Source organism: Bowmanella sp. JS7-9, from assembly GCF_004329715.1.
Lineage (GTDB): Bacteria > Pseudomonadota > Gammaproteobacteria > Enterobacterales > Alteromonadaceae > Pseudobowmanella > Pseudobowmanella zhangzhouensis.
This window is the reverse complement of sequence record NZ_JXSY01000002.1, coordinates 114783-230125: the sequence shown is the minus strand read 5'-3', so window position 1 is coordinate 230125 and position 115343 is coordinate 114783. Positions and strand designations below refer to the sequence as shown.

The following is a 115343-nucleotide window of genomic DNA, read 5'->3' as shown; positions in this document are numbered from 1 at the left end:
GCCACCTGAAAAATAGGAGCTTCTTCATCCTTGTTGATGGCCACAATCACTTTCGAGTCCTTCATCCCGGCTAAATGTTGAATTGCGCCGGAGATCCCTACTGCAATATACAAATCAGGCGCGACAATTTTACCTGTCTGGCCTACCTGCATATCATTGGGCACAAATCCCGCATCTACTGCAGCACGGGAGGCACCAATGGCTGCGCCTAATTTATCTGCGATGGTTTCCAGCAGTTTGAAATTGTCGCCATTTTGCATGCCACGACCACCAGAAATCACCACACGCGCAGCAGTCAGTTCAGGACGGTCAGATTTAGTCAACTGCGCAGAGACAAAGGCAGATTTATCCGTGTTAAATACCGCATCCAGGTTACTCAGCGGCGCATTGCCACTCATATCAACCGCATCAAACGCGGCGGTACGAACCGTGATAATTTTCTTCGCGTGCATTGCCTGCACCGTCGCAATAGCATTGCCTGCATAGACAGGACGCTCGAAGGTATCCGCACTGATGACTGCGGTAATATCAGAAATCTGCGCCACATCGCACAACGCCGCAACACGAGGCATAAAATTCTTACCATCTGTAGTAGCAGCGGCCAGAATGTGACCGTAATCACCCGCCAGTGACACCACCAGATCCGCGATGTTCTCTGCCAGCATATGCTCATAGGCGGCGTTATCTGCCACCAATACCTGGCTTACACCCGCCAGTGACTGTGCTTGCTTAGCCGCCTCAGCACAATTGGCACCGGCCACCAAAACATGAATATCACCACCAATTTTTGCCGCGGCTGCGACAACTTTCGCCGTGTCGGCTTTCAACTGATGGTTGTTGTGTTCAGCAATTACCAGAATTGTCATCAGATCACCTTCGCTTCATTTTTCAGTTTATCCACCAGTTCGGCAACGCTGGCGACTTTAATCCCGGCCTGACGCTGGGCTGGCGCTCTAACGCTGAGAAGTTTAACGCCCGCTGTCATATCGACGCCCAACTCGCCGGCATCAATCTCATCCAACGGTTTACGCTTAGCTTTCATGATATTTGGCAGACTCGCGTAACGAGGTTCATTCAGGCGTAAATCTGTGGTCACAATGGCAGGCAGACTCAATGCAACGGTTTGCAATCCACCATCGACTTCGCGGGTCACGCTAACTTTACCCTCAGCAACCTTTACTTCAGAGGCAAAGGTGCCCTGTGGCAAACCACACAATGCAGCCAGCATCTGACCTGTCTGGTTGTTATCCGCATCTATAGATTGCTTACCCAGAATAACTAACTGAGGCGCCTCTCGCTCCATCACTTTTTGCAGCAGTTTAGCCACTTGCAATGAGTCCGGCATCACGTCGGTATGCACACGGATAGCGCGATCTGCACCCAGCGCCAGTGCGCCGCGCAACTGTTCCTGCACCACCTGTGGGCCGACCGACACTACAACCACTTCTTCGGCAATGCCGGCTTCTTTAAGACGAATCGCCTCTTCTACAGCGATTTCACAGAAAGGGTTAATCGCCATTTTGCAGTTGGCCAGATCTACATCGCTGCCATCGGCCTTCACGCGTACTTTTACGTTGTAATCAATTACCCGCTTAATCGGGACCAGAATTTTCATATTCACCTCAATCGGCCGTTATCCTGTCAACCTGCCGATGCACTGCTACAGTGAGATCAGTGAGGGAAATCGACAGGTTCCTGTTGACGTAAACGTAAACTATTTCTACCCTAGCCCGCAACTTTTGCTTCACATCTGTTTTTCAAAAAAGGTGTGTTTTGTTTACAAGGTGACGTTGTGATTGAACGTGAATCAATGGAATTTGATGTTGTGATAGTCGGCGCTGGCCCTGCGGGGTTATGCAGCGCTATCCGACTGATGCAATTAGCCCAGGCCGACAACAAAGAGTTAATGGTCTGCGTGGTAGAAAAAGGCTCTGAAGTGGGCGCGCATATTTTGTCCGGCGCGGTAGTCTCTCCGCGAGCACTTGATGAATTGCTGCCTAACTGGCGGGATGAAGCGCCCCGGGGTCAGGCAGTCACTGCCGATGAAATTTATTTATTAAAAGACGCCGAAAACAGCTGGCAAGCGCCCCCCGCATTAACGCCACACACCATGCATAATCAGGGCAATTATATTATGAGCATGGGTAATATGTGCCGCTGGCTGGCGCAGCAAGCTGAAGCGCTGGGGGTAGAAATATTTCCTGGTTTTGCTGCGGCCGAGGTGTTTTACAACGACGATGGTGCCGTCGGTGGTGTGATTACCGGCGATATGGGCGTCGGTGCCGATGGCGAGCCAAAAGATGGCTTTATGCCGGGTATGATATTAAAAGCCAAATACACTATTTTTGCTGAAGGCTGCCGTGGCCATCTGGGCAAACAGCTCATGGCACAATTTGAGCTGAATAAAAATACTGCTCAGCCTCAGCACTATGCCATTGGCTTTAAAGAAATATGGGATATCCCGGCTGAGCAACATCAGCCTGGTCTTGTGGTACACACCGGTGGTTGGCCCTTAACCGATGCCAGCGGCGGAGGTTACCTGTATCACGCCGAAGATAATCAGGTCTGGGTGGGTTTGATTATTGACTTAAATTACCGCAATCCGCATTTGAGTCCGTTTGATGAATTCCAGCGGTACAAGCACCACCCGCTGATCGCCAATACCCTGAAAAATGGTAAACGTGTCAGTTATGGGGCCCGGGCTATCGCCAAAGGCGGTTTAAACAGTCTACCCAAAATGACCATGCCGGGTGCTATATTGGCAGGCTGTGAAGCCGGCACGCTTAATTTCTCCAAAATTAAAGGTAACCATACCGCGATGAAATCCGGCATGTTGGTGGCGGAGTCAATTTTCACCGCCCTTCAGGCCAATCGGGCAAATGATGAAATCAGCGACTTTGACGATAAATTTAAAGCGTCCTGGTTATACGATGAATTATACCGTTCACGTAATTTCGGCGCGGTGATGCATAAATTTGGCAGTAAATTAGGTGGCGCATACAACACCATCGATCAAAATTTATTTGGCGGTAAGCTGCCATTTAATTTTATTGACCTAGGTTCTGATCACGCTCAGCTAATTGCGGCACGACAAATGCCCCAAATTGCGTACCCAAAACCAGATGGGGTTTTAAGTTTTGATAAACTATCTTCTGTATATATTTCAAATACTAACCACGAAGAAGATCAACCCTGCCATTTGCGCCTGCAGGACAGCTTAATTCCTGTGCAGCAAAACCTGCCGGAGTACGACGAGCCTGCGCAACGCTATTGCCCGGCGGGCGTTTATGAAATCATCCGTGAAAACGACGGACAACCTCAGTTACAAATCAATAGCCAAAACTGCATTCACTGCAAAACCTGTGATATTAAAGATCCTGCGCAAAATATTAACTGGGTTGTACCTGAGGGCGGCGGCGGGCCCAACTACCCTAATATGTAATGAAATAACATTGATATAAAAACGTCCTACGGGGCGTTTTTTATTGCAATTAAAATAATTTAAATATATTTTTTAATCTGTTTTACCAACAATTTATTAATTCACTAAAAATATTGATGCAGGATCACGATTAATGAACGACTTTATTGCAGTTTTAACCCATGGACGAAAATTACAGGGAGCAGTAAAAGAGTTATCTATTGATGAGTTAGAGCAAGTAGCAGAGAAACTTGCGCGCATTATCGAAAATCGTAAAGAAAAAGAAGCCGCTGCGTTTGAAGCTGAGAAAGCGCGTCTGGCTAAAATCGAAGAAATTACCCGTCAGTTAGCCGAAGCTGGATTATCGGCGGATGATTTAAAATCGGTAGCTGCACCCAAAGTTCGTAAGAACAGTGGTCAAAAGCGCCCGGTAAAATACAAGTTAACTGATGCCAATGGTGAGCATACCTGGACTGGTATCGGCCGTATGCCTCGCGTATTCGCTGATGCGTTACAAGCTGGCAAAACCCTTGAACTATTTAAAATCTAAACTGTGATTTGAATAAAAAAGCCGCATTACGCGGCTTTTTTTATACCTATGTCTGATCCCATTCGTTGTGCCTGCCAGTAAATCCTTTCTATAGTGTTATCTCTCACGTTTTTTATGAGGTAGTAAAATTGCACACTGTCGGGATTTTCAATCAGGCCATTGAACAACTCGCCGAATTAGTTATCGGTAAAGAACATCAGGCTCGGCTGGCCATGGCCTGTCTGGTTGCCAAAGGACATCTGTTAATTGAAGATTTACCCGGCATGGGCAAAACCACCTTGTCTCATGGCCTGGCCGAAGTATTGGGTATGGCGTTTTCCCGCGTGCAGTTTACCGCCGACTTGCTACCGGCCGATTTACTCGGGGTAAATATCTTCGACAGCAGCAAACAGCAATTTACGTTTCACGCGGGACCGGTATTCAGTCAATTATTACTGGCTGACGAAATCAACCGTGCCAGCCCCAAAACCCAAAGCGCCTTGTTAGAAGCCATGGAAGAAGGGCAAATCAGCATCGATGGTGTAACGCGTAAATTACCGGAGCCGTTCTTTGTCATCGCCACGCAAAATCCGGCCCACCATACCGGCACCTATCCACTGCCCGAGTCGCAACTGGATCGCTTTTTAATGCGTATCCAGCTGGGTTACCCAAATTGGCAATCCGAAAAACGTATGCTTACCCACAGCGATCAGGGCCGCAGACATATAGACGCATTGCTAAGCCCACAGGGGCTGTTGGAACTACAGGATAAGGTTGACAGCATTAAAGCATCCGATGCCATCGTGGATTACATCCTGCGCCTGGTTACGTTAAGTCGTGAGTCACAAGATGTGGGACATGCCCTTTCTCCCCGCGCCAGCAAAGCAATCTTGCGCAGCGCGCGCGCCTGGGCAATGCTGGCCGGACGGGATTTTGTGGTACCCGAAGACGTACAGGCGATTTTCGCCGCCGTGTGTGAACACCGATTGCGTTCCAGCCAAACCGATCTGATGTCCGACGGACACCTTAGCCAGCATCTGCTGGAGCAGGTCGACCCGCTGGCTGCTTGATGCGCCTGATTCAACGCTGGTGGGCAGGTAAGCAGCAGCAATGGCTGAACCGGCGAATTCCACCCGCCCAGCGCTACCGCTTAAATCGGAGTAATATCTTTATTTTCCCCAGCCGGTTTGGCTGGTTATTTGTGTTGTTATGTGTCGCGCTGTTTGTGCTGGGCACCAACTACCAGAACAATCTGGTACTGATCATGTGTTATTTTTTGCTTAGTTTGATGCTGCTGTGCCTGTTTCGCAGTTACCAGAATTTTCGCGCGCTGCAACTGACCTTTGGCAGTATCAAAGATGTTTATGCCGGTAATGCCTGTGCGATTTCACTTTGGTGCCATCATCCCAACGCCAAAGGTACCTTACTGCTTAACTTCAATGGACAGGGCCCGTTTTTCACCATCTCGCTGCCCCAGCAGGAACAACAACACTGGCTGGATTATCCGATGCCCACCCGTGGCGTTTATCCATTACCGCGCATCAGAGTCCAATGCTTTTATCCCTTGGGTCTGTTTCGCTGCTGCAGTTATCTGGCGCCGCCCAAACCGGTATGGGTTTACCCTGCCCCCCTGGCCAGCAGATTTCCCGAGGCCTCAGCCAGTAATAAAAATGAGCTACATGCCAAGCATACCGCTGCCGGCAATGAAGACTTTGATCGCCTGCGTGAGTCTGTACCACAAGACGCGCGTACTAATATCGCCTGGAAAATTGCCGCTCAGGGCCGCGGCCTGCATACCAAGCTGTTTGAAGCGCCCGCCGGCGATGCCGTCGCCTTGCGACTGCCGCCCTGCACACCGGCACGGCTGGAGCAGGAATTAAGCAAGCTTAGCTATCTTGTCAGTCAGGCGGGACGTGAGGAGCGCCCTTTTACCCTGCAATTAGGCAGGCAACACTTTGGGCCAGATAAAGGCAAACAATTTGCCCGCGATTGTTTGCGTGCCCTGGCGGGATATAGACATGACCTTTAATCCGGCGCGCGCACATGTGATTTTTACCCTGGTATTGTGGGGCAATGCCCTGCTACTTGCGCAGCAGCTACATATCTGGTTGCTGATTTTGTTGCCGCTGATTGGCCTGATGCGCCTGGCAATTTCACTACAATGGCAGTCACAGGGCATATCGGTACGTACATTAAATTTATTTGGCCTGCTCGGGGCCGTAGCGTTGGCTTACTTTGCCTGGGGTAATGGCATTATGCTGGCGATGGTAAACCTGCTGACCTTTTCCTCTGGGTTAAAATTACTGGCCCTGAATAAACCAAGGGATCCGCAACAACTGGCAGTGGCGCTGTTGTTTTTAACTGCCTGTGTGCTGGTATTTGACCAGTCTATCCCGGCCGCTATCGGCAGCGCGTTGCTATGTTTCGCGATTTTACTGGCCATGCTGGTACTACAGTATGCTCATGGGCCTTTGCCATTGGTATTACGTGAGTCGGCAATACTGAGTCTGCAAGCCGCACCTATCGCCCTGTTGCTGTTTGTTGTATTACCACAACTGGAGCCCATCTGGCGTATGCCACGGGCTGGCGGCGCGCAAACCGGATTGGCCGATAATGTCAGTCCCGGCGATATAGCGCGGCTGGCACAGTCATCTTCGCTGGCCTTTCGCGCGACATTTAATGGTGATGCCCCCAGCGCCGGTCAGCGCTACTGGCGTGCGATTGTTATGGAGGAGTTTGATGGACAGCGCTGGTCAGTCGCGCAGAGTCGCAGCCGACTGCAAGCCCGCAACAGAAACAGTGGACTGCGTCACCCCATGCCTGTGGCCGGGGCCCCCATCGATTACGAAATAATGGCCGAGCCTAGCCGACAGCACTGGTTATATGCGCTGGATAGCGCCAATACCAGTGATCCGCGCATCTGGCCACAAGCTGACTTTACCTTGTGGGCTGAGCGCCCGCTAAACAGCGCGATGCAATACAAAGTACGCAGCTACCCGGACGCGCCACTGCGCTCAGATTACCCCTATATTGACGTACAACTAAATCTGGCGTTGCCCGCTGCAGGCAATCCACGCACCCAACGCTGGCTCAATGAACTGCGCCGCGACAATCCGGACATCAACCAATTACTCGGTAGAGTGCAAGCCTACATGGGTCAGCAGGGCTTTAGCTACACCCTGTCACCGCCGCCGATGCAGGGGGATATGGTCGATTTGTTTCTATTTGACTATCAACAGGGCTTTTGTGGCCACTATGCCAGCGCGGTTGCGTACTTATTGCGTCTGGCCGGCGTGCCGGCCCGGGTAGTCAGCGGTTATCAGGGAGGCGAATGGCACGAACGCGGTTTTCTCAGTGTTTATCAGTATGACGCGCATGCGTGGGTCGAATACTGGTCTGCTCCGCAACAGCGCTGGATACGTGTCGACCCGACCGCGTGGATATCGCCGCAGCGTATCGAGTTTGGTTTACAGCGGGCTATGGAGCAAGAGCAGAGCTTTCTGGCCGACCAGACCTTCGCGTTGGCAAAGCTGCGGGATATCGCCTGGATAAATAGTTTACGCCTGCAACTGGCAGAGCTGGATTACTTATGGAGTCGCTGGGTGCTGGGATTTGATCGTCAACAGCAACAATCTTTGCTGCAACAACTACTGGGCAATTTAAGCCCGCTAAAACTCACGCTGTTCTCGCTGGCCATTGTCATTGCTATCAGCCTGCTGCTGGCCGCCTATTACTGGCGAAGCTGGTGGCCGAAGAAAGTGCCTCCCCATCAGCGTATCTATGCGCAGGCCCTGAAAACAATAAGTACTATGGGGATAAAGCGGAAACCTCATTGGGGCATAGCGACGCTGGCCGATCAGGTCAATCACAGCCTGCCTGCTTCGGTGAGTCAGCCGTTCAGCCAGCTAAGTGAGTTACATGAGCAATTGACGTACAACCCCAGTAACGACCATCAGACTGAGCGCGTGCAATATATGCAGCGTTTATTAAAAACGCTGCAACAGAATGCTAAGTCGCTTTGCCGTCCAAGGCCAAAAACAACGTAATCTCTTCGCGATCATGGTACAGGTGACGAGCTTTAAGGGTATAACTGCCCACTCTGGCCAACACCAAATCGATGATCTCGAGACATTGCTGATAACTGGCAAAACGCTTTTTCATCGGTAATTTGAGGTTAAAGATCGCGCGTTTGGCCCAGCCATCGGCCAGCCACTGTGCCATCAGTTGGGCCACCCGATCCGGGCGCTCAATCATATCGCACACCAGCCAATCGACCGGACAAGGCTGAGGTTTATATTTAAACCCATCCGCCTGAATATGCTTTACCAGCCCTGTCGCCATCAGATTTTCATCGATCATGCCATTATCGATTGCCTGCACTTTAACCCCACGGGATACCAGTTGATAGGTCCAACCGCCCGGACAGGCTCCCAGATCCACACCATGCATACCGGGTTTGAACCATTGTTCACGCTGCTTTTCGCTCAGGAACAGATTAATCGCTTCTTCCAGCTTAAGGGTGGAGCGACTAGGCGCTGCCGATGGGAATTTCAGGCGGCTAATGCCCATGTAATCGCCCGAGGCATTAGCCGGATAACTGATCCCCACAAATCCGTTCGCTGAGTCCTGCAAAAATACATGCAAGGTAGGTAACTTATGGCCTTCTTTGGCAGTTAACAGACCTTTGCCACGCATTGCCTGGCGAAGCGGTACGGTAAATTTACGGCAGAAGGTAGCCATTTCACGGTCCTGATCATTGTCTGCATACTCGACGACCAAAGCATCGCATTGGGGCAAGTCCTGACAGGCCGCTAATATGGGGCTGATACGATCTTTCGCCGGCATATTTTCAAGCTCAGCGGCCACCGCGAACCACTGGCGCGCAAACACCAGTTTTTCAAACGCCAGTGACTTAATCAGCCGTTCGGCATCGCCGTCGGTGTAACACTCAAACTTTACCCAGGCACTGCCTTCAACTGGCACCGCATAGCCAAATACGCCGATTTCGGCGGCACGGGTTTGAATTTCCAGTGCAAGATCGGCTTCAAATCCTGCCCGACAATATAAAATCACCTGCTTCATCTGTGATACCAGGCTCCCGCCACAAACCATAACCAACTTATCATCAGTAACACGCCGCCCAGTGGCGTTACCGGCCACAGGAATGTTATCCCGCTTAGCAACATCACAATGATACTGCCACTAAAACAAAGCGTACCCAGCGCCATCAGCCCACCACTGATCAACAACCAGCGTCCGGGACGACGATCATACAGCAATGCAACCACCAGCAAGGCACTGGCATGAAACATCATGTAGCGTAGCGCCACATCCCAACTGACCATTTGTTCGGGACTAAACACCAGCGCATGGCTGCCCAGTGCACCGAGGATCACAGCCAACGCGCCGAAAATACCGGCGATGAACAGCATTAAATGCATAATTGTTTCCGTAAAAATGCCGCGCTCAACTGCGCTGCCTGAAGTATATGTTGTGCCTGCGTCAGGCCACTGCGTTTAGGCGGCTTAAAACTGTGGTCTGCGGCCGACAAAATCGCGGTCTGCACGTTCGCGCTAAGTGCATAATTTACAATTTCTGTGGCATTACCAAAGGTATCGCGCTCGCCCTGAATAATCAGCAAGGGCTTATGTAATGTCTGTAAATGATCCGTTCGCAACTTCTCCGGCTTTCCGGGTGGATGAAACGGATAGCCATAAGCAATCGCCGCAGCGGCTTTACAACTATCCAACAACATGGTCGCCGCACGGCCGCCCATAGACTTACCACCAATTATCAAGGGTAAATCTTGCGGTAACAGGCTGATTGCCACATCCAATTCTTGCAATAACACGGGCATACGAGACGGTGGACGTTTTTTCCCAGTGGCTTCCTGCTCTGCCATATAGGCAAAGTTAAACAGCTCAACAAGGATGCCCTGCTCGCCTAAGGCTCGTGCCAAATCCTGCATAAACTCAGAAGAGATGCCAGCCCCCGCGCCGTGCGTTAATAACATACGTGCAAACGGCTTATTCATTTAAAACGATTCCTCGGCCTGTTCTTTTTCTACTTCGCCCAATAGCCAGTCACGAAACGCGACAATTTTGCCCAACTCAGCATGGGATTGCTGGCAAACAAAGTAATAGGCATGCTTACTGACCAGCCGCTCTTTAAACGGACAGACTAAACGCCCGGCCTCAATATCTGGCCGCGCCAGTACCGAGTGGCCCAGCGCCACACCCTGGCCAATTGCGGCCGCCTGTAAAACCAGCATGGTATGGCTGAATACCGGGCCCTGATTGGCATTGATACCAGCCACCTGAAAATGCCGCAGCCAATCTTTCCAGCCCTGGCGGGAGTGATCATGCAACAGCATATGGTATTTCAGATCATCCAGTGTTTTCAGTGGTTTACCACTTTTTAGCAGCATGATTGGCGAACACATTGGGGTCAGGTATTCGGTATGCAGCTTTTCCGCATGCAACCCCGGCCATTTACCGCGACCGTAATAAATCGCCACGTCCACATCATCGTTTAGAAAGCCTTCGTCAAAATCCACCGCCTTAATCCGCACATCGATGTCCGGATGCAAGGTGCTGAACTGATGTAAGCGCGGTACCAGCCACTGGGTGGCGAAACTGGGTGGCAAACTCACCGTGAGCGCGCCCTTTTCACCACTGGCTAACAAGCGCTCCGTGGCCTCATGCAATCCGTGGAAAACATCGCGAATATCGGCGTAATAGCGCTGACCTTCCTCGGTCAGCAACAATTTTCGATTGCGTCGCAAGAACAGCTTAATACCGAGAAAATCTTCCAGTGATTTGATTTGATGGCTTACCGCAGCCTGGGTGACATAAAGTTCAGAGGCCGCTCGGGTAAAGCTCAGATGGCGAGCCGCCACTTCAAACGCGCGTAACGCGTTGAGCGGCGGCAAACGGACAGACATGACGCGTTCCTAGTTAGCGCTGGTATCCAGAGGCGCAAAGCTTTTTATTAACTGATCCACCGCCTGCATTTGTGCCAGATACGGCTCCAGCTTTGACAGCGGTAACGCACAAGGGCCATCGCACTTAGCATTGTTCGGATCCGGGTGAGCTTCAATAAACAAGCCAGCAATACCCAGCGCCATACCACTGCGGGCCAGTTGGGCAGCCTGAGCGCGACGTCCATCGGCCGAGCTTTCACGACCACCGGGCTTTTGCAACGCGTGGGTCGCATCGAAGATAACCGGTGCCATCGGCTTCATTTCATCGATAGCCAGCATGTCTACCACCAGGTTGTTATAACCAAAGCAGCTACCGCGCTCACACAGAATAATCTTGTCGTTACCGGCTTCAAGAAACTTGGTGATGATATGACGCATTTCATGAGCGGCCAAAAATTGCGGCTTTTTCACGTTGATGACGGCGTTAGTTTGCGCCATTGCCACCACTAAATCGGTCTGGCGCGCCAAAAACGCGGGTAACTGGATGACATCCACCACTTCCGCCACCGGTGCGGCCTGATAAGGCTCATGCACGTCGGTAATGACTGGTACATCAAAGGTACGCTTAATCTCTTCAAAGATTTTCAGGCCCTCGTCCATGCCCGGGCCACGATAGCTATGTACCGAAGAACGATTAGCTTTATCGAATGAGGCTTTAAATACCCAGGGAATGCCCAATTTATCCGTCACCGTTTTGTACTGTTCCGCAATAGCCATAGCCAGATCGCGGGACTCCAGTACGTTCATGCCACCAAACAGGACAAATGGTTGATCATTTGCCACTGTCAGGTTGGCCACATTAATCGATTGCAGGTTGTTCATTAGCCTGCCACTCCTTGCATAATCAAACCACAAATATACGCGCCGTACGTGCCGACCGCATAACCTAACACTGCTAATAGCACGCCGACCGGGGCGAGCGATGGATGAAACGCTGCCGCCACCACAGGGGCAGACGCTGCACCACCGACGTTAGCCTGACTACCCACTGCCATATAGAACACCGGCGCCTTAATAAACCAAGCCACAATCAGCATAAGCGATGCATGCACCAGCATCCAGATTATGCCCATAACAAAGAATATGGGTGAGTCGGCAATTTTGGTGATATCCATATGCAAACCAATGGTCGCGACCAGAATATACACAAATACACTACCGATTTTTGACGCGCCGGCACGTTCCAGTTTGCTTGCCGGAGTAAATGACAGGCTGACACCAATGATGGTCGCAATAACGATTAGCCAGAAAAATTTACTGTCCAGGCTAAAGTCTTTCAGTCCCGGGAAATTGGTACCGATGTACGGGGCAATATAATCTGCACCCCAATGGGCGATACCCATGGCACCAATGCCGACAGCAATAATCAGCATCAGGTCATTCAGGGACGGAATTCGCGCGTGTTCGCGCTCGAACGCTTCGACTTTGACTTTAATGCGTTCGATAGACTGCACATCGGCACCGGTACGCGCATCAATTTGTTTGGCATTAGACGCCATCAGCAACAATACCGCCATCCACAGATTCGCGACGATAATATCTACCGTTACCATCGCAGAGAAAATTTCGTTGCCGACCTGGAAGGTTTCTTTCATCGCCGCCTGATTGGCACCACCGCCAATCCAGCTACCGGCAATGGTGGTCATACCGCGCCACACCTGATCCGGGCCAAAGTTACCAATTGCCTCAGGTGCCACGGCCGAGATAATCAGCAACGCAATCGGCCCGCCGATCATAATGCCAAGAGTACCCACTAAAAACATGATCAGTGCTTTGGGCCCCAGTGCGATGATGGATTTCATATCCAGACTCAGGGTCAGCAACACCAGACATGCTGGCAATAAATAGCGCGATGCAAAGTAATACACTTTGGATGCATCGCCATCCACGATCCCCCAGGTATTGAGCAACGATGGAATGAAATAACACAGCAACAGTGCCGGAACAAACTTATAAAATCCTGCAAATGACCGGTGTTGAGAGGTGTAAAAAATCCCCCCTAAGATCATCGCCAGCAGGCCCATCACGATGCCATCGTTGGTAATCAGCGGTTCGTGCATGAATTCTCCTTTTATAGTTGGGCACAAAAAATAACAGCTAAACTAGGATTAATGGCTTTCTTAACCTTTAACCATATGACTTTTATATATTTTTATTTTGTAGCTGAAAAAAAAGATGCGCTAATAACTCTATCAATCGGGTAGTTTACCACTAATTTGTTAGAAGATCAGAAGGTCTGTGTTTAAAGCGTCGAATTAACCTAAAAGCCCTGGCGTTTAGCCCAGCAAAAAGGCCTGCTTAGTGGTGGCAAGATGCACAATTACTGCAATACATCCCAGTGCCGCCAGCATTGCCAGGAAACGCCCCAACGCCGTGCCATAATGCAAGGCCAGCGCGCCAAAACCTATGTAGCAGCAGATCAGCACGATTTTTTCCATCAACCAGCCCACCACGAAAGGATTGTAATGGAGCAGAACGCACAACCACACAGCCGTTAACAGCAGGGCAGTATCAATAACATGGGGGATCACGCGTGGCGCTCCTTTTTCAAAAAAACGCGAGCCAATCATGCGTGAGATAAAGCGAATGGATAACAACACCACACTGGTGAATACCAGAATCAGGTGTGAGAGTTTGGCAAGGTAATACATGCCGTGACGTCCTTATTACTGATGTTCCGCGCGTATCTGCGAGGCAGCATCCTGCTGTGAGATTAAAAGTGTGACTAATTCCGGATCAAGTTGTTTGCCCGCCAACGCCTCAAGCCGTTGTAGTGCCTCAGGCATTGACATGTCGGGCTCGGCGCTGACTGTATTTTCTAAAGTAATCACAATTTGGGTAATGCGGGTTGCCAAAGCAATCGACTCGCCCTGTTTTTTGTTGGGACAGCCACTGCCGTCCCAGGCTTCACGAAATTCATTAGCTAATTGAGCGGCAAGGCGAATAAAACCATATTGGCTGGTTTCCAGCGCCTGATTGGCAAACTGCCCTACTCCCAACGCCGTTGTATTGTCGGCACAGGGATCAAAATCGGTCAGTTCACTGCTATGACGCATATCAAAAATCGACACGGCCTGAGCTAACTCCTGCGCAGCAGCCTCTTCCATGCCAGCCTGCTTCGCAAGCAGTGTGGTCATGGCTTTTAAGCGCCGGGTTCTGGCATGCACGCCATGACCATTATTGGCCAGTAGATTAGCCAGATGCTCAATTAATAACTGCTGGCTCTGCTCGATTTCCTGACTGCGCAATATGTTATCGAACGCGATCTGTACATTCATGGCAAATAAATCGATGAGGTGTTTGTCCAGGTCATTCAAAGTTCGCTGCAATCCGGACATATACAGGATCGCGCCACGCTGGGATTTACTCGCGCAGTAGGCCACCACATGATCTTCACCGTACACAATATCTTTACTGTTCAGCGCGGCCTTACAACTGTCCAGTTTATTGCCCTGCATCACTTCTTCCAACGGTTTACCCTGCAGGTCATTGAACTGACCACAGGCGGAAAACACATAGTAATGCTCGGCCTGAATATCACTGATTGGCTTTGGCCCGGCCACAGCCGTCATATACACCGCTTCTTCTGTGCCGCCTAATAACGAGCTGAGCTGCTGAACAATACCCTCAATGAAACGTTCCAGCGAGCGCATGCTGAATAAGTTGGCGGATGCCTTAATGATTTTTTCCAGGCCACGGCGGTTCTCATCAATCACCACAATATCCCGATAAGAACGCAAGGTGGATATGATCACAGTGAACAGCTTTTGTGCGGTGAGATCGGTCTTGGATTTGTAATCATTAATATCGTAATTGATGATTACATGCCGCTCCGGGGCCTGACCAGGCTGGCCGGTGCGCAAAATAATGCGGGTGTAATAGTTGTTCAGTTCTTCACGAATGTAGCGGGCAACATCGAGACCAGCGTGCTCGGTTTCCATCACCACATCCAACAGGACTATGGCAATATCATCGTGCTCGGCTAAGACCTGTTTCGCTTCCGCGCCAGACATAGCGCCAAGAAATTCCAGACTACGATCCTGAAAAACAAAATCATTCAGGGCTAAACGGGTAACTGTGTGGATCTCTTTTTCGTCATCGACAATAAGAATCTTCCAGGACTTTTTCGGCACATCATCCAGTGCATCATCCTGCTCATCGGCAAACAAAAAATCATCCATTCCCGTCCCCCTGCGCTTAAGTTCAAAAATACATCGACGCGTTTAAGCTACTGGCAATTGGCAAGAAAGGCAATTATCTAATTGCGCTGGTGACTCTGGGCAGATTGGCTAAATCGTTAAAGTGACGAATTTGGCGATAACCATGGGTTTGCAGGCAATCTGCTACTGCAGCCGCCTGATTAAACCCATGCTCAAACATAATAACGCCGTTTTCGCTGAGATAATCACGCGCCGCCGCGCAAATCTGTCGAATATCATCCATGCCATCGTGTCCGGCAGTCAGTGCGCTGCGCGGCTCAAACACCACATCACCCTGAATCAGATATTCGCTGTTGTCTTCCACGTAAGGCGGATTAGACACAATCAAATCAAAACGTTGCGATTCGACTGCACTGAACCAATCACTGTGCATGAAAGTAACATTCGGGATCTGATGTGCCTGTTGATTTGCCGTTGCCAGTGTTACTGCGGCGGGAATGCGATCCACCCCAGTGAGTTGCCAACCGGGCCGTTCACTGGCTAAAGCCAACGCAATCGCGCCAGTGCCAGTGCCTAAATCCAACACACTGGCCTGTTCGGGCAACGGTAATGCCAGTGCCTGTTCAACCAGTAACTCGGTTTCCGGGCGCGGGATCAACGTCGTGTTATTAACCGCCAGGCGTAACGTCCAGAAATCGCGGTAGCCGAGTAAATGCGCCACCGGATGACCGTCGCGGCGCTGTGCAATTAACTCAAAATAGGCCTGCTGCTGGGCCAGCGACAGGGTTTTATCTGGCCAGGTATGTAAATACGCCGGGGGACAATCCAGTATGTGGCAAAGTAACAGGCGCGCATCCAGCGCAGCGCTATCACTTGCAAACAGCGCCGCTTTAGCCTCAGCCAGCGCGGCAACAATGCTCAGACTCACTGCTCACCCGACAGTGAAGCCAGCAAGTCAGCCTGGTGCTCTTGCATAATTGGCTGGAACAGCCCTTCCAAATCGCCCTGCATCACCTCATCCAGTTTATACAGGGTCAGGTTGATGCGGTGATCAGTTACACGCCCCTGTGGGTAGTTATAAGTGCGGATCCGCTCGGAACGGTCACCACTGCCGACCAATAATTTACGTGTGCTGGCTTCTTCACGGTCGCGTTTATCCTGCTCCAGCTGATTTAACCGCGCCTGTAACACGGACATGGCCTTAGCGCGGTTTTTATGCTGCGAACGTTCGTCCTGACATTCCACCACAATACCGGTTGGCAGGTGGGTAACCCGAATTGCCGAGTCGGTTTTGTTAACGTGCTGACCACCGGCACCACTGGCGCGGAAAGTATCGACGCGTAAGTCCGCCGGGTTAATCGTAATTGCTTCGGACTCCGGGATCTCTGGCAGTACTGCCACGGTACAGGCCGAGGTATGAATACGTCCCTGGGATTCGGTTTCCGGTACGCGCTGGACGCGGTGACCACCGGACTCAAACTTCATAATGCCGTACACGCCCTCGCCGACTACATTGGCGATAATTTCTTTATAGCCACCGTGCTCGCCTTCATTACAGCTAACCAGCTCCACGCGCCAGCCGCGGCCTTCTGAATAACGGCTATACATACGGAACAAATCACCAGCGAAAATGGCGGCTTCGTCCCCACCGGCGCCGGCACGGATTTCCAAAAAGCAGTTGTTATCGTCATTGGGATCTTTTGGCAGCAACAGGATCTGCAGTTCCTGCTCCAGATTGGCCATTGTTTCTTTGGCCTGCTGTATCTCATCCTTTGCCATGGCACGCATTTCAGCGTCATCTTCTTGCAGCATCTCTTCGGCACTGGTCAAATCTTCGGCCGCCTGCTGATAATCACGAAAACACTTTACCGTGTCTTCCAGTTGCGCATATTCCTTCGACAGCGCACGAAAACGCTCCTGATTACCGATAACGTCAGGATCGCTTAATAACGCCTGCACTTCCTCAAACCGTTCGGCTAACGACTCTAATTTACGAATTACGCTGTCTTTCATAGTGTTCCTGTGTGATCAAACGAGGTTTATTGCTCGTCCAGACCGAGTGACTTTCTTAAGACTGCCAATGCCTGCTGGTCATCAGCGGCGGCAGCCTGTTTAATCGCCTGAGTGGGCGCATGAATTAAGTTGTTTGTCAGTTTAGACGCCAGTTCCGTGATTATCTGCGAAGGTTGCGCACCTTCCTGTAATTGATTCAGCGCCCGTTCTAACAAACGTTGCTTGGCCTGCTCGGCACTTTTACGATAATCCAGTAACAAATCCAGTGAACTCTGCGCCCGTTGCCATTCAATAAACTGCTGTACCTGGGCCTCGAGGATTACCTCAGCCTGACGCGCGGCTTCTTCACGATTGGCCACATTCTGCTGCACAATTTTTTGCAGGTTATCCACGCTGTACAGGTAGGCATCACCCAATTCATCTACCTGTGGCTCAATGTCCCGCGGTACGGCAAGGTCAAGCAGCAACATGGGTTTATAGCGGCGACGTTTTAACGCACTTTCCACCACGCCTTTACCTAAGATAGGTAACTGGCTGGCAGTAGAACTGATCACAATATCCGCCTCATGCAAGCGCTCAGGCACTTGCGCCAGAGTGATAGCCTCGGCATCAAGACTCTGTGCCAGCTCTTCTGCGCGGCTCACCGTGCGGTTGGCCACTAAAATTTTGCTGACATGCTGTTCTTTGAGGTGCTTGGCCACCAATTCGATGGTTTCACCGGCGCCAATAAGCAAGACTTTGTTTTTATGCAGATCGGCAAAGATATGTTTGGCCAGTTGCACCGCAGCAAATGCCACAGAAACGGCGTTGGCACCAATATCTGTCTCGGTACGAATGCGCTTGGCGGTAGCAAAACTGTGCTGAAACAAGCGGTCAAAAAATCCGCTGATATTGCCACTATGTTTGGCCTGGCCGAATGCCTGTTTTAACTGGCCGAAAATCTGCGGTTCGCCCAGCACCATAGAATCCAGCCCGGCGGCGACGCGAATTAAATGACGCACGGCATCGGCATCATGGTGCTGATAACTTTGTCCATCCAGCGCCTGCGCTGGTACATCATGGAACTGACCAATCCAGTGACGTAACTCTTCCGCATTTAATGCATCATCACCAAAACAATACAATTCGGTGCGATTACAGGTGGACAGAATGACAGACTCACTACAACGGGTATTTTCCAGCAACGACTGATAGGCAACCGCCATCTGCTCAGGCGCAAACGCAACCTTTTCGCGAATTTCTACCGGGGCGGTTTTGTGGTTAATACCCAGAACGATCAGACTCATGGGGCGTGCTTGCTGGCCTTTATTAGTAGCGTTATTGCCGGATTTATTTTCAGCGCGGCATTGTACGCAAAAGGTGAAACTATTGAAAGCATCTGCCTGCTTGTGTTCCCATATAGGCCTTATTCAACAGGGATGCCCTATGCGATTACTTTTCGCTTTGCTGATTTTGCTCGCGCTGACGGCCTGTCAGGCGCCGCGTGCAGTGCGCCTCAATGCCGACTCCGAAGCACACCAGACCCAGTTAACCACATTACAAATCTGGCAAATCAGCGGCCGTATTTTGTATAAAGACGCCAACGAAAAACACAGTGCTTATATCAGTTGGCAGCAAAATCAGGACGATTTTGATATGGCTATTACCACGCTTATCGGCACCCGTGTAATGGGCCTGAGCCAGCGTCAAAACCTGGCCACCCTGACGCTGGATGATGGCGAATATCAGGATACCCAGACTGAAAATCTGCTATGGCGCCTGACCGGCTGGCATTTACCCACAAGCCAGTTGCCACAATGGCTCAAGGGGCAATTCAACGGTTACGCGGCACCTTCTTTTGCCCCTGAAGGCTGGTTACAAAGCCTGACTGCCGATAACTGGCAAATACAATACAGCGACTACCGGATTGTCGATGGGGTTGTACTGCCCCATCACATCACGCTCATAGATAATCAACGTTCAATCAAAATAAAAATCAGCCAATGGACACTCAATTAATGCGCTGGCCGGCGCCTGCCAAACTTAACCTGTTTTTACACATTTTGGGTCGCTTACCCAATGGCTATCATCAGTTGCAATCGCTGTTTCAGATGCTCGATTTTGGCGATGAGTTGACCTTTGAGATAAATCCAAACGGCATGATTTGCATGCGTGAACCGTTAGCGGGTGTCAATGACGAAGATAACCTGATTATCCGCGCAGCACGTTTGCTGCAGCAGCGTAGCCAAAGTCCGCTGGGCGTGACTATTGGCCTGACCAAGCGTTTACCTATGGGCGGTGGCATTGGCGGCGGCTCATCTGATGCAGCGACTACCCTGCTGGCACTCAATTATTTATGGCAAACTGGTTTAAGCGAAGATGAACTGGCTGAACTGGGGTTAACCCTCGGCGCAGATGTACCGGTTTTTATACGCGGACGCACGGCTTTTGCCAACGGCGTGGGAGAGCAATTAATCCCGCTGCCACAGCCTGAATATTACTATGTGGTACTGGCTCCCAATTGCCACGTGAGCACCGCGGAAGTCTTTGGTTATGCGGATTTGCCGCGTAATACACAGCCTATTGGGCCAGAACGTTACGACTTTGACACCACCCGAAATGATTGTCAGGAAAGGGTTTTTGCCCTGTATCCCGAAGTTGCAAACGCCTTTGGCTGGTTGTTAGAATACGCGCCGTCGCGCATGACGGGCACAGGGGCATGTGTATTTGCCCGCTTTACGGATCGTCAGCAAGCAGAAGAATGCTTTGCCGCCCGTCCGACACATTTAGGTGGTTTTGTCGCAAAAGGCGTTAATGAATCACCAGTAATTACCTTACTGGCAACCCTGCAGGAAAAGAGCAAATAGGCAGGGAAAATGAGCAATAACGACCGCATGATGCACGGCGCATCAGCAGGAATTTTACTTACAACCGGCTATGCTACATGGCGGGTATGACAATTTGATGAAAGCGTAAACCACCAACCGAGGATCACAACGTGCCAGATATGAAGCTCTTTGCAGGTAATGCCGTACCCGAGCTTGCTCAGAAAATCGCCGACCGCTTGTACACCAAACTAGGACACGCCAGTGTCGGACGATTCAGTGACGGTGAAATCAGCGTCGAGATCCATGAAAACGTCCGCGGCTCCGATGTCTTTATCCTCCAATCTACCTGTGCTCCTACCAACGATAACCTGATGGAATTAATTGTGATGATCGACGCCCTGCGTCGCGCATCGGCAGGCCGTATTACTGCGGTTATTCCTTACTTTGGTTATGCCCGTCAGGACCGTCGTGTGCGTTCTGCGCGTGTACCGATTACCTCTCGTGTGGTAGCTGACTTTTTGTCTAACGTCGGGGTTGACCGCGTTCTGACCGTTGACCTGCACGCCGAGCAGATCCAGGGTTTCTTCGATGTACCGGTAGATAACGCCTTTGGTACGCCAATTCTGCTGGAAGACATCCGCAGCCGTCAGTGGGATAACCCGGTGGTGGTATCGCCTGATATTGGTGGTGTGGTACGTGCCCGCGCTTTGGCTAAGTTACTCAACGATTTGGATTTGGCGATTATCGACAAACGTCGTCCACAGGCCAACGTGGCTCAGGTAATGCACATTATCGGTGATGTATCCGGCCGCGATTGTATTATCGTCGACGATATGATTGATACTGGTGGCACCCTGTGTAAAGCCGCCGCTGCGCTTAAGGCTGCGGGTGCGAAACGCGTATTTGCTTACGCTACCCACCCGGTATTCAGTGGAAACGCGGTTGAAAATCTGAAAAATTCAGAGCTGGATGAAATCGTCGTGACCGACAGTATCCCGCTAACGGACGAAATGCAGAAACTGAACAAAGTCCGTCAGTTAACCCTGTCGAATATGCTGGCCGAAGCTATCCGCCGGGTGAGCAACGAAGAGTCTATCTCTGCGATGTTCGAATACTAAGAGATAAACAGGGCTGTCAATCGACAGCCCTTTTACTTTATCGGACCAACTATCAGCTTTACTGCGTCACTACAGATTGCGTTATGTTACGACTTCTATTGCTTTATATCGGTATGTTAAGCCTATCTGTGTCGGCCATGCAGCCTCAGCACGTGGTTTATCCCGGCACAGCAGAACGTAACGACTACGCGCTGGCGGTATTAAAGCTGGCGCTGTCTTATCACCCAGAAAAACACTATCTTGCAGTGCCCTTTGGTACGGATATGCCCAAACCACAAACTATGTTGAAGCTCGAGCATAATGACGGCATTGATGTGTTGTTTGGCAGTGCTACAAAAGAGCGTGTCGAGCGCTTTCAGGCGGTACATTTTCCAATTATGCGCGGCATGTATGGGCTGCGATTGGCATTAATCAATGCTGAAAATCCCAATCTGTTAGCCAATGCCACAGCGCGTGAATTGCGCAATCTTACAGCAACGCAGTTTCACGCTTGGACAGATACCAAAATACTCCAGGCCAATCATTTCGATGTATTTGCAAGCAGCGGCTATGACAATATGTACGAGATGCTGGCGCGCGGTCGCGTACATTATTTTCCACGTGCCGCGATTGAAATTGAGCACGATCTGGGCCAACACCAGGGTCTTCCCATCGTCATCGATCAGCATATCCTGCTGGCCTACCCTGCGGCCTATTACATTTACGTCAATAAAGCCAATGACAAGCTGGCAAACGACATTCTGACTGGCTTAGAACGTGCGCTCAGTGATGGCCGGTTTGCTGCGCTATTTACAGAGTATTTTGCCAGCACCATTGAGCGCCTGAATATTGATAACCGTCGGGTTATTCACCTACACAATCCATTCCTGCCCGATGGGGTTCCCATACAACGCAAAGAGTTGTGGTTTAACCCGGGCGAAACGGCAGCGGCAACGCAGCATTAATCCCGCATCATACTGCCAATTTTTTCCATATCTGCATATTGTGCATAAGAAGTAATTGCAGTCATTACTGAGTCGTTATTCATCAGTTCCTGCATGGCTACCTGGCCTACCAGCTCAAATGCTTTTTCAACCGCCTGTGGATCAGACTTTTGTGCCACTTTGAATTCAGTCGCACAGTTTTCGGTAAGTAGACGCGTGATCAAACCACCTACAAATTTATCCGTAGCATTTTTGTCCGATTGACTTATGTTGGAAAACTGCTCAATTTCAGGGTGCGCAGCCATAGCAAAGTAAATCCACTTCGCCAGCGTTTTTCGTTCTTTGCCATTTAATGCGTCAACCAGACAACGCCCGAATTCAGCGGTATTAGCCTGCACACTCATACTTGATAACGCAACCATACCCGCCACTATCCATTTTTTCATAACAACTCCCTCGGTAATTACAGGATTAAAAGCCCTACGCTAATCTGCATAACGCCAAAAAACCAGTAGAAATTACCCTATGTCGGATAACGCCTCACTCAGCAGTGCATGACTGTCGCCGGCATGGATGCTCTTATCACCAGAAAATGCTCGCTTTATTGACCTGTATCCCTTCCCAATCGTATTTATTCCGACAATGAATAACATGGGATGATTTAGTGTTAGTTAAGCCCTGCAGGAAACTCGCAATGTAAATTAAAAATAGGCTTCTTGCATATTTAAACGTTTGCTACGTATTTGTTTCTTTGATTTGAAAATAAAGATATGTCACGTTGCTTGACGTGCACAGTATCTCATACCAGTATGGTTTTTGTGCGATTCGAAAGCACGCTGGTTTAAAACGAGTAGTCAATATACTTTCCTCATGGAACAAGAGTGTTTAACTAGAAAATCAAGGTGTGATTATGAAAATATTCAAAGCGTTATTTGCGTCAGTACTAATGACCCTTTCAGGTGCAGCAGCAAGCGCTGTAAACGTAGAATTTAGTGATGTAAGCAATTTCAAAGATGTCAGAGCAGGCGCGAAAAACTCAATTAAATTCATTGAGAATTTGAAGGCTGATTTAACATATACTTTCAAAAAGAATCTGGATGATATGCCTGATGATTTATTCGTGAATGTGACGTTTCTCGATATCGATTTAGCCGGTGTGGCGGCTGCAAAACTCCCATACCACCGCAGATACATCAGAGAAACCGATTACCCTCGCATGAAATTTCTCATTGAGATAAAAGATAAATCAGGGAACGTCATTTTATCACAGGTTCAAAACATAAAAGAAAAAGCCATAGAGCATACGCTGGCTGATAAACGTAAACTGGCTGATGGCGAAACGCTTTATCTGGAAAAAAAGCTTATCAATCAATACTGCCAGGAAATATTGATTCCTAGCCTGAAAATTTTAGACAACATTTAACCAGATCGTTACTACGTCAGTAGCAGCCTTTTGAGTAAGGCTGCTACTATTCAAGACCAAGAGGAAGCGCTTTTTGGTTTATTCCAATCCGCATGTAGACATAACACTTCACCCTGCCAAATTCATAAACCAACCACTTGATACACCAATAATTTCAGACATATATTGACTATCTATACGGACACCTGTTTTTATCTAACGCGCTTACAGTCTTATAAACGTTTTATGCACTCAGGGGATGCAATAAAATTGAAGTCTAATGGAATAGCAATTGCTCTCATTTTTATTTTAGTACTTGCTGCTTACCCTACAGGTGCATGCGGTTGCATCGACGACGATACAATCCCAACTTTTGTCAAAACATTGCTGTATTTCTTTTATCTCATTCCAGCACCCATTCTGCTTTTAGCGTTAGGGGCACAGGTCAAACATATTGGCTATTACTTCCTTATTTTTGTACTGTCGTGGTTCTCATGGTTGTATCACGAGTTTTTTATCATCCTCTTGCCTACGTTACCGACAATTGGCATGGTTTGGTTGATGCGCAAAAACGCACTTAATAAGCCAACATAGTTTGCTCACTTGCGTTCGCTGGGTGTGATTCTCAATTAAATTCGATTTTTGGACGAAGTAAACCCAATCACACTCAAAGGCTACCTATCGGCATTACGCCTGTGGCGGACAATACACTTGAGTTGCAGTCCACTGCCGCGGACTTTTGCGGTGGCCTTAGAGCGCAATACAAGGAACCGGAATGAAGTATTTAATTTATATACTGATTGCGTCGACACTTGCCCTTCATCAGGCCAGCGCAATTGTTATCCGCCATGATGTAAATGATCAAAAATACCTGGCGCTTGCAGAGCAGTACTCCACGTCTGTTGCGTATGTTGGCGGATGTGCTGCCACCCTGATTGAGCCAACCTGGTTATTGACCGCAGCCCACTGCGTAGAAGGCAAAGAAACCTCACTTTTTCGGGCCAGGCATCTGGAAAAGCCATACCGGATTGCATCGATAATTGTACATCCGAGCTTTACCCGCGCTCATGATGAAAACCATGACATCGCATTAGTGCAGCTTAAAGATCCGATCCTTACCGGTCAGCCTGTCAAACTCTACCAACTGCAGAATGAGTTAAATCAGCCGGTGGTGTTTGTCGGGCGCGGAACCTACGGCAATGGGCAGGATGGCCTGATCAGAGATGATTACCAACAACGAGCGGCAACCAACACCGTCGATGCGGTTACAGAACAAGTAATTGGCTTTACCTTTAATGATCCACAAAACGCTACGGAATTTGAAGGTATCAGCTCGCGCGGCGACAGCGGCGGCCCAGCATTTATTGAGCAAAATAATCAGTTATATGTCATTGGCGTCAGCTCCTATCAGGATGGACGTGGATATGCTGAAGGGCATTATGGCGTCGGCGAATATTACACCCGGGTGTCGACCTACTATCCATGGCTGAGTGAGATTATTCATCAAACCCCAGCAGCGACAGTGACGCAACATGAGCTGATTGTGCAGCTACAAAATAACGATTTAGCCGGGTTCGAGCGTTCGTTGGATAGTGCTCGCCTCCCCGCAGCGCCCGTATTGGAAGAGCTATTTTATCAGGCTGTTTTGCACAACCGCCCTGCGTTTGCAACTGCGTTAATCCAACACGGCGTGCAGATTGAAAACGTAAGGATTCATACCATGTCGGTGTTTGAATTTGCCTTACTGGAGAAGCGCAAAGACTTGTTCAAACAATTGCAGTCGGATTTGACAGATCGCCAACGACTTCATCATCCTGACAGCGCAGTACTGCCCCGGTTTATTGCGGCATTTAAAGATGATCCCTATTTGCTCACTGGCGCAACACAACTGATTAAGCAAGGCGCCAACCTGAACGCGCAAACCAGCGGCGGTGACACTGCACTGATTGTGGCTGGCTGGAACACAAATAACCATGAGTTAGTTCGCTTGCTGGTCGATCAAGGTGCCAATATCAATCTTGCCAACAATAATGGTGACACGCCCAGTATGGACGCGGCCTATTTGGGAAAAATTCAGAATCTGCAGCTATTTATCAAAAACGGTGCCGACCTGTCGTTAAAAAATAAACGGGGCAACAGCGCATTAGATTTAGCTAAACGCAAACAGCATCAGGACGTGATTGACCTTCTCACCACCCACACCGAAACTGAGCACTAATCGCCCCTTTTAGCGCGTTAGTCAAATGTAAAGGTATGTCAGGCAGTGTACTTGTCTGTACTGGCATCGCTTTAGTTCCTCTCTTTTGCCGGTCAATATTATTGACTGGCCACAAAATTCAAATATACTTTACAACTCAAGTATTATTTGAGTACAAATAAATGAGTGATACAGCCAAATATGCGGACATAAGCAAGAGTCTGTGGCTCAATAGCGCCAGAGTCTCTAAGCATTTAGATAGCAGCCTGGGAGCGATTCACGGTATCGGCCTGACCGAATATATGGTGCTGGATAGCCTGATGTGCGCACCAAATCAAGCGCTTCGCCGCATTGATATTGCTGAAGCGCTAGCCCGTACCGCCTCCGGAATCACCCGTATATTGTTACCGATGGAAAAACTCGGATTGGTTTGCAAAGACATTAATCAGCGGGATGCGCGGGTTAGCCTGGTCAAAATCACGCCCGTAGGGCAAGAGTTGTTCCAGCACGCCACCACCACGCTGGAAGCGAAATCGGTGGCGTTACTCAAAAATATCGACAGCAAAAGCGCGGATAAATTTATCGCGCTACTCAACAGCATTTAAGGAAGGCAAATGACTGCAATTACAGGGAGTTGTGTGTGCCAGGCGGTAAAATTCAGCGTTGAAGATCAGTTCCTCTATGCCGGATATTGCCATTGTTCACTATGCCGCAAAGCATCAGGGGCGGCCGGTACCGCTATCGGAGGAATTCAGGCCGACAAGTTCAGGGTGCTCAGTGGTCAGGCGCAGATCAAACGGTTTGTGCGGTCTGCTGAGTCCGTCACCTGCTTCTGCACCAACTGCGGCTCTACCCTGTTTGGTGAGAAACCTGCGTCTGGTCTGATACATGTGCGCTATGGCGCGCTAGATAGCAGCCCCAGCCTGCGGCCACAGGCACATATGCATGTGGCTTCCAAACCTGATTGGTACGAGATTACCGACACCCTGCCGCAATTCAGTGAATTTCCGCCGATGTGACCAACAAAAAAGCCGGGATTACCCGGCTTTTTTAATGCTGTTAATCGCGCCAGCGGCGCACCAAATCGCCGTAATCGTCGATACGACGGTCGCGGAAATAAGGCCAGATGCGTTTGATTTTCTCAGTGCGCGCCATATCCAGCTCTACCAACAGGTTTTCTTCCTGATCGGCGCTAGCCTTAGCCAAAAACTCACCCTGCGGACCGGCAATAAAACTCTGACCCCAGAACTGAATGCCCGGATCGCCTTCCGTTGGCGAAGCTTCAAAGCCGGTACGGTTGGCCACCACCACAGGCAGCGAATTTGCTACCGCATGGCCGCGCTGAATGGTTTCCCATGCACCATGCTGACGGGTGCGCTCTTCCGGCGTATCAGTCATATCCCAGCCAATGGCGGTGGGATAGAACAGAATATCGGCACCGGCCATCGCCATCAGACGCGCCGCTTCCGGATACCATTGATCCCAGCATACCAACACGCCCAGTTTACCCACGCTGGTCTGAATGGGGGTAAAGCCCAAATCGCCCGGGGTGAAATAAAACTTCTCATAAAAACCCGGATCGTCAGGAATATGCATTTTACGGTATTTACCTACCATGCCTTCCTGACGGTCGAATACCACAGCGGTGTTGTGGTAGAGGCCACTGCCGCGTTTTTCAAATAGCGAAGTAACCAGCACGATATCCAGACGTTTGGCTAAATCGCCAAAAAAGTCGGTCGCCGGACCAGGAATGGGCTCAGCTAAATCAAAGTAATCGGTGTTTTCTTCCTGACAAAAATACAGCGTGCTGTGCAGTTCCTGCAGTAACACCAGTTGCGCGCCCTGTTTTGCCAGCGCTTCAACCTGTTCGGCGCTGCGTTGCCAGTTCAGTTGCTTATCGTTGCCGGCAACGGCCTGTTGGACCAGGCCCACTTTCAGTTTGTTTGTCATAACTCAATTACTCCCCGACCAAACTGGTCGCTAAAGGCCGGCTTAAATGTTCCCACCGGAACCTGCATACTAATACAGTGCAGGCTGCCGAATTGTTGCACCAGTGGCAAACAATTCACCGCGACGATGCGATGATTTGGATAGGCTTTTTGCATCACAGCAATTGCCTCATCATCTTCCGGTTGTTGATATACCGGGCACAACACCTGGCCGTTATTAATTAAATAGTTTGCATAAGATGCCGGCAGACGCTCACCATCCTGATTAAAAATCTCAGGCAGTGGCAGTTCAAATATCTGGCAATCCGGACGATCCGCGCGCACTTCCTCAACCAGTGCCTGCAATCCGGCAAAATGGTCATCCTGCGGGCGGTTATAGCAGCTTTGAATTACCAGGCCCTTATCTGGGGTAAAGCGCACCAGGGTATCGATATGCCCATCGGTGTCATCACCTTCTAAATGGCCGTTTTCGTAAATGCTAACCTTGGTGGCACCCAAAAACTCCATAAAACGCTGTTTATAGATGGCCAGTGGCATTTCGCCGTTACGCTCGGGGTTCTGCAAACACAGTGAGGTGGATAACAAATGCCCCTCGGCATCGATTTCCAGCGCCCCACCCTCGCACACCATATCTATGGTTTGCAGCGGTTTATTCAAGTGCGCGGCAAAAATTCGCTGATTGATCTGGTTATCTTTACTGGCGTCGAACTTGTTACCCCAGCCATTAAAGGTGTACTCAACCGGGGTCAGGTCGTCCAGCGTGAGGAATCCATAGTCGCGTAACCAGGTATCGTTATAGTCCGCCTTAACCAGCAGCACAGAGGCGGCATCACCTGCCAACTGATGAAAACGTGGGATTTTTTCAGGGCGGATCAACAAGACCACCGCGCAGTTTTCCGCGTTGATATGCTGGATCAGATTTACATAAACCTGCTCAACCTGGCTCAACCATGGCGCCCAATCGGTTTGCTCATCCGGCCAGGCTAAAATCACGGCTTCCTGCGCCGCCCACTCAGGCAACAATCTGTGTTTCATCGTACTCTCGGCACTTGTAAGAAATAAGTGCGGAATTATAGACACTTAGCCAATCAACACCAGCATCAGAGGCGACTTTTTCGCGGTTTTTTCAGTTGTGTGTTGCTTGCTCAGCGTGCTAGAATTCGCCGCCTTTTTTATTGGCTTGGCTGATAGGAAAGATCATGTGTGTTTTTGGTCGCGGAAACACACGAATTCAACTAATTGGAGTTTTTATAATGTCTCAAGCAATTTTCAATCTGGATGCAGTAGTCCGTACTGACCTGGGGAAAGGTGCGAGCCGCCGCCTGCGTCATGAAGACAAAGTACCTGCTATCCTGTACGGTGCTGGCAAAGAGCCGGTTGCCCTGACTCTGGAGCACAACGAAGTAATTCAGGCTCAAGAGTTCGAAGCTTTCTACAGCCACGTTCTGACTCTGAACATCGGCGGTGAAAAAGTAGAAGCACTGGTAAAAGACATGCAACGTCACGCATACAAGCCAAAAGTTACTCACATTGACTTCCTGCGCGTTGATGCAACACACGCTGTAACGGTTACTGTTCCACTGCACTTCATCAACGAAGCAACTTCTAAAGGTGTTAAAGAGCAAGGCGGTCACGCTGAGCACCACCTGGCTGACGTTCAAGTAAGCTGTTTAGCTGCTGATCTGCCAGAGTTCATCGAAGTTGACCTGCAAAACGTTGAACTGGGTCACACCGTTCACCTGTCCGAGCTGACTCTGCCTAAGGGTGTTACCCTGGTTGAGCTGGCCAAAGGCGCTGATCACGACCAAGCTGTTGTGACTATCAAAGCTCCTAAAGGTGGCGCTGCTGAAGAAACTTCAGAAGAAGCTGCTGAGTAATTTGCTTTAAAGCATTGTCCGGCTGCCACCATTAGGTGGCAGCTTTTTTTTAGGAGCCAGTTAAGTGACTCAATCCACTAATGACAATGCCATTCACCTCATCGTTGGGTTAGGTAACCCCGGTGCGGAATACGCGCAAACCCGCCATAACGCTGGTGCCTGGTTTGCCGAATTATTGTGTCAGCGATTTAATGCTCAGCTAACACTGGAAAACAAATTTTTTGCCCGCACTGCCCGCTTCAATATCGAAGGTCAGGAAGTGCGTGTAATGATCCCCACCACATACATGAACCTAAGTGGTAAGGCCGTCTCCGCTGTGGCGAACTTTTACCGTATCGCCCCTGCCAATATACTGGTTGCCTTTGATGAGCTGGACTTGCCAGCCGGTGTCGCCAAATTTAAATTCGGCGGTAGTTCGAGCCAAAACGGGATCAAAGATATCGTGTCCAAGATGGGCAATAATCGCGATTTTCATCGCTTGCGCATCGGTATTGGCCACCCGGGTGACCGCAATAAAGTCACCGGTCATGTGCTGGGTAAGCCCGCACAGGACGAACAAACTAAAATTGATGCAGCCATTGATGAAGCTGCCCGTTGCGTGGAGGTCTGGTTTAAACAGGATCTTCTCAAAGCTACGCAACGTTTACACAGTTTTAAAGCGCCATAGCGCAACACTATTTACGCGCAACTGCGCATTGACGAGGATTCACACATGGGTTTTAAATGCGGCATTGTTGGATTACCCAACGTCGGCAAATCAACTTTGTTCAACGCGTTAACCAAAGCGGGCATCGAAGCAGCTAACTTCCCGTTTTGTACCATTGAGCCAAACACTGGCGTGGTACCTGTACCGGATTTGCGCCTGGATGCACTGGCCAAGATCGTTAACCCTCAGCGCGTGCTGCCTACTACCATGGAATTCGTGGATATCGCCGGCCTGGTAGAAGGTGCATCGAAAGGTGAAGGCCTGGGTAACAAGTTCCTGGCTAACATCCGCGAAACCGATGCGATTGGTCACGTTGTTCGCTGTTTCAACAACGACAACATCGTGCACGTTGCCGGAAAAGTCAGTCCGAAAGATGATATCGATGTCATCAACACCGAACTGGCGCTGGCAGATCTGGAAACCACCGAAAAAGCCATGCTGCGCGTAGCAAAGCGTGCAAAAGGTGGTGACAACGACGCCAAATTCGAAATGAAGGTACTGGAAAAGGTTAAACCGCACCTGGATGAGGGCCACCTGCTGCGCTCACTGGAATTAAGCAAAGAAGAACATGCTGCCATCGCATATATGAACTTCTTAACTCTGAAACCGACCATGTACATCGCCAACGTTAACGACGATGGCTTTGAAAACAATCCGTTACTGGATCAGGTTAAAGACATCGCGGCGGCCGAAAATGCCGTGGTTGTGGCAGTCTGTGCCGCCATCGAAGCAGAAATCGCTGAACTGGAAGACGACGAAAAAGCCGAGTTTATGGAAGATATGGGGCTGGAAGAGCCAGGCCTGAACCGCGTTATCCGCGCCGGTTATGATTTGCTTAGCCTTAACACTTACTTCACCGCGGGTGTCAAAGAAGTGCGCGCCTGGACCTTCCCGGTTGGCTCAACCGCGCCGCAGGCAGCCGGTAAAATCCATACCGATTTTGAAAAAGGCTTTATCCGCGCCGAAGTCATCGGCTTTGATGACTACATCGCCAATAACGGCGAGCAAGGCGCCAAAGACGCAGGTAAATGGCGTTTGGAAGGTAAAGAATACCGCGTCAAAGACGGCGACGTGATTCACTTCCGTTTTAACGTGTAAACGTTTCAAAAAGCTCCCAGACGGGAGCTTTTTTATTGGCTAATCCGCCCCAACACATCCGCATCCTTGACGTAACTACACATAATCACTAGGTTTTAAGCAATATAGTGGTGGTTGTAGATACTTTTTACGCGCGCGTTATCCAGGTCTTTCGGTAGTTACCCCCGGGTACATTGACCAGGCTTATCCGGACAATTACGGAGGTCCCGATGCCACATATACCGATGTCCAGCCCCATTTATGTTGATGGCGCATCCCAACGCTTGCATGCCCTGTCTCTGTGGAGTCAGCCATGAACGACCAATACGCCTCGCTGGTCGTTACCTCTGCCATTTTGATGCTGCCAATTATCCCCGCCGCCATCATCTATTTGCTGCTGACCCCGAAAAATGCCAAAAACAAAAACGAATCCAGTGGCGAATATGAAGGCCAGTTTTTCAACGCGGGTAAATTCAAAATGCGTTTTAACGTATTTGGCTCTACCGCCACCTATATTCTGGTGCTGGCGGCGGGTTATCTCATTCATTCCGATATTGAGCGACAACATCAGAAGCAGCTGTCGATGCAAAACCAGCAGGCTTGGCTGGTCGAAGTCCCGGTCAAATTGCGTGATGAAAACGGCCCGCTACAAGCCAACAATCAGGAAATGCAGCAGGTGATGGTTACGCTGGAACCCGGCAATCTGGATGCCTCTGCCAGCCGGGTGGAATTTTGGGTGGTACCCAGCAACGAAAAATTCCCCACCGCCAATTTTTCCATGGCAGGCGCGCTAAATCGCGAAACACTGGATCTCAACAGTGAAGAAAAGGTCATCCGCGACCACAGCAAACGAAAATTAACCAGCACCGTACCCGTGTGGCTGGAAGTGGGGGCACCCTATGCGCAATAAACCTTATCCTATTAAACGCTGGGCAATATTACTGCTGTTATTGGTCATCAGCCCGATTGCCAACGCTACCGACGTGCGCGGCCGGGTGGAATTTCGCGCCCGTAATGGCATGAATTACCCGATGAATGGCGCGTTTGTGCAATTTTGTATCGTCAACACCAACAACTGCGCCGGTTACACCACAGGTTACGATGGCATGTACTATCTACGCCTCGTGCCGGGTGCCTATTACATCGTGATCAATGGCCGCGTGTTTCAGCAGATTTCTGTGCCGAATACACGCAATATCGATATTCCGCCGATAATTGGTAACTGATATGAAACGCCTGCTACTTGCAACCTATTGTTTGTCCTTGCCTGCGCTGGGATGTGATGTGGAGGTCGATGGCCAGGACCTGTTAAATATGTTGCAACAGTCTGGACACAGGCCCGAACACAGCTGTTTTGAAGCGGATCTGAGTAAAAATCACTTCTTCGCCTTTCCCGAACAAGATTGTGAGGTAATTTTTGACAGCAATGATTGGCTCTCAAGTGACTGGCAGGTAAAACGCGTGATGGGTAATGGTACGTTTAGCTTAAAACGCGAAGCTTCTCAGTTGATTATTACCATCGACGCGGCCGGAGGCTTTCGTCTTGGTACGTTGGTTTTCAGCACTGACGCCGAAGACTGCAATGATATTCAGCTGGAAGATATCCTTAAATAGCCTCGCCAGCCCGGCTTATCTCCTTTTCAGTTAACGCAACTTGAATTGATCAATCATCGCGCGTGCTTTACCGAAATTATCATTTAACGTCGCCATCAGGCCGTTGGCGGATTCACAGCGTTCGAGGGTTTTTTCTGCTGTCGTGGCGACATGCAAAACGTTGTGGTTAATATCCTGACTCACCGTAGTTTGCTCTTCGGCTGCTGATGCAACCTGAGCAAGAATATCGTCCATTTCCTGCATAATGCGAGAAAGCTGTGCAAGATCCTCAGCGCTATGGTACACCCGCTCTGATGCCTGCTTAGAACTATTCTGGCTCTTTTCCATTTGTGCTTGCGCGCCATCGCTGCTGGCACGTAATGCATTAACCAGACTGTAAATTTCTTCAGTGGACTGTTGAGTCCGTTTGGCCAGATTACGCACCTCATCGGCCACCACCGCGAATCCACGACCTTGCTCGCCGGCACGCGCAGCCTCAATCGCCGCATTCAACGCCAGCAAATTGGTCTGTTCGGCTATGCCTTCAATGGTATTCACCAGCCCCTGAATCGATTGGCTGCTCTCTACCAATTTACGTAAAATCGCGTCAGTTTCGTCGATTTCACGCAGCAGGGTATCAAAGGTGCTGCGGGTGTTGTTCATGGTGGTGGTAGTACTCACCAGCTTAGTCCGGATTTCGCTACTTTTACTCGCTGCATCCTGCATATTCCTCGCAATTTCGCCGCTGGTTTGCGCCATTTCGGTGACCGCGGTGGCAATCATACCAGTCTGATGTTGTTCCGTCTGTGAGGCTTTATAGGTTTGCTGAGTACTGTTATCCATCGCGGATAGTGACGAACCGGTTGCCGAGATGCACTGGGCAATTTTCAGCATGGCCTCGCTGACTTCTGCAATATGACGATTAAATGCACGCGCGATGGCACCCAATTCGTCATAGCCATCATCGTTGATCTGTTTTGAGAAATCCTTATCTTCGGCGGCCGATTGCAACATTGTGCGGATCGTTGCGACACGCTTGCGCAAATGCCGGTACTGCAAAGTAAGGTACCAAGCCACGGCGGCAGAAAACGCCGCTACCAGCAACAACCAGAGCCAGCGTTTCCATACCAGCGTACTGGCATCCGTTTCCGCTTGCAGCACGATTTGCGCCGCCAGATTGTCGGCCAGATTTTTAATATCACCTATGCGGTTAGTCGCTATGGCAAACCAGTCTGCCGGCCCATTAATCATGTTGAGGTCTGCGGTATTGCTGAATTGATTGGCTATGGTGGCAACCTGTTGCCAGTGGGTGAGCAACTTGTATTCGTTTAAAGCTTTGAGTGTGTCGGCATCGGCTAGGCGTTCAATTTGCTGCATGTAATGGCGTTCATCCAGCATAAAGCGGCTGATTTGCTCATGCCGGCGTTCGCCGGTTTGGCCAGCAGCAAACACGCCATTGAGCGCTCCGCGCACCTGCCCGGCCCGTTCTTTCAACCATAACAAGCTCAGCCAGGTCGACACTTTGGCGGACAAGTCAGGATCGTTGATGTCAGTGCTGGCCAGGCGGATCCCATCCAGCGCAACCGTGTTGATATTGGAATAAAAGCCAAATGCTTGGCTACCCTGCAGCTTATCCACATCAGAGCGCAGCGTTACCTTACCCGCCAGCGCCTGATTCAGGGGTGTGAAAATATGCTCAATATCTTTGGCTGGTATCGCTTCAAGCTGATTGCTTTGGATCAGGCTCTGTAAATTCTCTACCGCGGCATCCGCTTTTAGCCGCTGGGCTTTCACGGCATCGCCATTTTTCTCGCCGCGACTGCCCAAGAAACCCGCCGTCAGGCCGCGTTCCACTGCATGCTGATGGGCTACATTATCCAGCGCTTTGGCCAGAAGTACCGTCTGTTCGGTTCGGCTTGCCGCTTCGATATCCTGGTTAATTTGCCCAATCCATAACCAGAAACCCACACTGGCAAGGGCAGAAGGCAACAGGAATGCCATAAGTAACAGACGGTTTATGGATAACGCGGGAAACAGCACCTGTGGGTTCTCCTGTAATTTTCGACCAATCCAGTATAGAACAGCGCCGAAATTAGCAAGTATTTGTTGTAAAGCCCGCGTCCATTCCCGCAATGATAATGGACTCTACTCTTTAAAAAGCGCACAGAATTACCTGCATAGACTCTGTAAGTAGCTGTTTTTTTTATATTTATTTCATCACATTCACTTTACATGAATTGGTTTCTTATCTAGCTTATTTTTGTAGCCGTAAGTTGCTACTCGTAATTCTAAGGAGAGATAAATGAAAAAATTACTATGTACGTTAGGTGTCATAGGTGCGGTACTTTCTGCAGTTGGTTGTAATAGTACAAACACCACTCAAGACGGCTTTGCGCAAAGTAGTCTGAATAACGAAAAACGCTCAATGGAATGGTGTCAGGAAAACTATTCATCTGCGTCTGTGAGCACCAAGCAAAGACAGAATAATGCACGTTTCTGTGATTCAGGTGCACGAGCGGCCTATAATGAGGCACGCGAAAAGGCAGAAGCCCCGGAAAAAACCGACTCTGTTCAATAACGCTTAACTCATTAATGCGGTGACGCTGTTGTTCGAGTCACCGCCATTCCCTATTTGATTCCCATCTAATCCAAACGGCCACTATTGTTCGTAACTTACAGCAACCATCAGATGCTTTGCAGAGCGTAAAAATGTAACGAGTTTTTACAGATAATGCTCTGTTTGACACTTTAAGGTACATTGGCAAACTTTGGTCAGTTTGACCGTAAACAGGGAAATGGAGAAAACCATGCGATTACTTGGAGTTGCATTGATTGGACTTGTGGCGCTTAACGGCTGCTCGCAGGACAAATCTGCGCAATCGACTGAAATAAAACAGGCCGCCCTGCCCGAAGGCGTGACCTTGCTGGAAACCCATCAGGGACAAGCCGGCAAACTGGCTATCCCGTATAAAAAGTATCAACTCAGCAACGGCCTGACCGTGGTACTGCATGAGGACAAATCTGACCCTCTGGTGCATGTGGACGTAACCTACCATGTGGGCTCTGCCCGTGAAGAAGTGGGTAAGTCTGGTTTTGCGCACTTTTTCGAGCACATGATGTTCCAGGGCTCGGAAAATGTCGGCGACGAGCAGCACTTTAAGATCGTGACCGAGTCTGGCGGTACCCTAAACGGCACCACCAACACCGACCGCACCAACTATTTCCAGACCGTGCCTAAAAACCAACTGGAAAAGATGTTGTGGCTTGAGTCAGATCGCATGGGCTATTTGCTCGATGCCGTGACGCAGGAAAAATTTGAAGTACAACGCGCCACCGTGAAAAACGAGCGTGGTCAACGTTACGATAACCGCCCTTACGGTTTACTGTGGGAAAAAGCCGGTGAAGCCATGTATCCGGCGGGTCACCCATACTCCTGGAGCACCATCGGTTATGTAGAAGATTTGGATCGCGTTGATGTTAACGATCTGAAAGCCTTCTTCCTTCGCTGGTATGGCCCGAACAATGCCACTCTGACTATCGGTGGTGACATTGACGAGCAACAAACGCTGGCGTGGGTAGTTAAATATTTTGGTGATATTCCAGCCGGCCCGGAAGTGGACGATGCACCAAAACAACCTGCCGTGCTGACAGAAAATCGTTATCTGACTCACCCGGACAAAGTGCATATGCCACTGTTGTGGTGGTCAATGCCGACTGTGTACGCCCGTCATGCCGACGAGCCGGCTCTGGATGTACTGGCCAATATCCTCGGTGGTGGCAAAACTTCACTGTTCTACAAAAACCTGGTGAAAACCGGTGATGCCGTGCAGGCCAGCGTGTTTCATACCTGTAAAGAATTAGCCTGTGAATTCGTCCTGTATTCACTGGCTAACCCAGCCAAGGTGCCATCACTGAAACAGCTGAATGACACCATGCAAGCCACTTTTGCCGAGTTCGAACAACGCGGCGTGACAGATGACGATCTGAACCGCACTAAGATGGAAATCGAAGCCGGTAAAGTGTTCGGGTTACAGACCGTACGTGGCAAAGTGTCGCAGTTAGCCTTAATGGAAACCCTGTATCACACACCTGATTTGGTGCAGGAAGACATTGATCGTTACGCAGCTGTCACCAAAGAAGACGTTATGCGCGTCTACAACACCTACATCAAAGACAAGCCAAAAGTCGTGCTGAGCATCGTACCGGAAGGCAAAGAAGAGATGCAGGCCCATGAGCCGAGCTTCAAGTTCGAACGTCAACTGACCGACATCACGCTGGTTAAGGCCGACGATTTAGAACTTCGCAAAGCCATTAGCAGTTTTGACCGTTCAGTTGTGCCACCGGCAGGTGCCAACCCAACCACTCAGGTGCCGGATTTCTGGACCAGTGAGCTGAAAAACGGCATCACAGTAGTCGGCGCGATTAACAGCGAAACCCCAACGGTTTACCTGCAAATGAGTCTGGAAGGCGGCGCGTTGCTTGATCCGAAAGACAAAGCAGGTCTGGCGGGCATGACCGCGGCGATGATGAACGAAGCGACGCAAAACTACAGCAATGAAGAACTGGCGAACCAGCTTGATTTGCTGGGTAGTTCCATCAGCTTCTCCAGCGGTGAGCGTTTTACCACAGTGAACGTCAGTGCTCTGACCCGCAATCTGGATAAAACCCTGACCCTGCTGAAAGAAAAACTGCTGCGTCCTAAATTCGACGAGGCGGATTTTGAGCGTCTGAAAGCTCAAACATTACAATCTATTCAGCAATCAATGAAAGAGCCTGGCGCTTTGGCTGAGCTGGCTGAATTGCAAGTACTGTATGGCAACGAGCACCGTATTGGTGTGCCAAATGGCGGCACCATGACCACCGTTAGCGCCATCACGCTGGACGACGTCAAGAACTTCTACGCGAAGTATTATTCACCGGCCAAAGCCAATATCGTGGTTGTTGGTGACCTGCCGCAAGATAAAGTCCTGCCAAAACTGGCCTTTGTCGGCAATTGGCAAGGTGCGGATTACGCTATGCCAACTTTCGCAGACTTCCCTGCTTATGAAGGCCCGGTGATTCACTTTGTCGACAAGCCAGGTGCAGCGCAATCTGTGGTGACCATGGTTAAACATGCAATGCCGTTTGATAAGCTGGGCGATTATTACCGCAGCGGGCTGATGAACTTCCCGTTGGGCGGTGCATTCAACAGCCGTATCAATCTGAATTTGCGTGAAGATAAAGGCTACACCTACGGTGCTCGCGCTGGCTTTAGCGCCGACAAAGAGCGCGGCACCTTCAGCATGAGCGCGTCGGTGAAAAAGGACAACACCGGTGACACCCTGCGCGAAATGGTCAAAGAACTGTCTGATTATCAATTACATGGTATGACTGACGATGAACTGGCGTTTATGCGTAAAGCGATTGGTCAGCGTGATGCGCTGAAATATGAATCGCTGGGTCAGAAAGCGGGCTTCCTGCGTACCTTGCTGACTTACGATATGCAACCGGCTGATATCGATGCCCGTAATGCCCTGGTGCAAACCATCAGCAAAGACGAGCTTAATGCTTTGGCCGCGAAATACGTGGATCCAAATTCCATGCAGATCGTGATTGTCGGTGATAAAGAGACGGTTCTGCCGCAACTGAGTGAGTTCCCTTACCCGATTGTGGAAGTGACGATCAATCCATAAGTCTCAGTAATCGAATGAAAAACGGTGGCAATAGCCACCGTTTTTGTTTTAATTATGCGTACAAAGGAGAGTTTGAATAAAAATGGAATTTGCAGATCATCCCATCGCATTACTCATCGTCATCATTTGCAATTGGCCAGTGTATAAAACACTCGCCAAGTTGTTTTTTGGCGAACAATACCAAGATTTTGCTGAATGTCTGAAATATGTCGCTCAAGCCAATTGGTACAGTGCATTGAGGGGAAAATATTGGGAAGATTTTTGGGCAACATTCAAATTCAATACCTTTATTATTTGCTGTATCGGATGGACATTGGCCATCACAGAAGTCGTGGCACGTGTTTTTCTGAATTAAATCGTTTTAATCAGCCTCTTTTATGGCATGACGCAAATATGCTCTTAAGCCCATTCCCATCCAGCGTTTAAACGCTTTAGCAAACGCGCTTTCATCCGCGTATCCCAGGCAAAATGCCAGCGCGGCCTGACTGATTGGGCCCTGCTTTAACAACTGTAATGCATGGTTTTTTTTCACCTGATCGGACAGGGTTTTAAACGAATGGCCACAGTCAGCCAGCCGCCGGTTAAGCTGCCGTTCGCTGATCCACATACGTTTGGCCAGCTGCTCACGGGTTAACACGGGATCCTGCTCCAGAAACTGCTCGGCTCGGGCCATAAAATCCTGTGGGTTGAGCGATTTTAACTGGCGCTGTGCCAGTGCCAGCATATTGGCGCGAAACGCCGGATTGGCCGGATTAACAATTTTTTGCCAGTCACTGCGTTTAAACAGCAACATATTGCGGGGCTGCTCGAAGCGAATATCACTAATGCCAAATGCTTGCCGATACACATCTGGCTGGGCTGGTGCAGCGCGCTGAAAATGCACCGACAAGGGCAACAATGACTGACCTGCTAACCAGCGTGTACCGTTTAATAAACACAATAAAATCGTGTCCAGGCGCATGTCTTTCGCCGCGCTAAAGGTAGGTTCGTAATACAAACCAATGCCCTGTCCTTCGCTGACTTTGTTGAATCGTCCGCCCTCACCTACCAAAGCCGAGAAGTTTACCAGCGCATCCACCGCAGCCGATAAATCCGGGCTGCTTAACACCAGATATCCCAGCGTATCGAAATGGCCCGGTTGCAGTTTTGCGCCAATTTCCAGCCCCATTACGCCCGCATGATCCTGCGCTTCAATCTCCAGCCACAGCGCATCCTGCAACGCCATCGGCAGGCGTTGCTCGTTACTGATCGAGCCGATGGCGCGCTTTAACAGCGGCGGAATTTTCAGGCCCAATAGCTCGGCCTGAGCCAGGATGGCCTTGGTAAAACTGGGGGTAACCGAATGAGTGGTATTAGTCAAAACCGCGCTCCTTTTGTCCCATTCTAACCCTAACGCGTCCCATTTTAACCATTTTTATTTCATTCGGTTGGATTAGCATGACTCATATCAGGAAATAAGCAGAGAACCCTATGTTACCGATTGCCGTTATTGGTGCAGGCCCGATGGGCTTATGTACGACCCGCCGCCTGCTTGAACAGGGCTTTGACGTGGTTGGCTTTGAAATTCACGATAATGTGGGTGGATTATGGGATATCAGCAGTGCCACCAGCACTATGTACGAGTCCGCCCATCTGATCAGCTCTAAACGCATGACGGAATTCCGTGATTTCCCAATGGATGAGAGTGTCGCCACCTACCCCCGTCACGATGCCATGGCGCAGTATTTTCGCGATTACGCTAAGCACTTTGATTTAACCCGTCACTACCGTTTCAGCACGCGGGTTGAAAAAATCGAAAAACAGCAGGATCACTGGCGCGTTGATTTCAGCCATGGGGGCCAGCAGGACAGCATTGCGGTACAGGCAGTCATGCTGGCCAATGGCACGCTGCACGAACCCAATCGCCCGACGTTTGCCGGCCAGTTTGACGGCGAACGATTGCACAGTGCCGATTACAAAGATGCCGCCATTTTTGCCGGCAAACGGGTACTGATTATTGGCTGTGGTAACAGTGGCTGTGATATTGCCGTTGACGCAGTGCACCGTGCGGCATCCGTGGATATGGTAGTGCGCCGTGGCTATTACTTTTTACCCAAGTTTGTCATGGGAAAGCCGACGGACACCTTAGGCGGTAAATTACGTTTGCCCAACCGGATTAAACAGTGGGTCGACGGCACCCTGGTCAGGCTGATTTCCGGTAAACCCAGTGATTTTGGCTTACCGGATCCCAACTACCGCATGTATGAGTCGCATCCTGTGGTCAATTCCATGTTTTTGCATCATATCGGCCATGGGGATGTCACGGTGCGGCCTGGCATTCAGTCGCTGCAACCTAAGGGGGTTAACTTTGAGGATGGCAGCACGGCAGAATACGATCTGATTCTGGAAGCCACTGGCTATAAGCTGCACTACCCCTTTATCGATGCCAAACACCTGAATTGGCAGGGTGATGCCCCGGCGCTGTATCTCAATACCTTTACCCCGGCACACGATAATCTGTTTGTGATGGGCATGGTAGAAGCCTCCGGGCTGGGTTGGCAGGGGCGTGACGATCAGGCTCAACTGGTAGCACGCTTTATGCAAACCCGCCGGGACAATCCCGATAAGGCACTGGCGTTTATGCATAAAGTGCGACGCAATTGCACCAGCCGCATCGACGGCGGCTTGCAGTATCTGAATGTTGCGCGAATGGCGTACTATGTGCACAAACAGGATTATTTACAGCAACTTAAGCTGGATATGGCCGAACTGGCCGAGGGGTAACGCGTGTCGACAGAGAGCTTGTGGCTATTAAATGGCATTCTTGCCCTGATGATGTTCGGCATTGCCCTGTCGTTACATCCGACTGATTTTAAACGGGTGGTCAAACACCCTCGCGCCCCGCTGGTGGGTATGCTGGCGCAGTTTTTGTTGCTGCCACTGGCCAGCTTCGGGCTGACCATGCTGTTGCCGCTATCGCCGGAGGTAATGTTGGGGATTTTACTGGTCGGCAGTTGCCCGGGCGGCAGTTTTTCTAACATTATGACGTTTCTGGCCAAAGGCAACGTGGCGTTGTCGGTGAGCATGACCGCGCTGGCCAGCGTGGCAGCTGCGTTAATGACGCCCTTTAATTTCGCCTTATATGCCAGCTTAAATCCGCACACTGCGGCCTTGTTACAACGTATTCATGTGCCGGTGGAAAATATTTTCCTGATCGTCACGCTGGTGCTGGCAATTCCGCTATTACTGGGGCTGTGGGTGGCACGGATTGCACCGGGATTTGCGCATCATACCCAGCGCCACTTCAGGCTCATTTCGTTGCTTACGCTGTTTGGTTTTGTCGGTATTGCGCTGGCGAAAAACTGGCAAACCTTTGTGGCGGGTGCCGGATTTTTCTTACTTGTGGTGGTACTGCATAACGCCATGGCACTGGGCATTGGCCGTTTATGCGCCAAAGTCGCCAGGGTCGGTGATAAAGATGCGCGCGCCATTACCCTGGAAGTGGGGATCCAGAATTCCGGCCTCGGTCTTGGCATCATCTTTACCTTTTTCAGCGATTTGCAGGGCATGGCCATCGTCGCTGCTGCGTGGGGGATCTGGCATCTGGTCAGTGGCCTGGCGTTAAGTCATTACTGGAGCCGCCGGGAGCCACAGGCATGAAACGTATTTTAATTACTGGCAGCGAGGGTTATATCGGCCGTGCGCTGGTTAATAAACTCAGTGAACATTATGTACTGGGTGTCGATATTCAGCCGGCCAGCAGCTTGCAAGCGCCCCACTACCAATATGTGCCGATGGACATCCGCGATAACGGCTTGTCAGCGCTTATCGCCGAACACAATATTGAGCAGGTAGTGCATCTGGCCAGCGTGATGAACCCGGGACAGGATCCCCAGCGCGATTACGATATCGATATTAATGGCACACAAAATGTGCTGGATGCGAGTGTGGCCAATGGCGTGACGCAATTGATTGTGACCAGTAGCGGCGCTGCCTATGGTTACCACGCCGACAATCCTGCGTGGTTAACCGAACAACACCCGCTACGCGGCAATTCGGCATTTTCCTACAGTCACCACAAACGCCTGATTGAGAGCATGTTGCGCGATGCGCGGACCAAACATCCGCAACTGCGCCAGTTGGTGTTGCGCCCGGGTACCGTGCTTGGGCAACACACCAACAACTTAATTACCCGTTTATTTCAGCGCCCGCGCATGCTGAAAATTGCCGGCAGTCCATCACCGTTCGTGTTTATCTGGGATGAGGACGTCATCGGGATTATTTGTCAGGGGATCGAGCAACAGCGAGATGGAATTTTTAATCTGGCCGGCGATGGTGCCCTGAGCATCGATGAGATCGCAGCCACCCTGCATAAACCCTTGTTAACCTTGCCGGCCGGCTTACTTAAAGCAATGCTGTGGATTGGCAGGCTGTTTAAGCTGACCCCTTATGGGCCGGAGCAGTTGGATTTTTTACGTTATCGTCCGGTACTGGACAATCAGGCGCTTAAACAGCAATTTGGTTACATCCCGCGAAAAACTTCGCAACAGGTGCTGGAATTTTATGCACGGCACAATGGATTGCTGCCATGAAGCCAAAAGCCATTATCACCGGTGCAGCATCCGGGCTGGGTAAAGACCTGGCCATCCTGCTGGCACATAATTATCAGCTGGTACTGGTTGATCGCGACCAAACCGGCCTGAATAATCTCCAACAGACGCTGCCGGGGCATGACACTTATGTGTTGGATCTGTGTGATCCCGTTGCACTGCAGACATTTTGCCGGCATATCCAGGCGCATCATGGGGATCTGGCCTTACTGATCAATAATGCCGGCATTACCCATCGCTCACTGGCCAGTGTCACCGAACCGGACGTGATTGAACGGGTCATGCAGGTGAATTTCTTCGCGCCGGTGCGTTTAGCCCATGCTCTGCTGCCGTTACTTACGCAAAATAACGGCGCGGTGGTGAATATCAGTTCCATGGCAGGTTGGATGCCGGTCACCGAGCGTGCCGGTTACTGTGCGTCAAAGGCTGCGCTGCATCAGTATTTTGAAACACTGCGCGCCGAGACGTCGCTGCACATAGTAAATGTCTACCCTAGCTTTCTGGCCACCGCCATCGAACAAAACGCACTGGGTGGCGATGGGCAAACCGCCCCGCAGGCACGCACTGTGGTGGGCAAGGTACAAAGCAGTCAGTGGATGGCAACGCGGATCATTCACGCAGTGCAAACCCGCAAGCCACGTGTTTATGGCGATCGCCTGACCTATTTTGCCAGTGTGCTCTATCGCCTGTGGCCAGGTGCCTATTTTTACCTGATGAAACGTAACCTGAAGGCCAAAACATGATGTGGTGGCTGATGATTTGCATCGTGTTTGCCTTCGGCGTCGAAGCCATGACCGGCTTTGGCAGCATCGTATTGGCTTTATCCCTTGGTGCACTGGTGTATTCCATTCCGGAATTGGTCACTTTGCTGGTACCGCTGAATCTGGTGATGACCCTGCCCCTGTGTATTCGACTGCGCCAACATATTCAGTGGCGGTTATTGCTCACCCGTTTATTACCCCTGATGGCGGTGGGTACCCTGCTCGGGCAAGCCTTATTGCCCTGGGTTAACCCGGATTGGTTGAAGTTGGTGTTTGCGATGTTAATTACCTGGTTTGCCCTGCGCGCTCTATTAAAATCCCAGGCGCTCGCCCTGCCCACTGGCATTGCCAATGGCCTGATTACCCTGGCGGGAGTGACCCACGGCTTATTTGCCTCCGGTGGCCCGTTGCTGGTGTATGCACTGGCGCGCAGCCAACTTCCCAAAGCGCAATTTCGCGCAACACTGTTGTTTGTGTGGCTATGTCTTAACAGCGTATTAAGCCTGTGGTTTTTATTTAGTGGCCGGTTTGAAGGACAATGGCCGGCATTGTTACAATTAGTCCCCGCTGTGCTGCTGGGTATGTGGTTAGGGAATCGCCTGCATCACAAAATTGATGCGCAACGTTTCCTGCCCAGCGTATTTGCGATCCTGCTGTTGGTGTCGGTCATTTTGCTGGTCACTTCATTACAACAGGTCGCTGGATAAGGATTTTTTGCTTAATCCAAACGCAAATTGCTCAGTGAACAAGCAATCGAATCCCGCACTGTTCAGATAGTAGGCAAACGAGCAAGAACAGCGAAAAAAGGGGTTGACGCTGTTAGGTGTCATACGCATAATACGCGCCACTTAACGACGCAGGCCATCTGGCACAGTGTTGAAGAGTTCCTTAGGTTGGCTACGTAGCTCAGTTGGTTAGAGCACATCACTCATAATGATGGGGTCGCAGGTTCGAATCCCGCCGTAGCCACCAAACTTGCGGAAGTGGTGAAATTGGTAGACACGCTGGATTTAGGTTCCAGTGCTTCACGGCGTGAGAGTTCAAGTCTCTCCTTCCGCACCATTACTGGGGTATCGCCAAGCGGTAAGGCAGCGGGTTTTGATCCCGCCATTCGTTGGTTCGAATCCAGCTACCCCAGCCACCTTCTGGTCAATGGCAATGTGTAACATCTGCGGTTGACAATTGTACCGTCTGTTGGGGTATCGCCAAGCGGTAAGGCAGCGGGTTTTGATCCCGCCATTCGTTGGTTCGAATCCAGCTACCCCAGCCACTTTACAGTGAGAAAAAGCCTGCTTTTTAGCAGGCTTTTTTGCGTCTGGTGGTCAGTAAAAATGCCCCTTCTGCCCCGCAGATTATTCGGAATTCATCCGTCTTTGCCGAAGGCGTCACGCAGCATTGCCCCATTTACTGGACAGATCCCCGCACTGTTTGACATTATCGGCGCAGAATAATAACGCCTCATTCAGGGAACACGACTTTGATCGACACGATTGTCTCCGCTATTAACAGCTTTTTCTGGAATTACTACGTACTGCTGGTCATGCTGGCCGCATGTGGTTTCTGGTTTACCTGGAAACTTAACTTCATCCAGTTTACCCATTTCCGCCATATGTTTGGTGTCATGCGTGGCGGTATGCAGGGCGACCAATCCGGGATCAGTTCCTTCGGTGCATTGTGTACCAGCCTGTCGGCGCGGGTAGGCACCGGCAATCTGGCCGGGGTTGCAGTGGCTATTTCACTGGGTGGCCCGGGTGCGGTGTTCTGGATGTGGGTCATCGCCATCGTGGGCATGGCCATCGGATTTGCCGAAAGTGCCCTGGGGCAGCTGTATAAAGTGCGCGACGATAACGGCGAGTTCCGTGGCGGCCCGGCCTATTACATTCAGCAAGGCTTAAATAAGCGCTGGCTGGCGATTGCGTTTTCGCTGGCACTGTTTTTGGGTTACGGCTTTATCTTCAGCTCCGTGCAGGCCAATTCTATTACCGATGCGCTCAACCATGCCTATGGGTTTGAGCCCCTGTATTCCGGTGCGGTAATTTGTATTGTTGCCGGTCTGATTGTTATCGGGGGTCTGCGCAGCATCGCGCGTTTCTCCGAATATATGGTGCCGTTTATGGGCATCAGCTATGTGCTCGTCGCCGTCGGCATTACCCTGTGGAATATTCAGGAAGTACCGGGTCTGCTTTACAACATCGTGTCCTCAGCGTTTGGTTTAAACGAAGTGGCCGGTGGTACTTTTGGCGCGGCGATTCAACATGGCATCAAACGTGGTCTGTATTCTAACGAAGCTGGTTCGGGCAGCGTGCCACATGCAGCCGCCAGTGCTTCGCCCATTCCTAACCACCCGGCTACACAGGGCTTTGTGCAAATGCTTGGGGTATTTATCGATACGCTGGTGCTGTGTACCTGTACCGCCGTGGTGATTTTACTCGCCGGTGGCACGCAAACAGAACAGATGGAAGGCATTCGCCTGACTCAGGATGCCATGACCTATCACTTAGGCGCTGGCGGGCAGGATTTCGTTGCCGCCGCTATTGCGCTGTTCTCGTTTACCTCGGTGGTGGCCAACTATGCCTACGGTGAGTCCAACCTGCATATGTTTAAGCTGGATAATAAAATCGGTCGTAGCGTTTATACCATAGGCTATTTGCTGATGATCCTGTGGGGGTCAGCAGCCGCGCTGCCAAGGGTGTGGGCGATGGCGGATATGGCGCTGGGGTTAATGACCTTTATTAACGTGATTGCCATCGTGTTGATGACGCCGACCATCGTTAACATTACCCGTGACTATATCGCCCAGCGCAACGCCGCCAAAGTGCCGGAGTATCGCACCGGCAATTGCGATATTCAGGGACAGACCGAAAAAGGTATCTGGGATTAATCAAAAAGGCGCACTGCGCCTTTTTTTGTGTCCGAATCAATCAGGGAGCACACCATGCAACATACACTGGCCTTTGATGTATATGGCACATTAATTAACACCCACGGGTTAACCCGGCAGATTGCCAGCCTGGTAGGTGACGAACAGGCTGCGGCGTTTTCACAAACCTGGCGGGATAAACAGTTGGAATATTCATTTCGCCGCGGCCTGATGCAACTGTATGCGCCGTTTTCTGTATGTACCGCCGAGGCTCTGGATTACACCTGCCAGCGCTTTGCCTGCCAACTTAGCACCGCGCAACGCGAAGCGCTGCTATATGGCTATCGTCAACTGCCGGCATTTGATGATGCACACACCGCGCTGAGCGCGCTTAAAGCCAAACAGGTGCGCTGCTTTGCGTTTTCCAATGGCAGCCGGGACGCGGTTGTGGAATTGCTCACCCATGCGCAACTGATTGATTTGTTTGATGATGTGGTCAGTGTAGAGCCACTATGCAGCTTTAAGCCCAATCCAGCGGTGTACAGCCACTTTTTGCGCGCCACTCACAGCCAGCATCATCGCACCAGCCTGATATCATCCAACCCGTTTGATGTAATCGGTGCCAAAGCGGCCGGCATGGGCGCGATTTGGATCAAACGAGACCCACAGGCAGTGTTTGATCCCTGGGGCATCCTGCCTGATCACGAACTCGGCTCATTACACGAGTTACCCGGACTGCTGGGATAACTACCAATTTTTTACCAGAGGATGCAACTATTACCACTGTGCTTGCGTCTTACCGCTAAACCACCAACAAGGATGATGATGCGCTCACTGATAATTTGTTTAGGTCTGTTGACCTCCCTGCCCGCGATGGCCGAACTGGATCCTCGCACCCGCTCAGAAGTGGAACAGTTGTTCACACAAATGCGCCAGTCTGCCTGCCAGTTTGAACGCAACGGCACGGTGTATGATGCCGATGAGGCAGTTACCCACCTGACCCGCAAACTTAGCTACTTTGACGACAAAGGCAAAATCGCCCGTAGCGAGGACTTTATCCGTCTGGCGGCTAGCGAAAGCAGCATGTCCGGTAAGCCTTATCATATTATCTGTCCAGAGCAGACCAAACAGGACAGTGCCGACTGGCTGAATGCCGCGCTTGTGCAGATTCGACAAAAAAACTAATCCGCGCTACTGGCGGCAACGCGCTGGCATGACATAATCATGCTACTCAGGCAAACAGAAACACTAACTTGATCAATCAGTTACCACGTTGGGTTGAATACGGCGCATTTTTGCTGGCACTGATTGCTGGCACAGTGAATGCCGTTGGCTTACTGGGCGTCGCTCATCAGTCCCTATCGCATTTATCCGGCATTGCCACCTTAAGCGGCATTGAACTGGCTGCCGGCCAGTTTGCGTCGGTAGTGCATTTGTTGGCGCTCATCGGAAGCTTTGTCGCTGGCGCGGCGTTGTCCGGCTGGATGTTATCCGGTCGCACCCTCAAGCTGGGGCGTCACTACGATACCTTACTGGTCTATCAGGGCTTACTGTTACTGGGCGCAATGGGCTGTTTGCTACAGGACTGGCGCAGCGGACAATATCTGGCTTCCGCGGCATGCGGTCTGCAAAACGCGCTGGCCACCAATTACAGTGGCGCGATTATTCGTACTACCCACCTGACCGGCATCTTTACCGATTTGGGCTTAATGCTCGGCGCGCGGTTAAAAGGCGATGCCTTCGACCGGCGCAAAGGCGCATTGCTGTTGTCGATTGTTGCCGGGTTTATCTTAGGTGGGGTGGCAGGCAGCGCCTTGTATCTGTTGCTGTCATTCTGGGCGCTGGCCTTTCCGGCGTTACTGTGTTTGATTTTGGCCTTGCTATATAACGGCTACCGGCGCCGCGAGATCCTCGCTAAGCGCCATGATGGAGCCGTTTAAATACCCAGTGCGTAGCGTAATACCTGCTTTTTCAGCGGTGCAATTTTCGCCACCCCGGCAAACGCCAGATTACGCAGCCATTTCAGCGGTTTAATGTCATTACTGAACGCGGCATAAAAGCCGTCCATGCCTGACATCATCAGCAGGTTATCTTTACGACGTTTCGCCTCATAGGCCGCAAACAATTGCGCCAGTGCAGCGCGATTTGCCGGATGCCCCTGTTCGTCCAACAGCGCCAATAACGCGGCGACATCTCGAAAACCCAGATTGACACCCTGCCCGGCCAGTGGGTTGATGCAATGCGCCGCGTCGCCCAGCAGTACCACATTATCGCGGTAGTAATGATTGGCATGTAATCGGGTAAGCGGAAAACTGCCGACCTGTAAAATATCAAAATCCACCAACTCGGGCGGGAAATGCGCGACGATTTCCTGTTTAAGTTTGTCCGGCGTCATGGCTCTTAATCGTGCCACGTTGGCCGCGCTGTGATACCACACCAACGAGCCATGCCCGTCGTACAGGGGCAAAAACGCCATCGGGCCGTTGGGAGTAAATTGCTGCCAGGTGATGTCCTGTGGCTCACCGTGGGTTTTTATCGTGACGGCCAGACACTGCTGGGCATACTGCCAGCCCGTGGTGCCAATCCCGGCTAACTCACGCACTTGTGAACGGCCACCATCGGCGCCCACCACCCAACCGGCATCTATCTGGCGACCATCAGACAAGGTTAACAACACCCGCTCATCGCTGTGCAACGAGGTCACCGCAACCTGTTCGAGTAAAGTCAGTTGTTGCAGTGAACTGGCCACCTGATACAACCCCAGCTGTACCAGGCGGTTTTCAACCATGTAACCCAACTCAGGTAAGTCTAATTCGTCGGCGTTAAATTCGACCCGCGCGGCAGGATTTTCCCACACCGCCAGACGTTTATAAGGTAGCGTGCGCATGGCCTGAACAGCCGCCCACGCCCCTAACTGATCCAACAATTGTTGTGAAGCACGGCTAAATGCCGAGACCCGCAGATCGCAAGGTTGCGCGGCATCAAACGGCGCTGGCGGCTGGTGCTCAATCACCACCACCTGAAAACCGCGACGTACCAAACCTATCGCCGTGGCCATGCCTACCATGCCGCCACCGACGACGCACACGTCTGCGTTAATCTTCTGTTGCTGTTGTTCCACTATAAACCCAAGTTATTGTTTTTATTGAATTTTAACTAAATCGCCGAGCGACATAAAAATACGCCCAACGACCATTCTGGCGACGATTGTAACCATCTGCGTCAAAAGCACCAGTCAGACAAACTTTATTACATTCACCCAGTAAACTTTTTACCCCGTAGACACTACTTATACAGGGTACACGGCATGATTATGCCATTAACCTGAGACTGAGGATCTGATTATGTTTACCACCCTGACCAGCATGGCGTTTGCCCTGGCAATTAACAGCAGCACAATCGCCACCCAAGACAATATTACTCACTATACTGTCACGTATTCGTCATCTTCGGCGGTTAATCTCACCCGCCAGCTTACGCAAATCAGCAATAGTGAGATTACCTACGCCACTATTATCGGCCTGCAACAACGCAGTGCAGCTGATTTACGTCAAATAGGCGTCGATATTCAACAGTTTACCAATTACTCGGACGCAGCCCTGACGACTGAGTAACGGCTCCCTGGACCACTGCAGTTGGCAGTCTCACTGCGGTGGTTTTTTCTTTTCTTCGCTCGTGGCCACAATTACACCAACAATACTGGTATGCCCCTGCCAGAACGGGTAAAATACGCGGCTATTTTTAAGGTCCGGTGAACTGACTCAACAAAGGTGTAACACGAGTGAGTAAGAAACTCTTTATTAAAACCTGGGGCTGCCAAATGAACGAGTATGACTCGGAGAAAATGGCCGATCTGCTTGATTCTACCCATGGTTACCAACTGGCTGAAACCGCAGAAGAAGCAGATGTGATTCTGCTCAATACCTGTTCCATCCGTGAAAAGGCGCAGGAAAAAGTCTTTCACCAGTTGGGTCGCTGGAAGACATTAAAAAACAAAAAGCCTGATTTAATCATTGGTGTCGGTGGCTGCGTGGCCTCACAGGAAGGCGCGCACATTCGTGAACGGGCCCCTTATGTGGACATGGTATTTGGCCCGCAAACTCTGCACCGCTTACCAGAGATGATCAATGCCGTGTCTAACGACCGCTCACCTGTGGTCGATATCAGCTTCCCGGAAATCGAAAAATTCGATCGCCTGCCAGAGCCGCGTGCCGAAGGCCCCACTGCGTTCGTGTCGATCATGGAAGGCTGTTCTAAGTACTGTACCTTCTGCGTAGTGCCTTATACTCGTGGTGAGGAAGTCTCACGCCCAGCCGATGATGTTATCTTTGAAATCGCGCAGCTGGCCGAGCAAGGCGTACGTGAAGTAAACCTGTTAGGTCAGAACGTCAACGCGTTCCGTGGTGCCAACCACGACGGCAGCATCTGTACTTTTGCCGAATTACTGCATTTAGTCGCGGCTATCGACGGTATCGACCGTATTCGTTACACCACCTCACACCCGGTGGAGTTTACTGACGACATCATCGAAGCCTACGCCACCATCCCGGAGCTGGTTGATCACCTGCACTTACCGGTACAAAGTGGCTCAGACCGTATTCTGGCGCTGATGAAGCGTGGCCATACCGCGATTGAATACAAGTCCAAGATTCGCAAGCTGAAAAAAATCCGTCCGAATCTGAGCATGTCGTCTGACTTCATTATTGGTTTCCCGGGTGAAACCGCAGAAGATTTTGAAGCGACCATGAACCTGATCCAGCAAATCGATTTCGATTTGAGCTTCAGCTTTATTTACAGCGCCCGTCCGGGTACGCCTGCGGCCGATCTGCCGGATGATGTATCAGAAGACACCAAAAAAGAGCGTCTGTATCTGCTGCAACAACGTATCAACCAGCAAGCCCTGCGTATTGCCCGTGGCATGCTGGGTACCGAGCAGCGCATTCTGGTTGAAGGTCCGTCGCGTAAAAACCCAATGGAATTGCAGGGCCGTACCGAGAATAACCGCGTGGTTAACTTTGAAGGCCAGCCAGGCATGATTGGTCAGTTCGTCGACGTGATGATCACCGACGTATACGCCAACTCCCTGCGCGGCGATGTTATCCGTACCGAAAACGATATGGCACTGCGTCAGCATACTGCCCCAGACAGCATTTTGGCACGTCAGCCAAAGAACCAACCGGATGAGCTGGGCGTCAGCCAGTTTCAACCTTAAGCCAGGAGCCAGAGATTTTGTCTAACCAGTTAGTCACCAATGAAGTCGTGTTAGAGCCCAGTGATAATCGTCGTCTTAGCAGCCTGTGTGGGCCGTTGGACGACAACTTACGTCAGATTGAGCGTCGACTCGGTGTTGAAATCAGTTATCGCAGCAATGAATTCACCGTCACCGGTGAAACCAAGCAAACCAATGCGGTAATTGAGCTACTGAAACTGCTGTATATCGAAACACAGCCGGTGAAAGGCAAAATCCCGACGCTGGATCCTGAGCAGGTGCACCTGGCCATTCAGGAAGCGCGTTGTCTGGAAAAGGCCGAAAATGGCCATTATCACGGCAAAGAAGTGAATATCCGGACCAAGCGCGGCGTGATCAAGCCACGTAACCCGAATCAGTCCCAGTACGTGCAGAATATCGTGAATCACGATATCACCTTCGGGATTGGTCCGGCTGGTACCGGAAAGACCTATCTGGCGGTGGCCGCTGCGGTGGATGCACTGGAACGTCAGGAAGTACGTCGTATTTTACTGACCCGCCCTGCGGTAGAAGCCGGTGAAAAGCTCGGTTTCCTGCCCGGCGATTTAGCCCAGAAAGTAGACCCCTACCTGCGCCCGCTATATGACGCCCTGTTTGAAATGCTCGGCTTTGAAAAAGTCGAGAAACTGATGGAGCGTAACGTCATTGAGGTTGCACCACTGGCCTACATGCGTGGCCGCACCCTGAATGATGCCTTTATCATTTTGGATGAAAGCCAGAACACCACAGTAGAACAGATGAAAATGTTCCTGACCCGTATTGGCTTTAATTCCAAAGCAGTGATCACCGGTGACATCACGCAGGTTGACCTGCCCCGTGGCGCACGCTCGGGTTTACGCCATGCCATCGAAGTGCTGCGCGAGATTCCGGATATCTCGTTTAACTTCTTCACCGCTCAGGACGTAGTACGTCACCCCGTGGTGGCGCGCATCGTGGTGGCTTATGAGGCCTACGAACAGCAGCAGGAAGCGTTAAAACGCGAGCAGCAGCTGCAAAAACAGCAGGAACAGGAAGATAAAAAATCGTGAGCGCCTGCTTAGATCTGCAAATCGCTACGGAATTCACGCCGCTGGCGAGCGAAACCCAGTGTCAGGGTTGGCTGGATGCGGTACTCACCCATCAGGACATTGGCGATGCCGAAATCACCATTCGGCTGGTGGACGAAGAAGAAAGCCAGAGTCTGAATCACGACTATCGTGGTAAAGACTATCCGACCAATGTCTTATCGTTTCCTTTTGAAGCCCCACCGGGAATCGAGTTAAATTTACTCGGCGACCTGGTCATCTGTATGGCCGTGGTCGCGCGCGAAGCACAGGAACAACAGAAGTCATTAAATGACCACTTAGCCCATATGGTAGTGCACGGTACCTTGCATTTACTGGGCTTTGACCATATTGATGACGCCGAAGCGGACGAAATGGAAGGGATCGAAACCCACATTCTTAGCCAATTAGGCATTGACGACCCTTACCAGATTAAGGAATGATGCAATGTATTCTCGGGTAAAGTGATTGCAAAGCTTTGCCAGACACATTGAAAATCGTTAAATTAATCAACGTGTTATACAAATAGAATAAATGTTACCTGACAGGTAGATATGAGCGACGACAATTCACACTCTAGCAACGGTTCTGCGGGACGAAGTTGGTTAGGCAAAATACTGCAAACCTTCACCGGAGAACCGAAAAACCGCGAAGAACTCGTAGAGTTCATCAACGACGCCCAGCAACGGGAAGTCATCGACCCCAGCACCCGCGAAATGATCGAAGGGGTGTTGGAGGTATCAGAAATCCGCGTACGTGACATCATGGTGCCCCGCGCCCAGATGGTCACCATCAATCTCAACGACAGTCTCGAAGAATTCCTGCCGGTATTGCTCGAATCCGCCCACAGCCGTTTTCCGGTGATTGGCGAAGATAAAGACCATATCGAAGGCGTGCTGCTGGCCAAGGACTTATTGCGCTTTGTGTTCACCGACCGCGACAATGTCCGTCTGCAGGAAATCCTGCGCCCGGCGGTGATTGTGCCAGAAAGCAAACGGGTCGATTCGCTGCTGAAAGAATTCCGTCAAAAGCGCTACCACATGGCGATTGTGGTGGATGAATACGGCGGTGTATCCGGTCTGGTTACCATTGAGGACATTCTGGAAGAAATCGTCGGTGAAATCGAAGATGAGCACGATGACGATGAAACCAGCAATGCCGATATCCGCGCTCTGAATAAGAACACCTACAGTGTGCGTGCCCTGACCGAAGTGGAAGACTTTAACGACTTCTTCAAAACCAATTTTGACGAAGAAGAAGCCGATACCATCGGTGGTATTGTGCTCAAAGCCTTCGGCCACATGCCGGAGCGGGATGAAACTGTTGAAATTAACGGCCTCGCCTTTACCGTGACCAACGCGGATAAACGTCGCCTGATTCAACTGAAAGTCACCGTGCCAAAACCCGGCGAGGATGATAAGGAAGACTAATCCGTTGCGCTTAGCCCTTATTGCGCTGCTATGCGGCGCTGTTATGACGCTGGGCTACGCGCCCTTCTCTTTCTGGCCGGTGATCCCACTGGCCTTAATCAGCTTTTTTCTGCTGCTGACACACAGCCAGCGCCCGGCATGGCTGGGCTTTAGCTTTGGCCTTGGCTGGTTTAGCGCAGGCGTAGGCTGGGTATATGTCAGCATCGCCGATTACGGTGGTTTCCCGTTACCGGTTTCGCTGCTGTTAATGCTGCTGTTGGCCGCATATCTGGCCTTCTACCCTATGTTGTTTGCCAGTTTACTGGCGCGTTTTAGCCCGGTACTGTGGCCGCTGGCCGCGCCGGTATTGTGGGCCTTGTGTGAATTTTTGCGTGGCCATTTGCTCACCGGTTTCCCCTGGCTGGCGTTGGGTTACAGCCAAATTGACAGCCCGCTGGCTGGCTGGCTACCAGTTATTGGCCAGGCCGGGATCAGCGTATTGCTGATCATTGGCGCGGCGGCAACCGCCGGTCTACTGAGTAAACGTCGCTATGTTACGGCGGTCACGCCATTTGCGATTTTGTTGTTAAGCGGGTTGGCGGTTCAGCAGGTCAGTTGGCAATCCGGCACGCTGAGCACACCGAAAATTACTCTGGTACAGGGCAATATCGCCCAGTCCATCCGTTGGCAGCCAGAAACCGAACAGCCGACCATGGACAAATACCTGGCGCTGACCGAGCCGCACTGGGAGAGTGATATCATTATTTGGCCAGAGGCCGCCATTCCGCGGATTGAGCCATTAGCCCAGCAGTTTTTAGTGGATTTGGATAAACGTGCCGCCGATGAACACAGTGGCCTGATCACCGGCATTCTTAATTACAACCTGGATAGCCGCGAAGCATTTAATGGCGTGATTGCGTTGGGCGCCACTACAGGCGATGGCCCCAGCTATTTGTACGAACACAATAACCGTTATTACAAACACCATTTGCTGCCGATTGGTGAGTTTGTGCCATTTGAAAGCTGGCTGCGTAAACTGGGCGGGATTTTCGATTTAGCCTGGTCGTCGTTTCAGCGTGGTGACTATCTGCAACCGGATCTGATTGCCAAACAGTATCGCCTGACTACCGCGTTATGCTATGAAATTCTGTTTGCCGAGCAGGTGCGGGATAACCTTAAAAGCGATACGGATTTTATTCTGACCCTGTCCAATGATGCCTGGTTTGGTCACTCCCATGGCCCTCACCAACATCTGGAGATTGCCCGGGTACGTGCCGCAGAATTCGGCATTGCGGTGCTGCGCGCCACCAATAATGGCCTAACCGCGATGATTGATGCCCAAGGCAAGATTATCGCCAAAGCGCCAGCGTTTGAAGCCACCACCCTCAGCCAGGACGTGCCGGTAGTGCGTACCGATACGCCCTATCGCCGTTTTGGCGATGCGCCGCTGTGGTTGTTGTTAGGGTTAGCGGGGATTATTGCACTGGGGCTGCAGCGCACTATTCGTCGTCGTCCGTCCCATTAACGATATTGGCGATTTGCTCTAAGCGCTCCAACGCCAGCTGATTCAGGGTATTTTTCGGATAACGGCCGCGGGATGACAATTCACCGGCTGGCATACCCGTCATGATCTGCACCGCCTGATCGATGTTCTCCACCGCGTAAATATGGAATTTTTCCTGTTTTACCGCGTCAATCACCGACTTGCTCAGCATCAGGTTAATGGTGTTGGATTTAGGGATCACCACCCCTTGCTGACCATTCAGGCCACGGTGTTCACACAGGGTAAAGAAGCCTTCAATCTTCTCGTTAATGCCACCGACGCTTTGCACCTGGCCGTATTGGTTAATTGAGCCGGTTACCGCCATTTCCTGTTTAACCGCCACCCCGGTCAGCGCCGACAGCAAGGCGATAAGCTCACCTAACGAGGCAGAATCGCCATCGATATGGCCGTAGCTTTGTTCCAGCGCGATATTGGCGGATAAAGTCAGCGGGAAGCTTTGCGCATACTTGTAGCCTAAGTAGCCGGTTAGCAGCATCACGCCTTTGGAGTGAATCGAACGGCCCAATTCCACTTCCCGTTCAATATCCACTACGCCGTTGGCGCCGGCATACACAGTGGCGGAAATTCGTGCCGGCGTACCAAATACGCTATCACCAATTTCCAGTACTGTCAGGCCATTGACCTTACCGACGGCATCCCCTTCGGTAGAGATCAGTACCTGGCCTTCTTTAATATCGTCCAGCAACGCCTGGCTGATACGGCCATTACGTTGGGTTTTGGCTTCCAGTGCCTGTTCAATATGGCGCACATCCAGTTCATTGTGTTTGAGCAACTGGCAGAAATAGTTGGCTTCGTGGATAAGTTCCAGCGTATCGGCAAAACGCGCCGAAAAGCGGTGCTGGTGCTCGGCCAAACGCAGGCTGTGCTCCACTAACCGATACATGGCTTTGGGCGTAATGGTTTTCAGCCCTAAGGTATTAACCTGCTCGCGTACCCGGCCGACAAAATCAAACAGGGTCTGGTTTTCCAGCGGGATCTCATGGTCAAAATCCACCAGCACGCGGAACAGTTGATCGTATTCGTCGTCATATTCCTGCAGCATGTAATACAGGTCGCGGCTGCCCATCAGCACCACTTTGACGTTGATTGGAATGGCCTGCGGATTAAGCAGCATGGAGTTGACCATGCCCACTTCCATCTGCGGAATATCCATCTTGATTTCGCTGTGTTTCAGCACCAGCTTGAGGGTTTCCCACACATAGGGGTGCTGAATCACTTTATCCATATCCAGCAACAAATACCCGCCATTGGCACGATGCAGCGCACCGGGGCGGATCATGCGGTAACTGGTATACACCGAGCCGGAAATATTGGTGTATTCAATCCGCCCAAACAGGTTCTGATAGGTGGGATTGGATTCGTACACCACCGGCGCACCGGCGCCCGGCTCGCTGGCCACCAGCACATTGGGCATGATCTGTTCGGTCAACAGGGTTTTGCGATCGATATCGTCGGTTTTATCTTCTTTGCTGTTTTCTTCTTCCGACAGCTCAATCACCGTTTCGATCAGGTTGTCGCGCATATTGCGCAGATACTTCAGTACGCCCAATTCACCGGCGTAGATATGCTCGAGGTTTTTCAGCAGCGGGCGAATGCCCTGCTCGGCAGTTTCGCGCTTAAGCTGACGTTGCAGCTCTGACATTTCGCGGTTCCACTGGGGCAGTTCAATCAATTGTTCGCTGAGGCGATGTTCTAAATGATCGATCAGGCCATAAAAATGCTGACGCTCCTCGTCGGATAACTGAGCAAACTGCTCATCATTCAGCGGGGTGCCATCTACTATCGGCGAAAAGCTGATGGTGCCATCTTCTTCATACAGCGCCACACTGTGCTGCTGGGCAATGGTCTCCAGCTCGTCGATGGCCTCGGCGTACTTTTTATCAAACTGACGTTTAATCGCGGCGCGCTTGCGCTGATAACCCGGGTTATCAAATGCAGCCGGAAAGGTATCCAGCAGCTCGTCGATCATCGACTCTAAATGGGAACACAACACTTTTGATTCGCCGGGGCGCATTTTCAGCGCCACTGGCTCACGCTCTTCGTCAAAGTTATTCAGGTAACACCATTCATTGGGGGTGGTCAGGCGCTCTACGTGGCGGCGGATATGCTCATGCACCAGGGTATAACGGCCGGTGGCCGGTTCGCCCATCACATACAGGTTGTACCCCGGCGCATTAATACCCAAGCCAAAATCCAGCGCCTCACGCGCCCTTGCCTGGCCGATAAAACTGGCTTGTAAGGCAGCGGGATCTTTCATCGCCGCATTTATGGCGCGACGACTGGGTTTGGCGGTTAACTGGGTAGGTTCTAGGGGGTTAATGCTCAGCATGCGTCCTGATTCGAAATTATTTTTAGCAAAGTGAACCGCCATTTTACCCCATAGTCAAACCCGCCTTGTAATTATTTTCCATTTGAACGGAATTAAGGTGACAATAGCCTGATGGTTTATCTTAGCAGGTGTGAATTTGCCCCATGCAACCGCGTTTTTCCTTTGACAACATAGACTTACATAACTGGCCGCGGGCGCAGCATTTCGACTTTTTCAGCCGTTTTGCCTCACCCGGCTTTCAGTTAATTGTGCCGCTTAAGCTGCACGGGCTGGCAGATAAAGCCAAACAGCAACAGATACCGTTCAGTGCCGCCCTGTTATACGCGTTGCAACAGGCGATTCTGGACTACGCGCCAATGCGCATGCGCTTAGTCGACGGTAAACCTGTGACGTTTCACGGTAACCATATCAGTTCTGTTGTACTGGCCGATGATCAGACTTTCCGCTTTGCCTATTTGCCGCAAACTGACGGATTCGATGCCTTCTGCACTATGTATAAAGCGGCGGTTGAGCGCGCTAAACAGCTGCCGTTCTATTCCGAAGATTTTGCCTACAACGAAGGACGGGCCGATGTGGTGTATGTGTCCACCCTGCCCTGGCACAATTTCAGCGGCTTTCGCCACGCCGAATTCAATACCCACAATGCGCAGGGCATTCCGCGCTTCGTATTTGGCAAACAGGACTGCACACAAGACACCCTGCCACTGGCTATTGATGTGCACCACGGCCTGATGGATGGCCTGCATGTGCATGAGTTTGTGCAGGTGTTTGAACAAGAGCTGGCATCATTAAGCTTTTGATATTCAAATATTTAAAGCGATAGAGTGAGCAAATAAAGGAATGACTGTATAAGTATTTAAAGTAAAAACAGTCTGATATTTTTAGGTGTTCTATGAAAGTACATCAATCTTATGGAAAACAAACTTTTGATAGCAAAGCTTGCTTCTTGTGTGGAGAGCATCTTGGCGGCAGCAAAAGTGTGGAGCATGTATTCCCGAAATGGCTCCAGAATAAATATGATTTATGGAATCAAAAGATTGGCTTACTAAACGGATCGCTTTTGTCATATCGACAACTAACGATTCCCTGCTGCAAAAGATGTAATAATGAGCATCTTTCTAGGGTAGAAGATGAAGTAAGTGCTGCTGTAAAGGGAGGTTTTCTAAAGACTAGTCGGTTGCCGGTTAATACTTGGTATCTATGGGCCGGGAAGATTTTTTACGGAATACTAAGAAAAGAACTCACGCTGCTTTCAGAAAGATCGGAACCTTACAGCGGAACAATCGTGAGTGAGGATATTTTGAAGTCTTTCTCTAATTTACATCTTTTTATGCAAGGATTGAGAGGTAGACACGAATTCTGTGCTGACGTCCCCTACAGTGTGCTTGTCTGTAATTTGCACGAGTTTGGAGGAGCCTTTGATTTCCGTGATAATTTGTTCCTCTCGACAGTTGCAATTAGGATGGGCGAGACCGGTGTAATCGTTTCATTTGAAGATGGCGGAATTACAAAAGAATCTTATGGAAGATATGTAACAGAAGTCGACGGAAGTAAACTTCATCCAATACAGTTTTATGAGTTGTATGCAAAAATTACCTACCAAATGAAGCTACGCCAAAAACACCTATCATATGTAACGCAAACGCATGTTGATGGGCACTTTGTTGCTTCGACAGAGGTGATAAGATCATCTTCACCATTGGATAATTGGAACTCTAAAGAATTTGTCGAATTGCTAAGTTGCTATATTTCTCCTTGGCTAAGTGAGAAAGAGATGGCGGACTTGTTTGATCAGGTTCGTACATGGATGGTAAATGAAAATGGAAAACCTTTACTTCTCTCACGGGAAGAATGGGAAAGCCCTACAATTCAATGAAATTGGCGCAGTAAATTCCATCGTTACCATTGAAACTACTCACCAACCGGTATTTCCGTCAGCGCCAACCCACGGCTAAGGATCGTCCGCTCAATTTTCGCCACCGCGATCTTTGACACCACTAAGCCGGTAATCAGCGCCACCAGTGGCAGCCAGCTGCCATAGCCAAACAGCAGGAATAACACGCCTGCCAGCGCTAACACCACGATCACCGATACCGCGTATTTGCATTGATTCAGCAATGACATGCCGGGTTGCTTTAGCCCCTGTGCCCAGGCATTTTCCAGCACTACGAATTGTTGATGGCGCGGTAAGTGCGCAATATCACTGACGCTATCGATAAAAGGTTTTACATCCATACCGCTTTTGACCTTTTCCTGCGTGATAGAGGCACTGTACCCAAAAGGCGCGCCACAAAAAAGCCCGCATGATGCGGGCTGATTATCGGATTGAATACCTAATCCCTGTTGGGAAGACTTCGATTGGGCTTACTGCGAGTTTGGCAGCGGGAAGCCACGGTCACGCATCAGCGCATCCACTTTGGCATCGCGGCCACGGAACGCACGATAGGCATCGGCCGGATCCACTGCGTTACGCACTGAGAACAAGTGCTCCACTAACTTGGCGGCTACGGCCGGATCGTAGAATCCACCCGGTGCTTCGGCAAACGCTTCGGCGGCATCGGAGGTCAGCACTTCGGCCCACATATAGCCGTAGTAACCGGCGGAATAGCCCTCACCGGAGAACGCATGGCCAAAGTGTGGCGTGCGGTGGCGCATCGGTAATTCAGACGGCATTCCCAGCGCAGCCAGCGTCTCGCGCTCGAATTTATCTACATCGACACCGGTTGGATCATCCAGCGTGTGCAGCTTCATATCGATCAGCGCTGAGGCCAGATATTCCGTGGTTTTGAAGCCCTCATTGAAGGTGGCGGCTTTTTTGATTTTGGCTACCAGCTCAGCCGGGATTGGCTTACCGGTTTCATGGTGCACCAGATACTGGTTAATCACTTCGTCGGTTAACAACCAGCGCTCCAGTAACTGCGACTGGAACTCGGTGTAATCACGCACGCCGCCGTTTAGGGTTGGGTAATCCACCCTGGATGACAAAGAGTGCAACGCGTGGCCAAACTCGTGGAAGTAGGTTTCGGCATCGTCCCAGCTGATCAGCGTGGGCTGACCGTCCGGCCCTTTGACAAAGTTCGAGTTATTCGACGCCAGTACGTTGGTTTCACCGTCCAGCGTATTGTGTGAACGATAAGACGTCGCCCACGCACCGGAGCGCTTACCTTTGCGTGCAAACGGATCTAAGTACCACAGGCCGACGTTTTTGCCGCTGGCTTTATCGGTCACTTCCCACACTTTCACATCCGGGTGGAACACCGGCACGCTGCCTTCGGCAACCGGGGTGAATTCAAAGTTGAACAAGCGCCCTGCCACATAGAACATCGCCTCACGCAGTTTATCCAGTTGCAGGTACTGTTTTACTTCGTCCGAGTCCAGATCGTACTTGGCTTTACGCACTTTCTCGGCGTAATAGCGGTAATCCCACGGCTCAATTTTGATATTGGCGCCTTCGGCATCGGCCAGCGCCTGCATATCGGCTACTTCTTCTTTGACCCGCGCTATGGCGGCAGGCCATACGGCCATCATCAGATCCATGGCGTTTTGCGGGTTTTTCGCCATGCGGTCTTCCAGGCGCCACTGGGCGTAATTGTCGTAACCCAGTAAGCCAACACGCTCGTCACGCAGGGCCAGGATCTCGGCAATCAGCGCGTTGTTATCATACTGATCGCCGTTATCACCACGACTGTAATAGGTGCGCCAGACTTTCTCGCGCAGCTCGCGCTCATCCGAAAACGTCAGGAACGGATCCATCGATGAACGGGTATTGGTAATCGCGTACATGCCGTCTTTGCCACGCTCTTTGGCGGCAGAAGCCGCTGCATTGACGAACGACTCTGGTAATCCCGCCAGTTGCTCGGCGCTGATGTAAGTCACGTAGTTTTCTTCATCGGCCAGCACGTTATTACCAAACTGCGTGTGCAGCTCGGCTAAACGCTGATTGATCTCGGCGTAACGCTTTTTACCTGCCTCATCCAGCGTGGCACCGTTACGGGTATAACCTTTATAGACCAGCTCAACCAGGCGCTGTTGATCCGGACGCAGGGTCTTAACTTCATCACTTTCATACACCGCTTTGACGCGCTGGAACAGCGCTTCATTTTGGGTAATGGAGGAGAAAAACGCTGACAGTTTGGGGCTCATTTCTTTTTGAATGGCGCGAAACTCTGGCGACGACATGTTGGAGCTCCAGATACCGTAATAGGTAAACACGGTATCCAGGGTTTTGCCGACCTTTTCCAGCGCCACGATGGTGTTATCAAACGTTGGCGCGGCTGGGTTGTTAGCTATCTGCTCGATTTCGGCCAGCTGGGCCTGCATGCCTTGCTCCAGTGCAGGCTTGAGGTCGTCCAGCTGCATTTTATCGAATGCCGGTACGCCCTGATACGGGCCACTGAACGGCTGAGTCAGAATATTTTCTTGTTGTTGGGTTTGCAGCACTGGCGTGGTGTTATCGGCAGACTCGCTGGCCGGTTGGCAGCCCATCAGGCCGGCAGACAGCGCCGCCATGACCGCCAAAGACAGGATATTTTTACGCATTATTATTGTCCCTTGGTTAGTTTGCTGTCCGAGTGTAGGGATTTTGCCCGGGGGTACAAGCCCAAACGCCGAGAATAATCTGCAAAATATCGTGTCAGGTTGTTTCAGCCAGCGGTCAGCTAAGGTATTCTATGCGGCTAATTTTATTCATACTTTAAAACGATTTGCGGAACCGGTTTTAATGGAAAAACAGTATAACCCTCAAGAAATTGAACACGTCGTACAGCAATACTGGGTAGATAACAACAGCTTCAAAGCGGTTGAAGATGCCAATAAAGAAAAGTTCTACTGTCTCTCCATGTTCCCCTATCCAAGTGGCCGACTACACATGGGCCACGTGCGTAACTACACCATTGGTGATGTGATCAGCCGTTTCCAGCGCATGCAGGGCAAGAATGTGATGCAGCCAATGGGCTGGGACGCATTTGGGTTACCCGCAGAAAACGCGGCGGTGGCCAACAAAACTGCACCGGCGAAGTGGACCTACAGCAACATCGATTACATGAAAGGCCAGTTAAAATCACTGGGCTTTGGTTACGACTGGGATCGCGAAGTAGCGACCTGTAAACAGGATTACTACCGCTGGGAGCAGTGGTTCTTTACCCGTTTGTTCGAAAAAGGCCTGGTTTACAAGAAAATGGCCACCGTCAACTGGGATCCGGTTGACCACACGGTACTGGCTAACGAGCAGGTTATCGATGGCCGTGGCTGGCGCTCTGGTGCGCTGGTTGAACAGCGTGAAATCCCCCAGTGGTTTATCAAAATCACCGACTACGCCGAAGAATTGCTCAAAGAGCTGGATGAACTGACCGAATGGCCAGAACAGGTCGTGGCGATGCAGCGTAACTGGATTGGTCGCTCTGAAGGCGTAACCATGACATTCGCACTGGCCGACTCTGACGCCACGTTCGATATCTACACCACCCGTCCGGATACCCTGATGGGCGTGACTTACGTGGCACTGGCTGCGCAGCACCCGCTGGTAAAACAAGCGGCTGAGTCCAGCCCGGAGCTGGCGCGTTTTGTCGACGAGTGTAAAAACACCAAAGTCGCCGAAGCCGAACTGGCGACCATGGAGAAAAAGGGCTGTGCCACTGGCCTGTTTGCTATCCACCCACTGACTGGTGAAAAAGTACCGGTATGGACGGCCAACTTCGTACTGATGGATTACGGCTCAGGTGCCGTAATGGCCGTACCTGGCCACGACCAGCGTGACTGGGAATTTGCCACCAAATATGGGCTGGAAATCAAACAGGTAGTGAAACCGGCTGATGACAGCGACTGCGATTTGAGCAGCGCTGCCTTTACCGACAAAGGTATTCTGGTCAACTCGGGCGAATTCGATGGCCTGACCTCACAACAAGCCTTTGATGCCATTTGCGCCAAGTTGCAAGCAGCAGGCAAAGGCGAAAAGACCGTTAATTACCGCCTGCGTGACTGGGGTGTATCCCGTCAGCGCTACTGGGGTGCACCGATTCCGATGCTGAACCTGGCCGATGGCAGTTCTGTGCCTGTGCCTGCCGAGCAGTTACCGGTCGTGCTGCCAGAAGACGTGGTGATGGACGGCGTAATTTCACCGATTAAAGCCGATCCACAGTGGGCTAAGACCACTTATAACGGTGAAGAAGCGTTCCGCGAAACCGACACCTTCGATACCTTTATGGAGTCCAGCTGGTACTACGCCCGTTACTGTAGCGCGCAAAGCCAGGATGCCATGTTAGATCCGAGCCAGGCCAACTACTGGTTGCCGGTCGATCAATATATCGGTGGTATCGAGCACGCGATTTTGCACCTGCTGTATTCACGCTTTTTCCACAAGTTACTGCGTGATGAAGGCCTGGTACAAAGCAACGAACCCTTTAAACGCCTGCTGTGTCAGGGCATGGTGCTGGCCGACTCTTACTACCGTGAAGACGAAAACGGTAAGAAGACCTGGTACTCACCGGCTGATGTAGACGTAGTCGAGCGTGACGAAAAAGGCCGCATCGTGCGTGCCGTGTTACGCACCGATGGTCAGGACGTCCTGCACGGCGGCATGACCAAAATGTCTAAGTCAAAAAATAACGGTATCGACCCGCAACAGGTTATTTCTCAGTACGGCGCCGACACCATTCGTCTGTTTACCATGTTCGCCGCGCCACCAGAGCAAACGCTGGAGTGGACGGACTCGGGTGTAGAGGGTGCCAACCGCTTTATTAAGCGTTTCTGGAAACTGGCTCAGCAGGTGATTGAATTCGGTGATGTGGCAGCGGTTGATGCAGCGGCCCTGAGCCCGGAGCAGAAAACCCTGCGCCGTGAAGTACACAAAGCCATTGCCAAGGTCACCGATGATTTAGGTCGTCGCCAAACCTTTAACACGGCGGTGGCTGCGGTAATGGAATTGCTCAACCACCTGGCTCGCGCCCCACAGGACAATGCACAGGATAAAGCCATTTTACGTGAAGCGGTGGTAGCTATGGTGCAGTTACTTAACCCGATTACCCCGCACGTGTGCCATGCCTTATGGCAACAGCTGGGCCAAAGCGGTGACGTAGAGCACAGTGACTGGCCGCAAGCCGATGCTGCTGCGCTGGTAGAAGACGAAAAACTGATCGTGGTGCAGGTAAACGGTAAGCTGCGTGCCAAACTGACCGTCGCGGCGGATGCCAGCGAAGACTCAGTTAAAGCCCTGGCACTGGCAGAAGAAAACGTAAAAGCCTTTACCGACGGCAAGACCGTGCGCAAAGTGATTTATGTGCCGGGCAAACTCGTTAATATCGTGGCCAACTAATGCGAAACCTGATGCGTAACCTGCTACTGATTGTTAGCCTGCTGACCCTGACTGCGTGTGGATTTCATCTGCGCGGCAGTCAGCCGATTCCACTGAATCTGCAAACTCTGTGGCTAACCAGTCAGGACCATCAGGATCCGCTGTTTGCGGTGCTGAAAAAACGTATGGCCCGCCATGAAATCACCCTTCTTGAGCAGGGTGATGAGCAACATGCGCAATTACTGGTCAATGATGGCGCCGTATCCCGTCGCCTGCTGTCGCTGTTCCCTAGCGGGCAGGTGGCTGAATACGAACTGATTTACACGGTACGCTGGAGTTTGTGGCGTCCCGGCGATGACAGTGCCGAGTGGTTTGAATTTGATATTCTGCGTGAATATCAGGACGACCCGGATCAGGTGCTGGCAAAATCACGGGAAACCGCGCTGATTATGCAGGAAATGCGTCAGCAGGCGGCCGAACGTATCATGTCGACCCTCGCCACCCAAACCCGCTAAGGCCGGCATGCAAGTTTATCCCAACCGATTCAGCGAGCAACTCAACAAAGGCCTGCAATCCTTTTACCTGATTTTTGGTGACGAGCCACAGCAGAAACTGGAATGCATTGAGCTGATCCGTCAGCAAGCCCGCGAACAGGGGTTTGATGAGCGCCAGTCGCTGACCGTCGACAACCAGTTTCAGTGGCAACAGCTGATTGATGCGTTCCAGACCATGTCGCTGTTCAGCAGCCGTCAGTTGATTGAGCTGACCCTGCCGGACGGCAAAGCGGGCGCCGAAGGCAGCAAGGTACTGGCGGAACTGGCGGATAAACAAAATCCCGATACAATTTTAGTCATTCACGGCGATAAAATTGGCCGTGACGTGCAAAACACCAAATGGTTTAAAGCGCTGGATAAAGCCGGTGTGTATGTGCCCTGCTATCCGCTGGAAGGCAGACATCTGCAACAGTGGATCAATGACCGCCTGCGCCAGCACAAACTCAGCGCAGACCCATCCATCGTTAAATTATTAGCCGATTACAGCGAAGGTAATCTGCTCGCCGCGCGTCAGGAAATCGATAAGCTGCCGCTGGTATTCGGCGACAAGCCACTAGAGTTAAAAGCCGTGCAACAGGTGATTGGCGATCATAGCCGCTACACCGCATTTCAGCTGGCCGATGTATTGCTGGCTGGCGATCTGCAAAAAGCGGTGAAAATGCTGTACCGGTTGGAAAGCGAAGGTGCCGAGCCGGTGATTATTTTATGGGCGCTGGTGAAAGAGTGGCAAACCCTGAGTGAACTGCACCAGTTACAGCAAAGTGGCAAAAACTTTAAGCAGGCCTGCGACAGCCTGCGTATCTGGGCAAATCGCCAGAGCCTGTATCAGCACGCCTTGCAGCGTTTGAGCCCGGCGCATCTGGCTGGCATGCAAAACAAGCTGACCACATTAGATACCGCCATCAAGCAATCCGCCCTGACCCGCCCTTATGTGGAACTGTGCCATATTTGCTTGCTGTTTGGCCCGGCGGACTTAACCATGATCACCCCAGAATATCTGCTGGAAGCCTGATGTCGGCTGAACTGGCAGGGTTATATGGGGGCACGTTCGATCCGATCCATCAGGGCCACTTAGCCCCGGTGGAACAAATTGCCGCACAAATCGGGTTGGAACAGGTGGTTTTGATGCCCTGTCACATTCCACCGCACCGGCAAAGCCCGGCGGTAGACAGCACGCATCGTCTGGCCATGGTGAAACTGGCGGCGGCGGCCTACCCGCGTTTTCGGGTCAGTGACTGGGAAATTTCCCGTCAGGCACCGTCGTATACGGTGGATACCCTGCACCATCTTTGCCAGACCTGGCCAGATAAGCACTGGTATGTGTTTATTGGCATGGACTCGTTGCTGAGCTTTCATCGCTGGCATCGTTATCAGGATATTCTGACGATGGCGAATCTGGTGGTGGCGCTGCGCCCCGGTGCATTTATAGAGGCGGCAGAGGCGGAAATTACCCGCTTGCTTGCCGAACATCAGGTTGAGGATATTGATGCGCTGAAACACAGCAAAGCCGGCGCGATTTATCTGGCCGAAAATGAATTACAGGATGTCTCGGCGACGGAACTTCGCCAGCAATTACAAGCGGGCAACACATCCCATCCGATGCTGAATGCGGATGTTTCCCGTTATATCGCCCACAATGGGCTTTATCAAACCACGCCGCAAGCGTGATAAAATAAACTGCATTTTTTACAAAGGTAAACACGTTGAACACTGAAGAATTAATCCAATTTGCGATTGATAAAATTGAAGATTTAAAAGCCCGCGATATCAAAGTGCTGGATGTAAGCGATAAGTCCAACATCACCGATGCGCTGATCATTTGTTCGGGTAACTCCAAACGCCACGTGGCGTCTATTGCCAATAACCTGGTAGTTGAAGCGAAAAAAGCCGGTATCCCGCCGTTATCCGTTGATGGTGAAGATGTAGGTGAATGGGTGCTGGTCGATATGGGCGATGTGATCGTGCATGTCATGCAGGACGCGACCCGCGATTATTATCAGCTGGAAAAACTCTGGGGCTGATGAAAATTCAACTCATTGCGGTCGGGCAGAAAATGCCCGACTGGGTCGAAAAAGGTTATCAGGAATTTGCCCGCCGGTTACGCGGCGATGTGCAGTTGCAGTTGACCGAGATTCCCGCCGGCAAGCGCGGCAAAAATGCCGATATTGAGCGGATCCTGACCAAAGAAGGTGAGTTAACCCTGGCGGCCATCCCTAAAGGCAATCGGGTGGTGACGCTGGAAGTAACCGGCAAGCCCTGGACTACCCCACAACTGGCCACGCAACTAGCCAGCTGGCAGATGGATGGACGTGATGTCAGCCTGTTGGTCGGTGGACCGGAAGGCCTGGCGCCCTCGTGTATTGCCTTATCTGAGGCGAAATGGTCGTTGTCTGCCCTGACCCTGCCCCATCCGCTAGTTCGGGTGATTGTGGCAGAAAGTCTTTACCGCGCGTGGTCTTTAAATAACAATCACCCCTATCACAGGGAATAGAATTACTGCATGCCACCACGTCGTATTGCCATTCGGGATCACACCGCAGAAGCTAATCTGGTTGCCAGACGGGCATTTATGGCACTGATCCTGGTGGGCATTATGCTGCTGGTATTGCTGAATAACCTGTATAAGTTACAGGTCACCCGCTACGAAGATTACCAAACCCGCGCCGATGGCAACCGGATTAAGTTACTGCCGGTGGCGCCCAATCGCGGCCTGATTTATGACCGTAACGGCGTATTGCTGGCCGAGAACCGCCCGGTGTTTCGCCTGGAGGTGATCCCCGAACAGGTAGATAATCTGGACGACACCCTCAGCGAATTAGCCAGCCTGCTCAGCATTGATGCCGATCGCCTGGACGATTTTCGTAAAGATATGGCCAGTCAGCGCCGCTTTAAGCCGGTCGCGCTGTTGGGCAGCATGACCGAAGAACAGATGGCGCTGTTTGCGGTAAATCAACACCGCTTTCCCGGCGTCAGTATCGAAGCCCGCCTGAAACGTTTTTACCCCTACGCCGAAGCGCTGACCCATGTACTGGGCTATGTGGCACGCATTAACAAACGGGATTTACAAAAACTGGCAGTCGAAGGCCAGGAAGCCAATTACGCTGCGACCCACGATATCGGCAAACTGGGGGTCGAGAAATACCACGAGGCACTGCTGCATGGTGAAGTGGGCTACCAGGAAGTTGAAGTTAACAGCCGCGGTAAGATACTGCGTACCCTGCGGTTTGAACCACCGACGCCGGGGCAGGATCTGATCCTGAATATTGATATCCGTTTACAGCAGGCAGCCGTCAAAGCACTGGAAGGCCAACGGGGCTCGGTAGTGATGCTGGATTCCCGCGATGGTGGCGTGCTCGCCATGTACAGCAACCCCAGTTACGACCCTAACTTGTTTGTGCATGGGATCAGTTCGAAAAACTACAACGCCCTGCTGGCCAATAAGAACAAGCCACTGATCAACCGGGCTACTCAAGGACAATATCCGCCGGCATCCACCATTAAACCGCACCTGGCGCTGCTGGGGCTGGAAGAGAACGTCATCACGCCGACCTCGAAAATGCTGGATGTGGGTAAATACACCCTGCCCAATGTGTCCCACACCTGGCGTGACCACAAAGCTACCGGCCACGGCTATGTGGATGTGACTAAAGCCATTGTGGTGTCCTGCGATACGTTTTTCTACGATCTCGCGTACCGCCTCGGCATCGATCGCATCAGCGATTTTATGCAGCAATTTGGCTTTGGCGATTATACCGGCATCGATTTATACGAAGAGGCCGATGGCATTATGCCCAGCCGCGGATGGAAAAAAGCTGCGCGTAACGAACCCTGGTACATCGGTGATACGATCATCATAGGTATCGGTCAGAGCTTCTGGACGGCCACACCGTTGCAATTGGCAACCTCCATTATGGAACTGGCCAATCGCGGGATTCACTACCATCCGCGCATTTTGCGTGGTGAGTTACAACCCACCGGGATTGAACTGTTGCCCCCGAACGAGAGTGAACCACTGCGCATCAATAAACAAAGCAACGTGGATGTGGTGCTGCATGCCATGCAAGAGGTGGTCAACGACCCGGTGCACGGTACGGCGCGCACCGCGTTTAAAAATACAGACTACGTGTCCGCCGGTAAAACCGGCACGGCCCAGTTATTCCAGATTGGTGAAGACGAAGAATACGACGAGAAAAAAGTCGCCGCGCACCTCCGTGATAACGCCATGTACGTGGGTTATGCACCCTATGATGCCCCCGAAGTGGTGGTGGCCGTGGCACTGGAAAACGCCGGTGGCGGTGGTTCCAATGCCGCCCCCATCGCTCGGATTATGATGGACACTTACTTTAATCAGGCCAAAGAGACTCATGCAGCGAACTAAGCTGGAAACGGATAAACGCTCCCTGCTCAACCGGATGCATATCGACGGGTGGTTGTTGCTGGGTTTATTGACTCTGATGTCGCTGGGTCTGTGTGTAATCTGGTCGGCTGGCGGCAAAGATCTGGCGTTGATTGAGCGTCAGGTAATTCGTCTGGCGTTTGCCATTGGCGTGATGGTGCTGCTGGCACAAATTCCACCCGGCGCTTTTCGGCGGGTGTCGGTGTTTTTCTATGTATCTGGCTTATTAATGCTCATCGCCGTACTGGCGGTGGGCACGGTGGGCAAAGGGGCACAACGCTGGCTGGATTTGGGCTTTATGCGTTTTCAGCCGTCAGAGATCATGAAACTGGCGGTACCCATGATGGTGGCCTGGTATGTGAGTAAATTTACCCTGCCAACCAAGCTCAAAGACGTGTTTATCGGGTTTGTGATGGTACTGGTGCCAACCCTGCTGATTGCCAAACAACCGGATTTGGGCACCTCACTGTTGATTGCCAGCTCGGGGTTGTTTGTGATCTTTCTGGCGGGGCTGAGCTGGAAGCTCATCGGCTTTTGTACCTTAGCGGCCGGTTTATTTACCCCGATTATGTGGCTGTTTTTGATGCAGGATTACCAGAAACAGCGGGTGCTGACCTTTTTAAACCCGGAAAGCGATCCGCTCGGCTCCGGCTATCACATTATCCAGTCGCAAATTGCCATAGGCTCCGGCGGCATTGAGGGCAAAGGCTGGCTCCAGGGTACTCAGTCACAGCTGGAGTTTTTACCCGAGCGCCATACCGACTTTATCTTTTCGGTGTTCAGTGAAGAGTTTGGTTTTATCGGCATTCTGGCCCTGCTGGCACTGTATTTATTTATTATTATTCGCGGCATGCTGATTGCGGTGCGTGCTCAGGATGCGTATTCCAAGCTACTGGCCGGCAGTATCACCCTGACCTTCTTCGTGTATGTATTCGTCAATATGGGCATGGTGTCCGGCTTATTGCCAGTGGTGGGCGTGCCATTGCCGCTGGTCAGCTATGGCGGCACCTCCATGGTGACCCTGATGGCCGGCTTTGGTATTTTGATGGCAATCAGTACACAAAAACGGCTATTATCCCGTTAACTCAGAATAATAATGACCTAATCAGGCAGTCATGTTTGCGCTAAACACTCTGTCACAAGCTGTTTCACGCCGCTCGTTGCTGCTGCTTGCAGCCGTGCTACTCAGCGCCTGTAGCAGTACCCCAAGCGGTCGTTACAGCCTGCGCCATGATGCGCCCCCGACTGTACTACCCAGCGAAATTCTGCAACACGACGCCACCCCGAAAAAAGAGCCGCACAACCCGGTCAATCAACGTAGCTATGTGATTCGTGGCAAAACCTATCACCCTATTTCGCCGGATCAGGCCGTCACCCACAGTGAAAAAGGCATGGCCAGTTGGTATGGGCAAAAATTCCATGGTCACCTGACCTCCAACGGCGAAACCTATGACATGTACAGTATGTCGGCGGCGCATAAAACCCTGCCCCTGCCCAGCTATGTGCAGGTGACCAATCTGGACAACGGGAAAAAAGCCATTGTGCGCGTGAATGATCGCGGGCCTTTCCATCAGGGACGTATTATCGATTTATCTTATGCGGCCGCGTTAAAACTGGATGTGCTGAAAACCGGCGTGGCCAATGTGCAGATTGAGGTCATCAGTGTCGATGATGAAGGCCGTTTATATCTGGCCGGTAAGCCGTTATTTGATGACAAGCCGGAGCCTCAGCAACTGGCATTAAATAACAGCGAAGCCTGGTTTGTGCAGGTACTGGCATTACAGGACGCAGACAAAGCCCGGAATCTGGCGAAAGGCTTACAACAGTTGTATCAGACCAATATTCATACGCCGGAAGAAAACGGCGTGCATCGTCTGCGCCTTGGGCCCCTCAAAGACGAACAAAGCGCGCGCCAACTGGCAGATCAGCTTAAAGCGGATGGTTACCCCAGCGCGTTTCCACTGCTGACGGCCTATTAATCTGCATGATTCTTTTAAACTTTTTGCGATTGATGTGGTCGGAGTAAAAATTCGATCTGCCCTGCCCATATAAGCTTTTTAAATGGTATAGTGGCTGACTATTCGATTTTGTTTATTCTGACGTTACACAAAACCGGGAACATAATGCTAACAAAACAACCTTCTCTTCGTCGTTGGGCAACTACTTTATTCTTCGCCCTATTTACACAGGCCGCCAGCGCAGTGGTCATTCCGCCGTCACCTGAAATTAATGCCAAAGGCTATATTCTGCTTGATGCCAATACCGGCCACGTAATTGCCGATGGTAATGCAGATATGAGTCTGGCACCGGCCAGTCTGACCAAGATGATGACCAGTTATGTGATTGGGATGGAGCTGAAAGCCGGCCGTATTCACAACGATGATATGGTAACTATCTCCGAAAAAGCCTGGGCGAAAAACTTCCCGGACTCTTCAGTGATGTTTATTGAAGTCGGCACCCAGGTCAAAGTGTCGGATTTAAACCGCGGTATCATCATTGCCTCAGGCAATGATGCCTGCGTTGCTATGGCCGAACACATTGCCGGTAGCGAAGATGCCTTCGCCGATATGATGAATGCCTATGCCGAGAAATTGGGCATGAGCGCCAGCCATTTTATCAACGCCCACGGTTTGGATAATGGTGATCACTATACCTCCCCTCGTGATATGGCCACGCTGGCCCAAGCGCTGATCCGCGATGTGCCGGAAGAATACGCCATTTACGCGGAAAAAGAATTTACCTACAACAATATCAAACAGCACAACCGCAACCCTTTGCTGTGGGATAAAAGCCTGAATGCCGACGGTGTAAAAACCGGTCACACCTCCGGCGCGGGTTACAATCTGGTGTCATCTGCTACTCAGGGTGATATGCGTTTAATTGCGGTAGTAATGGGCACTGAAAGCGAGCGAGCTCGTAAAGTAGAAAGCCAAAAACTGCTGAAGTACGGTTTCCGTTACTATGAAAGCGTGACGCCATATAAAGCCGGTGACAGCTTCGCCGCGCAACGTATCTTTATGGGTGACCGTGAAACCGTCGATCTGGGCATCATGCAGGACACTCCGATTACCATCCCCCGTGGCCAGCGTAAAAATCTGCAAGCCAACTTCAAGCTGGATAAACAGTTAGAAGCGCCTATGGCCAAAGGCACTGTGGTCGGCACACTGAGTTTACAACTGGGTGATGACACCGTGGCAACCTACCCACTGGTAACCCTGCAGGAAGTCAACGAAGGCGGCCTGTGGAGCAAAGCGGTTGACTGGGCCAAACTCAAACTTGGTATGGAAAACTAACAAATATTCAAAAAGGCGCAGCAGCGCCTTTTTTTATCCCTTGAATTCAGCCCGACTCTGCCCCACATTGCATTGCAAGCGTGGTCTTAGCGCCACGTTTTGTTTATAATTCGCCCCCCTTTTTTATTGCCGGAGAACGCTGTTGGAAACCCGCTTTGATGAATTACTGGAATTTCCCTGCTTACAAACCTTTAAAGTCATGGGTGTTGCTCACGAGCGCCTGCCAGATGACGTGATTGGTTGTCTGCAGTTACATGCGCCGGGCGATTATAATCCGACGGTAAAACCAAGCAGTAAAGGTAACTACCACTCTGTGTCTGTCAGCGTGCGTGTGACCAGCAAAGATCACATGGAAACCCTGTACAAAGAGTTAGCCAAGCTCGAACTGGTACGTGTGGTTCTGTAATGCTATCTGCTGACCTGACCCGCAGCGTCATTATTCGCCATTTAGGCCGTCAGCCTTATGAGCCGATTTGGCAAAAAATGCAGGCATTTACCGATGAACGTGATGCCACAACACCGGATGAGTTGTGGATACTAGAGCACGACCCGGTATTTACCCAGGGTCAGGCAGGCAAAGCCGAACATATCCTTAATCCCGGTGACATTCCTGTGGTACAGGTGGACCGCGGTGGCCAGGTGACCTATCACGGTCCGGGTCAGCTAATGATGTACGTGTTACTGGATATTCGCCGCAGAAAAATGGGTGTGCGCGATCTGGTAACCGCCCTGGAGCAATCCATTGTTACTATGCTGGCTGAAAGTGGTATCGAGGCCTATGCCAAGCCGGATGCGCCAGGTGTATACGTTAATGAACAAAAAATTTGCTCTCTGGGGCTACGCATTCGCAAAGGTTGCTCATTTCATGGGTTGGCGCTGAATGTTAATATGCCGCTGGAGCCATTCTTAAGGATCAATCCCTGCGGTTATGCCGGGATGCAAATGACTGATTGTGCCAGACTGGGTGGACCCGATTCGATAAAAGCGGCCTCCCACGCGCTACTGAATGCCTTCACCTCATTGCTGAATATCGACAACCTGATACTACAGGAAGGATTTGATGACTAAATCACGCGTCGAAGCGGGTGTTAAACTCCGTGACGAAGAAAAAGTAAAACATATTCCCGTCACTATTATTCCCACCGAACGTGAGGAAATGTTACGTAAACCTGAGTGGATCAAGATTAAGCTGCCTGCGCGTACCGAAAATATTGACCACATCAAGGCCACGTTACGCAAGAACAAACTGCATTCTGTATGTGAAGAAGCCTCCTGTCCGAATCTGGCCGAGTGTTTCAACCACGGTACCGCCACCTTTATGATTTTGGGTGATATCTGTACCCGTCGTTGTCCGTTTTGTGATGTGGCGCATGGTAAACCGCTGCCACCTTCCGCTGAAGAGCCACTTAAACTGGCCAAAACCATCGCTGAAATGCGCTTAAAATATGTGGTGATCACCTCAGTAGATCGCGATGATTTGCGCGATGGTGGTGCTCAGCATTTTGTCGATTGTATTAACGCGATTCGTGAACACAGCCCGCAAACCAAAATTGAAGTATTGGTACCGGATTTCCGTGGCCGTATGGACCGCGCGCTGGAGATATTTAAGCAAGGTGTACCGGATGTGTTTAACCACAATCTGGAAACCATTCCACGTCTTTATCGCGAATGTCGCCCCGGCGCTAACTATCAGTGGTCATTGGATCTGCTGAAAAAATTCAAAGCCCAGCACCCTGACGTCATGACTAAATCCGGTCTGATGATGGGTATGGGTGAAAGCCAGGAAGAAATGGCAGAAGTACTGAAAGACCTGCGCGCCCATGATGTAGATATGCTGACCCTCGGCCAGTATTTGCAACCTAGTCGTCATCACTACCCGGTAAAACGTTACGTACATCCGGATGAATTCGATGCGCTTCGGGTAACCGCAGAAGAGCTGGGCTTTACCCATGCTGCGTGTGGTCCATTGGTCCGCTCCAGCTACCATGCAGACAAACAGGCCGCCGGAGTAGAAGTAAAATAATCCGGCCAGAACTGAAACAGGCAGTTGCGACCTGCGTGGCAACTTGCCTGACCCGCATTAATCAGCATTATGGCAGCCAGTTACGCCTGCCCCTTATCCGCTACAACCAGCGTGGTAAAATTGCCGGCTCTGCACGCCTGCAACTAAATGAAGTTCGCCTTAACCCCACCCTGTTACTGCAAAATCAGCAGGAGTTTTTACACCAGGTTATTCCCCACGAAGTCTGTCATCTGGCGGTCTATCAGTTGTACGGCCGGGTACGCCCTCATGGCGCTGAGTGGCAGCAGATGATGCGTCAGGTATTTAAACTGGCCCCCCACGTAACCCATAAAATGGATGTGACCGATGTGGCGGGTAAAACCTTCAGCTATCAATGTGGTTGTAAACAACATCAACTGAGCATTCGGCGGCACAATAAGGTGTTAAAAGGCACGCGTTATTTGTGCCGGGGATGTGGTCAGTCGCTGGTTGCGTGCTGAAAATCGTCGAGGCGGCGCTGCCAGAGTTGTTGTATCTCACCCTCAGTGGCGTTGACAAAATTCACATAAGCAGGGCGTTGTAACGCTGATTCCAGCAGTTGCGCGCGCCAGATTTGCATATAGACCGGTGCGCGGTCGCCCTCATCGTAAAACTGCATAAAACTGAAACGGGCATGTGGTTTCCATGCCTGCAGATTTTGTTCAGCCAGCTCGCAGGTCTGCGCTGGTGACAAGATGGTGTCTTGCGGCCAGTCAGCCGGTAATGGCGGAATGATGCCCGTTTGACTAATCACCAGATTCGCCTGATGGGCGCCATCGACGCAAAATTGTTCGGCCAGCTCACGGCTTAACGCGTATTCATCCAGCAATCCGGCAAAATGTGCCAGTTCATGCACAAACACCGCAAAATCATCACCGCGATCCAGATACATGATGCCCTGATGCACATTGGCTTTGCCCGCCTGCCCCATAACAACCACATGGGTGAACTCGCGATCGATCAACTGGTTAGCAAGAAAGTTTTCATCGCAATGTAAACGTGGTGACGTGGCGCAAGCTAAACCATTAGCCGGTTGCAGACTCAGGTCAGAAAAACATACCGGCAAACTGCGTAGATCCGCATCCTGCTGCCAGGCGGACAATAATCCGGCGGCCTGGCTGATGCCTTCGGTATCCTGCGCGACAAACAATAAATGTTGCTGGCAGGCACTGGCCTGATATCCACGGCGTAAGGTCAGAATATCCTGCAACAGCGTCGCGGCTTGTGGCGTAAGTGTGGTGGGCTCTGAGTCTTCCAGGGTTTGATAGAAAGTGCTGACATCGCCGTTTTGTAGTGCGAGCCTGGCTAAGCGCCAGCGAATATCCGCCCCGCCTTGTTCTGACGCGCGGGTCAGCCAATACTGGGCGATGGCCGGCGCCTTTTCCAGCCACTCTCCGGCCAGTGCCAACTGTGCAGACTGATCGCCCAGCGCGGCGGCCAATACGGGATCCTGACGAAGCTGTTTAACCGACAGGCGATGCTGGTACTGGGACACGATAATCAGTGCCGCCAGCGCATAGAATCCCAGCCCGAGCAGAATGCGAAACATAGTGATGGTTTATTTGTGCAAATCCGGAATGCTGCGTTCGCGCATCAGGTCCAGCTCGAGGCGCGCATAACGGTGCTCGACAAAGTCATACACATTGGTACTCAGCGCAGCTTTGAAATAATTACTGGCTTTACCCTGTGCACCTGCGTCAGCAAAGTATTTGCCCAGGTAAAAATAGGCTTCACACAGGCGATTATTCAGTTGCTGCTGGTTAGCCAGTCCTTCAGTTAGCAGATTAAGCAACTGACTTTCTGACACATCACCCAGATAAAAATCGACCAGATGCGTTGCCCAGTTACTATTGTCCAGTTGGGCGCGCTGGTTGCGTAAGGTTTGTTTGGCGTTAACCGGATCCATATGGCTATCGGCCATGTAGTGCCACAGCACACGATAAGGATCGCTATGGTCCTGTTGATAGAACAAGTCGAAATCTTTTAACGCCTGATCGGCACGGCCACCGTAATAAAGCGCAATACCACGATTTAAAAACGCGTATGCATGCTCTGGGTCGATTTCTAGTGCCGAGTCAAAGTAGGTATAGGCCTCAACGAATTCCTGCTGTTGAGTGTAATGGATCCCCAAAAAATTATAGGCTTCGGCCAGTTTTGGATTCAGGCGTACGGCACGGGTAAAGTCGTACATTGCCATGCCATTAAGGCCGACACTGTCATAGTAAACACCACGCTGGTAATACAATTCGGCTTTTTGTGGCTCAGGAATATCGGCGCGATTGAGGATTTCGGTCAGGCGAGCGACCGCCATTTGCACGCGCATATCGGCTTTTGCAGGTTCCGCCAGGATCAGATTTCCCATCTGATTGCCAGCCGAAGGCCCTTGCGTGCTGGAACAGGCACTGATTATTCCCAATGTGCCAATCAGCAGGGCTTGCGATAGCTTCATAAAAGACTCTTTTGTTACCGGTATGCACCGCACTATACCAAGAGGTGCGCCGTGGATCATCCAGTGATATGGATAATCGCGCGGTTAATCTTCGAAAAAGATTACTTTGCCGGTTTCGATGTCATATTCCGCCCCGACGATCATCAGGTCTTCATTGGCGATGAGTTGCTCCAATATGGCTGAACCATGACGAAGCTGTTCAACCGAGGTATGCACATTGGCGCGTACCGCTTTGGCCAGTAAGGTGTCTTTATCGCACTGACAGGCGTTTTGTAACAGTGGCTTAACCGCCGGGGCGATTTTATCCACGATAACTTTAAGATTTGGCGACTGCGACTCCGACGGGCGACTCAACTCCTCCACGGTGGCTTTGATCGCGCCACAATGGGTATGCCCCATCACCACCACCAAACGAGTAGCAAATTGTGCGGCGGCGAATTCCACGCTACCAATCTGCGATGGCTGCACGATATTACCGGCAACTCGAATAACAAACAGGTCACCCAGGCCCTGATCGAAAACCATTTCGGCGGGCACCCGTGAGTCAGAACAGCCCAGAATAATCGCAAATGGCTGTTGGCCCTGCTCTGCGCTACTAATACGGGGGCGCTTCATTAGCCATTCATCGCCCTGCAATGCGGAGATAAATCGCTGATTTCCCTGCTTTAAGTGCGCAAGCGCCGTTTGTGCATCAACCATATTATTGTTATTCCTGAAAACGTTGGGGGCAGTCTACCGAGGCAATCCCTCAGACTCTACTCCGAGCAGTATCAACTGCCTAGTTTTTAAACAAGTCGCTTACGGTATATAAGTCGTTCATCTGCGTATTCATCGCTTTGATAGGTCATGACAAAGCCATACTGATTACGCTGTAAAAATGCCTGCATCGCACTAAATTCACCACGGGTTTTGACTTCTATGATGTCGTAGCCCTGTGCTTTCGCCCATTGCTCCTGCGCGTCCAGCAGTTTCTGCGCTACACCACTGCGACGGAAAGCCGGCACTACACCTCCTAACCAGCTATAAAATGTCAGCGGGTTTAGCCCGTAACCCAGTTTAAACCCGACTAACTGGCCATTTTCATAGGCCACCAAGCCCAACCATTCCAGCTCTGCCAGACGCTGTTGATACCTGTCCTTATCAGCAGTGGCGGCCAGCTCCGGAATGTGGCGGTGCACATCTAACAGCACATCGATGTCGCGCGTTTCTACAATTACCATATTTAGCCCACAAAAAAGGCGCTGAACGCGCCTTTTTTAATGTTGTTGAATTACTCGCCTTGTGGCTCTTCCGCTGCTGCTTCCTGAGCTGGCTTTTCAACCAGCTCTTTCATAGACAGACGTACTCGGCCCTGACGGTCGATTTCCATCACTTTCACGTCAACCATCTGACCCATTTCCAGGTAATCAGATACTTTGTTTACGCGCTCGTGAGCGATTTGTGAAATGTGTACCAGACCTTCTTTACCTGGCAGTACTTCTACAAACGCACCGAAATCAACGATACGGGTTACTTTACCGTGGTAAGTTTTGCCCGCTTCTACTTCAGCCGTTACCGCTTCGATCATGCTGATTGCTTTTTCAGCTTTGGCACGCTCGGTAGCGAAGATTTTCACAGTACCGTCATCTTCGATTTCGATGTTGGTTTCAGATTGTTCAGTGATAGAACGGATAGTTGCACCGCCTTTACCAATCACTTCACGGATCTTGTCTTGCTCAATCTTGATGGTGTAGATACGTGGAGCGAATTCAGACAGCTCTTCACGGTGACCATTGATGGCCTGATCCATCACACCCAGAATGTGCAGACGCGCTTCTTTAGCTTGTTTCAGCGCGATTTGCATGATTTCTTTGGTGATACCTTCAATCTTGATATCCATCTGCAGCGCAGTAACACCTTCAGAGGTACCAGCCACTTTAAAGTCCATGTCACCCAGGTGATCTTCGTCACCCAGAATGTCTGACAGGACTACGAAGTTTTCGTCAGATTTCACCAGACCCATTGCAATACCCGCAACAGAAGCTTTGATTGGTACACCGGCATCCATCAGAGCCAGAGAGGTACCGCACACAGACGCCATTGAAGAAGAACCGTTTGACTCAGTGATTTCTGACACCACACGTACCACGTACGGGAATTCAGCTTCAGTTGGCATAACCGCCTGAATACCACGCTTAGCCAGACGACCGTGACCGATTTCACGACGCTTAGGCGAACCGATCATACCGGTTTCACCCACGCAGTATGGTGGGAAGTTGTAATGCAGCATGAAGCGGCTGTTAGTCAGGCCAGTCAGCTCATCAATCATCTGCGCGTCACGCTCAGTACCCAGGGTGGCCACAACCAACGCCTGCGTTTCACCACGGGTGAACAATGCAGAACCGTGAGTACGTGGCAGCAGACCAGTGCTCACCGCCAGGGCGCGAACCATATCCGGCGAACGACCGTCGATACGTGGCTCGCCGGCCAGAATGCGTGAACGTACTACGTCAGATTCCAGATCGTGCAGCAGGTTGCTGGCTTCTTTGCTATCCAGTTCTGGATTTTCTGCAATCAGAGCGGCCAACGCTTTGTCCGTGGCTGCAGTGACCGCGTCTTTACGCGCCATTTTGTCAGAGATCTGGTATGCAGCAGCCATTTCAGCTTCGGCCAGCGCTTTGATCTTGTCTTTCAGTTCAGTGTTCTCTGCAGGTGCTTGCCAGTCCCACTTAGGCGTGTTTACTTCAGCGGCGAATTCGTTAACCGCGTTGATAACCGCTTGCATTTGGTCGTGACCATATACAACCGCACCCAGCATCACGTCTTCTGACAGGATTTTCGCTTCTGATTCCACCATCAGTACGGCATTTTGCGTACCGGCCACAACCAGATCCAAATCGCTGTCAGCCATTTCGCTGTTCAGGGTGTTCAGCAGGTACTCGCCGTCTTTGTAACCAACACGCGCCGCACCAATTGGGCCGTTGAATGGAATACCAGAGATGGCCAGCGCAGCAGAGGTACCGATCATAGAGATGATGTCGGTTGGAATTTCAGGGTTCGCAGATACCACTGTGATAACAACCTGAACTTCGTTTTTGAAACCTTCCGGGAATAATGGACGGATTGGACGGTCAATCAGACGCGCGGTCAGGGTTTCGTTCTCAGAAGGACGACCTTCACGCTTGAAGAAGCCACCCGGGATTTTACCCGCAGCGTAGGTTTTTTCCTGATAGTTAACAGTTAATGGGAAGAAGTCCTGATCGGCTTTGGCTTCTTTTTTACCCACAACGCTTACCAGCACCGACGTATCGTCCATGCTAGCTAATACAGCGGCAGTTGCCTGACGGGCGATTACGCCTGTTTCCAGAGTTACGGTGTGTTTACCGTATTGAAATGTTTTAGTAATAGGAGTCACTTTTTATCCTTTATCTTTGCTATTTTCGCTTTTAAACGCGGCGCATAGTATAGCGAGTCGCTCCGTGCCTGCACAGTACAAATTAGCTGTGCGCGCGCGCATTTTTCGTAAAAACAAGCAGATACAAAAAAAGCACCCGAAGGTGCTTTTATTTGAAGCTTGTCTTAGCGACGCAGACCCAGACGCGCGATCAGGTCTTGGTAACGTGCCTGATCTTTGCCTTTCAGGAAGTCCAGCATTTTACGACGCTGGCTTACCATGCGCAGCAGACCACGACGTGAGTGGTGATCTTTCTTGTGGCTTGAGAAGTGACCTTGCAGTTTGTTGATGTTGAAAGTCAACAGTGCAACTTGAACTTCAGGTGAACCTGTGTCGCCTTCTTTAACTGCGAAGTCAGCTAAAATCTGTGCTTTTTCTTGAGTACTTAGTGACATAAATTTCTCCAATGTAGATAAGGATCTCAGCCGATCACTAATTCAGCCAAAATCAGGAGCGCGTATTATATAGCGTTACGCGCAAATAACAATGCCGCAGCGGGTTAATTCTGCGCGGTTACCACCAGACGTTTAGGAGCAAGTTTATCGCCCGCCTCGCCGACACCAATAAACTGTTCGGTCGACTGCACGTAGATACGCGTTGCACCCTGCACCCCGGCATCCGGATTCACCACCGGCTGACCGTGTTGCAAACGTGCGGCGTCTTCGTCACTAACGTGCACGGCCGGTAAACGGCTGACCGCACTGTCCATCGGCAGTAGCCAGCTATCCAACACAGACCAGTCCTGCTCACCATTAGCATTGATGGTTTCGCGCAGCGCCTGCAGCGTGTCAAAATCGACCACTTTATCGACCGGATAATCCGCCACTTTGGTGCGATGCAATTTACTCACATAGGCACAGCAACCCAGCGCCTGACCAATATCATCGACCAGCGAGCGAATGTAGGTGCCTTTGCTGCAATGCACTTCCAACTCGGCGTTGGTACCATCAAAACTGAGCAGATTCAGGGCAAATATCTCGATATCGCGCGCCTCGCGCTCAATCTCGATACCCTGACGAGCATAGTAATACAGCGGTTTACCCTGATGTTTGAGGGCAGAGAACATGCTAGGCACCTGCTTGATTGGGCCGCGGAACTGTTCTAACACCGCCAGTAGCTCATCCATGCCAAAATTAATTGGCTGTTGATCTACCACCTCGCCATCTGCATCACAGGTACTGGTACGAATTCCGAAGGTTGCGGTGGTCAGATAGGTCTTATCTGAGTCAAGCAGGAACTGCGAAAACTTGGTGGCCTCCCCCAAACAAATGGGCAACATCCCCGTGGCGAGCGGATCCAGCGCGCCGGTATGACCAGCTTTGCTGGCCTTAAAAATACCGCGGACCTTTTGCAACGCCTGATTGGAGGAGATTTCCAGTGGCTTATCCAGCAAAATGACGCCGTCAATATCACGGCCTTTTCTGCGTTTTGCCACGGATTATTCCTGTTCGTCGTCGATGTTACGTCCGGCCTGCTCAGCGCGTTGACGGTCTTTACTGATCGTCTCAGATACCAGATTAGAGATACGCATGCCCTCTGTGATCGAGGTATCCTGATAGAACTTCAGCGCAGGTACCGCACGGATGCGTACACGCTTGGATAACAGTTGGCGTACAAAGCCTTTGTTTTCTTCCAGAATATCCAGATACAGCTTAATTTTTTCCGGATCATTTTCAAAAAACGTTACGAACACCTTGGCATAGGCCAGATCCCGCGACACTTCTGCGCCAGATACCGTGACCAGCCCTAAACGGGGATCGCGGTTTTTAAATTCGTTTTGCAAAATACTCGCGACTTCTTTGTGGATCTGGTGGGCAACCCGATCCGTGCGTGAGAATTCTCTTGCCATGTGATTACCTCAAACAATTAGGCCAAATTAACTGGCCAGCAACAGGACTTGCAGCCAGATTGCCAGAATGGTTAACAACGAGCCGATAAACGCAAAAAAGCGGTGGTACACATTATTATAGGTAATGTGAATAATCGAATGCGCAACGCGCAACACCACATACAGCCAGGCCGTAAATAATAGGCCAGCGCTTTCGAGATTCAGCGCCAGTGCCAGTGTACAACCCACGTAAAATAACGGCGGTGTTTCAAACAGATTCGCGAAGTTCCGCTCTTTCTGGGCTAAATCCTGCGGTACCTCATATCCTCTGTTGGTCAGAAAATATTTCGGATTAATGCGCTTGTGCGCCACCGCTTTAAAGCGAGCACGCCCCAGTATTACCCCCACAGTCAGGGTTAATAACAGCATGGCAAACATTGGATATAGCATAAACACTGTCCTTTTGGTTCTACAGACAAAAATGCCCAACCGAAGTTGAGCATTTTTATCATTGCGTCATGGATTAGATTTGACGCGCGACTTCGATGACTTCAAATACTTCGATTTGGTCACCCACTTTCACGTCATTGTAGTTCTTAACGCCGATACCACATTCCATACCATTACGTACTTCCTGCACATCGTCTTTAAAGCGACGCAGTGATTCCAGCTCGCCTTCGTAAATAACCACGTTGTCACGCAGTACGCGAATTGGGTTATTACGTTTAACGATACCTTCGGTCACCATACAGCCTGCAATAGCGCCCAGTTTCGGTGAACGGAATACGTCACGTACTTCTGCCAGACCAATGATTTGTTGTTTGAACTCAGGGGCCAGCATACCGCTCATCGCCTGTTTCACTTCATCAATCAAATCATAGATAACGCTGTAATAGCGCAGGTCAATCTGCTCTGCTTCGATTACGCGACGCGCAGAGGCGTCCGCACGTACGTTAAAGCCAACCAGAATCGCACCTGATGCCGCAGCCAAAGACGCATCCGTCTCGGTGATACCACCAACGCCAGAACCTACGATGTTGACTTTCACTTCGTCGGTAGACAGTTTCAGCAATGAATCACAGATAGCTTCAACAGAGCCCTGTACGTCGGCTTTCATCACGATGTTCAGTTCAGAGACATCGCCAGCTTCCATATTCGCGAACATGTTTTCCAGTTTCGCTTTATGCTGTTTGGCCAGTTTCAGTTCACGCTGCTTGATAGAGCGACGAGTCGCTACTTCACGGGCTTTACGCTCATCAGCGACAACAAATGCGTCGTCACCGGCAGCCGGCACGCCTGACAAGCCAAGGATTTCTACCGGGGTAGACGGACCAGCAGTTTTCACTTCCTGGCCATTTTCATCACGCATCGCACGTACACGGCCATATTCCAGACCACACAGCAGGATGTCACCGGCTTTCAGTTCACCTTCCTGAACCAGCACCGTGGCCACAGGACCGCGGCCTTTATCCAGGCGAGATTCTATGACGATACCTTTCGCAGAGCCTGTGTTAGCCGCTTTCAGATCCAGCATTTCTGCTTGCAGACCAATCGCTTCCAGCAGGTCGTCCACGCCCATACCGGTTTTAGCCGATACGTTCACGAACTGGTGCTCACCGCCCCACTCTTCGGAAATAACTTCCAACTGTGACAGTTCGCTCTTCACGCGTTCCGGGTCGGCAGTTTCTTTATCCATTTTGTTAACCGCAACGATCAACGGCACGTTAGCTGCACGAGCGTGTTGTACGGCTTCTTTGGTTTGTGGCATTACACCATCGTCAGCCGCCACTACCAGTACGACGATATCCGTTGCGTTGGCACCACGAGCACGCATGGCGGTAAACGCCGCGTGTCCGGGAGTATCCAGGAACGCGATACGACCGCGTGGTGTTTCTACGCTGTATGCACCGATGTGCTGGGTAATCCCACCAGCTTCGCCAGAAGCCACCTGGCTACGACGGATATAGTCAAGCAGTGAAGTTTTACCATGGTCAACGTGACCCATAATAGTCACCACTGGCGCACGGTGTTCCGCTTCACCTTTGCTCTCAGAGCTCTGCGCCAGGATTTCATCTTCCAGCGCGTTCTCATTTACGATTTCGTACTTGTGACCCATCTCTTCCACAACCAAAACCGCAGTGTCCTGATCCAGAACCTGGTTGATGGTGGCCATTTCACCCAGTTTGAACAGGGTTTTGATCACTTCGTTAGCTTTAACCGCCATACGGTTAGCCAGTTCGCCAACCGTCACTGTGGCACTGATACGCACGATACGCTCAACCGGTTGAGCTGGCATATTAAAGCCATGCTTAAGGCCGGAAGCCGCATCTTTGCGTTTCTTCGGCTTGCGACGACGATTAGAACGCTCTACTTGCATATCTTCTTCGTCTTCGGCTTCCTGCGCATAACGGTTTGAATGCAGGTGCACTTCTTCAGCTTCAGCGCGTTTGCGACGCTCTTCTTCTTCTTTCCAGCGACGCTCGTTTTCTTCAGCCAGTTTACGTGCCGCTTCTTCCGCTTTACGGGTTTCTTCGGCTAATTTACGTGCTGCTTCCGCTTCTTGTTGCTGACGAATACGTTCCGCTTCTTCCTGAGCGGCCTGACGCTCGGCGATTTCTTCCGGGCTCAGCGTTTTCTCTTCTTCAGCAGCCTTACGCTTCTGCTCTTCACGGCGGGCTTTTTCTTCTTCCGCACGTTTGGCACGGGCTTCGGCTTCCGCTTTGGCTTTTTCTTCCGCTACACGTTTGGCTTCTTCCGCGGCTTTACGCTCGGCTTCCAGCTGTGCGATACGCTCTTCTTCTGCACGTTTGGCTTCTTCCGCCATACGGGCAATTTCTGCATCGCTACGTTTTACGTATGTACGAGTTTTACGTACTTCAACTTTTACCGCTTTTGACTTACCGGCTGAATTAATATTCAACGTGCTGGTAGTCTTACGCTGCAACGTCATACGCTTTGGCTCGGTCTCTGCCGCGCCACCGTGTTGTTTGCTTAAATAGTCGAGAAGATGTTTCTTCTCTTCTTCTGTTACCTGATCGTCAGCGGATTTTTTGATCCCGGCATCGGCAAACTGTTGAATCAGTTTGTCCAAGCTAGTGCCAATATCTCCGGCAAGTTTCTGTAAGGATACGTCTGCCATGTAATGCTGCTCCTCCTGCTGACATTATTCTTCGTTAAACCAAACGATATTACGTGCGGCCATGATCAGCTCACCGGCTTTCTCTTCACCAATGCCTTCCAGCTCACTAATATCGTCAACGCCCTGCTCGGCCAACTCTTCTAAATTGGTAATGCCATTAGAGGCTAATACCAGCGCTAAATGGCGCTCAAGACCCGGCAGGTTTAACAGGTCTTCGGACGGTGCGGCCGCCTCTAGAGATTCCTCAGTGGCCAATGCCTGCGTAGTCAGTGCCGCCTTCGCACGGTTACGCAATTCCTCAACGGTGTCTTCATCCAGCGCATCAATCGCCAGTAATTCATTCACCGGTACATAGGCAATTTCTTCAAGGGTACTGAAGCCTTCATCCACCAACAGGCTGGCAAAGTCTTCATCGATGTCCAGCGCTTCAACAAAACGCGACAACACTTTGGCATTTTCCGCCTCGTGTTTGCTGTTCAGATCTGCCACTGTCATCACGTTCAGTTCCCAGCCGGTTAACTGACTGGCCAAACGCACGTTCTGACCACTACGGCCGATAGCCTGCGCCAGGTTATCCTGCTCAACGGCCACTTCCATCATGTGACGGTCTTCGTCGACCACAATGGAACTCACTTCTGCTGGCGCCATAGCGTTAATAACGAATTGGGCTGGGTTTTCATCCCACAATACGATATCCACACGCTCGCCACCCAGTTCGCCTGAGACGGCCTGCACACGTGAACCACGCATACCGACGCACGCCCCCACCGGATCTAAACGACGGTCATTGGTCTTCACAGCAATTTTCGCGCGAGAACCCGGATCACGCGCCGCGGCACGAATTTCCAGTACTTCTTCTGCGATTTCCGGCACTTCCAGACGGAACAACTCAACCAACATATCCGGGTGTGAGCGGCTCAGGAATAATTGCGCACCACGCGCTTCTGGCTTGATGGTGTACAACAATGCACGCACACGGTCACCCGGGCGGAAAGTTTCACGCGGCAGCATGTCTTCACGGAATAATACCGCTTCGGCATTGTTACCCAGATCCACAATCACATTGTCACGGTTGACCTTTTTAACCGTACCGGTAACCAATTCGCCCACACGGCTCTGATATTCATCGACCATTTGTGCGCGTTCAGCTTCACGTACTTTTTGTACGATTACTTGCTTGGCAGTTTGCGTGGTAATACGGTCAAACACGATTGACTCAATCTGCTCTTCTACGTAATCACCAATCTGAATTTCTGGCTCATCGATTTGCGCAGCAGAAATGGTCATTTCTGCATACGGGTTTTCTTGTGGCTGGTCATCAGGAATAACTAACCAACGACGGAACGTGTCAAAATCACCGGTATTACGGTCGATGCTAACGCGCACTTCGATTTCGCCTTCGTTTTTCTTTTTGGTGGCACTGGCGATAGCATATTCAAGCGCCTCGAAAATTTTCTCTCTCGGTACCTGCTTTTCATTGGAAACGGCTTCAGCCACTAACAGAATTTCTTTATTCATTGCTTTTTGCCTCGCTTAACACGTCCTTAATTAAAATTGTGCAACCAGGTTGCCTTTCTCAATGTTCGCCACTGCCAGCTCAAATGTCTGACCATCAACGTCCATCGTTAATACGCCATTTTCAACCGACAGAACCTTACCTTTAAAGTTACGACGATTGTCCATTGGAATGCGTAAACGCACCTGTGCGATCTCACCCACGATGCGTGCGTAATGGGCTTCTTTGAACAACGGTTTGTCCATCCCGGGTGATGACACTTCCAGGTTGTATTCCGTTGGAATGGGATCTTCTACATCCAGTACCGCACTGACCTGATGACTGACGTCTGCACAATTGTCCACGGTGATGCCATTTTCATGATCGATAAAAATGCGCAGGGTTGAATGTTTACCGGCCCGCACGAATTCCACACCAAGCAATTCAAAGCCCAGTGCCTCAACGGCTGGTTCCAGCATGTCTGTCAGAGTTTGTTCAAGCTTTGACAAGCGATAAATCTCCAAATACAAAAAAAGGGCATACGCGCCCAGACCCTTGGTAAAAATCGGGAATAACAAAAAGCCCCGTGCTAAGCGGGGCTTTTTATTTTGGACCCTTTGTCCACTGACTTCATTGCTTACCGGCACGTGCGATAATGCAAAAGTGGTTGCGGGAGCAGGATTCGAACCTACGACCTTCGGGTTATGAGCCCGACGAGCTACCAGACTGCTCCATCCCGCGTTTGATTCTTCTCTTGTCTGACTTGGCGTAGCGCCCGTCTCAAGATGGTGCGTATTATACTGAGCCAATTTAGAAGCGCAAGGCTAATCCAATAAAAAAACCGTTATTTCGAATCGTTTGCCGCTTTATTAAACAATGCGTTCAAATGTGCAGCAATATTCAGGTTTATTTAGCGTTTTCTTTATGAAATACCTCTTTGCTATTACCTATCCTTGCCGCCGATTCGCGAATTGGTGGGCAGTTAGAAAATATTAAAAACGGCATTAGGTACATGGAAGAAATATTAATTTTTACATCCGCTAAATATCGGGCATAAAAAAACCCGCAGATTTGCGGGTTTTATAAATGATGGTGCGGATGGTGGGACTTGAACCCACACGAGCTTTCGCTCACAGCGACCTCAACGCTGCCTGTCTACCAATTTCAGCACATCCGCGTATTGATTAGTTTGGTACTTCGTCTTGTGGTTTTTGTACCGGTGCGTCTGCCGGGATTTCTTCCGCTGCAGGTACGCTAATAATATCCAGTTGTTCTACCTGTTTGGCTTCCTGAGCGGTCAGCGCACCTAATACCAGGCTGATAACAAAGAAAAGCGTCGCCAAAATGGCAGTTGAACGCGTCAGGAAGTTGCCTGAACCGGTTGCTCCAAAGACAGTGTTAGAAGAACCCGCACCGAATGAAGCGCCCATGTCTGCGCCTTTACCGCGCTGAATCAGCACCAGGCCGATCAATAACAGCGCGACTAACAAATAAACTACGATAAGAACGTCTTTCATTATTTAATCCAGATTGTTTGCCGCTTGGCAAATTGCAATAAAGTCGTCAGTTTTCAGACTGGCTCCGCCAACCAGGCCACCGTCTACATCTTGCTGTGAAAACAGCTCAGCCGCATTGGCTGCATTAACACTACCGCCATATAAAATAGTTAGTCCGGCCGCAATGTCAGTATATTCCTGGGCAATGTGCTCGCGTACTTTGGCATGTACCTGCTGCGCCTGTTCCGGGCTGGCAGTATTACCTGTGCCTATCGCCCAAATGGGTTCATAGGCCAGCACACAATCTTTAATCTTCGCGCCGATACCATTAAGTACAGCGTCAACCTGCGCATATAAAAATTCGAGGTAATTGCCCTCTTCCCGAACTTTTAGCGACTCGCCAAAACAGACGATTGGGGTTAACCCTGCATTCAGCACAGCCTGCACTTTTTGCACGACAACCTGATCGTCTTCAGCGAATAATTCGCGGCGCTCTGAGTGACCAACAATCACATATCGGACATTCAGTTCACTCAGTATGGAGGTTGATGATTCGCCAGTATAGGCTCCCGCATCGTACTGACTTACGTTCTGTGCGCCCAAGTAAAATTTATTCGGTTCAACACAGGCCAGTAGCGGCATCGGCGGGCAAATTACCACGTCGACATTATCGAGAGACACTTCCGAAAGGCTTTGCGTCATTGCTGACACCAGTGCCTTGCTTCCGTTCATTTTCCAGTTTCCCGCCACCATGGGACGGCGAACATGTGCTGGCATACAACCTCCTTTCGAAGCGGGCGAGATATTAACTAACCCGCTGCCAAGTTACAAGTTGGTCACAACATAAAAAAGTTTTTATGCTGGATTTTTGACCACATCTGCTATGTGATTGGCCCACTTATCACAGTCCTGTGCAGACTGGGATTCAACCATCACACGAATCAATGGCTCGGTACCACTTTTACGTAACAATACCCGACCGGTTTCACCCAGCGCGGCTTCAGCTTCGGCCACTGCATCTTTCACCGATTGTTGTTCAAGCGGCGCACTGCCCGCTTCAAAACGCACGTTAATCAGAGTCTGCGGATATTTATCCATGCCTTTGGACAGTTCGTACAATGACATTTCGCTTCGAATCATCGCGGTCAGCACCTGCAATCCAGCAATAATACCGTCACCGGTTGAGGTCGCATTGAGGTTAATCACGTGGCCTGAACTTTCACCACCGATGTGCCAGCCTTTACGTTGCAACAGTTCCATCACATAGCGATCACCCACCGCACTGCGCTCAAACTGAATACCCAATTTGCTCAGGCCTACTTCCAGACCCAGATTACTCATCAGAGTCCCCACCACACCACCGTTTAAGCGGCCAGATTTAAGGGCATCGCGCGCAATGATGTAGACGATTTGGTCACCGTCGATCACGTTACCTTTGTGATCGACCAACATAATCCGGTCACCATCACCATCTAGGGCAAAGCCCATATCGGCCTGTTCCTGTTTGACCCGCTCTACAATCGCGTCCATAGAGGTAGCACCAACTTTATCGTTGATATTCAGACCGTTAGGTTGGGCACCGATTTCGATAACATCCGCACCTAACTCACGCAATACATTAGGCGCGATATGGTACGTGGCACCGTGGGCACAATCGACCACAATCTTCATGCCATGCAGCGACAACTCCGAGGGAAATGTGCCTTTACAAAACTCGATATAACGACCAGCGGCGTCATTGATACGAGTTGCCTTACCTAACTTATCCGATGCCACACATTCCATTTCACGATCCATCATGGCTTCAATCGCCAGTTCGATATCGTCATCCAGCTTGGTACCATCGGCAGCAAAGAACTTAATACCGTTGTCGTAATAAGGGTTGTGCGAAGCACTTATAACGATGCCGGCTTCGGCACGAAACGTTTTAGTCAGGTAGGCAATCGCCGGAGTGGGCATTGGGCCTAGTAAGCCAATGTTAATCCCCGCCGCAGAGAGACCGGCTTCTAAAGCAGATTCCAGCATATAGCCGGAAATACGGGTATCCTTACCTATCAACACTTTGTTGGTACCGGCATTGGCGAGAACCCGCCCGGCGGCCCAACCTAATTTGGTCACAAACTGTGGGTTGATGCAGCTTTCGCCAACCTTGCCACGAATACCATCGGTACCAAAATATTTACGTGTCATATTGCTTCCTTTTTATTCTTGTTCGCTCATTGCCTGCATGATTTTCAGGGCATCCATAGTTGGCCCGACATCATGCACGCGTAAAATTTTTGCCCCGCGCTGGGCAGCTAACAGTGCACCAGTCACACTGCCGATTAAGCGCTGCTCAACCGGCTTTTCCAGTACATTGCCGATCATTGACTTACGCGACAACCCGATCAGCAATGGGAAGTCCAGGCAGGCTAGTTTATCCAGATGCGCCAGTAAACGGTAGTTATGTTGCAGGTTTTTACCGAATCCAAAGCCTGGATCGAGCAAAATGTGATTTTTGCTTATACCCGCCGCGACACATTCCGCCGCACGTGCGGTCAAAAACGCCGCAACATCCGCCACGACATCCACATAGTCAGGGGCATCCTGCATAGTACGAGGCTGGCCCTGCATGTGCATTAAGCACACTGGCACACCTGATTGCGCTGCCGTTGTAAGGGCACCTGGCTCTTGCAGAGCTCTTACATCATTGATTAGTCCGGCACCATGGGCGACAGCTTCGTGCATCACGCGGGCTTTGCTGGTATCAACAGATACCACACAGTCAAAACGCTGCACAATGGCATCGATTACCGGAATGACCCTTTCTATCTCCTGCTGTTCGGCCACCTCTGCTGCACCGGGACGAGTTGACTCGCCGCCCACATCGATAAATGTGGCGCCATCAGCCAACATACGCTCAACCTGAAACAAGGCTGCATCCAGTTGATTAAACTGACCGCCGTCGGAAAATGAATCGGGTGTCACATTGACGATGCCCATGATACGGGGCACGGACAGGTCGATGAAATAATTTGCGAATTGCATGAAACCTCTGGATAAAAAAAGCGCCTCGAATGAGGCGCCGCTTTATTATTAGCCTGGCAAGTCGCCCGGTTGGTTGGTGGGGCTTACCGAAGATTTCTCTTCAGCCTTAGTACCAGAACCAGGTTTGCCTGATGAACTGCCGCTACGGTCATCCCAATCAGCCGGTGGACGAACCTCACGACGAGCCATCAAATCATCGATCTGACGGGCATCGATGGTTTCATATTTCATCAATGCGTCTTTCATGGTGTGCAGAATATCGATGTTGTCACGCAGAATTTGCTCGGCACGCTCATAGTTGCGGTCGATCACTGCCTTGATTTCCGCATCAATAGCACGAGCAGTATCATCTGACATGTGCTTGGCGCGCGCCATGCTGCGGCCCAGGAATACTTCGCCTTCTTCTTCGGCATACAGCATTGGGCCCATTTTTTCAGATAATCCCCACTGGGTAACCATCTTACGTGCAATGTCAGTGGCGCGCTCAATATCGTTGGATGCGCCTGTAGTCACCTTATCGTTACCATAAATAATGGCTTCGGCGATACGACCACCGAACAAACTGGAAATCATGCTCTCCAGATGCTGTTTGGAATGACTGTATTTATCCTGCTCAGGCAGGTACATAGTCACACCCAGCGCACGGCCACGTGGAATGATCGACACTTTGTAAACCGGATCGTGCTCAGGCACCATACGACCAACAATGGCGTGACCGGCCTCGTGGTAAGCCGTCATCGCTTTTTCGTCCTCTGACATCACCATCGACTTACGCTCAGCGCCCATCATGATTTTGTCTTTGGCCTTGTCAAATTCTTCCATATTCACAACGCGCTTGTTGGCACGTGCAGCGAATAACGCGGCTTCGTTCACCAGGTTAGCTAAATCAGCGCCTGAGAAACCCGGCGTACCACGGGCAATTACCGCAGGATCGACATTGTCACCAATCGGCACTTTACGCATGTGTACTTTCAGGATTTGTTCACGACCGCGAATATCTGGCAGACCAACCACAACCTGGCGGTCAAAACGACCGGGACGCAGCAGCGCCGGGTCTAATACATCCGGACGGTTAGTCGCCGCGATAACGATAATGCCTTCGTTACCTTCGAAACCATCCATTTCAACCAGCATTTGGTTCAGGGTTTGCTCACGCTCATCATGACCGCCGCCCAAACCAGCACCACGCTGACGACCGACCGCATCGATCTCATCGATAAAGATGATACATGGCGCAGACTTTTTGGCTTGTTCAAACATGTCACGCACACGTGATGCGCCCACACCGACGAACATTTCAACGAAATCTGAACCGGAGATAGTGAAAAACGGTACTTTGGCTTCACCCGCAATGGCTTTGGCCAGCAAGGTTTTACCCGTTCCAGGCGGACCTACCATCAGTACGCCTTTTGGAATTTTTCCGCCCAGCTTCTGGAATTTGCTTGGATCACGCAGGAAATCAACCAACTCAACCACTTCCTCTTTGGCCTCATCGCAGCCAGCCACATCGGCAAAAGTGGTTTTAATCTGATCTTCACCCAGCAAGCGCGCTTTGGACTTACCAAAGGACATGGCACCACGGCCACCACCACCTTGCATCTGGCGCATAAAGAAAATCCATACGCCAATCAGCAACAGCATTGGCAGCAGATTCATAAATAAGCTTGCTAACCAGGAGGTTTTTTCCGGTGGTGTACCGGTAACCGATACACCGTTTTTGATCAGGTCGTCCATCAGATTCAAATCCAGATACGGCACAACCGTTCTGAATGTCTCGTTAGACTCAGTAACACCGGTAATCACGCGGTCATCAATCTTGACCTCGCGTACCCGTTTATTCTGATATTGCTGAACGAAAGTGGTGTAGTCCATTTCACGGGCAGCACCATCAGTCTGACTGAAGTTACTGAACACCGCCATTAACACCACGGCGATGACCAACCACAGGACTAGATTTTTTGCCATATCACTCAATGTTGTGACCTCTGCAAGTAATTAAAAATACGTTTACGCTGGTTAAAGACTACTACGATTTGTAGCCCGTCGCTACCAGATACACCTCACTGGATCGTGCTCTGGACGAGTCTGGCTTACGAGTTTTCACCACTTTAAAGGCATCCTTGACGGCCTTAAAGTATTCATCAAACCCTTCGCCCTGAAACACTTTGACCACAAAGCTACCGTTAGGTTTTAGTACGTCACGGCACATGTCCAAAGCCAGTTCTACCAAATACATTGAACGCGCCTGATCTGCCGCACCAGTGCCGCTCATATTCGGCGCCATGTCCGACATCACCACATCGACATTCTTACCACCAATACGTTCCAGCAAGGCATTTAAGACCATTTCCTCACGAAAATCGCCTTGCAGGAAATCGACGCCAGCGATGGAGTCCATCGGCAAAATGTCACAGGCAATTACCCGGCCGTTGTCACCAACCATATTGACCGCGTATTGCGACCAACTGCCCGGGGCAGCACCTAAGTCCACCACTGTCATACCCGGGCGGATTAACTTATCTTTTTGCTGAATTTCTTCGATTTTGAACACAGCCCGGGAGCGCAAGCCTTGTTTCTTGGCTTTTTGCACATAAGGGTCATTCACGTGTTCCTGTAACCACCGTTTGCTACTGGCGGAATGTTTTTTCTTGGTCATTCACGGTCCAAATTGAACAAAAATGTCTCAATACATACATTGATGTTAGGAATACCAGCAAGATGGCGCTAGAATAGCGCTTTTCAACCTCGCAACCGCAATTAATTTTTGTAAATGAATCTATCAACAAAACAGAAGCAATACCTCAAAGGGCTGGCCCACTCACTCAAGCCGGTTCTGCAGTTAGGTGCAAATGGCCTGACCGAAGGCGTATTACTTGAAATCGACAATGCCCTGACATTCCACGAATTGATCAAGGTTAAAGTACCCAGCGAGGATCGCGAACAGAAAGCCCTGGTTATGGATGCGATTATTCGCGAAACCGGTGCCGTAAAACTGCAGGTCATCGGTCACGTTTTGGTGATGTATCGCCAAAGCGAAGACAAAAAGATCCAAATCCCGAAAAAATAATCAAAAAAAACGCCAGCTTCTGCTGGCGTTGGTCTTTATTCGGCTTGTTCGCTCCAGCTATCGCGAAGCTCTACCGTACGGTTAAACACCAGACGACCGTCTGTGCTGTCAATATCTTTACAGAAGTAACCAGTACGCTCAAATTGCACCGCCTGTTCACATGGCAACGTTGCCAGTGACGGTTCTACAAAGGCATTCACCACTTTGAGTGAGTCCGGGTTGATCACACTGACAAAATCTTCTGCGCCGGCTGGATTGGCAACACTGAACAGTCTGTCATACAGATTCACCTGCGCTGGCAAACCTGTGGTCACGTCAACCCAGTGAATCACGCCTTTAACCTTGCGGCCATCTGCCGGATCTTTACCTAACGTATCTGCATCATAAGTACAATAAACCGTGGTGATATTACCGTCCGCGTCTTTTTCCACGCGCTCAGCTTTGATCACATAGGCATTACGTAAACGTACTTCTTTACCCAGCACTAAACGCTTGTACTTTTTATTCGCTTCTTCACGGAAATCGTCACGCTCGATATAGACTTCGCGAGTGAAAGTTAGCTCGCGCTGGCCTTTAGACTCGTCGTTAGGGTGATTGGCCGCCAGCAGCGTTTGCGGTTCGCCCGCCGGGAAGTTTTCAATTACCAATTTGATCGGGTCCAGCACCGCCATGGCGCGATTTGCATGCTCATTCAGCTCTTCACGGACACAGGCTTCCAGCATCGACATTTCAACCATGTTATCCATCTTGGTCACGCCGATACGCTTACAAAACTCACGAATCGCAGCGGCAGGATAGCCGCGACGACGCATACCAGAAATTGTTGGCATACGTGGATCGGTCCAGCCATTGACGTGGTGTTCAGTCACCAGTTGAATCAGCTTGCGCTTGCTCAGTACGGTATATTCCAGATTCAGACGGGAAAATTCATACTGATGTGGGCGACATTCGATGCTGATATTGTCCAGCACCCAGTCATACAGACGACGGTTGTCCTGGAATTCCAGCGTACACAGTGAATGGGTAATCCCCTCTAACGCATCCGAAATACAGTGCGTAAAGTCATACATAGGATAGATACACCATGCATCACCCGTTTGGTGATGGTGCGCAAATTTGATCCGGTACAACACAGGATCGCGCATACACATAAATGGCGATGCCATATCAATCTTGGCGCGCAGACAGCACTGGCCTTCCGCATACTCGCCGGCACGCATTTTGGCAAAATGCTCAAGGTTTTCTGCCACGCTGGTATCGCGATACGGGCTGTTGGTACCGGGGCTCGTCAGCGTCCCGCGCATTTCACGCATGGTTTCCTGATTGGAAAAATCCACATACGCCAGCCCTTTATTAATCAGCTCAACGGCATAGCCATACAGCTGTTCGAAATAGCCTGAGGAGTAACAAACGTCGCCGTCCCATTGAAACCCTAACCAATTTACGTCACGCATAATGGAGTTAACGTAATCGATATCTTCTTTTTCAGGGTTAGTGTCGTCAAAACGCAAATTACATTTGCCCTGATAATCTTGCGCCAAGCCAAAGTTCAGGCAAATGGATTTAGCATGTCCGATATGCAGGTAGCCATTGGGCTCCGGGGGAAAACGCGTATGAATTTGGTTATGTACGCCTTCGGCCAAATCCTTATCAATGATTTGACGAATAAAGTTGGTCGGACGGATGTCAGTCTCGGCCATTCAGGCAATCCTCAGTGTGTCAGATAAAACATAAAGAGCGGCATTATAACAACAAGATAAAAATTAGCAGCACCGCGACGGCAGCTAATTTACGATAAATGCAGCGTTAAGAATAAAAAAGCCCGCAGTAGCGGGCTTTTGTTCATTGATTATCAGCTTACCAGCCTGTCGCTTCGCGCAGGGCTTTGCCGATATCTGCCAGTGAGCGTACGGTTTTAACACCTGCCGCTTCCAGCGCTTTGAATTTCTCGTCAGCAGTACCTTTACCACCGGCAATGATGGCGCCAGCGTGGCCCATACGTTTGCCCGGAGGTGCAGTTACACCGGCGATGTAAGAAACAACAGGCTTAGTTACATTAGCTTTGATAAAGGCTGCCGCTTCTTCTTCTGCCGTTCCACCGATTTCACCGATCATTACGATGGCTTCAGTTTGTGGATCTTCCTGGAACAATTTCAGGATATCGATGAAGTTTGAACCCGGGATTGGGTCACCACCGATACCAACACAGGTAGACTGGCCGAAACCTTCGTCAGTAGTCTGCTTAACGGCTTCATAAGTCAACGTACCAGAGCGCGATACGATGCCCACTTTACCTGGCTTGTGGATGTGACCTGGCATGATACCGATCTTACATTCTCCTGGCGTGATAACACCCGGACAGTTTGGACCAATCATACGCACGCCTTTGGCATTCACGTATTCTTTAACGAACAGCATATCCAGTGTCGGGATACCTTCTGTGATACACACGATCAGCTCAATGCCGGCGTCTACTGCTTCACAGATTGAATCTTTACAAAATGGTGCTGGTACGTAGATAACGGTAGCAGTCGCGCCAGTGGCTTCCACCGCTTCACGCACAGTGTTAAACACTGGCAGACCCAGGTGAGTTGTGCCGCCTTTACCTGGCGTTACACCACCAACCATTTGCGTACCGTAGGCAATCGCTTGCTCAGAGTGGAAAGTACCCTGACCACCGGTAAAGCCCTGGCAAATAACTTTGGTATCTTTATTAATTAAAACTGACATTATTTGCCCTCCGCTGCTGCTACTACTTTTTGCGCTGCGTCAGTCAGAGACTCAGCGGCAATAATATCCAGACCAGAGTTCGCCAGAACGTCACGGCCCAGTTCAGCATTTGTACCTTCCAGACGCACCACAACCGGTACGCTTACACCGACTTCTTTCACAGCGCCGATGATACCTTCCGCGATCATGTCACAACGCACGATACCACCGAAGATGTTAACCAGTACGGCTTTAACATTGGAGTCAGACAGGATGATTTTGAATGCTTCAGCAACACGCTCTTTGGTCGCGCCACCACCAACATCCAAGAAGTTAGCCGGCTTACCACCGTGCAGGTTAACGATATCCATGGTACCCATGGCCAGACCTGCACCGTTCACCATACAGCCAACGTTGCCGTCCAGCGCTACGTAGTTCAGTTCCCACTGAGCTGCGTGCGCTTCACGAGCATCTTCCTGAGATGGGTCGTGCATGTCTTTTACTTTTGCCTGACGGTACAGTGCGTTGCTGTCGATCGCGACTTTGGCGTCCAGACAGTGCAGGTTGCCGTCAGTTTTGATGACCAGCGGGTTAATTTCAATCAGCGCCACGTCCAGATCAACGAACATCTTCGCCAGACCCATGAAGATTTGCACGAACTGCTTGATTTGAACGCCTTCCAGGCCCAGTTTGAACGCCATTTCGCGCGCCTGATAAGGCTGCGGACCCACGATAGGATCGATTTCAGCTTTCAGGATTTTTTCTGGGGTTTCTTCTGCAACCGTCTCGATTTCTACACCACCTTCAGTTGATGCCATAAACACCACGCGGCGTGATGTACGGTCAACTACTGCACCTAAGTACAGTTCATTGGCGATATCAGTACAAGATTCAACCAGGATTTTGCTTACTGGCTGGCCTTTCTCATCAGTTTGGAAAGTAACCAGGTTTTTACCTAACCAGTTTTGCGCGAATTGTTTGATGTCGTCTTTCGACTTAACCAGCTTTACACCGCCAGCTTTACCACGGCCACCTGCGTGTACCTGACATTTAACAACCCACTCAGAACCGCCAATACGATCTGCTGCTTCTACCGCTTGTTGAGGGGTATCTGCGGCATAGCCTTCTGATACAGGCAAACCGTATTCACGGAATAACTGTTTACCTTGATATTCATGCAAATTCATGGTGCTTTATATCCGTTTTCATTGAAATAAACGCTGAAAATCAGCTTTGGGTCAGACGACCCGGATTAAAATCGCCGGGGATTATAGTCAACCCCCGGCAGTAAAGGTAGCCAATTCCGTTAATTTTGGCTTAAACGTCCAGTAACAAACGTGTTGGGTCTTCCAACATTTCCTTAACGGTTACCAGGAAGCCTACCGACTCTTTACCATCGATAATGCGGTGGTCATAAGACAGTGCCAGATACATCATTGGCAGGATCTCAACTTTACCGTTGACAGCCATCGGACGGTCCTGAATTTTGTGCATACCCAAAATCGCACTTTGCGGTGGGTTGATAATTGGCGTAGACATCAGAGAGCCAAACACACCACCGTTAGTGATAGTGAAGTTTCCGCCCTGCAGATCGGCCATAGACAGCTTGCCGTCACGGCCTTTAATCGCCAGATCCTTGATACCTTTTTCGATTTCCGCCACTGACAGTGAATCGCAGTCACGCAGAACAGGAGTTACCAGACCACGTGGAGTCGATACCGCAATAGAGATATCGAAATAATTGTGATAACAAATATCATCACCGTCGATAGACGCGTTCACTTCAGGGTAACGCTTCAGCGCTTCAGTAACAGCTTTCACGTAGAATGACATAAAGCCCAGACGGATACCGTGACGTTTTTCGAATACGTCCTGATATTGCGAACGCAAATCCATGATTGGCTTCATGTTGACTTCGTTAAACGTGGTTAACATGGCCGTCGAGTTTTTCGCTTCCAGCAGACGGTTAGCGATGGTCTTACGCAGACGCGTCATCGGCACACGTTTTTCGGTGCGGTCAGACATACCGGCAGGTACTGGCGCATCGGCAGATTTGGCTGCAGATGTCGCAGCAGGTGCGGCTTGCAGATGTTTCTCTACGTCTTCTTTGGTGATGCGACCACCTTTGCCAGAGCCCTTGATGCTCGAAGGATCGACACCTTTCTCAGCCAGCAGACGGCGGACAGATGGCGTTAACACATCGGCATCGCCGTTATCAGCGCTGGCAGCTGCAGGAGCATCAGCTTTGGCTGCAGGAGCGGCGGCACCGGCAACAAACTTAGCAATCACCTGCTCTGCATTTACGGTCGCGCCTTCGTCGGCCAGAATTTCACTGATAGAGCCATCGGCTGGCGCTACCACTTCTAACACGACTTTGTCAGTTTCAATATCGACCAGATTTTGATCGCGAGAAACGGCTTCGCCTGGCTTAACATGCCAGGTTGCAATTGTTGCGTCGGCTACCGACTCTGGTAGCACAGGTACAGTAATATCCACTGCTTCACCTTCACTGGATTGAGTTGATGAATTTGATTGCGCTGCAGATGCAGCCTCATTCGAAGTATTGGTTGCCGCGGCACCATCACCTTTTTCAAGGGTGCCAATCACTTGTTCTGCCAGTACTGTCGCACCTTCCTGTTCACGGATTTCGCCAACGATACCATCAGCTTCTGCGACCACTTCCAGCACTACTTTGTCAGTTTCGATATCGACCAAATTTTGATCGCGGCTTACCCGGTCACCCGGTTTTACGTGCCAGGTAGCAATCGTTGCATCGGCGACTGACTCTGGCAAAACGGGAACTTTGATTTCAATTGTCATACTTCGATGATCCCTATTTAACGGTTAACGCGTCTTCTACTAACGCTTTTTGCTGAGCATTGTGCACTGAAATATAGCCCACTGCCGGCGAAGCCGATGCTGCACGACCTGCATAGGTCAACTTGCCGGTCTCCGGGATGGATGCCCAGAAATTATGCTGCATGCAATACCAGGCGCCCTGGTTTTGCGGCTCTTCCTGACACCATACCCAATCCTTCACATGCTGATAATCTTTCAGAACATCCTGAATATCATCATGAGGGAACGGATACAGTTGCTCGATGCGGATAATGGCCACATCAGTCTGTTCATTCTTACGACGTTGCTCCAGCAGATCGTAATACACCTTGCCTGAACACATCACTACGCGTTTAACCTGTTTCGGATCCAACGCGTCCACTTCACCAATGGCGTTATGGAATTTACCTTCAGCCAACTCTTCCAGAGAAGATACGGCCAGGGTGTGACGTAACAATGACTTAGGTGACATAACAATCAACGGACGACGCATTGGCCGCACCATTTGACGGCGAATCATGTTAAATACCTGCGCCGGCGTAGATGGAATACATACCTGCATATTGTGATCAGCACATAACTGCAGGAAACGCTCCAGACGCGCAGAGCTGTGCTCTGGGCCCTGCCCTTCGTAGCCGTGTGGCAACAACATGGTCAGACCGCACAAACGACCCCATTTCACCTCACCAGAACTTAAGAACTGGTCGATAACAACCTGCGCACCATTGGCGAAATCACCAAACTGGGCTTCCCAGATGGTCAATGCGCCAGGCTCAGCGGTGGCATAGCCGTATTCGAATGCCAGTACTGCTTCTTCAGACAGCACCGAGTCATAAATTTCAATCGGGCCCTGGCCATCACGAATATGCTGCAACGGCATATAGGTAGAGGCGTCTTTCTGGTTATGCAGCGCCGCATGGCGGTGGAAGAAAGTACCACGACCAGCGTCCTGACCTGTGAATCGAATGCGAGAACCATTGTCCACAATCAGCGCGTAAGCCAGTGTTTCGGCACAGCCCCAATCCAGCGGTTTTTCGCCGGCGATCATTTTGCTGCGTTCTTCATACACTTTGGCAACACGTGACTGCAGTTTAAAGCCTTCAGGCGCACGGCACATGGCCTCACCTAATTGCTGCAGTTTGTCGACAGAGATGTCATGGCTGTAAGGAACCGTCCATTCCTGCTTCAGATAAGGCGACCAATCAACCGATTGCTCACTCATCGGACGCCATTCTTCAACCACGCAGGCACCATGATCCAGTGCTGCACGGTAATCATTAACCAATTTTTCAACATCGTGACTTTCGATGATGCCCTCAGCCCGTAACTGCTCGGCATAAATCTCACGTGGCACAGGATGCTTCTTGATTTTCTGATACATCAGCGGCTGGGTAGCATTTGGCTCATCCGCTTCGTTGTGACCGTGTCGGCGGTAACACACCAAATCAATCACCACATCGCGTTTAAACTTGTTGCGATAATCCAGTGCTAACTGTGTCACGAATACCACGGCTTCCGGATCATCAGAATTCACGTGGAAAATCGGCGCCTGTACCATCTTGGCGATATCAGTACAGTACTGAGTAGAACGGGTATCATCCTGGCGTGACGTGGTGAAACCAACCTGGTTATTCACTACGATGCGAACTGTTCCCCCCACACTAAAGCCACGGGTTTGTGACATGTTGAAGGTTTCTTGCACAACGCCCTGTCCGGCAATGGCTGAGTCACCATGGATCGTAATCGGCAATACAGACGAACCATCACGGCAATTACGGCGGTCTAAACGAGCACGCACAGATCCCATAACAACCGGGTTTACGATTTCCAGGTGAGATGGGTTGAATGCCAGTGCCAGGTGGACATTGCCGCCCGGTGTTGCAAAATCTGATGAGTAACCAGCGTGATATTTCACGTCACCGGCACCCAATGAATCGTCGTGCTTACCAGCAAACTCATCGAACAACACGCTGGGGTTTTTACCCAACACATTGATCAAAACGTTCAGACGGCCACGGTGAGCCATCCCGATCACCACTTCTTTGGCACCATTAGTGCCAGCATGGGTAATCAGTGCTTTAAGCATAGGTACCAAGGCATCGCCACCTTCCAGCGAGAAACGTTTGGCACCCGGGAACTTGGCACCCAGGTATTTTTCCATACCATCGGCGGCTACCAAGCCCTTCAAAATCTTAATTTTCGTTTCACGGTCAAAACTGGGTTTGGCCTGTACTGACTCGAAACGTTGTTGGATCCAGCGTTTTTGCTCGGTATCGGTGATATGCATGTACTCGGCGCCAACAGAACCGCAGTAAGTGCGATTCAATGACTTGTACAATTCACCCAATGGCAGACTGTCTTTACCGATGGCATAAGAGCCAACACTGAAAACGGCATCAAAGTCCTGCTCTGACAGCTCATGGTGCGTCAGTTCCAGGTCGCGTACGCGTTCCTGTTTCCATAAGCCCAGCGGGTCAAGATTGGCGTGCTGATGACCGCGAAAACGGTAAGCATTAATCAGCTGCAATACGCGAACCTGCTTCGCATCGGCAGGAGCAGCCTGCGACGCAACCGGCATTCTTGCACGCAATCCAAGCGCTGCCAGCTTTTTAAATTGTTCACGAATTTCTGAGTGATTTGACTCAATTTCGACGCCTGCAACAGACGGCAATTGGTCAAATATTTCGCGCCATTGAGGATCCACGTCCTGCGGATTTTGCAGGTAAGCTTCGTATAACTCTTCTACGTATGCAGCGTTGCCACCAGCCATGTGAGAGCTTTCCCACCACGCTTTCATCACGCTATCTTGCATTGTTGATCCTTAATCAAACAAACACATGGGTTCCGCGTAAACGGAACATCAGTTACAAAGAATGTTAAGCAAAAATAGCCATCCGGCATCCGGATGGCTATTTAGCATTATTTAAGGTTCAGATTAGTCTGAACACGTTTTGGCTAAACAGCCCGTTGCAACAGCATAGACTTAATCTGACCAATTGCTTTAGTCGGGTTAAGTCCTTTTGGACATACTGAAACACAGTTCATGATGCCATGGCAGCGGAATACGCTGAAGGCGTCATCCAAATCGTTCAGACGCTGTTCGGTTGCTGTATCACGGCTGTCCGCCAGGAAGCGGTAGGCATGCAACAGACCGGCAGGGCCGATAAACTTATCAGGATTCCACCAGAATGACGGACATGATGTGGAACAACATGCACACAGAATACACTCATACAGACCGTCCAGCTTTTCACGCTCTTCGGGCGACTGCAGGAATTCACGTGCAGGTGGCTGCTTGCTGTCATTGATCAGGAACGGCTTGATTTTCTCGTACTGTGCGTAGAACTGGCTCATATCAACCACCAGATCACGTACTACCGGCAGACCCGGTAACGGACGAATAACGATCGTGCCTTTACCCAATGCAGATAACGGCGTGATACAGGCAAGACCATTCTTACCATTCATATTCACACCATCAGAACCGCAAACACCTTCACGGCAAGAACGACGGAATGCCAGCGTTGGATCCTGCTCTTTTAGCAGAATTAACGCGTCCAGCACCATCATGTCCTGACCTTCTTCAACCTCGAGTTGGTAATCCTGCATCCTTGGCGCATTATCAACATCAGGGTTGTAACGATAAATAGAAAAATTTAATTTCATCTCTATCACCCCTTAATAGGTACGCGCTTTCGGTGGGAACGCTTCACGTAGTTTAGGCGTCATGTTCACCGAACGTTTGTGCATGGTTTCGTCTTGTGGACGGTATACGCTGTGGCACAACCAGTTTTCATCATCACGATCCGGATAATCGAAACGGCTATGTGCGCCACGGCTTTCTGTACGGAAGTTTGCTGCTACCGCAGTGGCATAAGCAGTTTCCATCAGGTTATCCAGTTCCAGACACTCAATACGCTGGGTATTGAAATCAGAGCTCTTATCGTCCAGGCGTGCTTCTTTTAAGCGTTCACGGATTTCTTTCAGCTCTTGCAGGCCTTCTGCCATCGCATCACCTTCACGGAATACCGAGAAGTTCAGCTGCATACAACGCTGCATGTCTTTACGAATTTGCTCAGGTTTCTCACCTTTGCCTGGCGTGGAGTTCTCCCAGCGGTTATAACGTGCCAACGCAGCATCGATGTCGTCCTGCGCAGCAGCACGGCTTTCACCCATTTCGTCCAGTGCTTTACCCAGGTGCAGACCTGTCGCACGGCCAAATACCACCAGATCCAGCAATGAGTTACCACCCAGTCGGTTTGCACCGTGTACAGATACACAAGCGATCTCACCACAAGCGAACAGACCGTTAACCACTTTCTCGTTGCCGTTTTCATCGATAGTCAGTGCCTGACCGTCAACGTTGGTTGGAATACCACCCATCATATAGTGACAGGTTGGAATTACCGGTATCGGCTCTTTAACCGGATCTACGTGAGCGAAGGTACGTGACAATTCACAAATACCCGGCAGACGTGACTCTAGTACGTCTTTGCCTAAGTGATCCAGTTTCAGCTTAATGTGTGGACCCCAAGGACCATCACAGGCACGACCTTCGCGGATTTCGGTCATCATAGAACGTGCGACTACGTCACGAGACGCCAGATCTTTCGCATTTGGCGCATAGCGTTCCATAAAGCGTTCGCCGTCTTTGTTCAGCAGGTAACCACCTTCACCACGACAGCCTTCAGTTACCAGTACACCGGCACCGGCAATACCGGTCGGGTGGAACTGCCACATTTCCATGTCCTGTACTGCAACACCAGCACGCAGCGCCATACCAACGCCGTCACCCGTGTTGATGTGCGCGTTAGTAGTCGATGCGTAAATACGCCCTGCACCACCGGTGGCCAAGACTACAGCCTTGGATTTGAAATAAACTACTTCACCGCTTTCCATATCGATAGCGGTACAACCAACGACATCACCGTCCTGATTTTTAACCAGGTCCAGTGCATACCATTCGCTGAATACCTTGGTACGGTTTTTCACGTTTTGCTGATACAGCAAGTGCAGCAAGGCGTGACCAGTACGGTCAGCCGCCGCCGCGGTACGCGCAGCCTGCTCACCACCAAAGTTTTTAGATTGTCCACCAAACGGACGCTGATAAACACGGCCGTTTTCGAAGCGTGAGAATGGCAAACCCATATTCTCTAATTCGATGATCGCTTCCGGACCGGTTTTACACATATATTCGATAGCATCCTGGTCACCGATAAAGTCAGATCCTTTAACGGTGTCATACATGTGCCATTCCCAGTTATCGTCGTGGGCATTGCCCAGCGCTACCGTGATTCCGCCCTGGGCAGATACAGTGTGAGAACGGGTTGGAAATACCTTAGATAACAAGGCACAAGATTTACCAGATTGTGAAATCTGCAGTGCAGCTCGCATACCCGCGCCACCGGCGCCGATTACGACCGCGTCAAATTCATGAACGGCAATGCTCACTTAAACACCCCACAGTACGAATAAACCCACTGCAACGTAAACAAACGCCAGCAGATTTAACAGAAATTGAATGGCTGCACGCATGCCATGTGGTTTTACATAGTCGGTCAGGACTTGCCACAAGCCAATACGTACGTGAATCATGATCGAAACCAACGCAGCTAATGTGAAGACCTTCGTGCCAAGGCCCGCAAAAAACTCACGCCAGATGTCATAAGTTACAGCTTCGGTGCTCAGGAAAAACCACAGCATATATAAGGTATATGCAAAAATAATTAATGCGGTGGTACGCAGAGAGATGAAGTCCTGAACACCATTACGCTTCAGAGATGCCTGGTTAGTTACCATACTGCTACTCCTGCGACTACGGTCAAGATTACCCAAAGCACAATAATAGCTTTGGCACTGTTATTTCCGGATTGCAGCTCTTCCCAGTGGCCCATATCCATCACCATGTGACGCAGTCCGCCCAGAATGTGATACGACAACGCTGACAGCGTGCCAATAGCTACTACTTTTCCAATAATTCCGCCCATCGCTTCCTGCACCGACATAAAGCCTTGCTCAGAAGACAATGACACTGCCCATGCACCGATGACAAACATCAGAGCGAAGAACAACGCCACGCCTGTTACGCGGTGTAAAATGGAAGAAATGGCAGATGGAGGAAAGCTGATCGTATTGAGTTGTAAATTTACCGGTCTTTGCTTTTTCACGATTGTTGCCTGTTTTGTCCTATTGATGGACTCGATTAATGTCGTTTGTCTGTGCGAGGTAAGGTTTCGCCGACACCATTTTTGTAGGGTATTAACCCGACATTCAGGGATACTGCATTTCGCCCGGTTTGGATCGCTAAAATTAGCCCCCGAATGATCAACGGAAGTATATCCAGAGCCTGCAGGAAATACAATTTATGTTCGAAATTAGATAGTTACAAACGCTCGTTATCTATACGACTATCGTCTTATTTGGATAAATATTCAGCATAAAAGGATTAAAATTGACTTGCGATGTCTTTCTAAGTACAAATAGCGGCTATTTTTAAAGGCCTGTGCCGAAAAAATTCCTTGAGGAGATTAACTTATGGCAGACACCAAAGCCATTCTGAAGGTTGGTGATAAAGAAGTAGAACTACCGATTTTTGAGGGTAGTGCCGGACATCCGGTAATCGATGTACGTAGCTTAGGTGGCGCGGGATACTTCACATTTGACCCAGGTTTCATGGCGACCGGTTCCTGTGAATCTCAAATTACCTTTATCGACGGTGATAAAGGTGTGTTGTTACATCGTGGTTATTCCATCGAAGATTTGGCGCGTGACGCCGATTATCTGGAAGTTTGCTACATGCTGCTGCATGGTGAAGCCCCGACCACTGAGCAATATGCTGAATTCAAAAATACCATCACTCGCCACACGCTGGTGCATGATCAGGTAAACAACTTCTTCCGCGGTTTCCGCCGTGATGCGCACCCAATGGCCATGCTGTGTGGTACCGTTGGCGCCCTGTCATCTTTCTACCATGACGATCTGGACATCTCTGAAGCGGACCAACGTCTGCGTAGTGCATATCGTCTAGTTGCTAAGATGCCTACTCTGGTAGCCATGTGCTACAAGTACAATATCGGTCAGCCATTCGTGTATCCACGTAATGACCTGAGCTATGCGGCCAACTTCCTGAACATGATGTTCTCTGTTCCAGCGGAAAAATACCAAATCAGCGACGCGGTAGAGCGTGCGATGGATCGTATTTTCACCTTGCACGCAGACCACGAGCAGAATGCCTCTACCTCTACGGTACGTTTGGCGGGTTCTTCCGGTGCTAACCCTTATGCATGTATCGCAGCGGGTGTTGCCTCGTTGTGGGGTCCAGCGCACGGTGGTGCTAACGAAGCATGTCTTAATATGCTGGAAGAAATTGGCAGCGTAGACCGTATTCCTGAGTTCATCGAGCGCGCCAAAGACAAAAACGATCCGTTCCGTCTGATGGGCTTCGGTCACCGTGTTTACAAAAACTACGATCCACGTGCCACTGTTATGCGTGAAAGCTGTCACGAAGTGCTGGCAGAGCTGAAAGTAAATGACCCTCTGCTGGACGTGGCGATGGAGTTGGAGCGTATTGCCCTGAATGACCCGTACTTCAAAGAGAAGAAACTGTTCCCGAACGTAGATTTCTACTCTGGCATCATTCTTAAAGCGATTGGTATTCCAACCAATATGTTCACCTGTATCTTCGCTCTGGCACGTACAGTAGGTTGGATCTCTCACTGGCATGAAATGCTTAGCCAACCAGGTCAGAAAATCGGTCGTCCACGTCAGTTATACACTGGCCACACACAACGCCCGTTCAGCAAAATCAACAAGTAAGCAGTTGATTCAACGTACAAAAATAGCGCCACTTGGCGCTATTTTTTTGTCCTGACAAAACCTGACACAGGTGCAATCCGTGGTTTACAATGCGCCGGCATCGGATTGGGAGTCAGCACAATGAAAAAGCATATTTATATCGCCTATACCGGCGGCACCATCGGCATGCGCCCGTCAGCGCAAGGCTATGTGCCGGTAAAAGACTTTTTGGCTGACACGCTGGCCGCCATGCCAGAGTTTCACCGCCCGGAAATGCCGGCATTTACCCTGCATGAATACTCACAATTAATGGACTCATCTGATATGAGTCCCCACGACTGGCAAGTGATCGCCGAGGATATTCAGCAAAATTATAATGAATATGACGGATTCATTATTTTACATGGCACTGACACCATGGCCTATACCGCTTCAGCCCTGTCATTTATGCTGGAAAATTTACAGAAACCGGTGATTGTTACCGGCTCGCAAATCCCGCTGGCGGAGTTGCGTTCCGATGGTCAGGTCAATCTGCTTAATGCACTGTATCTGGCGGCCAACTACCCGATTCATGAAGTCAGCCTGTTTTTCAATAATCGCCTGATGCGAGGCAATCGCAGCAAAAAAATTCACGCCGATGGTTTTGCTGCTTTTGACTCGCCAAACTTCGGCCCCTTGCTGGAAGCGGGGATCAGCATAGATGTGCAACGTGGAAAGGTATTACCGATTGGCAATGCGCCGTTAACGGTTACCCCGGTCACAGCACAGCCTGTGGGCGTGGTCACTCTATATCCGGGGATAAGTGCAGATGTTCTCAGAAATGCAATCTTACAGCCAGTCAACGCGCTGATACTACTCAGCTACGGTGTCGGTAATGCACCGAAAAATGCCGCATTACTGGATCAGCTAAAACTGGCCCAACAAAAGCGCATCCCCGTCATTAACTGCACCCAGTGCCTGCGCGGGCGGGTGAATATGCATGGTTACGCTAATGGAACTGCGCTGGCAGATGTGGGTGTGGTATCGGCCTATGATATGACCCTCGAAGCCTGCCTGGCTAAACTGCATTATCTGCTATCCCAGCAACTGTCCTACGAACAAATTACCAGCCTGATGCAGCAGGATTTGCGCGGCGAACTCACCCCACGCTAGTCGGTAATGACCTGCGCGCGCTGTAACCTGCTGATAGTCTGCTCACGCAGTTGAGTGATGGTGTGACGCTGGCTGTCAGTGAGCAGCGTTTCTGGGCCTAACTGCCGCTGGTATTGTTCAACCCGTTGCTGGATATCCGCAAATGCCAGCTTGGATCGCAATACCTCAGCCCATTTCGCCAAAATAACCGTCGCTTCTCGCTGGGCCTGCTGCTGTTGAATATGGTGGGCACGTAGCGCCTGCAGTCGCAGTTCAATCTCTGCCTGAATGCGTGCATGGGTCGTTTTTTTCAACGCTTTCAGTAGTTGTGGAATGTCCTCAAAGGCGTTTAGCAGTGCCAGTTGTAACTGCTCGTTTTGCGTGGCGAAAAAACACTGACGATTCACCTGCGGTTTGTTAAGCCGTTTCAGACACGCCAATTTAAAATCGATATCCTCAGATGTCAGCGCCAGTCGCTCAACAAAACGCATATTGGCGCATTCACGGATAAAAGTAGCAGCCTCGCGCGTTGATAATTCATTGCTTAACAAACGTTCAGCAACCTCATCAAACGCGATATCCCGAATTCGCGAAGCCTTGAAGGTTTGTGCAACCTTCCACCACAAATAAAAGTTATTCAGTTTTTGTAGTGCAGTCAGGCGCACCTTTTCATCTGCGTCATTAAACGCCAGTTCGTGCAACACAGATTTGTGCTCTGCATTGGTTGGGCTTAATTGTGCGATCGCGGCGCAACGCACCGCGGCCTGCGGATGTTTGTATTTGGGTAACAGCAGGTGCTTAAAGTTCATCATTGCCAAACCGCGCGATGGCAGATTGACCATTTTTTTCAGCCAATTCACGCTTAAATTGCGCTTTAGACTTATGCACAATTTCGCCGCTTTCGCCTACTGACATATGCTCCGTACTTTTCATCACCCGCGCCTGATACAACATCACCGCCTGTAAACATTGTTCACGCTGTTCGGCGCTGAGCACTTCACCGTTTGGCCATTTGCCGGTTTCCGATGCAAAACACAGACGTTCATAAACCTCTGGTGTGATGTGATTAAGTAAAGCTTCTAGCTGCATGACGTTAGTCACCCTTTTTTAACAGGATTAGGCGAAGACGATTGAGAATATACCAGCAAAATCCTATCACACAGCAACCAATTCCAATATATTGCTGCAGCGAATTCATTTCCGGCTCTCCCCAAAATATCACTGCAAAACCAGCGATAAACATTAACATCGCCAGCATAGACTGATTCATCAGGCTCTGTTTTTTCTTAAACTTCTGGTACTTGGCTTTACGCAGAATATCATCTGCATCGGCATCACCAATGGCGAAACCACAATGCTGACAAGTTCTTGCTTTATCTGAGATTTTCTTACTGCAGGCGGGGCAATCCACTAACGCCATTGAGTTCTCCACATAAAAAAAGCGGCTTGCGCCGCTTTAATGATTATTTTTCACCGGGATGTTGTTTTTCAAAATCTTCCCAGTACTGATTAACCGTTTGCTTCATTTCTTTGCGCAGCATCATTATACCGAACAGGTTAGGTAAGGTCATAACAACAATTGCCACGTTAGCCAGAGTCCAAACCAGTGCCGTGTCTGAGAATGAGGCCCAGAAGAAGCCCGCACAGTAGATTACGCGATATGGCATCACTGAGCGCGGCCCTAACAGGTAGGTCATCGCACGGTCACCGTAATAAGACCAAGCAATAGCAGTAGAGAAGGCGAACAACAGGATACCAATAGAGACAATATATTTACCGTACTCGCCAAAGAAGCCACGGGTAAATGCCTGCGTGGTCAATGCTGCAGAGTGAATCAGCGATTTACCATGCACAATTACTGCATCACGTACTGGCAGACCATTTTCAATATTGATAGTACCGGTATAGTCTTCTTCCAAATCACCCAGGCTGACTTTGACATCTTCAGCAAATGAACGGGCATGGATAACGGTATAATCCCCTGGTAATGGACGACCTTTAATCACCTGAATTTCACCGTTGAAATTTTCGATGCTGTGGCCGTCCAGATCATTCAGGTAACGGTACATTTGCTCACGGTCTTGTTCGTTTTGCTCGCTATACACGCCTTTTACAAAAGTCAGGCTGGAACGCTCAAATACGTTTTCAAACTTTTCGTGCCATACACCAGAGGACAGAATTACCAAACCGGTAATGGTACAGATCACGATGGTATCGATAAACGGCTCGAGAATAGACACGATCCCTTCTGAAACCGGCTCATCTGCTTTTGCCGCCGCGTGCGCAATCGGTGCGGAACCCTGCCCCGCTTCGTTGGAGAATAAACCACGGTTGACCCCACGGTTGAACGCATACGCAATCGTCGCGCCAAGGAACCCGCCGGTTGCCGCCGATCCGGTGAAGATATCACCCACAATTGCTACAAACGATGGGCCGATATTTTCCAGATTGGCAAAAATTACGCCCATCGCCCCAATCAGATACAGTGCCGCCATAAAGGGCACAACCCGAGAGGTAACGGCAGCGATACGTTTAATCCCGCCCAGAATAACCAGACCCAATAACACCGCCAGTACGCCACCGGTGATCATAGGCTCAATGCCAAATGAGGTCTCCATACTGTCAGCAATGTTGTTAACTTGTGGCAAGCTACCGGTACCGAATGAACTAATCACGGTTGCAATGGCAAAGGCCACGGCCAGCCATTTCATGTTCAGGCGACGTTCCATGTAATACATCGGACCGCCGGCCATGGTGCCGTCTTCGGTTTTAACCCGGTATTTATGCGACAGGGTTACTTCCACAAATTTAGTGGTCATCCCCAAAAACGCGGTTGCCCACATCCAGAACAACGCGGCCGGGCCACCAAGGAAAATAGCAAACGCCACCCCACCGATATTACCAGTCCCAACCGTACCGGATAACGCTGTTGCCAGTGACTGGAAGTGAGATGTATCGCCGGGGGCTCCCTTACGATCAAATTTACCTGTGACCACTTTCCACGCGTGTTTGAAATAACGGATTTGTGGAAATTTGAGGTAGATGGTGAAGAAAATCCCCACCCCGAGCAGCACATAAGGAAACCAGAATGCGCCACCTAGGTGACTATCCAGCAACTTCAGAAAATCGTGAAATGACTCCACAGTGTTCCCCTTGATGTTATTATTTTATTCGCCTGTTGCGGCTTATTGTTATGAATGAGCCGGGCTTTACCCGGCTCGCTCCCTGTTAGCGTAGTGTATCGACTACAGCATGGATGGCAACCAATACATCTTCACCCAATTGTTTGCAACGTTTTGGCGACCAGCCGTAGATTGCATCCGGTAAATTGGCATTGTCTTTAAATGGCATTTCCAGCGTGTAAGCCAGGCAATCATATTTCTCTCCAACCGCATTGGAAGCAATGGTCAGATTTGCCTGGCCAGGCTGTTCTTTTGGATAACCATATTCATCCTGAAATTCCGGTGTCGTCTGAATTAACGCCTGTTTAAACGCATTTTCCAGGGTACGAATGCGATCACTGTAGCCAGGATTTCCCTCACTGCCGGCCACAAAGTTGTATGGCAGCGCTTCATCGCCGTGCACGTCCAGATACATATCCACACCTGTCTCAGCCATTTTTTGCATCACCAGATACACTTCCGGGCTCTTATCCATGCTGGGTGTTGCCCACTCACGGTTCAGGTTGGTACCCACCGCATTGGTGCGTAGATGACCACGTGCCGAGCCGTCCGGGTTCATGTTCGGTACCACATAAAACACAGCTTTATCTAACAAGGAACGGGCAATGCCGTCTTCCCCATCTAACAAACGCTCCAGCAGACCTTCGGTCAACCACTCGGCCATGCTCTCACCGGGATGCTGTCGCGCAGTGATCCAGATGGCTTTTTTACCCTCTTCTGCACTACCGATTTGCAGCAAATCCATATCCCGACCATCCAGTGTTTCGCCCAGATGAATCAGTCGTACATCGTCACAGGTTTGTGCCCACGCCAGCAGGTCCAAGTGACGTTCGTAGCCATACGGGGCAAAATATGCAATCCATGTGGTGTCAAATTCAGGGGTAAAATCCATACTCAGGCTGTCGCCATCGAAGGCACAATCGATGCGGAACCATTCCTGACGATCATATGACGCTACCGCGCTGTAACCTTCCCAACCATCCGGGTAAGCAGATTTTGCCAGGTTATTGATGGTCAGCTTGTGGTTTACCATCGCTGTAGAATCCAGACGAAAATGGAACCACTGATAAAATTCTGATTGATTGTCTTTGCGGATGGCCAATTGGATATCATCGGCTCGCTCGGCGCGTAACACTTCGATGTTGCCGCTGTCGAAATTGCTGCTAATTCGCATAAATCTCTTTCTGATAAATTAAAAACCGGTGCAATTTAGCATATTTAGCAGCGCGGATTCACCTCCCGGCTCTCAATACCCATAAGGATCTGTGAAATAAATGCCACACTCCACGCATAAAAAATCGGTTCGTCAGGATACTGACTTTCCTGACGGCTCTGGCATGGGCTAAAGTAAACCATACCTTTCCACTAAAACATGTAGAGACATTGTATGTCTGTGCTTGGCAGATTTTCCCTGTGGGTTGATCATCGGGTATTAATCGGCACTGCGTCTGGCAGTTGGTGCGTTGAAACTGCCCGTGAATTCGCCGATGAGTTTAAGCAAATCGCCGGCGAGCTGCTTGCACAACCGTGGGGGCATATTATCTATCTGGACGATTGGGGATTGGGTGTGCCTGAAATTGAGCCGGTCATCGAAGAGCTTACTCTCTGGGCGATAGCCAACAACCTTTGCCTTGCCGCTCAGGTATTTTCGCCGAATATGCTAAAAGCCTATCAGATGAATAAGATGGTGCATGATGTGCATGGCCACTTTGAACGCAGACAATTTGCCAATGCAGATCAGGCCTTCAGCTGGTTGCACCAGCACGGGTTTAGTACAGGGCACAGTGATTTTAAGCGACATGGCACCTGATACCTGAAACAAATCAATAAAACAAAAACAATAAAGGCGGTCAGACCGCCTTTTTTAACGCTGTAAATGACGTACTGAGATTATTTATCCGCTGGCAAGTGTGGCAGCGTAACGCCGGCCATATCTTCTACCACGCGCATAACC

Annotated in this window: 112 protein-coding genes and 6 tRNA genes (2 of these 118 cut by a window edge); 61 read left to right on the top strand and 57 right to left on the bottom strand. The window is 50.6% G+C overall.

From position 1 onward, the window contains the following. Both TK45_RS01470 and TK45_RS01465 read right to left on the bottom strand, forming a co-directional pair. Positions 1-866: the 5' portion of an electron transfer flavoprotein subunit alpha/FixB family protein gene (locus tag TK45_RS01470; protein WP_131256842.1), read on the bottom strand. 61 nt of this gene lie to the left of the window's left edge; the window shows 866 of its 927 coding nt (coding positions 1-866); it begins with the start codon at positions 864-866; the stop codon falls past the left edge of the window. Then, positions 866-1615 carry an electron transfer flavoprotein subunit beta/FixA family protein gene (locus TK45_RS01465; protein ID WP_131256841.1) on the bottom strand — a complete coding sequence of 250 codons (750 nt, stop codon included), beginning with the start codon at positions 1613-1615 and terminating at the stop codon, positions 866-868. Before TK45_RS01465 ends, TK45_RS01470 begins: the two co-directional genes overlap by 1 nt. A gap of 180 nt (positions 1616-1795) precedes the next feature. Here TK45_RS01465 and TK45_RS01460 point away from each other — a divergent pair, with 180 nt between their 5' ends. The 5 genes from TK45_RS01460 to TK45_RS01440 all read left to right on the top strand — a co-directional run bounded on the left by TK45_RS01460 (position 1796) and on the right by TK45_RS01440 (position 7996). Then, positions 1796-3442 carry an electron transfer flavoprotein-ubiquinone oxidoreductase gene (locus TK45_RS01460; protein ID WP_254426510.1) on the top strand — a complete coding sequence of 549 codons (1647 nt, stop codon included), beginning with the start codon at positions 1796-1798 and terminating at the stop codon, positions 3440-3442. A 133-nt stretch (positions 3443-3575) separates the two neighbouring features. Beyond that, on the top strand, positions 3576-3971 hold the full coding sequence (locus TK45_RS01455; RefSeq protein ID WP_131256840.1) for an H-NS family nucleoid-associated regulatory protein: 396 nt from the start codon (positions 3576-3578) through the stop codon (positions 3969-3971). 128 nt (positions 3972-4099) lie between these two features. Further along, a complete protein-coding gene (locus tag TK45_RS01450; RefSeq protein ID WP_254426506.1) occupies positions 4100-5020 on the top strand; it encodes a MoxR family ATPase in 921 nt (306 codons plus the stop codon). Beyond that, entirely contained in the window at positions 5020-5979 is a 960-nt protein-coding gene (locus TK45_RS01445) for a DUF58 domain-containing protein (RefSeq protein WP_131256839.1), read from the top strand. The genes TK45_RS01450 and TK45_RS01445 overlap by 1 nt, the downstream gene beginning before the upstream one ends. After that, complete coding sequence (locus TK45_RS01440) at positions 5969-7996, top strand: DUF3488 and transglutaminase-like domain-containing protein (protein ID WP_131256838.1); 2028 nt, start codon at positions 5969-5971, stop codon at positions 7994-7996. The genes TK45_RS01445 and TK45_RS01440 overlap by 11 nt, the downstream gene beginning before the upstream one ends. On the opposite strand, the gene rlmM is transcribed toward TK45_RS01440, so the two are convergent. From rlmM to hemA, 11 genes are all read right to left on the bottom strand, one after another. Next, positions 7959-9032 carry a 23S rRNA (cytidine(2498)-2'-O)-methyltransferase RlmM gene (rlmM, locus tag TK45_RS01435; protein WP_131256837.1) on the bottom strand — a complete coding sequence of 358 codons (1074 nt, stop codon included), beginning with the start codon at positions 9030-9032 and terminating at the stop codon, positions 7959-7961. The two genes, TK45_RS01440 and rlmM, sit on opposite strands and share 38 nt — an antisense overlap. Continuing rightward, positions 9029-9391 (bottom strand): DUF423 domain-containing protein, encoded by a 363-nt coding sequence (locus TK45_RS01430; RefSeq protein ID WP_131256836.1) that lies wholly within the window; start codon positions 9389-9391, stop codon positions 9029-9031. Before TK45_RS01430 ends, rlmM begins: the two co-directional genes overlap by 4 nt. Further along, positions 9382-9984, bottom strand: coding sequence for an alpha/beta family hydrolase (locus TK45_RS01425; protein ID WP_131256835.1), 603 nt, complete (start codon positions 9982-9984; stop codon positions 9382-9384). The genes TK45_RS01430 and TK45_RS01425 overlap by 10 nt, the downstream gene beginning before the upstream one ends. Beyond that, positions 9985-10893 (bottom strand): transcriptional regulator GcvA, encoded by a 909-nt coding sequence (locus TK45_RS01420; protein ID WP_131256834.1) that lies wholly within the window; start codon positions 10891-10893, stop codon positions 9985-9987. 9 nt (positions 10894-10902) lie between these two features. Continuing rightward, positions 10903-11754, bottom strand: coding sequence for a 3-deoxy-8-phosphooctulonate synthase (kdsA, locus tag TK45_RS01415; RefSeq protein ID WP_131256833.1), 852 nt, complete (start codon positions 11752-11754; stop codon positions 10903-10905). Further along, the gene (locus TK45_RS01410; RefSeq protein WP_131256832.1) at positions 11754-12992 is read right to left on the bottom strand and encodes a DUF819 domain-containing protein; all 1239 of its coding nucleotides are present in this window, start codon (positions 12990-12992) and stop codon (positions 11754-11756) included. The genes kdsA and TK45_RS01410 overlap by 1 nt, the downstream gene beginning before the upstream one ends. Positions 12993-13208: 216 nt before the next feature. Further along, positions 13209-13583 carry a SirB2 family protein gene (locus TK45_RS01405; protein ID WP_131256831.1) on the bottom strand — a complete coding sequence of 125 codons (375 nt, stop codon included), beginning with the start codon at positions 13581-13583 and terminating at the stop codon, positions 13209-13211. Between the two features lie 15 nt (positions 13584-13598). Further along, on the bottom strand, positions 13599-15113 hold the full coding sequence (locus TK45_RS01400; RefSeq protein ID WP_131256830.1) for a response regulator: 1515 nt from the start codon (positions 15111-15113) through the stop codon (positions 13599-13601). 73 nt (positions 15114-15186) lie between these two features. Then, entirely contained in the window at positions 15187-16020 is an 834-nt protein-coding gene (gene prmC, locus TK45_RS01395) for a peptide chain release factor N(5)-glutamine methyltransferase (protein ID WP_131256829.1), read from the bottom strand. Then, complete coding sequence (prfA, locus tag TK45_RS01390; RefSeq protein ID WP_131256828.1) at positions 16017-17105, bottom strand: peptide chain release factor 1; 1089 nt, start codon at positions 17103-17105, stop codon at positions 16017-16019. The genes prmC and prfA overlap by 4 nt, the downstream gene beginning before the upstream one ends. Positions 17106-17131: 26 nt before the next feature. Continuing rightward, positions 17132-18391 carry a glutamyl-tRNA reductase gene (hemA, locus tag TK45_RS01385; protein ID WP_131256827.1) on the bottom strand — a complete coding sequence of 420 codons (1260 nt, stop codon included), beginning with the start codon at positions 18389-18391 and terminating at the stop codon, positions 17132-17134. A 139-nt stretch (positions 18392-18530) separates the two neighbouring features. Between hemA and lolB the strand changes: the two genes are divergently transcribed. The 4 genes from lolB to TK45_RS01365 all read left to right on the top strand — a co-directional run bounded on the left by lolB (position 18531) and on the right by TK45_RS01365 (position 21974). Then, positions 18531-19103 carry a lipoprotein insertase outer membrane protein LolB gene (lolB, locus tag TK45_RS01380; protein WP_165490671.1) on the top strand — a complete coding sequence of 191 codons (573 nt, stop codon included), beginning with the start codon at positions 18531-18533 and terminating at the stop codon, positions 19101-19103. Further along, positions 19088-19951, top strand: a complete 864-nt coding sequence (gene ispE / locus TK45_RS01375) for a 4-(cytidine 5'-diphospho)-2-C-methyl-D-erythritol kinase (protein WP_131256825.1) — start codon at positions 19088-19090, stop codon at positions 19949-19951. Before lolB ends, ispE begins: the two co-directional genes overlap by 16 nt. A gap of 131 nt (positions 19952-20082) precedes the next feature. Then, a complete protein-coding gene (locus tag TK45_RS01370) occupies positions 20083-21030 on the top strand; it encodes a ribose-phosphate pyrophosphokinase (protein WP_131256824.1) in 948 nt (315 codons plus the stop codon). Between the two features lie 83 nt (positions 21031-21113). Next, positions 21114-21974 carry a transporter substrate-binding domain-containing protein gene (locus tag TK45_RS01365; RefSeq protein ID WP_131256823.1) on the top strand — a complete coding sequence of 287 codons (861 nt, stop codon included), beginning with the start codon at positions 21114-21116 and terminating at the stop codon, positions 21972-21974. Here TK45_RS01365 and TK45_RS01360 read toward each other — a convergent pair. Continuing rightward, on the bottom strand, positions 21971-22399 hold the full coding sequence (locus TK45_RS01360) for a hypothetical protein (protein ID WP_131256822.1): 429 nt from the start codon (positions 22397-22399) through the stop codon (positions 21971-21973). The genes TK45_RS01365 and TK45_RS01360 overlap by 4 nt on opposite strands. A 464-nt stretch (positions 22400-22863) precedes the next feature. Here TK45_RS01360 and TK45_RS01355 point away from each other — a divergent pair, with 464 nt between their 5' ends. From TK45_RS01355 to TK45_RS01340, 4 genes are all read left to right on the top strand, one after another. Further along, positions 22864-23376: a DUF3016 domain-containing protein gene (locus TK45_RS01355; RefSeq protein ID WP_131256821.1), complete on the top strand. Its 513-nt coding sequence runs from the start codon at positions 22864-22866 to the stop codon at positions 23374-23376. A gap of 754 nt (positions 23377-24130) precedes the next feature. Next, the gene (locus tag TK45_RS01350; protein ID WP_131256820.1) at positions 24131-25573 is read left to right on the top strand and encodes a trypsin-like serine protease; all 1443 of its coding nucleotides are present in this window, start codon (positions 24131-24133) and stop codon (positions 25571-25573) included. 161 nt (positions 25574-25734) lie between these two features. Further along, positions 25735-26157: a MarR family winged helix-turn-helix transcriptional regulator gene (locus TK45_RS01345; protein WP_131256819.1), complete on the top strand. Its 423-nt coding sequence runs from the start codon at positions 25735-25737 to the stop codon at positions 26155-26157. A gap of 9 nt (positions 26158-26166) precedes the next feature. Then, positions 26167-26571 carry a GFA family protein gene (locus tag TK45_RS01340; protein ID WP_131256818.1) on the top strand — a complete coding sequence of 135 codons (405 nt, stop codon included), beginning with the start codon at positions 26167-26169 and terminating at the stop codon, positions 26569-26571. A 40-nt stretch (positions 26572-26611) separates the two neighbouring features. Here the strand turns inward: TK45_RS01340 and TK45_RS01335 are convergent, their stop codons facing one another. Both TK45_RS01335 and TK45_RS01330 read right to left on the bottom strand, forming a co-directional pair. Beyond that, the gene (locus tag TK45_RS01335; protein WP_131256817.1) at positions 26612-27502 is read right to left on the bottom strand and encodes a carbon-nitrogen hydrolase; all 891 of its coding nucleotides are present in this window, start codon (positions 27500-27502) and stop codon (positions 26612-26614) included. Further along, the gene (locus TK45_RS01330; protein WP_131256816.1) at positions 27499-28536 is read right to left on the bottom strand and encodes an agmatine deiminase family protein; all 1038 of its coding nucleotides are present in this window, start codon (positions 28534-28536) and stop codon (positions 27499-27501) included. Before TK45_RS01330 ends, TK45_RS01335 begins: the two co-directional genes overlap by 4 nt. Positions 28537-28754: 218 nt before the next feature. On the opposite strand from TK45_RS01330, the gene TK45_RS01325 reads away from it, so the two are divergent. From TK45_RS01325 to TK45_RS01300, 6 genes are all read left to right on the top strand, one after another. Then, complete coding sequence (locus TK45_RS01325) at positions 28755-29378, top strand: 50S ribosomal protein L25/general stress protein Ctc (RefSeq protein ID WP_131256815.1); 624 nt, start codon at positions 28755-28757, stop codon at positions 29376-29378. Between the two features lie 91 nt (positions 29379-29469). Then, complete coding sequence (gene pth / locus TK45_RS01320) at positions 29470-30045, top strand: aminoacyl-tRNA hydrolase (protein ID WP_131256934.1); 576 nt, start codon at positions 29470-29472, stop codon at positions 30043-30045. Positions 30046-30090: 45 nt separating this feature from the next. Next, positions 30091-31182, top strand: coding sequence for a redox-regulated ATPase YchF (ychF, locus tag TK45_RS01315; protein WP_131256814.1), 1092 nt, complete (start codon positions 30091-30093; stop codon positions 31180-31182). A gap of 292 nt (positions 31183-31474) precedes the next feature. Continuing rightward, entirely contained in the window at positions 31475-32071 is a 597-nt protein-coding gene (locus TK45_RS01310) for a hypothetical protein (protein ID WP_131256813.1), read from the top strand. Next, positions 32061-32387 (top strand): hypothetical protein, encoded by a 327-nt coding sequence (locus TK45_RS01305; RefSeq protein ID WP_131256812.1) that lies wholly within the window; start codon positions 32061-32063, stop codon positions 32385-32387. Before TK45_RS01310 ends, TK45_RS01305 begins: the two co-directional genes overlap by 11 nt. A gap of 1 nt (position 32388) precedes the next feature. Further along, positions 32389-32775: a hypothetical protein gene (locus TK45_RS01300; protein WP_131256811.1), complete on the top strand. Its 387-nt coding sequence runs from the start codon at positions 32389-32391 to the stop codon at positions 32773-32775. 30 nt (positions 32776-32805) lie between these two features. Here the strand turns inward: TK45_RS01300 and TK45_RS01295 are convergent, their stop codons facing one another. After that, complete coding sequence (locus tag TK45_RS01295; protein ID WP_131256810.1) at positions 32806-34794, bottom strand: methyl-accepting chemotaxis protein; 1989 nt, start codon at positions 34792-34794, stop codon at positions 32806-32808. A gap of 262 nt (positions 34795-35056) precedes the next feature. Between TK45_RS01295 and TK45_RS01290 the strand changes: the two genes are divergently transcribed. From TK45_RS01290 to TK45_RS01280, 3 genes are all read left to right on the top strand, one after another. Continuing rightward, positions 35057-35332: a hypothetical protein gene (locus TK45_RS01290; protein WP_131256809.1), complete on the top strand. Its 276-nt coding sequence runs from the start codon at positions 35057-35059 to the stop codon at positions 35330-35332. A gap of 229 nt (positions 35333-35561) precedes the next feature. Beyond that, on the top strand, positions 35562-38426 hold the full coding sequence (locus tag TK45_RS01285) for a pitrilysin family protein (RefSeq protein WP_254426505.1): 2865 nt from the start codon (positions 35562-35564) through the stop codon (positions 38424-38426). A gap of 82 nt (positions 38427-38508) precedes the next feature. Next, a complete protein-coding gene (locus tag TK45_RS01280; protein ID WP_131256807.1) occupies positions 38509-38781 on the top strand; it encodes a hypothetical protein in 273 nt (90 codons plus the stop codon). 6 nt (positions 38782-38787) lie between these two features. Here TK45_RS01280 and TK45_RS01275 read toward each other — a convergent pair whose 3' ends face one another. Beyond that, positions 38788-39786 carry an AraC family transcriptional regulator gene (locus TK45_RS01275; protein WP_131256806.1) on the bottom strand — a complete coding sequence of 333 codons (999 nt, stop codon included), beginning with the start codon at positions 39784-39786 and terminating at the stop codon, positions 38788-38790. Between the two features lie 110 nt (positions 39787-39896). On the opposite strand from TK45_RS01275, the gene TK45_RS01270 reads away from it, so the two are divergent. The 13 genes from TK45_RS01270 (at position 39897) to TK45_RS01210 (ending at position 48576) form a co-directional block, all read left to right on the top strand. After that, positions 39897-41189: an NAD(P)/FAD-dependent oxidoreductase gene (locus TK45_RS01270; RefSeq protein ID WP_131256805.1), complete on the top strand. Its 1293-nt coding sequence runs from the start codon at positions 39897-39899 to the stop codon at positions 41187-41189. 3 nt (positions 41190-41192) lie between these two features. After that, positions 41193-42065 carry a bile acid:sodium symporter family protein gene (locus TK45_RS01265; protein WP_254426504.1) on the top strand — a complete coding sequence of 291 codons (873 nt, stop codon included), beginning with the start codon at positions 41193-41195 and terminating at the stop codon, positions 42063-42065. Further along, complete coding sequence (locus TK45_RS01260) at positions 42062-42997, top strand: SDR family oxidoreductase (protein ID WP_131256804.1); 936 nt, start codon at positions 42062-42064, stop codon at positions 42995-42997. Before TK45_RS01265 ends, TK45_RS01260 begins: the two co-directional genes overlap by 4 nt. After that, positions 42994-43758, top strand: coding sequence for an SDR family oxidoreductase (locus tag TK45_RS01255; protein WP_131256803.1), 765 nt, complete (start codon positions 42994-42996; stop codon positions 43756-43758). The genes TK45_RS01260 and TK45_RS01255 overlap by 4 nt, the downstream gene beginning before the upstream one ends. Next, complete coding sequence (locus TK45_RS01250; protein ID WP_131256802.1) at positions 43755-44483, top strand: sulfite exporter TauE/SafE family protein; 729 nt, start codon at positions 43755-43757, stop codon at positions 44481-44483. The genes TK45_RS01255 and TK45_RS01250 overlap by 4 nt, the downstream gene beginning before the upstream one ends. Before the next feature lie 188 nt (positions 44484-44671). Next, positions 44672-44748: transfer RNA gene (locus TK45_RS01245), tRNA-Met, on the top strand. A 5-nt stretch (positions 44749-44753) separates the two neighbouring features. Further along, positions 44754-44838: transfer RNA gene (locus TK45_RS01240), tRNA-Leu, on the top strand. A 4-nt stretch (positions 44839-44842) separates the two neighbouring features. Beyond that, a tRNA-Gln gene (locus tag TK45_RS01235) sits at positions 44843-44917 on the top strand. Positions 44918-44971: 54 nt separating this feature from the next. Further along, positions 44972-45046 (top strand) — tRNA-Gln (locus tag TK45_RS01230). Between the two features lie 207 nt (positions 45047-45253). After that, a complete protein-coding gene (locus TK45_RS01225; protein ID WP_131256801.1) occupies positions 45254-46657 on the top strand; it encodes a sodium:alanine symporter family protein in 1404 nt (467 codons plus the stop codon). Between the two features lie 54 nt (positions 46658-46711). Beyond that, on the top strand, positions 46712-47383 hold the full coding sequence (locus TK45_RS01220; protein ID WP_131256800.1) for a haloacid dehalogenase type II: 672 nt from the start codon (positions 46712-46714) through the stop codon (positions 47381-47383). Between the two features lie 78 nt (positions 47384-47461). Beyond that, entirely contained in the window at positions 47462-47821 is a 360-nt protein-coding gene (locus TK45_RS01215; RefSeq protein WP_131256799.1) for a DUF5329 family protein, read from the top strand. Positions 47822-47889: 68 nt separating this feature from the next. Continuing rightward, on the top strand, positions 47890-48576 hold the full coding sequence (locus TK45_RS01210; RefSeq protein WP_131256798.1) for a YoaK family protein: 687 nt from the start codon (positions 47890-47892) through the stop codon (positions 48574-48576). Here the strand turns inward: TK45_RS01210 and TK45_RS01205 are convergent. Further along, on the bottom strand, positions 48573-49757 hold the full coding sequence (locus TK45_RS01205) for an FAD-dependent oxidoreductase (protein ID WP_254426503.1): 1185 nt from the start codon (positions 49755-49757) through the stop codon (positions 48573-48575). The genes TK45_RS01210 and TK45_RS01205 overlap by 4 nt on opposite strands. Positions 49758-49980: 223 nt before the next feature. On the opposite strand from TK45_RS01205, the gene TK45_RS01200 reads away from it, so the two are divergent. The 6 genes from TK45_RS01200 to lnt all read left to right on the top strand — a co-directional run bounded on the left by TK45_RS01200 (position 49981) and on the right by lnt (position 55861). Next, positions 49981-50250 carry a hypothetical protein gene (locus TK45_RS01200; protein ID WP_131256797.1) on the top strand — a complete coding sequence of 90 codons (270 nt, stop codon included), beginning with the start codon at positions 49981-49983 and terminating at the stop codon, positions 50248-50250. A gap of 167 nt (positions 50251-50417) precedes the next feature. Then, the gene (gene miaB / locus TK45_RS01195) at positions 50418-51848 is read left to right on the top strand and encodes a tRNA (N6-isopentenyl adenosine(37)-C2)-methylthiotransferase MiaB (protein ID WP_131256796.1); all 1431 of its coding nucleotides are present in this window, start codon (positions 50418-50420) and stop codon (positions 51846-51848) included. A 17-nt stretch (positions 51849-51865) separates the two neighbouring features. Beyond that, positions 51866-52912, top strand: a complete 1047-nt coding sequence (locus TK45_RS01190; RefSeq protein ID WP_131256795.1) for a PhoH family protein — start codon at positions 51866-51868, stop codon at positions 52910-52912. Beyond that, positions 52909-53370 carry an rRNA maturation RNase YbeY gene (gene ybeY / locus TK45_RS01185; protein ID WP_131256794.1) on the top strand — a complete coding sequence of 154 codons (462 nt, stop codon included), beginning with the start codon at positions 52909-52911 and terminating at the stop codon, positions 53368-53370. Before TK45_RS01190 ends, ybeY begins: the two co-directional genes overlap by 4 nt. Positions 53371-53481: 111 nt before the next feature. Then, positions 53482-54357 carry a CNNM family magnesium/cobalt transport protein CorC gene (gene corC / locus TK45_RS01180; RefSeq protein ID WP_131256793.1) on the top strand — a complete coding sequence of 292 codons (876 nt, stop codon included), beginning with the start codon at positions 53482-53484 and terminating at the stop codon, positions 54355-54357. 4 nt (positions 54358-54361) lie between these two features. Then, on the top strand, positions 54362-55861 hold the full coding sequence (gene lnt / locus TK45_RS01175; RefSeq protein WP_254426502.1) for an apolipoprotein N-acyltransferase: 1500 nt from the start codon (positions 54362-54364) through the stop codon (positions 55859-55861). Here lnt and TK45_RS01170 read toward each other — a convergent pair. Then, entirely contained in the window at positions 55836-58229 is a 2394-nt protein-coding gene (locus tag TK45_RS01170) for a Lon protease family protein (RefSeq protein WP_131256931.1), read from the bottom strand. The genes lnt and TK45_RS01170 overlap by 26 nt on opposite strands. A gap of 143 nt (positions 58230-58372) precedes the next feature. Here TK45_RS01170 and TK45_RS01165 point away from each other — a divergent pair, with 143 nt between their 5' ends. Together TK45_RS01165 and TK45_RS01160 are read left to right on the top strand one after the other, a co-directional pair. Beyond that, a complete protein-coding gene (locus tag TK45_RS01165) occupies positions 58373-59029 on the top strand; it encodes a CatA-like O-acetyltransferase (protein ID WP_131256791.1) in 657 nt (218 codons plus the stop codon). Between the two features lie 92 nt (positions 59030-59121). After that, entirely contained in the window at positions 59122-60105 is a 984-nt protein-coding gene (locus TK45_RS01160) for a hypothetical protein (protein WP_131256790.1), read from the top strand. A gap of 35 nt (positions 60106-60140) precedes the next feature. Here TK45_RS01160 and TK45_RS01155 read toward each other — a convergent pair whose 3' ends face one another. Together TK45_RS01155 and TK45_RS01150 are read right to left on the bottom strand one after the other, a co-directional pair. Beyond that, positions 60141-60464, bottom strand: coding sequence for a hypothetical protein (locus TK45_RS01155; RefSeq protein ID WP_131256789.1), 324 nt, complete (start codon positions 60462-60464; stop codon positions 60141-60143). 129 nt (positions 60465-60593) lie between these two features. Continuing rightward, a complete protein-coding gene (locus tag TK45_RS01150) occupies positions 60594-62768 on the bottom strand; it encodes a M3 family metallopeptidase (protein WP_131256788.1) in 2175 nt (724 codons plus the stop codon). Between the two features lie 181 nt (positions 62769-62949). Between TK45_RS01150 and leuS the strand changes: the two genes are divergently transcribed. From leuS to TK45_RS01080, 14 genes are all read left to right on the top strand, one after another. Continuing rightward, positions 62950-65538, top strand: a complete 2589-nt coding sequence (leuS, locus tag TK45_RS01145) for a leucine--tRNA ligase (RefSeq protein WP_131256787.1) — start codon at positions 62950-62952, stop codon at positions 65536-65538. Continuing rightward, positions 65538-66032 (top strand): LPS assembly lipoprotein LptE, encoded by a 495-nt coding sequence (gene lptE / locus TK45_RS01140; RefSeq protein WP_131256786.1) that lies wholly within the window; start codon positions 65538-65540, stop codon positions 66030-66032. The genes leuS and lptE overlap by 1 nt, the downstream gene beginning before the upstream one ends. Positions 66033-66039: 7 nt before the next feature. Next, positions 66040-67083 carry a DNA polymerase III subunit delta gene (holA, locus tag TK45_RS01135; RefSeq protein WP_131256785.1) on the top strand — a complete coding sequence of 348 codons (1044 nt, stop codon included), beginning with the start codon at positions 66040-66042 and terminating at the stop codon, positions 67081-67083. Further along, positions 67083-67739 (top strand): nicotinate-nucleotide adenylyltransferase, encoded by a 657-nt coding sequence (gene nadD / locus TK45_RS01130; protein ID WP_131256784.1) that lies wholly within the window; start codon positions 67083-67085, stop codon positions 67737-67739. The genes holA and nadD overlap by 1 nt, the downstream gene beginning before the upstream one ends. A 35-nt stretch (positions 67740-67774) precedes the next feature. Next, entirely contained in the window at positions 67775-68092 is a 318-nt protein-coding gene (gene rsfS, locus TK45_RS01125) for a ribosome silencing factor (protein WP_131256783.1), read from the top strand. Then, positions 68092-68562: a 23S rRNA (pseudouridine(1915)-N(3))-methyltransferase RlmH gene (rlmH, locus tag TK45_RS01120; RefSeq protein WP_131256782.1), complete on the top strand. Its 471-nt coding sequence runs from the start codon at positions 68092-68094 to the stop codon at positions 68560-68562. The genes rsfS and rlmH overlap by 1 nt, the downstream gene beginning before the upstream one ends. A 9-nt stretch (positions 68563-68571) precedes the next feature. Continuing rightward, a complete protein-coding gene (gene mrdA, locus TK45_RS01115; protein ID WP_131256781.1) occupies positions 68572-70449 on the top strand; it encodes a penicillin-binding protein 2 in 1878 nt (625 codons plus the stop codon). Then, positions 70436-71551 (top strand): rod shape-determining protein RodA, encoded by a 1116-nt coding sequence (rodA, locus tag TK45_RS01110; protein WP_131256780.1) that lies wholly within the window; start codon positions 70436-70438, stop codon positions 71549-71551. Before mrdA ends, rodA begins: the two co-directional genes overlap by 14 nt. Positions 71552-71582: 31 nt before the next feature. Beyond that, positions 71583-72446 (top strand): septal ring lytic transglycosylase RlpA family protein, encoded by an 864-nt coding sequence (locus tag TK45_RS01105; protein ID WP_131256779.1) that lies wholly within the window; start codon positions 71583-71585, stop codon positions 72444-72446. Between the two features lie 144 nt (positions 72447-72590). After that, the gene (locus TK45_RS01100; RefSeq protein ID WP_131256778.1) at positions 72591-73760 is read left to right on the top strand and encodes a serine hydrolase; all 1170 of its coding nucleotides are present in this window, start codon (positions 72591-72593) and stop codon (positions 73758-73760) included. 139 nt (positions 73761-73899) lie between these two features. Then, positions 73900-74166 carry a DUF493 family protein YbeD gene (ybeD, locus tag TK45_RS01095; protein WP_217350795.1) on the top strand — a complete coding sequence of 89 codons (267 nt, stop codon included), beginning with the start codon at positions 73900-73902 and terminating at the stop codon, positions 74164-74166. Further along, entirely contained in the window at positions 74166-74828 is a 663-nt protein-coding gene (gene lipB / locus TK45_RS01090; protein ID WP_131256776.1) for a lipoyl(octanoyl) transferase LipB, read from the top strand. The genes ybeD and lipB overlap by 1 nt, the downstream gene beginning before the upstream one ends. Beyond that, the gene (gene lipA, locus TK45_RS01085; protein WP_131256775.1) at positions 74821-75783 is read left to right on the top strand and encodes a lipoyl synthase; all 963 of its coding nucleotides are present in this window, start codon (positions 74821-74823) and stop codon (positions 75781-75783) included. Before lipB ends, lipA begins: the two co-directional genes overlap by 8 nt. Positions 75784-75818: 35 nt before the next feature. Continuing rightward, on the top strand, positions 75819-76262 hold the full coding sequence (locus TK45_RS01080) for a SprT family zinc-dependent metalloprotease (RefSeq protein WP_254426501.1): 444 nt from the start codon (positions 75819-75821) through the stop codon (positions 76260-76262). Here the strand turns inward: TK45_RS01080 and TK45_RS01075 are convergent. From TK45_RS01075 to rlmE, 20 genes are all read right to left on the bottom strand, one after another. Further along, on the bottom strand, positions 76241-77350 hold the full coding sequence (locus TK45_RS01075; protein ID WP_131256774.1) for a hypothetical protein: 1110 nt from the start codon (positions 77348-77350) through the stop codon (positions 76241-76243). The two genes, TK45_RS01080 and TK45_RS01075, sit on opposite strands and share 22 nt — an antisense overlap. Positions 77351-77359: 9 nt before the next feature. Further along, entirely contained in the window at positions 77360-78250 is an 891-nt protein-coding gene (nlpI, locus tag TK45_RS01070) for a lipoprotein NlpI (protein ID WP_131256773.1), read from the bottom strand. A gap of 84 nt (positions 78251-78334) precedes the next feature. Beyond that, complete coding sequence (locus TK45_RS01065) at positions 78335-78949, bottom strand: carbonic anhydrase (protein WP_131256772.1); 615 nt, start codon at positions 78947-78949, stop codon at positions 78335-78337. Positions 78950-79035: 86 nt separating this feature from the next. Further along, positions 79036-79470, bottom strand: coding sequence for a GNAT family N-acetyltransferase (locus TK45_RS01060; RefSeq protein WP_131256771.1), 435 nt, complete (start codon positions 79468-79470; stop codon positions 79036-79038). 50 nt (positions 79471-79520) lie between these two features. Then, entirely contained in the window at positions 79521-81644 is a 2124-nt protein-coding gene (gene pnp, locus TK45_RS01055) for a polyribonucleotide nucleotidyltransferase (RefSeq protein WP_131256770.1), read from the bottom strand. 164 nt (positions 81645-81808) lie between these two features. After that, entirely contained in the window at positions 81809-82078 is a 270-nt protein-coding gene (gene rpsO / locus TK45_RS01050; protein WP_131256769.1) for a 30S ribosomal protein S15, read from the bottom strand. Between the two features lie 104 nt (positions 82079-82182). Then, complete coding sequence (gene truB / locus TK45_RS01045) at positions 82183-83118, bottom strand: tRNA pseudouridine(55) synthase TruB (protein ID WP_131256768.1); 936 nt, start codon at positions 83116-83118, stop codon at positions 82183-82185. A 3-nt stretch (positions 83119-83121) separates the two neighbouring features. Further along, positions 83122-83532: a 30S ribosome-binding factor RbfA gene (gene rbfA, locus TK45_RS01040; protein WP_131256767.1), complete on the bottom strand. Its 411-nt coding sequence runs from the start codon at positions 83530-83532 to the stop codon at positions 83122-83124. Positions 83533-83559: 27 nt separating this feature from the next. Further along, entirely contained in the window at positions 83560-83961 is a 402-nt protein-coding gene (locus TK45_RS01035) for an MAPEG family protein (RefSeq protein ID WP_131256766.1), read from the bottom strand. A gap of 73 nt (positions 83962-84034) precedes the next feature. Next, positions 84035-86650: a translation initiation factor IF-2 gene (gene infB / locus TK45_RS01030; RefSeq protein WP_131256765.1), complete on the bottom strand. Its 2616-nt coding sequence runs from the start codon at positions 86648-86650 to the stop codon at positions 84035-84037. Positions 86651-86674: 24 nt separating this feature from the next. Next, the gene (gene nusA, locus TK45_RS01025; RefSeq protein ID WP_131256764.1) at positions 86675-88168 is read right to left on the bottom strand and encodes a transcription termination factor NusA; all 1494 of its coding nucleotides are present in this window, start codon (positions 88166-88168) and stop codon (positions 86675-86677) included. A gap of 30 nt (positions 88169-88198) precedes the next feature. Continuing rightward, a complete protein-coding gene (gene rimP, locus TK45_RS01020) occupies positions 88199-88654 on the bottom strand; it encodes a ribosome maturation factor RimP (RefSeq protein WP_131256763.1) in 456 nt (151 codons plus the stop codon). A 155-nt stretch (positions 88655-88809) separates the two neighbouring features. After that, a tRNA-Met gene (locus TK45_RS01015) sits at positions 88810-88886 on the bottom strand. A 349-nt stretch (positions 88887-89235) separates the two neighbouring features. After that, positions 89236-89322: transfer RNA gene (locus TK45_RS01010), tRNA-Leu, on the bottom strand. A 7-nt stretch (positions 89323-89329) separates the two neighbouring features. Continuing rightward, positions 89330-89662, bottom strand: a complete 333-nt coding sequence (gene secG / locus TK45_RS01005) for a preprotein translocase subunit SecG (RefSeq protein ID WP_174719758.1) — start codon at positions 89660-89662, stop codon at positions 89330-89332. A 3-nt stretch (positions 89663-89665) separates the two neighbouring features. Further along, positions 89666-90418 (bottom strand): triose-phosphate isomerase, encoded by a 753-nt coding sequence (gene tpiA, locus TK45_RS01000; RefSeq protein ID WP_131256761.1) that lies wholly within the window; start codon positions 90416-90418, stop codon positions 89666-89668. 78 nt (positions 90419-90496) lie between these two features. Then, a complete protein-coding gene (gene glmM / locus TK45_RS00995) occupies positions 90497-91831 on the bottom strand; it encodes a phosphoglucosamine mutase (RefSeq protein ID WP_131256760.1) in 1335 nt (444 codons plus the stop codon). A 12-nt stretch (positions 91832-91843) separates the two neighbouring features. Next, positions 91844-92668, bottom strand: coding sequence for a dihydropteroate synthase (gene folP / locus TK45_RS00990; RefSeq protein WP_131256759.1), 825 nt, complete (start codon positions 92666-92668; stop codon positions 91844-91846). Between the two features lie 48 nt (positions 92669-92716). Next, the gene (ftsH, locus tag TK45_RS00985; RefSeq protein WP_131256758.1) at positions 92717-94642 is read right to left on the bottom strand and encodes an ATP-dependent zinc metalloprotease FtsH; all 1926 of its coding nucleotides are present in this window, start codon (positions 94640-94642) and stop codon (positions 92717-92719) included. 52 nt (positions 94643-94694) lie between these two features. Then, complete coding sequence (rlmE, locus tag TK45_RS00980; RefSeq protein ID WP_131256757.1) at positions 94695-95324, bottom strand: 23S rRNA (uridine(2552)-2'-O)-methyltransferase RlmE; 630 nt, start codon at positions 95322-95324, stop codon at positions 94695-94697. Positions 95325-95438: 114 nt separating this feature from the next. Here rlmE and yhbY point away from each other — a divergent pair, with 114 nt between their 5' ends. After that, entirely contained in the window at positions 95439-95735 is a 297-nt protein-coding gene (yhbY, locus tag TK45_RS00975; RefSeq protein ID WP_131256756.1) for a ribosome assembly RNA-binding protein YhbY, read from the top strand. A 35-nt stretch (positions 95736-95770) separates the two neighbouring features. Here yhbY and glnS read toward each other — a convergent pair whose 3' ends face one another. From glnS to sdhC, 9 genes are all read right to left on the bottom strand, one after another. Beyond that, complete coding sequence (gene glnS, locus TK45_RS00970) at positions 95771-97435, bottom strand: glutamine--tRNA ligase (protein ID WP_131256755.1); 1665 nt, start codon at positions 97433-97435, stop codon at positions 95771-95773. A gap of 157 nt (positions 97436-97592) precedes the next feature. Continuing rightward, positions 97593-98465 (bottom strand): succinate--CoA ligase subunit alpha, encoded by an 873-nt coding sequence (gene sucD / locus TK45_RS00965; RefSeq protein WP_131256754.1) that lies wholly within the window; start codon positions 98463-98465, stop codon positions 97593-97595. Then, positions 98465-99631: an ADP-forming succinate--CoA ligase subunit beta gene (sucC, locus tag TK45_RS00960; RefSeq protein ID WP_131256753.1), complete on the bottom strand. Its 1167-nt coding sequence runs from the start codon at positions 99629-99631 to the stop codon at positions 98465-98467. Before sucC ends, sucD begins: the two co-directional genes overlap by 1 nt. 130 nt (positions 99632-99761) lie before the next feature. Further along, entirely contained in the window at positions 99762-101264 is a 1503-nt protein-coding gene (odhB, locus tag TK45_RS00955) for a 2-oxoglutarate dehydrogenase complex dihydrolipoyllysine-residue succinyltransferase (protein ID WP_131256752.1), read from the bottom strand. 13 nt (positions 101265-101277) lie between these two features. After that, the gene (locus TK45_RS00950; RefSeq protein ID WP_131256751.1) at positions 101278-104094 is read right to left on the bottom strand and encodes a 2-oxoglutarate dehydrogenase E1 component; all 2817 of its coding nucleotides are present in this window, start codon (positions 104092-104094) and stop codon (positions 101278-101280) included. Positions 104095-104237: 143 nt separating this feature from the next. Then, positions 104238-104948 (bottom strand): succinate dehydrogenase iron-sulfur subunit, encoded by a 711-nt coding sequence (locus TK45_RS00945; RefSeq protein WP_131256750.1) that lies wholly within the window; start codon positions 104946-104948, stop codon positions 104238-104240. Between the two features lie 12 nt (positions 104949-104960). Beyond that, positions 104961-106733 (bottom strand): succinate dehydrogenase flavoprotein subunit, encoded by a 1773-nt coding sequence (gene sdhA / locus TK45_RS00940; protein WP_131256749.1) that lies wholly within the window; start codon positions 106731-106733, stop codon positions 104961-104963. Then, entirely contained in the window at positions 106734-107081 is a 348-nt protein-coding gene (gene sdhD, locus TK45_RS00935) for a succinate dehydrogenase, hydrophobic membrane anchor protein (RefSeq protein ID WP_131256748.1), read from the bottom strand. Next, positions 107075-107449 carry a succinate dehydrogenase, cytochrome b556 subunit gene (gene sdhC / locus TK45_RS00930; RefSeq protein ID WP_131256747.1) on the bottom strand — a complete coding sequence of 125 codons (375 nt, stop codon included), beginning with the start codon at positions 107447-107449 and terminating at the stop codon, positions 107075-107077. Before sdhC ends, sdhD begins: the two co-directional genes overlap by 7 nt. A 367-nt stretch (positions 107450-107816) precedes the next feature. Here sdhC and TK45_RS00925 point away from each other — a divergent pair, with 367 nt between their 5' ends. Both TK45_RS00925 and ansA read left to right on the top strand, forming a co-directional pair. Beyond that, on the top strand, positions 107817-109097 hold the full coding sequence (locus TK45_RS00925; RefSeq protein ID WP_131256746.1) for a citrate synthase: 1281 nt from the start codon (positions 107817-107819) through the stop codon (positions 109095-109097). A gap of 120 nt (positions 109098-109217) precedes the next feature. After that, complete coding sequence (ansA, locus tag TK45_RS00920; protein ID WP_131256745.1) at positions 109218-110228, top strand: asparaginase; 1011 nt, start codon at positions 109218-109220, stop codon at positions 110226-110228. Here ansA and TK45_RS00915 read toward each other — a convergent pair. From TK45_RS00915 to TK45_RS00895, 5 genes are all read right to left on the bottom strand, one after another. Further along, complete coding sequence (locus TK45_RS00915) at positions 110225-111019, bottom strand: hypothetical protein (protein ID WP_131256744.1); 795 nt, start codon at positions 111017-111019, stop codon at positions 110225-110227. The genes ansA and TK45_RS00915 overlap by 4 nt on opposite strands. Then, positions 111006-111296 (bottom strand): YeaC family protein, encoded by a 291-nt coding sequence (locus TK45_RS00910; protein ID WP_131256743.1) that lies wholly within the window; start codon positions 111294-111296, stop codon positions 111006-111008. Before TK45_RS00910 ends, TK45_RS00915 begins: the two co-directional genes overlap by 14 nt. A 4-nt stretch (positions 111297-111300) precedes the next feature. Further along, a complete protein-coding gene (locus TK45_RS00905; protein ID WP_131256742.1) occupies positions 111301-111627 on the bottom strand; it encodes a hypothetical protein in 327 nt (108 codons plus the stop codon). A 43-nt stretch (positions 111628-111670) separates the two neighbouring features. Next, a complete protein-coding gene (locus tag TK45_RS00900) occupies positions 111671-113350 on the bottom strand; it encodes a sodium:alanine symporter family protein (protein ID WP_131256741.1) in 1680 nt (559 codons plus the stop codon). A gap of 85 nt (positions 113351-113435) precedes the next feature. Continuing rightward, positions 113436-114563 carry a M14-type cytosolic carboxypeptidase gene (locus TK45_RS00895; RefSeq protein ID WP_131256740.1) on the bottom strand — a complete coding sequence of 376 codons (1128 nt, stop codon included), beginning with the start codon at positions 114561-114563 and terminating at the stop codon, positions 113436-113438. Positions 114564-114776: 213 nt separating this feature from the next. Here TK45_RS00895 and TK45_RS00890 point away from each other — a divergent pair, with 213 nt between their 5' ends. After that, a complete protein-coding gene (locus tag TK45_RS00890; protein ID WP_131256739.1) occupies positions 114777-115199 on the top strand; it encodes a hypothetical protein in 423 nt (140 codons plus the stop codon). An 80-nt stretch (positions 115200-115279) separates the two neighbouring features. Here the strand turns inward: TK45_RS00890 and TK45_RS00885 are convergent, their stop codons facing one another. Further along, positions 115280-115343 carry the 3' portion of a glyceraldehyde-3-phosphate dehydrogenase gene (locus tag TK45_RS00885; protein ID WP_131256738.1) on the bottom strand. It continues 1382 nt past the right edge of the window, so only the last 64 of its 1446 coding nucleotides appear in the window; its start codon lies beyond the right edge, outside the window; the stop codon is at positions 115280-115282.

Bases quoted from the DNA above. Each gene is read 5' to 3' on its own strand.
- TK45_RS01465 (WP_131256841.1), bottom strand. From the start codon at position 1,615: ATGAAAATTCTGGTCCCGATTAAGCGGGTAATTGATTACAACGTAAAA.
- TK45_RS01455 (WP_131256840.1), top strand. From the start codon at position 3,576: ATGAACGACTTTATTGCAGTTTTAACCCATGGACGAAAATTACAGGGA.
- TK45_RS01445 (WP_131256839.1), top strand. From the start codon at position 5,020: ATGCGCCTGATTCAACGCTGGTGGGCAGGTAAGCAGCAGCAATGGCTG.
- TK45_RS01440 (WP_131256838.1), top strand. From the start codon at position 5,969: ATGACCTTTAATCCGGCGCGCGCACATGTGATTTTTACCCTGGTATTG.
- rlmM (WP_131256837.1), bottom strand. From the start codon at position 9,032: ATGAAGCAGGTGATTTTATATTGTCGGGCAGGATTTGAAGCCGATCTT.
- TK45_RS01430 (WP_131256836.1), bottom strand. From the start codon at position 9,391: ATGCATTTAATGCTGTTCATCGCCGGTATTTTCGGCGCGTTGGCTGTG.
- TK45_RS01425 (WP_131256835.1), bottom strand. From the start codon at position 9,984: ATGAATAAGCCGTTTGCACGTATGTTATTAACGCACGGCGCGGGGGCT.
- TK45_RS01420 (WP_131256834.1), bottom strand. From the start codon at position 10,893: ATGTCTGTCCGTTTGCCGCCGCTCAACGCGTTACGCGCGTTTGAAGTG.
- kdsA (WP_131256833.1), bottom strand. From the start codon at position 11,754: ATGAACAACCTGCAATCGATTAATGTGGCCAACCTGACAGTGGCAAAT.
- TK45_RS01410 (WP_131256832.1), bottom strand. From the start codon at position 12,992: ATGCACGAACCGCTGATTACCAACGATGGCATCGTGATGGGCCTGCTG.
- TK45_RS01405 (WP_131256831.1), bottom strand. From the start codon at position 13,583: ATGTATTACCTTGCCAAACTCTCACACCTGATTCTGGTATTCACCAGT.
- TK45_RS01400 (WP_131256830.1), bottom strand. From the start codon at position 15,113: ATGGATGATTTTTTGTTTGCCGATGAGCAGGATGATGCACTGGATGAT.
- prfA (WP_131256828.1), bottom strand. From the start codon at position 17,105: ATGAAAGACAGCGTAATTCGTAAATTAGAGTCGTTAGCCGAACGGTTT.
- hemA (WP_131256827.1), bottom strand. From the start codon at position 18,391: ATGAGTCTGATCGTTCTGGGTATTAACCACAAAACCGCCCCGGTAGAA.
- lolB (WP_165490671.1), top strand. From the start codon at position 18,531: ATGCGATTACTTTTCGCTTTGCTGATTTTGCTCGCGCTGACGGCCTGT.
- ispE (WP_131256825.1), top strand. From the start codon at position 19,088: ATGGACACTCAATTAATGCGCTGGCCGGCGCCTGCCAAACTTAACCTG.
- TK45_RS01365 (WP_131256823.1), top strand. From the start codon at position 21,114: ATGTTACGACTTCTATTGCTTTATATCGGTATGTTAAGCCTATCTGTG.
- TK45_RS01360 (WP_131256822.1), bottom strand. From the start codon at position 22,399: ATGAAAAAATGGATAGTGGCGGGTATGGTTGCGTTATCAAGTATGAGT.
- TK45_RS01355 (WP_131256821.1), top strand. From the start codon at position 22,864: ATGAAAATATTCAAAGCGTTATTTGCGTCAGTACTAATGACCCTTTCA.
- TK45_RS01350 (WP_131256820.1), top strand. From the start codon at position 24,131: ATGAAGTATTTAATTTATATACTGATTGCGTCGACACTTGCCCTTCAT.
- TK45_RS01345 (WP_131256819.1), top strand. From the start codon at position 25,735: ATGAGTGATACAGCCAAATATGCGGACATAAGCAAGAGTCTGTGGCTC.
- TK45_RS01340 (WP_131256818.1), top strand. From the start codon at position 26,167: ATGACTGCAATTACAGGGAGTTGTGTGTGCCAGGCGGTAAAATTCAGC.
- TK45_RS01335 (WP_131256817.1), bottom strand. From the start codon at position 27,502: ATGACAAACAAACTGAAAGTGGGCCTGGTCCAACAGGCCGTTGCCGGC.
- TK45_RS01330 (WP_131256816.1), bottom strand. From the start codon at position 28,536: ATGAAACACAGATTGTTGCCTGAGTGGGCGGCGCAGGAAGCCGTGATT.
- TK45_RS01325 (WP_131256815.1), top strand. From the start codon at position 28,755: ATGTCTCAAGCAATTTTCAATCTGGATGCAGTAGTCCGTACTGACCTG.
- ychF (WP_131256814.1), top strand. From the start codon at position 30,091: ATGGGTTTTAAATGCGGCATTGTTGGATTACCCAACGTCGGCAAATCA.
- TK45_RS01310 (WP_131256813.1), top strand. From the start codon at position 31,475: ATGAACGACCAATACGCCTCGCTGGTCGTTACCTCTGCCATTTTGATG.
- TK45_RS01305 (WP_131256812.1), top strand. From the start codon at position 32,061: ATGCGCAATAAACCTTATCCTATTAAACGCTGGGCAATATTACTGCTG.
- TK45_RS01300 (WP_131256811.1), top strand. From the start codon at position 32,389: ATGAAACGCCTGCTACTTGCAACCTATTGTTTGTCCTTGCCTGCGCTG.
- TK45_RS01290 (WP_131256809.1), top strand. From the start codon at position 35,057: ATGAAAAAATTACTATGTACGTTAGGTGTCATAGGTGCGGTACTTTCT.
- TK45_RS01285 (WP_254426505.1), top strand. From the start codon at position 35,562: ATGCGATTACTTGGAGTTGCATTGATTGGACTTGTGGCGCTTAACGGC.
- TK45_RS01280 (WP_131256807.1), top strand. From the start codon at position 38,509: ATGGAATTTGCAGATCATCCCATCGCATTACTCATCGTCATCATTTGC.
- TK45_RS01270 (WP_131256805.1), top strand. From the start codon at position 39,897: ATGTTACCGATTGCCGTTATTGGTGCAGGCCCGATGGGCTTATGTACG.
- TK45_RS01260 (WP_131256804.1), top strand. From the start codon at position 42,062: ATGAAACGTATTTTAATTACTGGCAGCGAGGGTTATATCGGCCGTGCG.
- TK45_RS01255 (WP_131256803.1), top strand. From the start codon at position 42,994: ATGAAGCCAAAAGCCATTATCACCGGTGCAGCATCCGGGCTGGGTAAA.
- TK45_RS01250 (WP_131256802.1), top strand. From the start codon at position 43,755: ATGATGTGGTGGCTGATGATTTGCATCGTGTTTGCCTTCGGCGTCGAA.
- TK45_RS01220 (WP_131256800.1), top strand. From the start codon at position 46,712: ATGCAACATACACTGGCCTTTGATGTATATGGCACATTAATTAACACC.
- TK45_RS01215 (WP_131256799.1), top strand. From the start codon at position 47,462: ATGCGCTCACTGATAATTTGTTTAGGTCTGTTGACCTCCCTGCCCGCG.
- TK45_RS01200 (WP_131256797.1), top strand. From the start codon at position 49,981: ATGTTTACCACCCTGACCAGCATGGCGTTTGCCCTGGCAATTAACAGC.
- corC (WP_131256793.1), top strand. From the start codon at position 53,482: ATGAGCGACGACAATTCACACTCTAGCAACGGTTCTGCGGGACGAAGT.
- TK45_RS01170 (WP_131256931.1), bottom strand. From the start codon at position 58,229: ATGCTGAGCATTAACCCCCTAGAACCTACCCAGTTAACCGCCAAACCC.
- TK45_RS01165 (WP_131256791.1), top strand. From the start codon at position 58,373: ATGCAACCGCGTTTTTCCTTTGACAACATAGACTTACATAACTGGCCG.
- TK45_RS01160 (WP_131256790.1), top strand. From the start codon at position 59,122: ATGAAAGTACATCAATCTTATGGAAAACAAACTTTTGATAGCAAAGCT.
- TK45_RS01155 (WP_131256789.1), bottom strand. From the start codon at position 60,464: ATGGATGTAAAACCTTTTATCGATAGCGTCAGTGATATTGCGCACTTA.
- TK45_RS01150 (WP_131256788.1), bottom strand. From the start codon at position 62,768: ATGCGTAAAAATATCCTGTCTTTGGCGGTCATGGCGGCGCTGTCTGCC.
- leuS (WP_131256787.1), top strand. From the start codon at position 62,950: ATGGAAAAACAGTATAACCCTCAAGAAATTGAACACGTCGTACAGCAA.
- lptE (WP_131256786.1), top strand. From the start codon at position 65,538: ATGCGAAACCTGATGCGTAACCTGCTACTGATTGTTAGCCTGCTGACC.
- holA (WP_131256785.1), top strand. From the start codon at position 66,040: ATGCAAGTTTATCCCAACCGATTCAGCGAGCAACTCAACAAAGGCCTG.
- nadD (WP_131256784.1), top strand. From the start codon at position 67,083: ATGTCGGCTGAACTGGCAGGGTTATATGGGGGCACGTTCGATCCGATC.
- rlmH (WP_131256782.1), top strand. From the start codon at position 68,092: ATGAAAATTCAACTCATTGCGGTCGGGCAGAAAATGCCCGACTGGGTC.
- mrdA (WP_131256781.1), top strand. From the start codon at position 68,572: ATGCCACCACGTCGTATTGCCATTCGGGATCACACCGCAGAAGCTAAT.
- rodA (WP_131256780.1), top strand. From the start codon at position 70,436: ATGCAGCGAACTAAGCTGGAAACGGATAAACGCTCCCTGCTCAACCGG.
- TK45_RS01105 (WP_131256779.1), top strand. From the start codon at position 71,583: ATGTTTGCGCTAAACACTCTGTCACAAGCTGTTTCACGCCGCTCGTTG.
- TK45_RS01100 (WP_131256778.1), top strand. From the start codon at position 72,591: ATGCTAACAAAACAACCTTCTCTTCGTCGTTGGGCAACTACTTTATTC.
- lipB (WP_131256776.1), top strand. From the start codon at position 74,166: ATGCTATCTGCTGACCTGACCCGCAGCGTCATTATTCGCCATTTAGGC.
- lipA (WP_131256775.1), top strand. From the start codon at position 74,821: ATGACTAAATCACGCGTCGAAGCGGGTGTTAAACTCCGTGACGAAGAA.
- TK45_RS01075 (WP_131256774.1), bottom strand. From the start codon at position 77,350: ATGTTTCGCATTCTGCTCGGGCTGGGATTCTATGCGCTGGCGGCACTG.
- nlpI (WP_131256773.1), bottom strand. From the start codon at position 78,250: ATGAAGCTATCGCAAGCCCTGCTGATTGGCACATTGGGAATAATCAGT.
- TK45_RS01065 (WP_131256772.1), bottom strand. From the start codon at position 78,949: ATGGTTGATGCACAAACGGCGCTTGCGCACTTAAAGCAGGGAAATCAG.
- TK45_RS01060 (WP_131256771.1), bottom strand. From the start codon at position 79,470: ATGGTAATTGTAGAAACGCGCGACATCGATGTGCTGTTAGATGTGCAC.
- rpsO (WP_131256769.1), bottom strand. From the start codon at position 82,078: ATGTCACTAAGTACTCAAGAAAAAGCACAGATTTTAGCTGACTTCGCA.
- rbfA (WP_131256767.1), bottom strand. From the start codon at position 83,532: ATGGCAAGAGAATTCTCACGCACGGATCGGGTTGCCCACCAGATCCAC.
- TK45_RS01035 (WP_131256766.1), bottom strand. From the start codon at position 83,961: ATGCTATATCCAATGTTTGCCATGCTGTTATTAACCCTGACTGTGGGG.
- infB (WP_131256765.1), bottom strand. From the start codon at position 86,650: ATGGCAGACGTATCCTTACAGAAACTTGCCGGAGATATTGGCACTAGC.
- nusA (WP_131256764.1), bottom strand. From the start codon at position 88,168: ATGAATAAAGAAATTCTGTTAGTGGCTGAAGCCGTTTCCAATGAAAAG.
- secG (WP_174719758.1), bottom strand. From the start codon at position 89,662: ATGAAAGACGTTCTTATCGTAGTTTATTTGTTAGTCGCGCTGTTATTG.
- tpiA (WP_131256761.1), bottom strand. From the start codon at position 90,418: ATGCCAGCACATGTTCGCCGTCCCATGGTGGCGGGAAACTGGAAAATG.
- glmM (WP_131256760.1), bottom strand. From the start codon at position 91,831: ATGACACGTAAATATTTTGGTACCGATGGTATTCGTGGCAAGGTTGGC.
- folP (WP_131256759.1), bottom strand. From the start codon at position 92,668: ATGCAATTCGCAAATTATTTCATCGACCTGTCCGTGCCCCGTATCATG.
- rlmE (WP_131256757.1), bottom strand. From the start codon at position 95,324: ATGACCAAGAAAAAACATTCCGCCAGTAGCAAACGGTGGTTACAGGAA.
- yhbY (WP_131256756.1), top strand. From the start codon at position 95,439: ATGAATCTATCAACAAAACAGAAGCAATACCTCAAAGGGCTGGCCCAC.
- glnS (WP_131256755.1), bottom strand. From the start codon at position 97,435: ATGGCCGAGACTGACATCCGTCCGACCAACTTTATTCGTCAAATCATT.
- sucD (WP_131256754.1), bottom strand. From the start codon at position 98,465: ATGTCAGTTTTAATTAATAAAGATACCAAAGTTATTTGCCAGGGCTTT.
- sucC (WP_131256753.1), bottom strand. From the start codon at position 99,631: ATGAATTTGCATGAATATCAAGGTAAACAGTTATTCCGTGAATACGGT.
- odhB (WP_131256752.1), bottom strand. From the start codon at position 101,264: ATGACAATTGAAATCAAAGTTCCCGTTTTGCCAGAGTCAGTCGCCGAT.
- TK45_RS00950 (WP_131256751.1), bottom strand. From the start codon at position 104,094: ATGCAAGATAGCGTGATGAAAGCGTGGTGGGAAAGCTCTCACATGGCT.
- TK45_RS00945 (WP_131256750.1), bottom strand. From the start codon at position 104,948: ATGAAATTAAATTTTTCTATTTATCGTTACAACCCTGATGTTGATAAT.
- sdhD (WP_131256748.1), bottom strand. From the start codon at position 107,081: ATGGTAACTAACCAGGCATCTCTGAAGCGTAATGGTGTTCAGGACTTC.
- TK45_RS00925 (WP_131256746.1), top strand. From the start codon at position 107,817: ATGGCAGACACCAAAGCCATTCTGAAGGTTGGTGATAAAGAAGTAGAA.
- ansA (WP_131256745.1), top strand. From the start codon at position 109,218: ATGAAAAAGCATATTTATATCGCCTATACCGGCGGCACCATCGGCATG.
- TK45_RS00915 (WP_131256744.1), bottom strand. From the start codon at position 111,019: ATGATGAACTTTAAGCACCTGCTGTTACCCAAATACAAACATCCGCAG.
- TK45_RS00910 (WP_131256743.1), bottom strand. From the start codon at position 111,296: ATGCAGCTAGAAGCTTTACTTAATCACATCACACCAGAGGTTTATGAA.
- TK45_RS00905 (WP_131256742.1), bottom strand. From the start codon at position 111,627: ATGGCGTTAGTGGATTGCCCCGCCTGCAGTAAGAAAATCTCAGATAAA.
- TK45_RS00895 (WP_131256740.1), bottom strand. From the start codon at position 114,563: ATGCGAATTAGCAGCAATTTCGACAGCGGCAACATCGAAGTGTTACGC.
- TK45_RS00890 (WP_131256739.1), top strand. From the start codon at position 114,777: ATGTCTGTGCTTGGCAGATTTTCCCTGTGGGTTGATCATCGGGTATTA.